Below are 111,893 nucleotides of genomic sequence, written 5' to 3'. Positions count from 1 at the left end.
CTGCTCGATTTCACCGGAGCCAGCACGGGTACCCTGCTGTCGGAACTGGTGGTCATCCATTACCCCGGGCTGCATGACGAGTTCAATGGCGAGCCCCTTGCCGCGGGGCTCAATGCCTGGCAGTTGGACCCTGCGACAGCGCCCAAGTCCCGTGGCGACAAGACGTCCTCGGGCATCAATTTGGACTTCAGCCTGACCTACGACGGCACCTTGTTACCGGGCTGGCAGGTCACTCCAGGTGTCTTCTATTCGCGCTCGCTGGGGGGCAGAACGCCGAACTTGAGTGCGACCTTCACCGAAGACGCGAGCAGCATGAACCTGTACCTGAACTTCGTGCGAAACCCGGCCAGTTGGCAGATTTCCCTCAACTACGCGAAGTTCATGGGCGGCGAGACGCCCTACGACCAGCTTTATCGTGACCGCGATTATGTCGGCATCGCGATCTCCCGCACCTTGTGAGGCTTGCCGTGAACGGTTCTGTAAAGCTATCTGAAGCCCCGGCACGTGGCCTGTTGTCACGTGTCGAGGGTGTGTTGTTCGGGCATCGTCGTCTGGTGCTGGCGAGCCTGGCGATGTTCACGCTGATCATGGGCTGGTTCGCCGTGCAACTGCGCATGGATGCCGGCTTCGAAAAGCAATTGCCGGTAGGCCATGAATACATCGAGACATTCGAGGCTTACCGCAATGACCTGCTGGGGGCGAACCGGCTGACCCTCGTGGTCAAGGCCCGACAGGGCGATATCTGGAGCTCCGCAGGTCTGAAACGGCTGTATGACGTCACCCAGGCGGTGACCTTTCTTCCGGGTGTTTCGCGCAGCAGCGTGCGTTCGTTGTGGACGCCCAATGCCTTCGTCAACGAAATCACCGAAGAGGGTTTTCGCGCGGATCCACTGGTACCGGGGACGGTTTCTCCCGAGCACCTGGATGACCAGGTCATCGCGACGATCGCCAACTCCACTGCCCAGGGTGGTTTCATCGGCACGCTGGTTTCCCGTGATCAGCGCAGCGCGATGATCACGGTGGAACTCAACGAGTACGACACCCATGGCGCCCACCTGGACTACGTGGCGTTCAACCACAGGCTGGAAAAAGAGATCCGCCAGCAGTTCGAAGATGGCGATTTCGAAATCCAGATCATCGGTTTCGCCAAACAGATCGGCGACATCGCTGACGGGGCTTCAGCGGTGTTGGAGTTCTGTTTGCTGGCGTTGCTGCTGACGGCGGGGGCAGTGTACTGGTATTGCCACTCCCTGCGCTTCACGCTGCTGGCGCTGGTCTGTTCGCTGGCCTCGCTGGTCTGGCAGTTCGGCAGCCTGCGCCTGTTGGGGTACGGGCTCGACCCGCTGGCGGTGCTGGTGCCCTTCCTGGTATTCGCCATCGGGGTTTCTCATGGCGTGCAGCAAATCAACTTCATCGTGCGCGAGATCGCCATCGGCAAGCGCGCCGAAGAGGCGGCGCGCTCGAGCTTCACGGGGTTGCTGATTCCCGGGACGCTGGCGCTGGTGACCGCGCTGGTTTCCTTCGTGACGCTGCTGTTGATCCCGATCCCGATGGTGCGGGAGCTGGCGATCACGGCCTCGCTTGGCGTGGCCTACAAGATCATCACCAACCTGGTGATGTTGCCGTTGATGGCGTCCTTGCTACGTGTCGATGACAAGTATGCGGCCGCTCAGGAAATTTCCCGGCAGCGGCGCACCCGCTGGCTGCGTGGCCTGGCCCGGCTCGCCGAACCGCGCAAGGCGCAGTGGGTGCTTGGCGCGGCCTTGGTGGTGTTCCTGGTGGCGATCTGGCAAAGCCATGACCGTGTCGTTGGCACGCTGCAGGCGGGCGCGCCGGAATTGCGCGAGAATTCGCGCTTCAATCGCGATGCGGTCTCCATCGCCAGCAACTACGACATAGGTCTGGACTGGCTCAGCGTCGGTGTTCGAAGTCAACAAGGCCGCTTCCAGCGAAGGCAGCCAGGTGGCCTGCGAGGATGTCGCCCTGGGCCAGTACCAGGATCGCTTCGTGTGGGCCATGCAGGGGGTGCCCGGTGTCCTGTCGGTCGCGTCTTTCTCCACCAACATGCGCCAGTTCAACGAGGGCTACAACGAAGGCAACCCGAAGATGGCGGCGGTGCCCATCGACCCGATGAACTACGCCGCGCTGGCCACCGAGGTGGCGCGTACGCCCGGGCTGATGCGCACCGACTGCAACATGTCGGCGGTGCACCTGTACCTGGCAGACCACAAGGCCACCACCATCAACCGAGTGGTGGACGCCGCCAAGGCGTTTCGCAGCGAGTACCCGATGCCAGGCATTTCGGTTCGCCTCGCGTCCGGTAACGCCGGCGTCCTGGCCGCCATCAACGAAGAGGTGGAAAAAAGCGAAACCCCCATGCTGCTGTATGTCTATGCCGCCATCGCATTGCTGGTGTTCGTGGTGTACCGGGACCTGCGAGCGGTCCTGGTGTGTTGCCTGCCGCTGACTATCGGCACTTTCATTGGCTACTGGTTCATGAAGGAACTGCAGATCGGCCTGACCATCGCCACCTTGCCGGTGATGGTGCTGGCGGTGGGCATTGGCGTTGATTATGCCTTCTATATCTACAATCGCCTGCAACTGCACCTGGCCCATGGCCAGTCGATTACCAAGGCGGTCGAGTGCGCGCTACTCGAGGTGGGTGTCGCCACTATTTTCACCGCCATCACCCTGGCCGTGGGCGTGGCCACCTGGGCGTTCTCGGAGCTCAAGTTCCAGGCTGACATGGGCAAGCTGCTGGCCTTCATGTTCATCGTCAACATGGTCATGGCCATGACCGTGCTGCCGGCCTTTGCCGTCTGGCTGGAGCGGGTGTTCCCGCGTAAGCGTCCCGTGCGCATGATCGGTGCGCTGGTGCACTGAGGAGAGAAGCATGAAATTCAGGGTTTCATTCACCGCGGCCTTGCTCGCAGCAGCATTGCCGCTGATGTCTCTTCAGGCCGCGCCGTTGCAGGCCGTGCCGGCCGTACAGGCGAGCAATGCCACGCAGGCCACCATGCTGGCCGCCAGCTGGGCCGGGGAGCGCGTGGTTGCCGTGGGCGACCACGGTGTCGTGTTGTTGTCCGACGACCAGGGCAAGCAGTGGCGCCAGGCGAGGTCGGTACCGCTGTCCACGCCATTGACGGGGGTGTCGTTCGTGGATGCCAAGCGCGGGTGGGCGGTGGGCCACTGGGGCGCGATCCTGGCCACCACCGATGGTGGGGAGTCCTGGCAGGTCCAGCGCCTGGCCACCGAAGAAGACCGACCGCTGTTCGCCGTGCACTTCTTCAATGCCCGGCAGGGCGTGGCGGTAGGGCTCTGGTCGTTGGTGCTGACGACCGAGGATGGGGGGCTGACGTGGGCTGAGCAGGCGGTGCAAGCGCCGCCCGGGGCCAAGCGGGCCGACCTCAACCTGATGGGGCTGTTTGCCGACAGCCGCGGCACGCTTTACGCCACGGCCGAGCATGGGCAGGTGCTGCATTCCGAAGACCACGGGAAGAATTGGCGTTACCTGGATACCGGCTACGAAGGCACCCTGTGGTCAGGCGCGGTACTGGCCGATGGGCGTCTGCTACTGGGTGGCCAGCGCGGTACCTTGTTGCAGGGTTCAGCGGACGGCAAGGGCTTTCGCCGAGTGCCCACGCAAAGCAAGGGCTCTGTCACTTGCGTCGCGGTAGCGGGCTCTCGTGTGCTGGCGGTCGGGTTGGACGGGCTGATGGTGCAGAGCAGCGATGGTGGACACAGTTTCGAGGAAACCCAGTCGGCTGATGGCCTATCGCTGACGGCGGCGCTGTTCAATGCCGATGGCACACCGGTTCTGTTTTCACGTCGTGGGGTAATGCCTTATCGGGAGTGAAGGGCTGGCGCTCAAAGGCCAGGCATCGCAAACCGATGCCTGGCCTGTTTCCTTGCCTGGGCGTTTGGATGGTCGTGGCACCTTCAGGGCCAGGCAAGTCAACGCTGGATGCTAGAGCTGAAGGTAATCCGCCAGGTCTGCGTAGTTATGCTGCCAAAGGCCAGGGCTGCCATTGGGGTATTGGGAGCGGAAACCGAGGATCTTCTGAACGCGTGGAGAAAGCGTGCGCACCAGCTCGAGCGGCACGATCAACGGGTAGGCTTCTTCAGGCGTGATGATCGAAGCCTGCATCGGGATCGTCAGCCCGCGACGGTAATAGTCGGCGGTCACGTTGGCCCCGCCACCGTGAACGACCTTGCCGCCGAACAGCACGGCATCCCCGGCTTTCAGCAGGGCGGGGATCGTCATCTCTGGGGTTCCGACGTCGTTGAAGTCATCCCAGTCCTGGCTTCCCGGAATCAAGCGCGTGGCGCCGTTTTCCTCGGTGAAATCGGTCAGCGCCAGCATCAGGTTGGTGATGGCGCGTGGCGCATGTTTGTTCATGGCCACGAACGGTTGGTACTGCGCCATGTCGCGGTGCAGCATTTGCGCTTTGTTGCCCGGGCCGATCTCGATCAACTGGGCCGTGGTCAGCCACCAGTCTCCGCACTCCGGGGCGAAAAGCACGTTTCCCAGTTCGTGGAAGAGGTCGTCATCGAGGATTTCCTCACGAAAGGTCTTGCTGTGGGTGACGAGGTTGGTGAGCCGTTTGGTCTGATGGCCGTGGAACTCGGCGATCAGCGCGTGCTCATGCTTGGAGCCGGCATCGAGCGCGGCCAAGGGAGCGTCGAGTTCGTTGTTGATCCGCACGACTTGTTCGGGGGGCATGAAGTTGCGAATGATGACCGCTCCTGCTTGGTCGCTCAGCAGCGCAATCTCTTGCGCTGAAGTCGAGCGGGTTACCACGGGCAGGCTTGGCATGGAGTCGCGAGAGGCTGACATTGAGAACACTCCAGATTGAAAGAACGGTTGGCGCAGGCGGGTTGATCCCCCCAACTGCTGGCATCAGGAAACAAACCCGCTTGCCACTGCGCTAAACCCAAAAAAGGGACATGAAGCGTCACGGTGCCTCCTTGTATTTTTTGTTCAGGCAGTGAGTTCATGCTAGGTTTCCCCTGGCCTTGAGCCAAGGTACGAACTGCACCATTTACCAGACGATTTTTGAGCGATTTGCACTGATCATGACCAGCACGCCATTCCCCTGGCCACGCCCCTCGGAAGCCGTTCGCGAGCTCATGCGCAAAGGTGCCGAACTCGCTCAGGCGCTGCCGCCCGAGTGGATCGAGCGCCTGAACCAGGCACTGTTTTCTACACCGGAAGATGCCAAGTTGCTGGAGGATCCGGTCATCCTCGCCGCGTGCCGGCGCGCCAATCGGGCAGAGTTGCTGCACTGGGCCAATGCCAATCTGCAGCGCCCTGGGGAGCCGGTGGAGCCCTACGTGTCTGCTGACATGGTGGACACGGCCAGGGAGCTCGCCCGCAGGGGGCTCTCCGAGCTGCTGATGAATGTCGCAAGGTCGACACAGAACGCAGCCTGGGACCTGTGGATGAAGATGGCCTTCAGCCTGACGCAGGATCCCGCGCTGCTCGCGGAGTTCCTGGAGGTCTCGTCGCGGTCGATCTCGACGTTCATCGACAGCAACATGCGTGTGGTGACCCAGATCATCCTCGAAGAAAAGAGCGCCCAGGCCCATGACGACCCTATCGATAAACGCAGCCTCGTAAGCCGGCTGCTCGACGGCAGGGATGTGGACGCCGAGCAATTTGGCAGGCGACTGGGCTACAGCCTGGCTCAGAGGCATCACGCCTGCCTCGTCTGGAGCGAAACCCCGGACGCCGAGATTCGCCCGCTGGAAGATATGGCGCGAGCCCTGGCGCAGCTCACGGGTACGGTAGCGCCTCTGATCGTATTCGCGGGCCCTGCGACCCTGTGGGCCTGGTGCAATGCGGCAAAGCCGCTGGACCTGAACCTTTTGCAAGGTGTCGCTCGACAATTTCCCAAGATACGCGCGGCAATCGGTTCGGCGGGCGCGGGGATGAATGGCTTCCGGCGCTCGCACCTGGAAGCCTTGACCACCCAGCGGTTGATGGGCCGGTTGGCGGGTTCACCTGCCGTTGCCACGATCGATCAGGTGAGGATGGTGTCGCTGATGACCCAAGATGCCCGCGCGGCCAGGCAGTTCGTCTTGAGCACCCTGGGGCGCTTGGCGACCGAGCCCACGGTACTTCAGCATTCGTTGCACGCCTTCCTGGCCAATGGCTGCAACATCACCCAGACCGCCGAGGTACTGCGTACGCATCGCAACACCTTGCTGCGCCGACTGGAGCGCGCCCAGGACCTGCTGCCTGTCCCGCTTGCCGACCATCGCATCCAGATCGCCGCTGCCCTTGAGCTGGTGATCTGGAGTACGCCGCTCGATGGCGACGAGCAATAGCGTTCATTCCCTACCTTTGACGCAATAGCGGCCTCACGGCTGTTGCCTCCATGCGGGCGCTCAACAGGGCGCCCGCGCTGCAATGCCCTGCAGGAACGCGTTCTCCAGCACCGTTGCACTCTCCCTCGGCGCGCGCCCTCGTTGGCGGGCATCGACCATGCCATGCAACAGCGATACGAACATCTCGGTCAGCAATGCCGCGGTGACATCCGCGCGAAATACACCCTGTCGCTGGCCGCTGAAGAACAATGCATCGAGCCGTTCCAGATAGAACCGGAGGTCGTGCTGCACGCTCATGTGCACAGGGTAACGGGAGGCGAGGAATGCGATCAGTTCACTTTGGGCCAGGTGCGCGCGGATCAGCTGACGCAACGCGGCCAGGGGCTCTGTGGAGGCCAACGTATCGCTGTTGTCGAGGATCTGCATCAGCGTGTCTTTGGCGTGCTGTTCGAGCTGGCTATCGAGGTTGTCTCTCGTCCCGCAGTAACGGTGCAAGGTGGCCCGGCTGATGCCCGCCAACGCCGCCAGTTCACCCATGGACGCTCTGGGCCGCAAGGCGGCAGCGGCATAGAGGGCATTCACCAGCTTGGCGGGAAGCGATGAAGGTGGGAAGCCTGAAGTGATCATGAGGAGCCTTGTTTGATTTATATGAGACATCATTGACTCATCTGGGTTTGAAAAGTAGCATTCGCCCCGTTTTCAATCAAGGCTCGGGTGAGTGATGGGCAAGACAGGTTCGATAAGAGTGGGCGTACTCGCTGTGGCGATTGCCTTGGCCGGGTGCGAGCCCGCAGCAGAGCAGTACGGTGCAGCCAATGCGAGCTACCCGGTGGAAATCGTGACGTTGGCCTCCGAGCAGGTGACCTTGGCCGCTGAGTTGCCGGGCCGGGTCGAGCCGATGCGCGTCGCAGAGGTGCGGGCGCGGGTGCCGGGTATCGTGTTGCACAAGCGCTTCGAGGAAGGGGCTGACGTCAAGGCGGGGGATGTGCTGTTCCAGATCGACCCGGCGCCGTTCAAGGCCGCCCTGGCCCGCGCCGAGGCGGACCTCGCCCGTGCCCAGGCCATGCAGCAGGAAGCCCAGGCACGTGTGAAGCGCTATGAGCCGCTGGTCAAGATCGAGGCGGTCAGCCAGCAGGACTTCGACAGCGCCACTGCCGAGTTGCGCAGTGCCCGTGCGGCGGTACGTTCCGCGCAGGCCGATGTGCAGGCCGCTCGCCTTAACCTGGGCTACGCCACTGTCACTGCGCCGATCTCCGGACGCATTGGCCGTGCGCTGGCCACCGAAGGCGCGTTGGTGGGGCAGGGGGATGCGACGCTGATGGCGCGTATCCAACAACTCGACCCGATCTACATCGACTTCACGCAGTCTGCCGCTGACGCGCTGCGCCTGCGACAAGCGGTGAAGGACGGCGCACTTTCGGCCGACAGCCAGCGCCTGACCGCGCAAGTGGAAGGCACCGATTTCCAGCGCTCGGGCGAGCTCATGTTCACCGATGTGAGTGTGGACCGCGGTACCGGCCAGGTCATCCTGCGGGGGCGTTTCGACAACGCGGACGGCACCCTCTTGCCGGGCATGTATGTGCGCGTGCGCACGCCGCAAGGCACCGACAACCACGCCATCCTGGTTCCTCAGCGTGCGGTCCAGCGAGGCAGTGACGGCCAGGCGCGGGTATTGGTCGCCGCCAATGGTATCGCTGAGGCACGCGTCGTGCGAACCGGCGTGATGCAGGGTTCGCGCTGGCAGATTACCGAGGGGCTGGAGCCGGGTGATCAGGTGATCGTCGGCAGCCCGGCCGGGCTGGCCCCCGGTATGCCGGTGGCGCCTGCCCAGAAACAAACGGCTGCCGCCCAGTGATGCGAGGGAAGTGAGATGTCCAGATTCTTCATCCATCGCCCGAACTTCGCCTGGGTCGTGGCGTTGTTCGTTTCACTGGCGGGCCTGCTGGTGATTCCATCCTTGCCCGTGGCCCAGTACCCCAACGTGGCGCCACCGCAGATTTCCATCACCGCCTCCTACCCCGGCGCTTCGGCCAAGGTCATGGTGGAGTCGGTGACCAGCATCATCGAACAGTCGCTCAATGGCGCCAAGGGCCTGCTGTACTACGAGTCCACCAACAACTCCAACGGCGTGGCCGAAGTGATGGTGACCTTCGAGCCAGGCACCGACCCGGACATGGCGCAGGTCGATGTGCAGAACCGTTTGAAACAGGCCGAGGCGCGCATGCCTCAGGCGGTGCTGACCCAAGGGCTGAAAGTCGAGCAGGCCAGTTCCGGTTTCCTGCTGATCTACGCCCTGACCAGCACGGCTGGCAACCGTGGCGATACCACGGCCTTGGCCGACTATGCCGCGCGTAACATCAACAACGAACTGCTGCGCGTGCCTGGCGTGGGCAAGCTGCAGTTCTTCGCCTCGGAAGCGGCCATGCGGGTCTGGGTGGACCCACAGAAACTGGTGGGCTATGGCCTGTCCATCGACGACATCAACACGGCGATTCGCGGCCAGAACGTCCAGGTGCCGGCCGGCAGCTTCGGCAGCACGCCGGGCGCCAGCGAGCAGGAACTGACCGCCACCCTGGCGGTGCAGGGCACCCTCGACACGCCGGAGGCTTTCGCCGGCATCGTCCTGCGCGCCAACCCGGATGGCTCCAGCGTACGCCTGCGTGATGTCGCGCGCATGGCCATCGGTAGCGAGAACTACAACCTGTCGGCACGCCTGAACGGCCACCCGGCGGTGGCCGGCGCGGTGCAGCTGGCGCCGGGCGCCAACGCCATTCAGACCGCGACGCTGGTCAAGGAGCGCTTGGCCGAACTGTCGCAGTTCTTCCCCGAAGGGGTCGAGTATTCGGTGCCGTACGATACCTCGCGCTTCGTCGACGTGGCCATCGAGAAGGTGATCCACACCTTGATCGAAGCCATGGTGCTGGTGTTCCTGGTGATGTTCCTGTTCCTGCAGAACGTCCGCTACACCCTGGTGCCCTCGATCGTGGTACCGGTGTGCCTGCTCGGGACGCTGATGATCATGAAGCTGCTCGGCTTCTCGGTGAATATGATGACCATGTTCGGCATGGTGCTGGCCATCGGCATCTTGGTGGACGACGCCATCGTGGTGGTGGAGAACGTCGAGCGCTTGATGGCCGAGGAAGGCCTGTCGCCGGTGGAGGCGACCATCAAGGCCATGGGGCAGGTTTCCGGGGCCATTATTGGTATCACCCTGGTACTGGCGGCGGTATTCCTGCCTTTGGCGTTCATGTCCGGTTCGGTGGGGGTGATCTACCAGCAGTTCTCTGTGTCTCTGGCTGTCTCGATCCTGTTCTCCGGCTTCCTGGCCTTGACCTTCACCCCAGCGCTGTGCGCCACGCTGCTCAAGCCAGTGCCTCAGGGCCATCATGAGAAGGGCGGTTTCTTCGGTGCCTTCAACCGTGGCTTCGCCCATATCACCGAGCGCTATTCGTTGCTCAATAACGGGCTGGTGGCGCGTGCCGGGCGCTGGATGCTGGCGTATGTCGGCATCCTGGTGGTGCTGGGCTATTCCTACCTGCGTCTACCGGAGGCCTTCGTGCCAGCTGAAGACCTGGGCTACAGCGTCGTCGACGTACAGTTGCCGCCAGGCGCCAGCCGGGTACGCACCGACCACACCGCCGAGACGCTGGAAAAATTCCTGATGTCTCGTGAGGCGGTGGCCAACTCGTTCATCGTCAGCGGCTTCAGTTTCTCGGGTCAGGGCGACAACGCCGCGCTGGCGTTCCCCACCTTCAAGGACTGGTCGCAGCGTGACAAGACGCAATCGGCAGAGGCGGAAACGGCAGCGATCAATGCGCAGTTCGCCGCCAACGGTGATGGTGCCATCACCGCGGTTATGCCGCCGCCCATCGACGGCCTGGGCAACTCCGGCGGTTTCGCCCTGCGTCTGATGGACCGTGGTGGCCTTGGCCGTGAAGCGCTGCTCGCCGCCCGTGACCAACTGCTGGCCCGCGCCAACAGCAACCCGGTGATTCTCTATGCGATGATGGAAGGCCTGGCCGAGGCGCCGCAGTTGCGTGTGCACATCGACCGGGAAAAAGCCCGAACACTGGGGGTGAGCTTCGAGGCCATCAACAGCACCTTGGCCACGGCTTTCGGTTCGGCGGTGATCAACGACTTCACCAATGCCGGGCGCCAGCAGCGCGTGGTGGTGCAGGCTGAGCAAGGCGAACGCATGACCCCCGAAAGCGTGCTGCGCCTCTATGCCCCGAATGCCAACGGCGAGCAGGTGCCGTTCAGCGCCTTCGTCACCACCCAGTGGGAAGAGGGGCCGGTGCAACTGGTGCGCTACAACGGCTACCCGTCCATCCGCATCGCCGGCGACGCTTCGCCGGGGCATAGTACTGGCCAGGCGATGGCCGAGATGGAGCGCCTGGTCAGCGAGCTGCCGCCGGGTATCGGCTACGCCTGGACGGGCCTTTCCTACCAGGAGAAGGTGTCCAGCGGCCAGGCGGCCAGCCTGTTCGCCCTGGCCATCTTGGTGGTGTTCCTGCTGCTGGTGGCGCTGTACGAGAGCTGGGCGATCCCGCTGACGGTCATGTTGATCGTGCCGATCGGTGCTCTGGGTGGCGGTGTGGGCGGTGACGCTCACCGGCATGCCCAACGACGTGTACTTCAAGGTCGGCCTGATCACCATCATTGGCCTGGCGGCGAAGAACGCCATCCTGATCGTCGAGTTCGCCAAGGAACTGTGGGAGAAGGGCTACAGCCTGAGCGACGCCGCCATCGAGGCCGCGCGCCTGCGTTTCCGCCCGATCGTGATGACCTCCATGGCCTTCATCCTCGGCGTGGTGCCGCTGGCCATCGCCACCGGCGCCGGTGCGGCCAGTCAGCGCGCCATCGGTACCGGGGTGATCGGCGGCATGCTCAGCGCCACCTTGCTGGGCGTGGTGTTCGTGCCGATCTGTTTCGTATTCGTGCTGAAGCTGCTCAAGCGCAAGCCGGCCCCCGTGCAACACGCTGTCGAGGTAACCCAGTGATGCTCATGCGCAATCTTGCAATTCCGTTCGCGCTGGCCGTCACTTTGGCCGGCTGCTCCCTGGCACCGACCTACCAGCGCCCCGAGGCGCCGGTGGCGACCGCGTGGGGCGATGCCGCCGGCCATCGCGGCCGGGCGGTGGAGCAACTGGACTGGCAGGCGTTCATCGTCGACCCGTCCCTGCGCCAGCTGGTGGGGACCGCGCTGGACAACAACCGCTCGCTGCGCCAGACCCTGCTGGATATCGAGCAGGCCCGCGCGCAGTACCGCATCCAGCGTGCCGACCGGGTCCCGGGCTTGAATGCCGGGGCTTCCGGCAACCGCCAGCACTTGCCGACCGACTTGTCGAGCGATGGCCGCGAAGGGGTCAGCAGCACCTATCAGGTGGGGTTGTCGCTGCCGGAATACGAAGTGGACCTGTTCGGCCGTGTCAAAAGCCTGAGCGATGCGGCACTGGAACAGTACCTGGCCACCGAGGAAGTCGCGCGTGCCGCGCGCATCGCCCTGATCTCCGAGGTGAGCCAGGCCTACCTGACCCTGGACGGCGCCGAGCGGCGCCTGGCGCTGACCCGCCAGACCCTGGCCAGCCGCCGAGGATTCGCTGGCCCTGGTCGGCCAGCGGCGCACCGCCGGCACGGCCACGGCGCTGGATCACCAGGAGGCGCTGGGGCTGGTCGAGCAGTCGCGGGCCGAGCTGGAAGGCATCGTGCGCGAGCAGCGCCAGGCCTACAACGCCCTGGTGCTGCTGCTGGGCAGCGCGGACGCGGCGAAGGCGATCCCGGCCGAGCGCGACGAGGCGCCGATGGTCCTGCAGGACATCGCCCCGGGCGCGCCGTCGGCGCTGATCGAACGTCGCCCGGACATCCTCGCCGCCGAGCATCGGCTGCGGGCGCGCAACGCCGATATTGGCGCGGCGCGGGCAGCGTTTTTCCCGCGTATCAGCCTGACCGGCAGCTTTGGGACCGCCAGTGCGCAGATGTCCGGGCTGTTCGACGGAGGCTCGCGTAGCTGGACCTTCATGCCGCAATTGTCGCTGCCGTTGTTCGACGCCGGGCGCAACCGGGCCGGGCTCAGCCTGGCCGAGGCACGCAAGGACTCGGCTGTGGCCGCCTATGAAGGCGCGATCCAGGTGGCCTTCCGCGAAGTGGCCGATGCGCTGGCCGCCACCGACACCCTGCGCCGTGAGCAGGCTGCGCGAAGGGCCCTGGTCGATACCAGTCGTGCGACCCTGGCGCTGGCCAAGGCACGTTACGAGGGGGGAGTGGACAACCATTTGCGCTACCTGGACGCCCAGCGCAACAGCAACGTGAACGAAGCGGCCTTCATCGAAGCCAGTACCCAGCGGCAACTGGCGTTGGTCGACCTGTTCCGCGCACTCGGTGGTGGGTGGTCGGGCAAGGGCTGAAACGGCCTCCTTTGGTTGGCATGTCCAGCCACTTCGCCCTAGGGATCGATGCCCTGGGGCTTTTTTTTTTGCGTGCGCAGTCAGGTCAGCGGGCGGGTGCCGCAGCGCCGTCGAGGAACATCAGTTCCAGCGTCTGCACGGACGTCGCGCTGGCCGCCCGCCCGCGTCGTTCGGCATCGACGATGCCCGTACACCATGCTCAGGAACATTTCGGTGAAGATCGCCGCGCTGATATCGATACGGAAAGCTCCCGCCTTCTGGCCGCGCAGGAAGAAGGCATCCAGGGCGTCGGCATAGGCCCGCCACGGACGGTTCGCTTCGCTGTCGTCGAACGAGTCCGGGCGGTACTGGAAGAGCAGGAAGATCATCATCTCGCGATGCTTGAGGTGCTCGACGATGAGACGATGCAGGGCTGCGGTCGGGTCGCCGCCGTGCAAGTCAGCGTTGCCGATGACCTGGGAGAGGATCTGGTCGCCATAGCGTTCCAGCATGTTCACCAGGTTGTCACGGGTGCCGCAGAAACGGTGCAGGGTCGCTTTGCTCACGCCCGCCGCCTCGGCCAGCTCCTTCAAGGTGGCTCGGGGGTGGACGACGATCGCGTCGGCCAGCGCTTTGAGCAAGCGCTCATCGGTAGGGAGGTGCATCAGAAGATTCCACACTGCATATCGTGCAGGCATTGTGAAGGAAAACGGCTCATAGGGCACCCATTTGAGTAAATAATGGCTCAACCAAGGCTTGCAGGTCGCAGCCGTGCGGGTCCTTGCTTGCGGGCACCAAGGCACCGCCTCCCTCGGCGTTCCAGGTCGAGGGAGGCGGCGAAGCTCAGGGCAGGGTGAAGAGCACTTTGACCTTGTCATTGACGGCCGAGGTGTCGACATAGCCGATGGCATTCGACTCGCTGCCCACTTTGGCAATCACTGCGGCGTCATCATCCACGCTCTGCAGTGGTTGCCCCTTGCCCGTGAACACCAGGCCTGACCAGTACGACTTGAGCTGAGATTCGTTCTTGTTGGTCAGCGCGCTGTAGAACCTTTCCTTGGTGGGGTTCCAGCCTTTCTGGTCGAGGCCCTTGAGGCTGGTGTTCTTGCCCAGGAATATGTTGGCCACCTCGGCCTGGGACGGTGCGGCGCTGGCGCTGGCATTCACGATCACGGCCACTTCGGCGCGGGCCAGGGTGCAGGCCGTGGCCAGGGCTGCGGCGAACACTGCGGTGATGAGTGGTTTCATGTGGCGCTCCTTAGAAGACGAAATCGACGCCGACGCTGACGATATCGCCGTCGTAGTTGCGCGAAGGAGTGCCGGCGGCACCGTTGCTAGCCGCGAAGACTGCCTGGTCGAAGGTCTCTTGGGCGTTCTGCACGAAGGTGCCGCGGTAGCCGTTGCCGCGCGTGTCCACCCGCTTGTACTCGCCCTTGAGCACCAGGTTCGGCGCCAGGTTGTAGTTCACGCCGTAGGTCCAGGAGCTCTGGCGGCCAGCGTCTTCGTCGAGCTGAGCGTAAGTGAGGTGGAGCAGCACGTCGCCAAAACGGCGCCCGCCCATGAGGTAGAAGGCATCGATGCTGCCTTGCTGGTCACCTTCGGTGTTGTTGCTGGTCCACTCGTTCGAAGAGACCCAGGTGCCATTGTCGTACTGGTAACCGATGGATGCGAAGCGGCCTTTCTTGCGGTTCAGGCTCAGGAAGTCGACACGCGTGGGCGCTCCCCCAGGGGCGACCACCGACGCACTGAGGTCCGTGTCGATGTCTGCTTCGGCATACCCGACGCGCAGCGTGCCGAAGTCGTAGGTTTCCAGGCTGACATTCGCCGCGAAGATTTTCTTGTAGTCGATGTCGTACAGGTCATCCATGGCGAACAGGTTGCGCTTGGCGGCTTGGCCGCCTGCCACCTGGAGCGTCACGGAGCCGATGCCGGTGGGCAGGGTGTAGAGGGCATCGGCGCCTTCGTAGTTGCTCAGTTGGACCTGGCTGTAGACCTCATCCGGCAGCCGCAACCAAGGGTGGGTGACGCCGACGTCGAGGGTTTCGGAGTACATGTAGATCGGCAGGCGCAGCCGGCCTGCGCGCAATGTCAGGCCTTCGGTCGCCTTCCAGGAGAGGTAGGCCCATTCCAGGTTGCCTTTCCAGGTGTCCTGTTCCGGCTTGAGGGTGCCCTGCACGGTCATCCCCAGCTTGTCGGTGAGCCCATATTGGAGTTGGCCGCCCAGCCGGGAGAGCTGGTCACCGCGCCAGGCGTCCGTGGTCTGCCCGCTGATGCCGAAGCTCCGTCCTTGACCCTCGCCTCCCAGGTGGGTGAGGCCGGCAGTGCCGAAGCCGTTGAATCGATAGTCTCCCTGGTCCAGGGCCATTGCCGGGGTGGTCGCGATAAGGCCTGCGATACCGAGTGCTCTAATGCCTTGCATGCTTCAACTGCTCTTGTGGTGGGTAAGGGTCAAATGCGGAACTGAGCGGTGGCGCTGCGAAGGTGGTTGCCCATACCGACCAATTGCTCACCGAGCCGTGCGGTGGCGTCGGCACCTTGCGTGGTGGCCTGGGTATCCTGTTGCAGCTTCTCGGTGTCTTGCTGGATCGAACGGGAAAGGCCGATCTGCTCGTTGGTGAAACGGGCGATGCCGGCGTTCAACTCATCGATCTGGCGAACGGTCTTGGTAATCGCCTCCAGGGTCTGCGTGGCATGTTCTGAGCGCTCGATGCTTGTCCTGGCCTTCTCGCCGTTCAGGTTCATTGCGTGCAAGACGCCGCTGGCGCTGCTTTGCAGGCGCTGGATGATGTCTTGGATCTGCGCGATGGAAGCGGCGGTTTTCTGGGCCAGGTTGCGCACTTCGTCGGCGACCACGGCGAAGCCTCGCCCTTGCTCACCGGCCCGTGCCGCCTCGATGGCGGCGTTCAGGGCGAGCAGGTTGGTCTGTTCGGCGATGCTCCGGATCACCGTCAGCACCGCGCCGACATGCTGGGTTTCTGCTTCCAGTTGTTCCATGGCCTGCACCGAGCCGAGCACGCTGTTGCCCAGGTCGCCGATGCTGGAGGACAGTATGTCGATGTTGTGCCTGGCTTCGTTCGCCTGGCGCGCCGCGGCGCTGGCTTGCTCGGAGGCCTGTCCGGAGCGCTGTGCCACTTCTTGAATGCTGTTGGTCATGGTGTCGATGTCACTGCTGATGGACTCGGTGCGCTCCTGCTGCGAGCGCGCGCTGTCCTCCGCGCCCTGGGTGAGCCGGTGCAGCTCGCGGGACATCTGCTCCAGGGGCGCGGCGGTTTCGATGACCTGGCGCAGGGTGCCTTGCAGGCTGTCCAGCAAGCCGTTGAACAGGCCGATCATTTCGCCGATTTCGTCCGAGGAGTCGACATGCACGCGGCGGGTCAGGTCGCCATCGCCGCTGGCAATGGTCCTGAGCGACGCGATGACGCCGCGGACATTGCCCATGACCTGACGAATCACCCAGGCCGCGCTGGCGCTGACCAACAGCAGCAGGCAAAAGCTGAGCAGGTAGCCGACATGCGTGGTGGTGGCGTTGTCGGCGCGGACCTGGGTCAAGCTGCTCAGGAAGTCGGCGTAGGCGTGGCTGCGAAACTGTTCGCCCAGCGCCTGGGCGTTCTTGAGGTCGCTGGCCATGCGGTCGAAATGGGGGCGCAAATCATCGAACGCGGCCCCGTCGAGCAGTTGGCCGGAGGAGGCGAGCGCGTTATCGGCGTAGCGCTTGATCGCCGCTGACCAGGCTTGAAGCTCCCGGTGTCGGTCGGCCCGTTCAGCGGTCAGCGGTTCCAGGTCGCGCAGCCGCGCATGGACGTCGGCCAGCACGTCGCTCGCTTCATCCAAGGTGTCCCGCTCGCCCGCTGCCACGGCGCTGTTGAGCAGGCCGGGCAGGCGGGAAAACTGGAAGATCACGTTGTCGGCAGCTTCCAGCGTTGGGTAGCGCTGCTTTTCGAGCGATACCAATCGGCTGTCGTTGTCGTCCAGTTGCACCGCGGTGTAGCCCACGAACAGCAACAGACCGAACAGGGCGATGGCGGGTGGCAGGAAGAGTTTCAAGGTGAGCGAGATTTTTTTGAACATGGGCTGTGCGGGCCTCGTCGGAACGAAGGGCAAATCGCAGGCAAGCAGGGCCGCAAAAGCCGGTGCGCTGTTGGCAGGGCCTGCTATCGCTACGCGTCGGACAAAGGGCTGTCCTTCGGAAGTTGGCGTTACGTGATCATGGCGCCCCTCCGTGCCCCGTTGCGAATTGGCCACCCGCTTGCGCGGAGGGTCAGGCCGAGGCCAGGTTGGGAGAGGTGGGGGAAGGTGAGGTCGTCCATTTCAGACAACCTGCGTCTTTGTGGAATAAGGAGCCGGCAGTTCTGGCATGCCTGCTCGGATCGCGACAGCGTCTTGGTGCTAAAGCCCATTTTCGCTCCTGCCACTTGGTTGTGTTTTATTTGTTATATCAAGTGTTTTGTAAAATACAGGAGTTTTGCTTACATGCAAGACGCAATGGCGCCAGAGCCTGCAAAAAAAGCAGGGCAGGCGCTATCGGGGCCTGGTGCTTGGGTTGGGTCGGCAAGGCGCGGGGCGACGGTTGCGCGACGACGGAAGGCGGCGAAGACCGAGCGGTTTGGTGGGGTGACGCCTTCCTGGGAAGGCGCCGGGTTTACCGGGAGGCGACTTAGGACTTGGCGGTTTTAGGGGGAGAAATCATGACAATGAAGGCGTCAATCAAGGCCTTCCCGCGCTCTGCGCTGACAGGCTCGGATTCGAAAGGCAGCATCATGAGCCAGCCATCACTGAACGCGGCAATGTGATCGGCCAACACATCGGCCGGCACATCTTCACGGACCTGGCCCTGGCGCTGGCCGGCCTCCAGCACCGAAGTGGCCACCTCGCGGAAGTTGGTATAGCGCTGCTTGATGACGCTGGCGAACGCGGGCTGGTGCCGGGCATGGGTGAGCAGTTGCAGCCATGCAAGCCAGTTGCCTGGCTCGTCAAGGCTGATCCATTGGTGCCACTGCTCAATGAGCGACTTGATGTCGACCTGATCGAGGTGGATGTCCAGCAGTGCGTCGACCTTGTCGAACAGGGTCTGCGCAACGGCACTGACCATTTCTTCCTTGTTGGCGAAGTAGTAGGTCACCGCGCCTGTGGTGCACCCGGCGTGCTGCGCCACCTTGCGCATGGTGGCACCGGCATAGCCTTCTTGCGCGATCACCGCGATCGCCGCCGCCAGCAACTCGGACCTTTTGGCGTCGCGATCGCCAACCGGGCGCCCACGACGGGCAATCGGTTCGGATTCGCATTCATTGGCCTTGGCGTTGGGAGCAGGGCGGGGATGTGCTTCAGGCATAGGGAGGCGATTTCATCGGACAACCAATAGAGCCGGCAGTTTGCCACAGCACAGCCGACGCGCGCGATGTCAGTGGGTGGCGAGGCTCGTGCTTTTTACCTACCAGCTTTGTGGGCCAAGTGAGCGACGATGAACTGCATTGCGACCTCTACGGTAGGGGCCGTCGCCGAGCGCCCGGTGATGCGCAGTTGAAGCCAGGCCGACCAATAGGCGAGGGCGCTCTGGTAACTGCGCACGGTATTAGCCGCCGTGCCCGGCGAAGACGCCTCGACCGAGGCGCCACTGCATCCACCGCCAGTGGAACTGAGACGGCAATCCTTAATATATTGTATTATTTGACACGTATACCGTATTGTTAATTAAGTTTAATGACGATTAGCTCGGATAAGATTTAATTGTCAGAACTAAAAGCCCTCTTCGAAAGCTGATGAGTTGGTGGGGCTGAGTATAAAAGCGCAGTTCTCCATCGCTGAAGGGGTAGGGGCGGAACCGGGGCAGGTCAGTGTTCGCTCGGTGGCGCACTGCTCATTTAGTGATGCGCTCAGGTGACGGATATACCCTCGAAAAGCGTGCTTGCTGGGCCCCTCAATGGCTCTTGCGGAAATGGCAGTCCAGAGCCCTGAGTTGATATTCGTTTACAGCTTGGAACTCTGCTTCCGCAATTTGAAGGAGACGTTCGATTTCTTCGGTAGGGCAGCCAGAAGCTTGAGCTTCGTGATATCGCTTTAATGCGTCCGTTGCCTGGGTATACATAGGGTGATCAGGATAAAGAAATGGTGATTTTTGCGTCATTTAATGGAAACACCCTAGTGAATGATCGGCAGTGGCTCGCCAGCTTTGACAAGCTGACTATCAATGACAGCTTGGTAAAGCGAATCCGTCAACAGTTTAAGACGCAGCACCTCATCCGCGGGCAAACCAGAAGGGTCAGCTTCATGGGCTTTAGGAATGGACTCCAGAGCTTGCCGTATCAGCGGCTCGCCTGTCCCGATTAGTCCAATGAATGTGTGCTTCATGACCATGACGCTCAGATCAGTTGGCCAGACATGAAATGATCAGCGCGAACATAGGGCGTATGCCAAGCCATCATGTGTCGCGCTGGACTCTTGTCGTAGCTACGGTATGGGTAACCCCATGGCCGGTAGGTTGGTTGACCTAATCGCCGTAGTGGCGGAATTCATCGGGCTATAAAGAAAATTTAAGTGGAATCCTTCCAGATGTGTTAAATGTAATCCATCAATATAATTTGGTAACGAGGAAGTACTTATGTCCCGCTTGGCAGAATTTCGTCAGCTTGAACAGAAATTGGCCGCTCAGTTAGCTGAGCTGGAAGAAATGAAAAGCTCCTCTGAGCTTCAGAGAGAAATTGCATTCGAGACCAAGCTTCGTGATCTGCTCGCCGAGTATGGCTGCAGCCTGCGCGATGTGATCAACATCTTGGATCCACAAGCCAGTCGTCGTGCTGTAGCTTCATCGGTCGATGAGAGAGCCCCGCGCCGGGCACGCAAGGTTAAGCAGTACAAAAACCCGCATAACGGCGAGATCATCGAGACCAAAGGGGGCAATCACAAGCTGCTTAAGGAATGGAAAGCAGAGTACGGGGCAGATGAGGTGGAGGGCTGGCTTACCCGATGAGCTCTTCTTCACGTCAGTGATGTGCAGCCAGAAGCCGTCCTGAGGGGCGGTTTCTTAGAGGAAAGGCCGCTGACATGGATTTTGATGCCCAAAGGTAATTGATATTGGTATGGCAGCCTTATTGTTAATCTGTAGGTTTTATGTGTAAATGCAGTACTCAATTCGGCAAAGATAATTATAAACTTCAGTATAGCCCTCGCTGGTGCCCAGGATCGTGCAAGGCGCTTGGTGTCCAAGTCCCAAAGCGGGATGGGTTAGCCACCGTTCGGCAGCCTCATGGCTTCCCAATACCCCGGTAGCTTTTTGGACGATCCAGTTACACCTAGTCAAGAAGGCGTGATGAGGAGTGGTCCAGCAGTGAGCCGAAAGCTGATCGGCGATTCCGTAAATGATTTTACCATTCATGGAGACGCTCCGAGGTGCGCATGAATACCTCAATACTATGAACTCGCTGAGCGCTGAGCGCCATCCCTTTATGTACTAGGATGAGAGTTAGTAACATCGGTTAGATCCTTGGTAGTAGGGGCGGTAAGTGAGACTTCATTTTATTTTTTTGTGAAAAAATTTTTGTTCAAGTTGAAAAACTACGCCTGGCGACGGATGTTGCCAATCTGGCGCAGGCTCAGGCCGTACTTGTCGGCCAACAGGCTGCGGGACAAGCCGTTGGCGCTTTCCTTCTGGATTTGCAGGTTGCGCAACTGACGCAGGAAGTGGTCAGCCTTGGGAATTTCCAGGGCCACACCGGCAAAGCGCTTGATCAGCGCGTCGAGCGCTTCGGCTGGCAACACATCGGCAAGCTTGGTGCGCTCGCGGTGCTTGGGGATGTACTTGGGCCTGCCGCCGTAGGCGCAGGTCAGCTGGTAGGCGTTTTCGATGCCGATGCAGTCGATCAGGGCCTGCAGCGAGTGGGGCAGTTGGCTGATATCGATGTGGCTCAAGTCTGGCAATTGCATATGGCGCTCCTTCGGGGCGGATGGGCTGTGCTACCCGATCACCAGCGGCGTTATGTCGAAGGTGTGACTGGATTTTCTGTGACAGCCGCGGCGCGTCGCTAGGCGGCATATGGGTTGGGGGTTGTAGCTTCAGCGAACAGTTTTTGCAGGCAGCGATATCGGGCGTTGTAGGACATGGCTTCAACATTTGGCTGCAGCGGGTGATTTCCCATGAGGTCTCGCCCTGTATTGCGTGTTGGGCCGGGTAACCCTCAATCGCACGGATAGCCGCTCAGAAGGCTGGCGCTGCGCAGGTAGGCTTGGGGTGTCTCGCGCATGCCGTGTGGCAGCGTGCGCCAGTCGACCAGCAGGCATAGCGCATGCAGCGGCTGCCCGTCGCGATGGCCGATGACCAGCCCGGCGAAGCTGCGGCGATACAGCGCCTGGGTCTGGTGCAGCGGGCGTGCCTGGTCGGCCCGGGCCAGGGTTTTCCTGGCCAGTTCGGGCAGTTGCGCCGGCGGTACGCTGAAATGCAGCGGAGCACCCTTGTCTTGCAGGTAACCTGCCTGGCGCACGCGCTGCCAGAGTTGTTGCCATTGGCTGGCGCCAGCGTGGGTAGCCAGTTCGCGGCCGAGTTCGAGCAGTTGCTCGGTCGGGACCTGGCGGGTGTCCAGTGCATGAAGGGAAAAGGGTGTCAGAAACAGCGAGGCGAACAGCAGGGGTTTGTACATGGAGCCTCCAGCATGAGTGGGAGCCCCATGCTTTCAGGCAGGCGCCGCCCCACCCAGCAGGAAATGCAGCGCCGGGGCTGGCTGGCCGTTGTATCATTGCCGCGGCTTGTTGCGAGCCATTTGCCCCTGATGTTGCAAGGAACCTTCGATGACACACGTGCAGCGCCTCAAATATTCCCTTCTGATCATCCTGGTGGTACTGGGCTTGATGCTGGGCCTGTCCCACCTGCAGAAGGAGGGCACGATCAGTGAGCAGACCTTCCAGATGCTGGCCATCGCCATCGCCGTGGTGGTCGTGGTGATCAACGGTATTCTGCGACGCAAGGTCAAGCCTTGAGCCTGGCGGGCCGGCCAGTCATGGCCGGCCATGCGCTCAGCGCAAAGGCGTTTGCTCCAGCACGGCGCGCGCCTGGGGGTTGAGGCTGTAGCATTTGTCGCTGCCCAGCTGGATGACGCCCTCGGCGCACAGCCGCTTGAGCACTTCGCGTACGCTGAGGAATGACAGGGGGATGTCCAGTTGTTCCAGCTGCGCGTGCACGCCGCGTACGCCAATGCTGCGGCCATTGCGGTCGGCGGCGTGCAAGGCATCGATGACTTTCAGGCGGATCAGGCTGGTGCGCAGGCCGAAGCTGCGCAGTAGCTCGCGGATCTGTTCGTTGCCGATGCGTTCGTCAGCCAAAACGCCCTGTCCATTGGGCGCGTTGCCTGGGACGCGCCCAGCCTGGCTCGAGGTATGCGGGTTGTACATGTGAATGCTCCTTTTCGTGGACGAACCCGAAATATGGGTGCCTCACTTACTAGGACGAATGAGAACGGAAAAACTGCAGCCCGATCGCAAAAAAAATGCCTGGTTCTGTTCAAGACGTTCCATTGGCTTGTAGTACGTAAAATTTTCATTTGGCCATTCGTCTGATCGGGATGACCCCGAATCCGAGGAGTGCCTGTGTTTCCACTTTCCCGTCCCATGACTTGCGCTGGCCTGGTCGCGGCCCTGGTAGCCGTCAGCTTCGCTGCAGTGCCGGCGCAGTCCGCCGCAGCCGATGCCAGTGCGCAAATTCGCCGAACCAGTTACGGGGTGCCGCACATCGTGGCCAAGGACGAACGTGGCCTGGGCTATGGCATCGGCTACGCCTACGCCCAGGACAACCTCTGCCTGTTGGCCAATGAAGTGCTGACCGTGAGCGGCGAGCGCTCACGCTACTTCGGTGCCAAGGGCAAAACCCTGGAGCAGCGTGACAACCTGGCCAGCGATGTGTTCTTCACCTGGCTCAACACGCCGGCGGCAGTCGATGCGTTCCTGCAGGCGCAGCCGGCGCCGGTAAAGGCGCTGCTGGCAGGCTATGCCAGCGGTTACAACCGTGCGCTGGCCGAGCGCCGCAGCCAGGGTTTGCCCGCCGAATGTGGCAGCGGCGAGTGGCTGCGGCCGATCAGCAGCGAAGACCTGGTCAAGCTGACCCGTCGGCTGCTGGCTGAAGGCGGTGTCGGGCAGTTCGTCGAAGCACTGGCGGGTGCGCAACCGCCAACACTGGCCAGCCAGCAAGCGTCTACAGGGTTCGCCACGGCGCTGGCCCGGCAGCAACGTTTTGCCGCGGAGCGCGGTAGCAATGCGGTGGCCGTCGGGGCGCAGCGTTCGGCCAATGGCCGCGGCCTGTTGCTGGCCAACCCGCACTTCCCGTGGATGGGCGGCATGCGCTTCTACCAGATGCAGCTGACCATTCCCGGCCAGCTCGATGTGATGGGGGCAGCATTGCCGGGCCTGCCAGTGGTCAATATCGGGTTCAACCAGCATCTGGCCTGGACGCACACCGTCGACACGTCGAAGCACTTCACCCTGTACCGCCTGCAGCTCGACCCCAAGGACCCGACCCGCTACCTGCTGGATGGCAAATCACTGCCGCTGACCCGGCAAACCGTCAGCGTTGCGGTCAGGGCCGAGGATGGCGGCCTGAGCCAGGTGCAGCGCCAGATCTACAGCTCGCAGTTCGGCCCGCTGGTGCAGTGGCCCGGGCGCCTGGACTGGGATGCACAGGCGGCCTACAGCCTGCGCGACGCCAACCTCGAGAACACCCGGGTGTTGCAGCAGTGGTACCAGATCAACCGTGCCGACAGCCTGGCGACGTTGAAAGGCTCGATCGAACAAGTGCAGGGCATTCCCTGGGTAAACACGCTGGCGGTGGACCAGGCTGGCAAGGCCTTGTACCTGAACCAGTCGGTGGTGCCTTATGTGGATCAGCAATTGCTGGATGCATGCAGCAACCCGCAGGCACAGGGGCGCCTGGTGGTACTGGATGGCTCACGCAGCGCGTGCCAGTGGAAGGTGGATGCGCAGGCCGCACAGCCGGGGATCTTCCCCGCACGGCTGCTGCCAAGTCTGGAGCGCGAAGACTTCGTGCAGAACTCCAACGACCCGGCCTGGATGGCCAACCCGGCGCAGCCGTTGACCGGTTATTCGCCGCTGGTCAGCCGCAGTGACCAGCCGCTGGGCATGCGTGGCCGCTTTGCCCTGCACCGCCTGCAGGGTAAGGCCCGGTTGGGTGCTGACGACCTGCAGCGCATGGTGACCGATGATGAGGTTTATCTGGCCAGCCTGGTACTGCCAGACCTGCTGCAATGGTGCAAGGGCGCCGATGCGGATGTGCGGGCCGTATGCAGCAGCCTGGCGACCTGGAATGGCAAGGCTGACCTGGAGAGCGGCATTGGCCTGGTGCATTTCCAGAACCTGTTCGATGCCTTGGCCGAGCACCCGGAAAGCTGGCGGGTGGCCTTTGACCCGGCCGATCCGCAGCATACCCCGCGTGGGTTGGCGGTCGAGCAAGCAGCCGTGCGCAAACTGCTGCACCAGGCCGCGCTGGCTTCGCTCAAGCAGGTGAGTGATAGCGGTATAACAGGGGAGGCGCGTTGGGGGCAGGTGCAACATGCGAGTAATGGCACGCCGGTGCCGGGTGGCCCGCAGGCATTGGGCGTATACAACGCGATCTACAGCGTGCCGCACGGGCAGGGCAAGCGGCTGGTGGTCAGTGGTACCAGCTACCTGCAACTGGTCAGCTTTACCGACAAGGGGCCAGAGGCCCGCGGGCTGCTGGCGTTTTCCCAGTCGAGTGAAGCGGCTTCGATCCACGCCGGTGACCAGACCAAGGCGTTCGCGGCCGGGCAACTGGCGGTGCTTCCGTTTACCGAGGCGCAGATCAAGGCAGACCCGGAGTACCGGGAAGTGGTGATCAGTGAAGGGGACAAGGGGGCGGTGGTTCAGCAGTAAGGCATGCTGGCCTCTTCGCGGGCTTGCCCGCTCCCACAGGTACCGCACCGCTTGTTGCCCGGGTGCAGTGCCTGTGGGCGGGCGAGCCCGCGAAGAAGGCGACTGGGCCGTTCAGGAAAACTCGAACGGCGCCAGTTGAAACCCTTGCTCGTCAACCTGCAATGCCCAGCCGCGGCGGTCCCAGTCGCCCAGCACGATACGCCGTGCCGGTTGCCCGTCCACCACCAGCTTGTGTATCGCCGGCCGATGGGTATGCCCATGCACCAACGTGCGCACACCATGCGCCGCCATCACCTTCGGCACTTCCTCCGGCGTGACATCGACAATCTCGGTGGACTTCATTCGCGTTTGCGTGCGGCTTTCGCTGCGTAGCTTGCGTGCCAGCTTGTAGCGGACCGACAGCGGCAGGTGCCGCAACACCCACAGGCTCAGCCGGTTGCGCAGCAGACGGCGCATTTTCATGTAGGCCAGGTCGCGGGTGCACAAGGTATCGCCATGCATCAGCAGCACCTGTTCACCGCCCAGTTCGATCACGCAGGGGTCGTGCAGCAACCTGCAGCCGGCAGCGTCGCAGAAGGCCTGGCCGATCAGGAAGTCACGGTTGCCATGCATCAGGTAGATGGCCGTGCCGCTGTCGCTCAGCCGACGCATGGCGTGGCAGACCGACTGCTGGAAGGGGGTCATGGCATCGTCGCCGATCCAGGCTTCGAAGAAGTCGCCAAGGATGTACAACGCCTGGGCGTGACGGGCGCGGCCATCGAGCAGATCAAGAAACGCCCGGGTAATGTCCGGGCGTTCTTCTTGCAGGTGCAGATCGGAGATCAGCAGGATCACTCAATGATCTCGGCTTTCTCGATGATGACGTCGTCTTTCGGCACGTCCTGGTGGCCAGCCTTGGAACCGGTGGCGACCTTTTCGATGGCGTCGACGATTTCACGGCCTTCGATCACTTCGCCGAATACCGCGTAGCCCCAGCCTTGCACGTTCTTGCCGCTGTGGTTGAGGAAGTCGTTGTCGGAGGAGTTGATGAAGAACTGCGCCGAGGCGGAGTGCGGCTCCATGGTACGTGCCATGGCGATGCTGTACTTCTTGTTTTTCAGACCGTTGTCGGCTTCGTTCTGGATGCTGGCGCGGGTTTTCTTCTGGCTCATGCCCGGCTCGAAGCCGCCGCCCTGGATCATGAAGCCCTTGATTACGCGGTGGAACACGGTGCCATTGTAGTGGCCGTCCTTGACGTACTGAACGAAGTTTTCGGTAGTCAGCGGCGCTTTCTCGGCGTCCAGTTGCAGGACGATGTCGCCGTGGTTGGTGCTCAGTTTGACTTTGGACATGCTGAAACTCGCTCTTTCAAGGCAATCGGGAATTAGGGTGCGCAGGGCGCGGGTTATCACCTGACGCAGGATCAGGCGATCGCGACACATGGCGCGCACTGGCCATTTTGCCAGGCTGCGGCAAAAAGCCGTGATAAATCACGCCAGTTTGTCCGGGCCCGGCTGTCAGCAGCTTGACTGCTTCGGCTATGATAGGCCCTTTGATTCAATCGGCCTACCCAGGCCGGACACGTGCATTCAAGGATCCTATGAGCAAGCCCACTGCCGACAACGCGCCCAACGCCGCTGCCAAAGGCGCCCCCGCTGTCCCTGCGAACTTCCTGCGGCCGATCATCCAGGCTGACCTGGACTCGGGCAAGCACAGCAGCATCGTCACCCGTTTCCCGCCGGAACCCAATGGTTACCTGCATATCGGTCACGCCAAGTCGATCTGCGTCAACTTCGGCCTGGCCAAGGAGTTCGGGGGCGTTTGCCACCTGCGTTTCGACGATACCAACCCGGCCAAGGAAGACCAGGAGTACATCGACGCCATCCAGAGCGATGTCAAGTGGCTGGGCTTCGACTGGGCCGGCGACGTGCGCTACGCCTCCGACTACTTCGACCAGCTGCACGACTGGGCGGTCGAGCTGATCAAGCGTGGCAAGGCCTACGTTTGCGACCTTACCCCTGAGCAAGCCAAGGAATATCGTGGCAACCTCAAGGAACCGGGCAAGAACAGCCCGTTCCGCGAGCGCAGCGTCGACGAAAACCTCGACCTGTTCGCCCGCATGAAGGCCGGCGAGTTCAAGGATGGCGAGCGCGTGCTGCGGGCCAAGATCGACATGGCCTCGCCGAACATGAACCTGCGCGACCCGATCCTGTACCGTATTCGCCATGCCCACCATCACCAGACCGGTGACAAGTGGTGCATCTACCCGAACTACGACTTTACCCATGGCCAGTCGGACGCCATCGAGGGCATCACCCACTCGATCTGCACCCTGGAGTTCGAAGGGCATCGTCCGCTGTACGACTGGTTCCTCGACAACCTGCCGGTGCCGGCACACCCGCGCCAGTACGAGTTCAGCCGCCTGAACCTGAACTACACCATCACGTCCAAGCGCAAGCTCAAGCAGCTGGTCGACGAAAAGCACGTTGAAGGCTGGGACGACCCACGCATGTCGACCCTGTCCGGTTTCCGTCGCCGCGGCTACACCCCGGCTTCGATCCGCAATTTCTGCGAAATGATCGGTACCAACCGTTCCGACGGCGTGGTCGACATGTCGATGCTCGAGTTCAGCATCCGTGACGACCTTGACCGCACCGCGCCGCGCGCCATGTGCGTGCTGCGCCCGCTGAAAGTGGTCATCACCAACTATCCGCAAGGCCAGGTCGAGCAGCTCGAACTGCCGCGCCACCCGAAGGAAGACATGGGCGTGCGCGTGCTGCCGTTCTCCCGTGAGCTGTACATCGATCGTGACGACTTCATGGAAGAGCCACCGAAGGGCTACAAGCGCCTGGAACCGGCCGGTGAAGTGCGCCTGCGCGGCAGCTACGTGATCCGCGCCGACGAGGCGATCAAGGATGCCGATGGCAACATCGTCGAGCTGCGCTGCTCGTACGACCCGGACACCCTGGGCAAGAACCCCGAAGGCCGCAAGGTCAAGGGCGTGATCCACTGGGTGCCGGCCGAGGGCAGCGTCGAGTGCGAAGTGCGCCTGTACGACCGCCTGTTCCGCTCGCCGAACCCGGAAAAGACCGAGGAGGGCGGCAGCTTCCTGGACAACATCAACCCCGGCTCGCTGCAAGTGCTCAGCGGCTGCCGTGCCGAGCCGTCGCTGGCACAGGCGCAGCCCGAGGACCGCTTCCAGTTCGAACGCGAAGGCTACTTCTGCGCCGACCTGAAAGACAGCCAGCCGGGTCGCCCGGTGTTCAACCGCACCGTCACCCTGCGTGACTCCTGGGGCAGCTGAGGAACCGCCGTGCTTACCATCTACAACACGCTGAGCAAAGCGAAGGAAGTCTTCAAGCCGCTGGATGGCAACAAGGTGCGCATGTACGTGTGCGGCATGACCGTATACGACTATTGCCACCTGGGCCATGGCCGCAGCATGGTGGCTTTCGACCTGGTCACCCGCTGGCTGCGCAAGAGCGGCTACGAGCTGACCTACGTGCGCAACATCACCGACATCGATGACAAGATCATCAACCGGGCCAACGAGAACGGCGAAAGCTTCGACGCCCTGACCGCCCGCATGATCGACGCGATGCACGAAGACGAGCGCCGCCTGAACATCCTGCCGCCGGACCAGGAGCCACGGGCCACCGACCATATTGCCGGCATGCACGCGATGATCCAGACCCTGATCGACAAGGGTTACGCCTACGCCCCCGGCAACGGCGACGTGTACTACCGCGTCGGCAAGTTCGTCGGCTACGGCAAGCTGTCGCGCAAGAAGATCGAAGACCTGCGCATCGGTGCCCGTATAGAGGTTGACGAAGCCAAGCAGGACCCGCTGGACTTCGTGCTGTGGAAGGGCGTCAAGCCGGGCGAGCCGAGTTGGGAATCGCCATGGGGCCCGGGGCGTCCGGGCTGGCACATCGAATGCTCGGTGATGTCCACCTGCTGCCTGGGTGAGAGCTTTGACATCCACGGCGGCGGCAGCGATCTGGAGTTCCCGCACCACGAGAACGAGATTGCCCAGAGCGAGGCGGCCACCGGCAAGCAGTACGCCAATGCCTGGATGCACTGCGGCATGATCCGAATCAATGGCGAGAAGATGTCCAAGTCGTTGAACAACTTCTTCACCATCCGCGACGTGCTCGAGAAGTACCACCCGGAAGTGGTGCGCTACCTGCTGGTGGCCAGCCACTACCGCAGCGCGATCAACTACTCGGAAGACAGCCTGCGCGATGCCAAGGGCGCACTGGAGCGCTTCTACCACGCTTTGCGTGGCTTGCCACGGGTGGCGGCGAAGGGCGGCGAAGAATTTGTCGAGCGCTTCAGCGTGGCGATGAACGACGACTTCGGCACCCCCGAAGCCTGCGCCGTGCTGTTCGACCTGGTGCGCGAGATCAACCGCCTGCGCGACAGCGACCTGGACGCGGCTGCCGGCCTGGCCGGTCGCCTGCGCGAGCTGGGTGATGTGCTGGGTGTGCTGCAGCTGGAAGCCGATGACTTCCTGCGTGCCGGTGCCGAAGGCAAGGTGAATGCCGCTGAGGTCGAAGGCTTGATCCAGGCGCGCCTGCAGGCGCGTGCGGACAAGAACTGGGCCGAGTCCGACCGCATTCGCGACCAGCTGACTGCCATGGGTGTGGTGCTGGAAGACGGCAAGGGCGGGACTACCTGGCGTCTGGCCGACTGATCGGTTTCAAGGGGGCTGCTCTGCAGCCCGTCGCGACACAAGGCCGCTCCTACAGGATCAGCGCCGCATTCAATGCTTGCGCGATCCTTGTAGGAGCGGCCTTGTGTCGCGATGGGCCGCAAAGCGGCCCCGCTTTTATTTAGCCAACCCGGCCAACGGGCAGTGCAACACCAATCTGGCCCCACCCAGCTCGCTTTCCCCCACCTCCAGCCCGAACCCGTGCAGGTCGACGATCGCCGCAACGATCGACAACCCCAGCCCGAACCCCGCATGGCGATGGCCTTCATCGCTACGGTAGAAGCGCTTCAGCACTGCCGCCCGTTCCTCTTCAGGAATACCCGGTCCGCTGTCCTCGATGGCCAGCTGCAGGCCCTTGTCATCCTGCGTGGCAGTAATCCGTACCAGCCCACCCTCGGGCGTGAACTTGATGCCGTTACCCACCAGGTTGGCCAGCGCCTCGAACAGCAGCTCGCGGTCACCGTGCAATGCCGGCAGCTCATCCGGTTGCCGCAGTTCCAGGCGGATGCCGCCATCTTCGGCCAAGGGCAGGTAGAAGTCGTGCAACTCCACCAGCAGTTCGTGCGGGTCAAGCTGGACGAAGCCGGCCCGCCGCTGGCGGTCTTCCAGTTCGCTGATGCGCAACAAACCGCGAAAACGCGCCATCAGCGTGTCGGTTTCGCCGATAGCCTGGTCCAGCGCCTCGGCCTGGGTGGAGTCCACCTCACTTTGCTGGCGAATGCGGTACAGCTGGGCGCGCAGGCGGGTGAGCGGGGTGCGCAGGTCGTGGGCGATGTTGTCGCACACGCCCTTTACCTCGTGCATCAGCCGCTCGATGCGATCGAGCATGGCGTTGACGATGGCCGCCAGCATATCCAGCTCATCACGGCGGGCTGACAACGGCAGGCGGTGGGTAAGGTCGCCGGCGACGATCAGTTCGGCCTGGGCCTGGATCGCGCGGATGCGCTTGAGCGGCCGGCGCCTTAACAGGTACCAGCCGGCAAAGCCCGGGATCAGGGTCAGCGAGATGCCCCAGAGCAGGGCATGCAGGATGATGCGGGTGACCACGAACAGCGAGCCGTTGTCGCGCACCAGCACCAGCCAGCGGCCATCCTGCACCTTGATCGCTACCGCGTCGCAGCTGTCGCGTGGCATGTGCGGGTCGTCGGCGTCCAGGCAGCGTTTGAGTTCGTGAACCTTGCCGTCCAGCCCCAGCTCTGGCGGGACGGCGCGAATGCGCCCGCCAATCGGGTTGAGCTGGCTGTCGAACAGGCCATAGGCGTCGAAGCTGCGTTCTTCGAAGGCCTGGCTGGCGACCAGGGCGTCGTCCAGCTGTTTACCGCTCATGTGTGCGAACAGGTGCTGGCGTTGCAGCATGGAATGGCGGGTGAGCTTGTTCAGGTAGCTGGACACCTCGAAGTACAGCACCCCCATGAGGATGCTGCTCCAGGCCACGAACAGAAAGCTGTACAGCGCAAGCAGGCGGCTGGTCGAGGAGCTCCAGCCTTTAGACGGGTTCAGCAATGGCATAGCCGGAGCCCCGTACCGTACGGATCAGCGGCTGCTGGCCGGGTGAGTCGATTTTCTTGCGCAGGCGGCCGATGTGCACGTCTATCAAGTTTGTGCCCGGGTCGAAGTGGTAGCCCCAGACTTCCTCGAAAATCATCATCCGCGTGATCACCTGACCGCTATGGCGCATCAGGTACTCCAGCAACTTGTACTCGGTGGGCAGCAGATTGAGGGTCTGCTCGCCACGGCGGGCCTCGTGGCTGATCAGGTCCAGTTGCAGGTCGGCAACCTGCAGGCGGGTCTGGGTCATGGGCACGCTGTTGCGGCGTAGCAGTACTTCGACTCGCGCGGCCATCTCGTCGGAGGCGAACGGTTTGGTCAGGTAGTCGTCACCCCCGGCACGCAGGCCGCGTACCCGCTCGTCGACGTCGGAGAGGGCGCTGATCATCAGAATCGGCGTGGCGATCTTGAGGCTGCGCAGGGTGGTAACGATGGTCAGCCCGTCGACCTCGGGCAGCATGCGGTCCAGGGTGATCAGGTCGTAGCCGCCGGCAATGGCCTTGGCCAGGCCTTCACGGCCATTATCGGCCCAATCCACCTCCAGGCCGTGGCTGGTAAGTTCGGCGACGATTTCCTGGCCGGTGACGGCGTCGTCTTCGATGGTCAGTACGCGAGGCATGCTGGTTCCTGGGCATCTAATGGAGACTTGATTGTGCCAAAGAATAGCCAAACGGCGATTTAAGAAAAATTCATCTAGGGTGTTTGCCGTCAGGGCCCCATCGCCGGCAAGCCAGCTCCCACAGAGATCCCATGGGCCCTGAGGGCAGCGCAGTACCTGTGGGAGCTGGCTTGCCGGCGATAGGGCCCTTACAGGTACAAGGCTACCTCTCAGCGTGTGCCAATCCCCTCGGCATGCATGATCTGCGCAATGATCGGCACTGGAGTCATCAGGTGCGAACGCATCATGGCACTGGCGCGCTTGGCGTCGCGGGCCAGGATCACTTCCACCAGTGCCGCATGCTCCTGGCGCTTGAGCTCCAGGGCCTGTTCGGAAAACACCGTCTGGGTCAACCACAGGTGCCGGTAGCGCTCGGCCTGGTCGAACAGGTAGGTGCGCGCCTGCAGCAGGTGCTTGGAGCCGCAGCCCGATGCAATCGCCGTATGGAACGCCTTGTGCCGCTCGTCCCAGACATCCAGGCGCTGCTCGCGGGTCTTGACTTCCACCACCTTGGCCAAGGTATGCGAGTGGGCCAGTACCGACGCCTCCCAGGCGTCGTCGCCACGCTCGATGGCCAGGGTGATGATCATTGCCTCCAGGTTGGCACGGGCATCGTAGATGTCGTTCATCTCGTCCAGCGACATGGGCGCCACGCGGTAGCCTTTCTGGCTGATCGCATTGACCAGGTGCTCGGCCACCAGCTGCGAAAGTGCTTCCCGCAGTGGGCCCACGCCCAGGTCGTAGCGTTCCTTAAGGGTGCTCATCAACAGCTTTTCTCCGGGCTTGAAGACGCCGCGGATGATGTCCTTCTTGAGCCTCTCATACCCGCTGAATGCTGAGTTTTGTCGGGGGGCGAGCGCTTCCAAGGTCCTGTTCCTCAAACCGTTTTGCCGATCATACCGAAAGCGTTCGCTGGCGAAAAACAATGGACAAACATGTGTTTTGTCGCTGAATAATAAAAATGTAGACATTTTGTGTTTGTGGCGATATTTTTACCTCGCCCGCACTGATCCAGGTCATGACCGGACGGCGCCACCCACCTTTTTTGCCAGGAAACTGCCATGAACGCTTTTACGCAGATCGACGAACTTGTGATGCCGCTGCCGCTCGAACCGCGTGGTTACACCATCGCTCCCTCGAAACAGTCGCCACGCCTGCTTGAGATCACCTTTGCCCGTGAAACGGTCGAAGCGTTCGTCCAGGCCGTTGCCCAGTGGCCGGTGCAGGCGCTGGAATACAAGTCGTTCCTGCGTTTCCGTGTTGGCGAGATCCTCGACGAGCTGTGCCAGGGCACCCTGCGCCCGGTGCTGCTCAACACCATCCTCAACCGCGCCAGCGGCGGCATGCTGATCACCCCGGTCGGCCTGGATGACGTGAGCCAGGCCGAGGACATGGTCAAGTTCACCACCGCCTGCGCACACCTGATCGGGCGCTCCAACTACGATGCCATGAGCGGTCAGTTCTATGCCCGCTTCGTAGTGGTCAACAGCGACAACTCCGACAGCTACCTGCGCCAGCCGCACCGGGTCATGGAGCTGCACAACGACGGCACCTTCGTCAACCAGATCACCGACTACGTGCTGATGCTGAAAATCGACGAAAAGAACATGGAAGGCGGCAACTCGCTGCTGCTGCACCTCGACGACTGGGAGCAGTGCGACGAATTCTTCCGTCACCCGCTGGCCCGTCGCGAAATGCGCTGGACCGCACCGCCGAGCAAGAAAGTGTCCGAGGATGTGTTCCACTCGGTGTTCGACACCGATGCCGAAGGCCGCCCGACCATGCGCTACATTGATCAGTTCGTGCAGCCGGAAAATTACGAGGAGGGCATCTGGCTGAACGCCTTGTCCGAATCGCTGGAGGGCAGCGCGAAGAAGCTTTCGGTACCGGTGGGCGTGGGTAGCTTCCTGCTGATCAACAACCTGTTCTGGCTGCATGGCCGCGACCGCTTCACGCCGCACGAAGGCCTGCGCCGCGAGCTGATGCGCCAGCGCGGCTACGTAGCCTTCCCCAAGCCGCTGTACCAGCGCGGGCAATAATGACAGGGCGCGGGGCGGGCGCCCGCCCACGCGTCTTTGCACAAAACGATGCCACCAGGGCCCGCGCGGGCCTTGGTGAGCCAGTCAGGCAATGCCTGCGTGTGAGGTAAGGCTGTGTACGATTTCATCATCATTGGCGGTGGCATTGTGGGCATGTCCACGGCCATGCACCTGATCAAGGTCTACCCGGATGCGAAGATTCTCCTGCTGGAGAAAGAGTCCGGCCCGGCCCGCCACCAGACCGGCCACAACAGCGGCGTGATCCACGCCGGCGTGTACTACACCCCCGGCAGCCTCAAGGCGCGCTTCTGCCTGGAAGGCAACAAGGCCACCAAGGCCTTCTGCACCCGGCACGGGATCCGCTTCGATGAGTGCGGCAAGCTGCTGGTGGCCACCAACGACCTTGAAATGCAGCGCATGAAGGCGCTGTGGGAGCGCACCGCGGCCAATGGCCTGGAGCGCTACTGGCTGTCGGCGGCCGAGCTGCGCGAGCGCGAGCCCAATATCGTTGGCATGGGTGGCATCTTCGTGCCCTCCAGCGGCATCGTCAATTATGCTGAAGTGACTGCGGCCATGGGGGCCGAGTTCCAGCGCGCCGGGGGTGAAATCCGCTATGGCGCCGAGGTGGTCGGCCTGCAGGAACTGGCCAGCGAAGTGATCGTACGCACGCAGGCTGACGAATTGCGCAGCCGTTTCCTGGTGACTTGCTCGGGCTTGATGGCCGACCGCGTGGTGAGCATGCTGGGCTTGCGTACCGAGTTCGTCATCTGCCCGTTCCGGGGCGAGTACTATTTGTTGCCCAAACAGCACAACCAGATTGTCAACCACCTGATCTACCCGATTCCCGACCCGTCCATGCCGTTCCTGGGGGTGCACCTGACGCGCATGATCGACGGCACCGTCACCGTCGGCCCCAACGCCGTGCTGGCGATGAAGCGCGAGGGCTACCGCAAGACCGACGTCAGCCCGGCCGACCTGTTCCAGACCCTGACCACCCCGGGCATCCTCAAGGTGCTGGCGAAGAACTTCCGCCCTGGCCTGATCGAGATGAAGAACTCGCTGTTCAAGGGTGGCTACCTCAAGCAGGTACAGAAGTACTGCCCGAGCATCACCAAGACCGACCTCACGCCATACCCGGCCGGCGTGCGTGCCCAGGCCGTGTCGCGTGACGGCAAGCTGATCGACGACTTCCTGTTCGTCAACACCGCGCGCAGCGTCAATGTGTGCAACGCACCATCGCCGGCCGCCACCTCCGCCATCCCGATCGGTGCCTACATCGTCGACAAGGTATGCGAGCAGGTCGGCCGGCAGGGCGGCAGTTTCCCCAAGGCCGACCTGGCGCCTCGTCAACGGGCTGGCGGCTGACCTGCCCGTAACACGTTCTGCGGTTTCGTTTTACTCAACCCGTACTGCCCTACTCACCATCTGGGGCAGGGCGGGCTTTTTCGCGCCTGCGTCGGTGACGTGCAAGCCGGCGGCCCCTGCGTGGGCATGACAAAAACAACAAGGTAGCGCCATGCAAACCCACAAGAACAATTTGAGTCATGGATTGAAATCCCGGCATGTCACCATGCTGTCCATTGCCGGCGTGATCGGCGCCGGCCTGTTCGTCGGCTCCGGCCGCGCCATTGCCGAAGCAGGGCCCGCCACCATCCTGGCCTATATCCTGGCCGGCGCACTGGTGGTGCTGGTGATGCGCATGCTGGCCGAAATGGCCGTTGCGTCGCCAGACACCGGTTCGTTCTCTACCTATGCCGATCTTGCCATTGGCAAGTGGGCCGGCTACACCATCGGCTGGCTGTACTGGTGGTTCTGGGTACTGATCATCCCCATCGAGGCCAACATCGCCGCCACCATCATAAATTCCTGGGTCCCGCAGCTGGAGATCTGGGTCCTGTCGTTGGTGATTACCCTGTTGCTGACCGCCACCAACCTGTTCAGCGTGAAGAACTACGGTGAGTTCGAGTTCTGGCTGGCGCTGGTGAAGGTGGTGGCCATCGTCGGTTTCATCGCGCTGGGGGTGTGCGCCATCTTCGGCCTGCTGCCAGGCTCCGGTGTCAGTGGCGTATCGCGCCTGTGGGATAGCGGCGGTTTCATGCCCAACGGGTTTGGTGCGGTGCTGAGTGCCATGCTGATTACCATGTTCTCGTTCCTCGGGGCCGAGGTGGTAACCATCGCTGCCGCCGAATCCGACGAGGCAGGCAAGCATATTTCCAAGGCCACCAATTCGGTGATCTGGCGCATCACGCTGTTCTACATTCTGTCGATCTTCATTGTCATCGCGCTGGTGCCCTGGACCGACCCGCGCCTGGCCACCGAAGGCTCCTATGTCACGGTGCTGGACACCCTCGGGGTACCGAATGCCAAGGCCATCATCGACTTCGTGGTGCTGACCTCGGTGACCAGCTGCCTCAACTCCTCGCTGTACACCGCTTCGCGCATGGTCTATTCGCTGAGCCGTCGCGGTGACGCCCCGGCCTGCGCCCAGGTGACCAGCCGCAGTGGCACGCCGGTGGTGGCGGTGCTGCTGTCTACCGGTGCAGCGTTCCTGGCGGTGATTGCCAACTACCTGGTGCCGGCCAAGGTGTTCGGCTTCCTCATGGCAAGCTCCGGCGCCATTGCCCTGCTGGTGTACCTGGTGATCGCCGTTTCCCAGCTGCGCCTGCGCCAGCGCCTGACCGCACAGGGCAAGACGTTGGGCTACCGCATGTGGCTGTTCCCGTGGCTGACCTGGGGCGTGATCCTGTTTATCAGCGGTGTGCTGGTGTTGATGCTGTTCCGTCCGGACCACCGCCTTGAAGTGGTATCGACCATGGTGCTGGCGGTGCTGGTGGTGTGTTCGGGCCTGCTGGTCACGCGGCGTCGGGCACGCGGGGCACCGGTGACTCGTGTGGGGCAGAGTGCCTGAAGTACGGCCTGACGATTGGGTCATTGCAGACAGACGAGCAAGTCGCATCAGGCTGTGAGAGGATGTCCGCCATCACAGCCAGGACCCCGAACACAGCCTGATGAAGACACCGAAAAGAATCGAACCCCTGATCGAAGACGGCCTGGTCGACGAAGTCCTGCGGCCGTTGATGAGCGGCAAGGAAGCCGCCGTGTATGTGGTGCGCTGCGGCAGCCAGGTACGCTGCGCCAAGGTCTATAAAGAAGCCAACAAGCGCAGTTTCCGCCAGGCCGCCGAGTACCAGGAAGGCCGCAAGGTACGTAACAGCCGTCAGGCCCGGGCCATGGCCAAGGGCAGCAAGTACGGCCGCAAGGAAGCCGAAGACGCCTGGCAGAACGCCGAAGTGGCGGCGCTGTTCCGCCTGGCCGGCGCTGGCGTGCGGGTGCCCAAGCCTTACGACTTCCAGGACGGCGTGCTGTTGATGGAGCTGGTCACCGATGCCGACGGGGACGCGGCCCCACGCTTGAACGACGTGCACCTCGAGGCCGAGGATGCCCGTACGTACCACGCCTTCGTCATTCGCCAGATCGTGCTGATGCTATGTGCCGGGCTGGTGCATGGTGACCTGTCCGAGTTCAACGTGCTGCTAGGCCCGGACGGGCCGGTGATCATCGACCTGCCGCAGGCGGTGGATGCCGCGGCCAACAACCATGCCTTCAGCATGCTGCAGCGCGACGTGGCGAACATGGCCCATTATTTCGGGCGCTTTGCGCCGGAGCTGAAAAGTACCCGCTATGCGCAGGAAATGTGGGCCTTGTACGAGGCCGGCAAATTGCTGCCTGATAGCGAATTGACCGGCGTGTTCGAGGATGACGAACATGAAGCCGACGTAAGCGGCGTGATGCGCGAAATTGACGCAGCCCGGCTGGATGATGCCCGGCGCCGCGCGGCGCGCGCCGAGGCAGAGCATGGGGCGGCGAGGGCAGAGGAGCCGACGCCGCCCTGGCTTCAGTAATAGGTTGTCTGCACTGGCCTCTTCGCGGGTAAACCCGCTCCCACAGGATCGCGCTGTACTTGTGGGAGCGGGTTTACCCGCGAAGAGGCCGGCACAGGAAAAATGCAGCCATTGCCTTTGACGCAAGACAATATCTCGTCATCTGGCCTTTTCACTGGCGCGTGACAGGCATAAGGTATACGCCGTTCAAATTCCCTGGAGCTGTCATGTCCAACCAATTTCCGTCCGTTCGTCCACGCCGCCTACGCCAGAACGAGTCCCTGCGCACGATCTTCCAGGAAACCGAGTTCCGCCTTGAAGACCTGATCCTGCCGATCTTCGTCGAAGAGGGCATCGATGACTTCGTGCCGATCACCAGCATGCCAGGCGTCAACCGCATCCCCGAGAAGCTGCTTGCGCAGGAAATCGAGCGCTATGCCCGCGCCGGTATCAAGTCGGTTATGACCTTTGGCGTTTCGCACAACCTGGACGCCGTCGGCAGCGACACCTGGAACGAAAACGGCCTGGTCGCGCGCATGTCGCGCATCTGCAAGGACACCGTGCCGGAAATGGTGGTGATGTCCGACACCTGCTTCTGCGAATACACCAGCCACGGCCACTGCGGTGTGCTGCACGACCACGGCGTGGACAACGACGCCACCCTGGCCAACCTGGGCAAGCAGGCAGTCATCGCCGCCGCTGCCGGTGCCGATTTCATTGCCCCGTCGGCGGCGATGGACGGCCAGGTCCAGGCCATCCGCAGCGCCCTGGACGGTGCCGGCTTCCACGACACCGCGATCATGGCCTATTCCACCAAGTTCGCTTCGTCGCTGTATGGTCCGTTCCGTGAAGCCGGTGGTACCGCGCTGAAGGGCGACCGCAAGAGCTACCAGATGAACCCGATGAACCGCCGCGAAGCCGTGCGTGAGTCACTGCTCGACGAGCAGGAAGGGGCTGATGTGCTGATGGTCAAGCCGGCTGGTGCCTACCTCGACGTGATCGCCGATATCCGTGCAGCATCGCGCCTGCCGCTGGCGGCCTACCAGGTAAGCGGTGAATACGCGATGATCAAGTTCGGTGGCCTGGCGGGCGCCATCGATGAAGGCCGGGTGGTGCGTGAAAGCATCGGCGCGATCAAGCGTGCCGGTGCCGACCTGATCCTCACCTACTTCGCCATGGACCTGGCCCGCGAAGGTATCTGACCGCGAGCCGCTGCCCCTGCAAGCCGCTGTCATCGCAGCGGCTTTTTCTTGCTGCGCAGCAACCGGCGAGGAAAATCACAAAAAAGCAGTAAGCGCTGAATTATTTAGTGTCCCGTTGTATCTCATCCCTTAGAGCATTCATCGACAGGGATACGGACATGAAACCTCGCAAGAAAAACCTCCAGCCAATCGGCCTGAAGGACATCACCATTGTCGACGATGGCAAGATGCGCAAGGCAATCACCGCGGCCGCATTGGGCAACGCCATGGAGTGGTTCGACTTCGGCGTCTACGGCTTCGTCGCCTATGCCCTTGGCAAGGTATTCTTCCCCAACGCCGACCCAAGCGTGCAGATGATCGCGGCGTTGGCCACGTTCTCGGTGCCGTTTCTGATCAGGCCTCTGGGCGGGCTGTTCTTCGGTGCCCTGGGCGATCGGTTCGGGCGGCAGAAAATCCTTGCTGCAACCATCGTGATCATGTCGCTCAGTACCTTCGCCATCGGCCTGATACCGTCCTATGCCAGCATCGGTATCTGGGCGCCGATCCTGTTGCTGCTGGCCAAGATGGCCCAGGGCTTCTCGGTGGGGGGCGAGTACACCGGTGCGTCGATCTTCGTCGCCGAATATGCCCCTGACCGTAAACGGGGGTTTCTCGGCAGTTGGCTGGATTTCGGCTCGATCGCCGGGTTCGTGTTGGGTGCCGGTGTGGTGGTGTTGATCTCTACGGTGCTGGGTGAGGAAAAGTTCCTCGAATGGGGTTGGCGCCTGCCGTTCTTCCTCGCCTTGCCGCTGGGCATCATCGGCCTGTACCTGCGTCATGCGCTGGAGGAGACGCCAGCCTTCCAGCAGCACGTCGACAAGCTGGAGAAAGGCGACCGCGAAGGCCTGGCGACCGGGCCGAAAGTGTCGTTCAAGGAAGTGGCCACCCAACACTGGCGCAGCCTGGTGACCTGCATCGGCGTGGTTATTGCCACCAACGTCACCTACTACATGTTGCTCACGTACATGCCCAGCTACCTGTCGCACAACCTGCATTACAGCGAAGATCATGGCGTGCTGATCATCATCGCGATCATGGTCGGCATGCTGTTCGTGCAGCCCATGATCGGGCTGCTCAGCGACAAGTTCGGCCGTCGACCGTTCATCATCGTCGGCAGCGTCGGCCTGTTGGTGCTGGCCATCCCGGCATTCATGCTGATCAACAGCGGCGTGCTGGGGGTGATTTTTGCCGGGCTGCTGATCATTGCCGTGCTGCTGAACTTCTTCATCGGCGTGATGGCCTCGACACTACCGGCAATGTTCCCCACACACATCCGCTACAGCGCCCTCGCCAGCGCCTTCAATATCTCGGTGCTGATAGCCGGCCTTACCCCGACCATCGCCGCCTGGCTGGTGGAGAGTACTGGCAACCTGTACATGCCGGCCTATTACCTGATGGTGATCGCGGCCGTGGGGCTGGTCACCGGCCTGACCATGAAGGAAACCGCCAACAAACCGCTGCGCGGCGCGGCACCGGCAGCATCGGATATCGAGGAAGCGCGTGAGCTGCTGCAGGAGCATCACGACAACATCGAGCAACGGATCGAGGACATCGATGCGCAGATTGCCGAACTGGAGGCCAAGCGCAAGTTGCTGGTGCAGCAGCACCCGCGCATCGAGTGATCAGTGCGGCATGTAGCCACGCAGCCATGTCCGTGGAATGAACCGCGACACCAGGGCCAGCACGCAGGCCAGCGCGCAGCTGCCGGCCAGCGCCTGCAGGCCCAGGTGGTGCTCTAGCCAGGCACCCAGCGCGGCGCCCAGCAGCATGCCGGCCCAAGGTACCAGTTGCACCCGCCAGCCATTGCGCCGTTCGCCCAGTAGCCAGCGCCCCAGCCCGCGACCGAAGCGTGACAGGGCGCCGGTGACATATGTCAGGCCGATCGGCAGGCCGTTCACCTGTTCGACCACGGCATTGATCATGCCCATGGCCAGCGTGGCAGCGAGTAACGCTGGAAAGGTCACTGCCAAGGGCCATGCGGCTGCAAAGGCCAGCAGGGCGGCGACCACCAGCAGCACCGGCCAGGCTCGACGGCGGAAACCGCGCGCCAGCAGCACGCCCAGGGCGTTGCCGACGACAAAGCCCAGCACCGCAGCACTCAGGCGCAGCACCAGGGGCAGGTCCGCATCGCTGATGGCGACGGCCAGGCGCGTAGTGTTACCGCTCATGAACGACACGAAGTCGCCCAGCGCCAGCAGGCCGATGGCATCGGTCATGCCGGCCAGCACCGACAGGCCGGCGACCAGGCCGAGGCCGACACGGCCACGCAGCACCTGCAGGCGCAGCCGCTTGGCTGTGCGCGCGGGGAGGGTATTGGGCAGCATGCTCGGGAACTCAGCGAGGCATTTCGCGGGCCAGGGTACTCTTGATGGTGCGCTCCACGACATCGACCAGCACCATGGTCTGGTGGTCCACTTCGATGTTGAGCAGCTCGCCGGCCTTGTAGCCAGGGAAGGTGGTCTGGCGCAGGGTTTCCGGGATCAGGTTGATGGTGATCACGTTGTCCTCGACATCGGCTACGGTCAGGCTGCAGCCGTTGACCCCGATGAAGCCGCGCGGGAACACGTACTTGCCCCATTCCGGTGGCATGCGGAATTTGATGAAAGCACCGGTTTCCTTGATCGACAGCTCGACGATTTCGGCGGTGGTGGCGATGTGGCCGGCCATCAGGTGGCCGCCGACTTCGGCGTTCATCTTCGCCGAGCGTTCGATGTTGACGCCCTGGCCGGCCTTGAAGTTGCGCAGGTTGGTGCGCTCGAGGGTGGCGGTCATGGCGTCGAACCTGACCTGGGTGCCGTTGATCTCGGTAACTGACAGGCAGGTGCCTTCGACACTGACGCTGGCGCCGATCTTCAGCTCGTCGAGCAGTTCCGGGGTGAGGTCGATGGTGAACTGGTTGTGGCCCGGGTAGGTGGTCACATCAAGCAGAGGGCGGACGGCCTGGACGATGCCGGTGTACATGGAGTTGCTCCTGGGCACGAAAAATAAAACTACCGAACGCTATGCCCGTGGAGCGGTAAAAGCAAGCCGGCCATTTGTCTGGAGCTCTAAACCCACAGGTACGGCGCACTCCGTCAGCTGCAGGTGACCCTGTGGGAGCGGGTTCACCCGCGAAGCAGGCGACGCGGTGGATGGCACCGGCTGCGCCGGTGTTCGCGGGCGCGCCCGCTCCCACAGGTATGGCGCATTCCTTCAGCTGGTACGGACCCTGTGGGAGCGGGCATGCCCGCGAAGCAGGCGACGCGGTGGATGGCACCGGCCGGCTGCGCCGGTGTTCGCGGGTGAACCCGCTCCCACAGATATGGTGCATTCCTTCAGCTGGTACGGACCCTGTGGGCATGCCCGCGAAGCAGGCAACGCGGTGGATGGCACCGGCTGTGCCGGTGTTCGCGGGCGCGCCCGCTCCCACAGGTATGGTGCATTCCTTCAGCTGGTACGGACCCTGTGGGAGCGGGCATGCCCGCGAAGCAGGCGACGCGGTGGATGGCACCGGCTGCGCCGGTGTTCGCGGGCGCGCCCGCTCCCACAGGTATGGCGCATTCCTTCAGCTGGTACGGACCCTGTGGGAGCGGGCATGCCCGCGAAGCAGGTGACGCGGTGGATGGCACCGGCTGCGCCGGTGTTCGCGGGTGAACCCGCTCCCACAGATATGGTGCATTCCTTCAGCTGGTACGGACCCTGTGGGAGCGGGCATGCCCGCGAAGCAGGCGAGGCGGTGGATGGCACCGGCTGCGCCGGTGTTCGCGGGTGAACCCGCTCCCACAGGTCCTGGTGCATTCCTTCAGCTGGTACGGACCCTGTGGGAGCGGGCATGCCCGCGAAGCAGGCGACGCGGTGGATGGCACCGGCTGCGCCGGTGTTCGCGGGCGCGCCCGCTCCCACAGGTATGGCGCATTCCTTCAGTTGGTCAGGTCCCTGTGGGAGCGGGCATGCCCGCGAAGCAGGCGACGTGGTGGATGGCACCGGCTGCGCCGGTGTTCGCGGGTGAACCCGCTCCCACAGATATGGTGCATTCCTTCAGCTGGTACGGACCCTGTGGGCATGCCCGCGAAGCAGGCAACGCGGTGGATGGCACCGGCTGCGCCGGTGTTCGCGGGCGCGCCCGCTCCCACAGGTATGGCGCATTCCTTCAGCTGGTACGGACCCTGTGGGAGCGGGCATGCCCGCGAAGCAGGCGACGCGGTGGATGGCACCGGCTGCGCCGGTGTTCGCGGGCGCGCCCGCTCCCACAGGTATGGCGCATTCCTTCAGCTGGTACGGACCCTGTGGGGAGCGGGCATGCCCGCGAAGCAGGCGACGCGGTGGATGGCACCGGCTGTGCCGGTGTTCGCGGGCGCGCCCGCTCCCACAGGTATGGTGCATTCCTTCAGCTGGTACGGACCCTGTGGGAGCGGGCATGCCCGCGAAGCAGGCGACGCGGTGGATGGCACCGGCTGCGCCGGTGTTCGCGGGCGCGCCCGCTCCAACAGGTATGGCGCATTCCTTCAGTTGGTCAGGTCCCTGTGGGAGCGGGCATGCCCGCGAAGCAGGCGACGCGGTGGATGGCAGCGGCTGCGCCGGTGTTCGCGGGTAAACCCGCTCCCACAAATGTCGCGTGGCTGCCGTTCAGAACTTCACCGGCGAAGGCAATGGGGCAAATACCATTCAGACATGGCCACTGCTGTTGACGATCCGCAGGCACAGCGCCTCATACGGGTCCAGGTTCACCATCAGCCGCCCATCTTCGGTCAAATCCCCTTCGACCGTTTCATTGATCATGTCCACCACCGGCCCCGGCGTGAATCCGGTCAGTTGCAGCTCCTCGGCAATCTTTTCCTGGCCAAAGTTCAGTGCACTGATCTGAATGCCGCGCCCGGCCGGCAGCTCATGCACCATTACCAGCAAGCCGGGGCTGCTGACGTCGGGCACCAACAGCTGACGGCTGGTGGCGATGCCATAGGCCTGACGCACTGCCAGCAGTTTCTTCACCTTGCAGGCAAACGAATCGCCGTTTTCCAGCTGGCTGTCCAGGCTGCCATACAGCGACCGGGCACGGGGCATGCCACGCACTGACGCCTGGGCCTGCGGCTCAAGCCCGGCCAGGTCGTAGCCGCCCCGGTGAATCCAGCGGGTATCGCCATCCAGCATCCGCTGCGCGACCGCTTCGGCGGGCAAGGGCAGGGCGCCCACCAGGTCCCAGCCGGACAGCGCCACCACCCCCGGCTGCATGGCGTTGTACATGACCAGTAGCAGGTGCACCTTCTGGATCAGCTCTGTTTCTGCCGCGCCGATCTGCCCAAGGTCGCGGATACCCAGTGCGGCAGCGATCAGGCTGGCCGTGGTACAGGCTATGCCATTGGTGACGAAGCGCAGGTTGTACGGCGCATGCTCGCCTGACAGCCGTTCGTAGATCTCTTCGCGGATGTGCTCGCGCAGGATGCCGCCGGGCAACGTCTGGCCTTTGTACAGGTACATGTCATGGGCATGCAGGGTCCAGAAATGCACCAGCTCCACGGTCAGCTCGTCATGGTTCTGCAAGGCATGGATCAGCGAGGCCGGGTCGATGCCGAAGGCGTGCATTTCCTTGAGCATCAGGCGCAGGAACTCGGTGTCGCCGGTCAGCAGTGCATGCTGGTAGGCCGGCCGGGTAATGAAGTCGTAGGACAGGTCGGCACCGCCCCTGGACATCTGCGCGATATCGTCGAGGGTCAGGTTCAGTTCCTGGAAGCTGAAACCGCCGGCCTTGCGGATCATGCCGCCGATCAGCTGGTTGCCGACGATCGACAGCGGGTGGCTTTCCGACCAGGCGGTGCCGCTGGCGCGCGTCTCCACGCCGAGAAAGCCGTTGGCATCCAGACGCAGGCCGCGGGCGCCCAGACAGTCCAGGGCGTGCAGGGCATCGCCAATGATCATCTGCTGGGCGGCGAAGGTCGGGTCCAGCCAGTTCAGCGACGGCTGGCCTTCCTTGAAGTAATGCAGGTACACCCAGCGCCGGGTCTTGCCATCCACACCGGTCACCGGCGGCGTGGCGCTCCAGTCGGTTTCCTTCACACCTGGCTCGAAGAAGATCACCCGTTGTAGCTGGCCGACGATGTAATGGCGGGCCTTGAGCTCGTCGCACTGGGCCGGCAGCAGGTTGACTGCGTCGCGCCCGGCCGGCACTTCGGGCAGCAACGGCCAGTCTTCCTCGCGGATTTCGACCATGTGGTACAGCCCCGGGTAGGGACCGTAGGCCAGCTCGGCCAGGCGGAAGTCGGCGCCCTTGCCAGTGTGCGAAGGGATAAGGTCGTCGATGGTCACGGCGTTGTGCGCGGCGGCCATGCGGCTCATCTGGACCAGCTCCTGCTCGCTGCCGTACAGCGGGTCGATGTCGAAACTGATGCGGTCGAAGTTGCCATCGACGCTGGGGGTGAGCTCACGGCCACGGATGCCGCCAGACAACTTGATCGGGCCGGTGTGCAGGCCCTGGATGCCGATCTCCGACAAACGCTTCCACAGCGCCTCGTGGGCCAGGGCCCCAAGCACCGAACAACCGTCGGGGGCGATGATGGCGTCGGGGTAGACGGTCAGCCAGACCGAAGCGATCTCGGTGGCCCGGCGGGGTTGGGCTTCGGCGTAGGGCTGTTGCCACAGGCGCGACTGGCCGGAGTACAGGTGGGTGCGTTGCTGGGAGACCCTGAGCATGGCGCGGTCTTCGAGCCATTTGACGTATGACGGATCGGGTGGGGTCATTTCGCGTCCTCTTTGCGTGTCGGCAGCGGCTCAGGTTATGACGGCTGTGGCGGCTGATCGTTCGGCTTGAGAATGGTTCGTGGGCTTGCTGATCTGTTTGCCAGCCTGGGAGGCGACTTCCAGGGCTTGGCCATCCCGTTGCTTGCCTTGCCGAGCCAGGCCTTCGAGCTGCGGAATGAGCATGCCCTCCGGCAAATGGCGCCAGAACCGGCCGGGCATGTGCAGGCGCAAGGCATCGGGGTTGAGGCGGGCAGGGTTGAAGGTATGGCGATAGTAGGTGCGCCACAATTCCGCGCCAGGGTCTTCGGCGTTGCGCGCCCACTGGCGCCAGGGCTCGGGGCACTGGCGCTGGTAGTCGAATGCCTGGCCATCGAAGCGTATGCCGTCGTTGGCCGTGGCAATCAACCAGCGCAAACGCCCCAGGCGGTCTGCGAAATGCGCACTGGCGCTTTCCAGAATGTCATGCGCCGGTTCGTGATAGGCCACCAGGTCAATTTGCAGCTGTTCAGCCAGTACTTCGGGCAGTGGCACGAAGCGTACGAACGCATGCAGGTGATGCGCTTCGCGATTGACCTGCTTGATCCGCCTGTGCAGCTCACTGCCCAATCGGTCGCCCGCCAGCATGGCAGTGCGGTCGCCATGGGCCACCCGCCAAAGTACCTCGTAAAGCAGGTTCCAGCGCTGCTCGCCACGGTAGCGAGCCGCCTGTTCCAGCTGGCCCAGCAGCGCCGCTGGCACCTTGGCGCGAAAAGGACCGGGGCCTTCCGGCAGTGCTGTCGGCATGGCCAGCAAATCAGCCACCGGCCCTTGCACCCAGGTGACCTCCGACGGGTCGACGCCATGCCCCAACAACACCCGGGCCTGGTCACGCCAGGTGGCGAACAGGCCGTCGCAGTCGAGCGCGATCATCCCCACAAGCCCATTTGCACCGGCGCCTGCGGCTCACGCAAGCGCGCCCTCAGCAGGCCGCTGCGCAACTCGGCCTGGGCCGGGCGGTAGTCGCTGGTAACAATGAACGGCCGCGCCTTGTCCAGCACACAGCGCAACTGGATCAGGTCATCGTAGCGAATGCGCCGTTCGCGTCGCAGGGCTACCAGGCGCTGCACGCTGCGCAGGCCAATGCCGGGGATGCGTGCCAGTAGCGCCGGCTCGGCACGGTTCACATCCAGTGGGAACACTTCGCGGTTGGCCAGCGCCCAGGCCAGCTTGGGGTCGATGTCCAGTGCCAGGTTGCCGCTCTGACCCAGCAGCTCGCCGGCCTTGTAGCCATAGCCACGCAACAGGAAGTCAGCCTGGTACAGGCGGTGTTCGCGCAGCAGCGGCGGTGCGGCCAGGGGTACGCTGCCGGGGCTGTCGGGGATGGGGCTGAAGGCGGAATAGTACACGCGCTTGAGGCCGTAGCCTTGGTACAGCGATTCGGCATTGCGCAGCAATGTGCTGTCGTCGGTGCTGTCGGCCCCGACGATCACCTGGGTGCTTTGCCCGGCCGGGGTAAAGCGCGGCGCCTTGGGTTCTTGGGCCACGGCTTGCTGGCCGCGGTGGATCACGCCCATGGCCTGGCGAATGGTGTGCGCCTGTTTCTCCGGTGCCAGGCGTTTCAGGCTGGCGTCGGTCGGCAGCTCGATGTTGACGCTGAGCCGGTCAGCCAGGCGCCCGGCCTCCTCGATCAGCAGCGGATCGGCATCAGGGATGGTCTTGAGGTGGATGTAGCCACGGAAGCCGTGCTCCTCGCGTAACAGCCGGGCCACGCGGATCAGTTGCTCCATGGTGTAGTCCGCCGAGCGGATGATGCCAGAGCTGAGAAACAGGCCGCTGATGCAGTTGCGCCGGTAGAAGTCCAGCGTCAGCCGGACCACTTCCTCGGGGCTGAAACGTGCGCGTGGCACGTTGCTGGAGCGGCGGTTGACGCAGTATTGGCAGTCGTAGAGGCAAAAGTTGGTCAGTAGCACCTTGAGCAGCGACACGCAGCGCCCGTCAGGGGTGTAGCTGTGACAGATGCCCATGCCATTGGTAGCACCCAGGCCATCAGCCCCGCGCGAGTTGCGCTTGGGCGCGCCGCTGCTGGCGCAGGATGCGTCGTACTTGGCAGCATCGGCAAGGATGCCGAGTTTGGCAATGAGTTGCATGGGGCTGACCTGTGATACTGAATATTCATACAGTATTTTGAGATGTGACGGATTGCAAGTGATTGTGCACCGGCCCGCGGATTCCTGCGGAAACATTGACAGGCACTAAGGCGAGGCCGCCCAGGCGAAGTGGTAGACATGGCTGGGGGCCGTGGCCTGGCAATGGCCATTATCGGCGTCGGCAGCGACCACATACCATTCGGCGCGCGAGGTCTGGCCCAGCCTGCGTGCCTTGTCGGCACTGAAGCAGCGGCCCAGTTCCGAAGCCGGGACCAAGGCAAAGGCGGCAGGGTTGTGGCGCAGCCAGTAGACGGCTGCATCCGCCCTGGACTGGTCGGTGAAACCGAAGTGCACGATGGGTTGCCGGGCAAACAGCCAATGCCCCTCGCGCCAGTTGACCAGCACCAGCTCGGCGCCGCCTGTGGCTCGTGCAGCTTCGGTCATCAATGTCTCATGCGGGTTGCGGCCTTCCTTCGACGGCTCGACGAAACCGCGCGCAAACCACAGCGCAAACCATGCCAGGGCCACCGCAGTGAACACCTTGCGCCAGGCCGGACGGCCGCCTAGCCAGCGCTTGAGCAGCCACGGCAACAGCGGCGCGATGGCCAGCACCAGACCCGGCAGCGCCGGGAAGACATACAGCTTGCGCTTGCCGCTGCTCAGGCTGAAAAACAACAGCACCAGTGCCACCCAGCCGAGCAGCAGCAAGAAGCGCCCGTCCCGTTTGTGCAACTGTCGGCGCCAGGCCGGTACCAGCCAGGGCAGGGCCAGCACCAATGGCAACCAGTACTTGGGGATGACCTTGACGAAGAAGTACCAGAACGGTTCGCGATGGTCCCAGGCATTGGCATAGCGGCTGGCGGTCTGGCGCAGCAGGATCTCCTTCAGATAGGCCAGCTCCGCCGCGCCACCGCCATGGGCAATCGATACCAGGCAGTGGCAGCAGCCACACCGCGCAACCGGCCAGCAGCCACAGCAGCCCCAGGCACCAGCGCCAACCCTGGCCGGGCATGGTCACAACCCCGTGCCAGCGGTGGCGCACCGCCCAGGCATAGGGCAGCAGTAGCAGCGCCGGGATAAAGCCCACGCCCTTGCTGATGATGCCCAGGCCCATGGCGATGCAGGCCAGGTAGAACCAGCCCCACGCCGGCCCGAGCAGCAAGTGGCGCAGCATGCCGTAGAAACCCAATGCCACCCACAGGCACAGGAAGCTGTCGATCTGCCCGGTGCGCAGGATGCTGTAGCTCTGGTAGGTAGCCAGGAACAGCAAGGCGGCGATCACGCCGATGCGCCGGTTCCACAGGCGCCACCCCAGGTCATGTAGCACCCAGGTGATGGTTGCCGCCGACAGCAGCCCAGGCAGGTACAGGGCCACCTTGGGCGAGCCGGTGAGGTGGCTGAACATAGCCACGGTCCACATGAACAACGGCGGCTTGTCGCCGTAGATTTCCGCTGCCCGGTGCGGGATGAACCAGTTGCCGCTCTGCAGCATTTCCAGGGCGACGCCGAGAAAGCGTTCTTCATCCACATTCATCGGCTGGCGCCAGCCGATACCCGCGCCCACCAGCAATATGGCGAGGGTAATCAGGGCCAGGCGTTCGGCCCCGAGCGTGTTGAACCTTGGCAAGGGCTATTCCTTCTGTTCCTGGTGGCGGGCGATCAGCTGCAGGTTGCGCAGGTAGACCAGAAAGCCGAAGCTCTGGCCGATGATGAACACCGGGTCCTGGCGATAGATGGCATAAGTCAGCAGCAGTGCGCTGCCGAGCATGCTCAGGTACCAAAAACCCACCGGTATCACGCTGCGGCGCTTGAACTCGCTGTACAGCCACTGCAACACGAAGCGCCCGGTGAATACGACCTGGCCGGCGAAGCCGATGATCAACCACAGGGTTTCACGGGTCATCCTTCGAGCTCCTGGGGGGGCGTGTCCAGGCGGGTGCGACGGACCAGCCACCAGACCCCGAACAGGTCGAGAATGCCGACCAGGGCGCGGTCCAAGTTGCCGTACTTGGACACCCCGGCGTGACGTGGCCGGTGATTGACCGGGTGCACCAGCATGCGGCCGTTGTGGCGCAGGATCAGCGCCGGGATGAAGCGGTGCATGTGGTCGAAATAGGGCAGGCGCAGGAAGGCCGTGCGCTCGATCAGTTTCAGCCCGCAGCCGGTGTCTGGCGTGGCGTCCTTGAGCAGGCGGCTGCGCAGGCCGTTGGCAAAGCGCGAGGCCCAGCGCTTGCTGGCGCTATCGCGGCGGTTGACCCGGTGCCCGGCCACCAGTTTGAGGCCGCCGGCCAGGTCCTGGTTGGCGCGCACCAGGGCCAGCATGCCGGGGATGTCGGCCGGGTCGTTCTGGCCGTCGCCGTCCAGGGTCGCCAGCCAGCGCCCGTGTGCAGCCTGGGCGGCATGCCACAGCGAGGTGCTCTGGCCCAGCGAGCGCGCGTGGCGGAGGATGCGCAGCTGCGGGTAACCCTGGCTTTTCAGTTGCTGCAGTACGCTCAGGGTGCGGTCGCTGCTGCCGTCATCGACCACCAGCACTTCATAGTCTTCATCCGCCAGCGCGGTGCGTATTTCCATCAGCAGTGACGGCAGGTTGTCGACCTCGTTCCTGGCGGGAATGAGTACCGAGAGGTCCAGTGCATCTGTCATGAGGCGTCCTGTGATCGTGTTGTGATTGCGCGCTTCAAACCCGGTAGAAATCCCGGTACCAGCCAACGAAGGCATTGACGCCGTGTTCCAGCGATGTGTCGGGGGTGTAGCCGATCCAGCGCGCCAGCGAGCCGACGTCGGCCCAGGTTTCCAGCACGTCACCCGCTTGCAGCGGCAGGTAGTCGCGCCGGGCCTTGATGCCCAAGGCACGTTCCAGGCTTTCGACGAAGTGCAGCAGCCGTACCGGCTGGCCTCGGCCGATGTTGAACAACTGGCAGGGTGGTTGCCCTTTGTCCGGCACTGGCGGCTTCAGGCGCAAGCGCACGATGCTCTCGACGATGTCGTCGATGTAGGTGAAGTCGCGCCCCATCAGGCCGTTGTTGTAGACCTCGATCGGCCGGCCCTCGAGCATGGCGCGGGTGAACTTGAACAACGCCATGTCGGGGCGGCCCCAGGGGCCGTAAACGGTGAAAAAGCGCAGGCCGGTGGTCGGCAGCTGGTACAGGTGTGCGTAGCTGTGCGCCATCAGTTCATTGGCGCGCTTGCTGGCGGCATACAGCGACAGCGGTTGCTCGACCGGGTCGTCGACGCAGAACGGCAGTTTGGCGTTGGCGCCGTACACCGAACTGCTGGAGGCGTAGATCAGATGGCGGGGCGGCTGCTGGCGGCAGGCTTCGAGCAGGTTGAGAAAGCCGACCAGGTTGGCCTGGCCATAGGCGCCGGGGTTGTCCAGCGAATAGCGCACCCCGGCCTGCGCCGCCAGGTGGATCACGGCACTGAACGCTTGCCCGGCGAACAGTTGTTGCAGTTCGCTCGGGTGGGCGATGTCGAGGGTGTGGAAGCGGAAACCGGCAAAGCCGAACAGCTGCTGCAGGCGCGCCAGCTTCAGCTGGACGCTGTAGTAGGCATTGAGGTTGTCGATACCGACCACCTCGATGCCTGTTTCGCACAGGCGCCGCGCAACGTGGTAGCCGATAAAGCCGGCCACGCCGGTAATCAGTACGGGCATGCTGGCTGTACCTGGCCACGGCCGATGCCGTAATAAGTCAGGCCGGCGGCGGCCATGTGCTCGGGTTCGAACAGGTTGCGCCCGTCGAATACCACCCGGTCGGCCAGTTGGTGCGGTACCTTGTCCAGGTTCAACACGCGGTAGTCCTGCCATTCGGTGACGATCACCAAGGCATCGGCGCCGTGCAGCGCATCGTCCTTGCACGGCATCAGCTGCAGGTCGGCGCGCGGACCATAGTGGCGCTGGATCGCTTCCATGGCCTGCGGGTCGTGGGCCTGCACCCGCGCACCGGCGGCCCACAGCGCTTCCAGCAGGACCCGGCTGGAGGCCTCGCGGATGTCGTTGGTATTGGGCTTGAACGACAACCCCCACAAAGCGAAGACCTTGCCCCGCAGGCCACGTGGGTAGTGGCGCTGGATCTTGCTGAACAGCCGGCCCTTTTGCTGCTCGTTGACCGACTCCACCGCACGCAGCAACTGCGGTTCGAAGCCTTCGGCCTCTGCGCTGCGGCGCAGGGCTTGCAGGTCCTTGGGGAAGCATGAGCCGCCAAAGCCGCAGCCGGCATAGATGAAGTCGTAGCCGATGCGCGGGTCCGAGCCGATGCCACGGCGCACCATTTCGATGTCAGCGCCCAGGTGCTCGGCCAGGTTGGCGATTTCGTTGATGAACGAGATCTTGGTCGCCAGCATGCAGTTGGCCGCGTACTTGGTCAGCTCGGCGCTGCGGGCATCCATGACCATGAGCTTTTCGCGGTTGCGGCTGAATGGCAGGTACAGCTCGCGCAGCAGCTCCACTTCGGCGGGGGCCGCGCCGCCGATGATGATGCGCTCCGGGCGCATGCAGTCATCGACGGCCGAGCCTTCCTTGAGGAACTCGGGGTTGCTGACAACGTGGAAGCGGCTGCTATCGGCCACGGTCTGGGCGATGCGCGCCTTGATGCGGTGCACCGTGCCGACCGGAGCAGTGGATTTGTTGACGATCACCTTGGGGCCGTCGGCATGTTCGAGGATGCTGTCGACCACTGCGAACACATGCTTCAGGTCGGCGCTGCCATCGGCCTGTGGCGGGGTACCGACGGCGATGAACTGCAACCTGGCGTAGTTGGCCGCTTCGCTGGCGTCGGTGGTGAAGCGCAGGCGACCGCAGGCCAGGTTCTTTTCCAGCATCGGCGCAAGGCCGGGCTCGAAGATCGGGCAATGGCCTGTATTGAGGCTCGCGACCCGCTCGGCGTCGACATCCATGCACAACACCGAGTGCCCCACCTGGGCCAGGCACACTGCCTGGGTGAGGCCGACATAGCCGGTACCGAAAACAGTGACCTTCATTTGACAGCTCCTTGGTAAGAAAGCTGAAAAAAAATGTCACATTGTTGTTTAGAAATTGTTACCTGTGCAGGCCGGCAGCTGTTGACTGACGCGCCACAACTGTTGCCGGAACCAGCGTCGCAAGGGATCTGCATGGGTGCGTTCGTGCCAGATCTGCATCACCTCGACCGCTGGCAGTGTCAGCGGCAGCGGGTACATGCGCAGGTCGTCATCACGCTCGGTGGCTTCGATGGCCAACGAGCGCAGGCAGGTGAGCAGCAGGTTGGTGCCGCGCAGCAGGCGCGTGGGTGCGACGAAGCTCGACAGGCCTGCCACCACCCGTCGCTGCATGCCCTGGCTGCGCAAGGCGCGGTCGACCAGGCCATCAAGGTCGCCGGTGAGTGTCGTGAGCAGGTGGTCGCTGGCAAGGAAGGTATCGAGATCCAGGCCTTGGTCCAGGCCTGGATGGCTGCGCGAGGCCAGCACTACAAAATGTTCGCTGAGCAGGCGCTGTTGGTGGAACGTTTCCGGGAGGCCGGTGTAGAACCCGGCAACGGCCAGGTCACAGGTGCCTTTCTCCAGTTCTTCGCGAGGTAGCTGGCCACGCGTGTTGTGGGTGACCAGTGTCAGGTTCGGTGCCTGGCTGCGCAGGATCGGCAGCAGCCTGGGCAACAGCGTCTGCTCTGCATAGTCGGTGCTGTACAGGTGCAGGCGGGCAGGGCGGGCGAGGAAGTCCTGCCCCTCGCAGCGTTCATAGAAACCTTCCAGCCCTACCACCAGGCGTTCTACCTCGGGCGCCAGTTCGTGGGCGCGTGGTGTCGGGGTCAGGCCCCGGGGCGCGCGGACGAACAGCGGGTCGCCAAACTGATGGCGCAGCTTGTTCAGCTTGTGACTGAGCGCAGGCTGGCTCAGCGCCATGCGTTGCGCGGCGAGGGTGGCGTTGCGTTCCTGATACAGCACATGAAACAGGTACAGCAGGTTGAGGTCCTTGCTGGTGATATTCATTTTCTGGATCACAGGCATGAGAGCTTTCGAATTATCGAATCATAGCCTTGCCATTAGCATGAACGCATCCCGCCAACATGAGCGGACAGTTCCATTTGCGTGATCAGGAGATTGTTGCATGACCAAGATGTCCCGACTTGCCCTGGCTGTTGCCGGCACCCTGCTTGCCGCCGGCGCCCACGCTACACCCAAGGGTGAGGTGCTGGTGCTGCTGTCCAGCGAGCACCAGTTGCCGCTGCAGGACGGCAAGCGCTACGCCACCGGCTACTACCTCAACGAATTCGGCGTGCCTGCCGACCAGTTGCTCAAGGCTGGTTACAAGCTGGTGCTGGTTACCCCCAAGGGTAATGCCCCGCGCGTCGACCAGCGTTCGATCGACCCAAGCTACTTTGCCGGCGATGCGGTGGAGATGCGCCGGATCGAGAAGGTCGTGCAAGGCCTGCCGGGCATTGACGATACCCTGTCGGTGAAAGAAGTCCTGGCCGGTGACCTGGGGCGCTATGCCGGGCTGTTCATCCCCGGTGGCCATGCGCCGTTGATCGACCTGGCCAACAACCCGGAAGTGGGTGCCTTGCTGCGGCATTTCCACCAGGCCGGCAAGCCCACGGCCGCCATCTGCCACGGCCCCATCGCCTTGCTCTCGGCCCAGCAGGACCCGGCAAGCTACCAGTCGGCGCTGGCGCGTGGTGAAAAGCCGGCAGCCAACGACTGGTTGTACAAAGGCTACAAGATGACCATTTTCTCCGACCCGGAGGAGCAGGTGTTCGAGGGTTCGCTCAAGGACCAGCGTTTGCTGTTCTACCCGGCCAACGCCATGGCAACGGCAGGGGGCGAGATGGGCTATGCGGAGGCCTGGCAACCCCATGTGGTGGTGGACCGTGAACTGATTACCGGGCAGAACCCGTTCTCGGACAAGGCCCTGGCCAAAGCGCTGCTGGACAAACTGGCCGGGCAGGGTAGCTGAAGCCTGCATTGGCCTCTTCTCTCTCTCTCTCTCTCTGCATTGGCCTCTTCGCGGGCATGCCCGCTCCCACAGGACTGGCACAGGCCAGGGGCAGGCACGCTAGCTGTGGAAGCGGGCGTGCCCGCGAAGAGGCCGGGCCTGCAAAAACAGAGAGGGCGCCATATCGGCGCCCTCTCTGTCTTGCTGCTTAGGCTTCAGCGTCCCAGGGACGATCGCCTTTTTCATCCTTGACGCGGGTCGGCAGGCCCATCACGTCCAGCGCCTTGAGGAACGGCTCGGCTGGCAGCTCTTCGACGTTGACCATGCGCTTGGCATCCCACTCGCCTCGGGCGACCAGCAGGGCAGCGGCCACTGGCGGTACACCGGCGGTGTAGGAAATGCCCTGGCTGTCGGTCTCGGCGTAGGCTTCTTCGTGGTCTGCCACGTTGTAGATGAACACTTCGCGCGGCTGGCCATCCTTGGTGCCCTTGACCAGGTCACCGATGCAGGTCTTGCCGGTGTAGCCCGGGGCCAGCGAGGCTGGGTCGGGCAGCACGGCCTTGACCACCTTCAGCGGTACCACTTCCAGGCCTTCGGCGGTTTTCACCGGCTGCTCGGAGAGCAGGCCCAGGTTCTTCAGCACGGTGAACACGTTGATGTAGTGCTCGCCGAAGCTCATCCAGAAACGCACGTTCGGCACGTTGAGGTTCTTCGAAATCGAGTGAACTTCATCGTGGCCGGTCAGGTACAGGTTCTGCGAACCTACCACTGGCAGGTCATCGGTACGCTTGACCTCGAACATGGTGTTGCTGGTCCACTGGCTGTTCTGCCAGCTCCACACTTGCCCGGTGAACTCGCGGAAGTTGATTTCCGGGTCGAAGTTGGTGGCGAAGTACTTGCCATGCGAACCGGCATTGACGTCGAGGATGTCGATCGAGTCAATGCTGTCGAAATACTGTTGCTGCGCCAGCTTGGCGTAGCTGTTCACCACACCCGGGTCGAAACCGACGCCGAGAATGGCGGTAATGTTTTTTGCCTGGCACTCTTCGAGGTGTTTCCACTCGTAGTTGCCGTACCACGGCGGGGTCTCGCAGATCTTGCCCGGCTCTTCGTGGATGGCGGTGTCCAGATAGGCGACACCGGTATCGATGCAGGCACGCAGCACCGACATGTTGAGGAAGGCGGAACCAACGTTGATGACGATCTGCGATTCGGTTTCGCGGATCAGCGCCTTGGTTGCCTCGACATCGAGGGCATTGAGCGAGAAGGCCTGGATGTCGGCGGGCACCTTCAGGCTACCCTTGGCCTTGACGCTGTCGATGATGGCCTGGCATTTGGAGATGTTCCGTGACGCGATAGCGATACGACCCAGTTCGTCGTTATGCTGCGCGCACTTGTGGGCCACCACCTTGGCGACACCTCCTGCACCAATGATAAGAACGTTCTTCTTCAATTTATCCCTTGCTCCTTACTGAAAGCCGGTCTTAGGACAGGCTGGAAACGTAGTCTTCGAAACCGAACTCGCGCACCACTTCGACGCTGCCGTCGAGTTGCTTGACCACGATGGATGGCATTTTCAGACCGTTGAACCAGTTTTTCTTGACCATTGTGTAACCCGCCGCGTCAACGAACGACAGGCGATCACCGATGGCCAGTGGACGATCGAATTGGTATTCGCCGAAGATGTCACCGGCCAGGCACGATTTGCCGCAGACCATGTAGGTGTGCGCGCCGTCGTTGGGGGCCATCTTGGCGTTGAGGCGGTAGATCAGCAGGTCGAGCATGTGCGCTTCGATCGAGCTGTCGACCACGGCCAGGTGCTTGCCGTTGTACAGGGTGTCGAGCACGGTCACTTCCAGCGATGCGCTGTTGGTGATGGCCGCTTCGCCCGGCTCCAGGTACACCTGCACGCCGTACTTTTCCGAGAAGGCTTTCAGGCGCGCGCAGAAGGCGTCCAGCGCGTAGTCTTCACCGGTGAAGTGGATGCCGCCACCGAGGCTGACCCATTCGACCTTGTGCAGCAGGTGGCCGAAGCGCTCTTCGATGTGCGTGAGCATCTTGTCGAACAGGCCGAAGTCGCCGTTCTCGCAGTTGTTGTGGAACATGAAGCCGGAGATCTGCTCGATCACCTGTTCGACCTTGGCCGGGTCCCATTCGCCCAGGCGGCTGAACGGGCGGGCCGGGTCGGCCAGCAGGTAGTCGGAGCTGCTGACCTGCGGGTTGACGCGCAGGCCACGGACCTTGCCTTCGGACTGTTCGGCAAAGCGCTGCAGCTGGCCGATCGAGTTGAAGATGATCTTGTCGCAGTTCTCGAGCATTTCCTCGACCTCGTCGTCGGCCCAGGCCACGCTGTAGGCGTGGGTTTCGCCGGCGAACTTCTGGCGGCCGAGCTTGAGCTCGTACAACGACGAAGAGGTGGTGCCGTCCATGTACTGTTGCATCAGGTCGAAGACCGACCAGGTGGCGAAGCACTTGAGGGCGAGCAGCGCCTTGGCACCGGAGTGTTCGCGCACGTAGGCGATCTTCTCCATATTGCCCAGCAGCTTGGTTTTATCGATGAAGTAGTACGGCGTCTTGATCATTTAAAGGCCCCCGGCCAGGCCGGCCAAAAAAAGGACACGCATTGTGCCTTCACTTGCCGCAGATCGAAAGGGGATTTTCCGGTTGCAGCGGGCTCAGTAGAACAGCGGCATGTGACTATCGTAATCAGCAGCCGGGTGTCGAAAGAGGATTCCGATGAGTGTTGTATCGGATGGCACCGGCTTTGCCGGTGTTCGCGGGCTCGCCCGCTCCCACAGGAACCGCGCTTTTTCTGAGCCACGCGCTAAACCTGTGGGAGCGGGCAAGCCCGCGAAGAGGGTGGTACAGGCAACCTCAATCGACCTGCTGCAACCACGCCTGGATCTGCTCCAGCGTGGCGGTAGCCCCGCCGCAGACCACCACCAGCACATTCTGGTACTGCGCCAGGGCGCCCGGTGCATACGCCAACGCCAACGCCGCCCCGCACGCGGGCTCCACCAGCACACGATGGTCCACCAGGAACCGCTCGCAGGCTTCCAGCGCAGCGCGGTCACTGACCAGATGGCTGTGCACCGGATGCTGCTGCACGCACACCAGCGCCTGGTCAGCCACACGCTTGGCCCCTAGCGAGGTCGCCACCGAGGCAATACGTTCCAGCTCCACCGGATGCCCTGCCTGCATGGCCGCATGCAGCGATGCCGCGCCCGCGGTTTCCACCGCCAGCACCGGCACATCGCCCCAACCGTTGCGTTGCAGCCCCTCGACCACGCCACTGAGCAAACCGCCACCGCCCACCGACAACACCACCGCATCCGGCTTCCCGCCGGCTTCGGTGACTTCATCCACCAGGCTGGCATGCCCGGCCCACAGCAGCGGGTCGTCGAAGGGGTGGATGAAGGCGTCATCCGGGCCGACCAAGGTCTGTGCCAGGGCGTTGGCCTCCTGCCAGGAGCTGCCATGCACCATCACCTTGGCGCCTTCCAGGCGCAGCAGGTCCTTGGCCCGCTCAGTGGTGGTCTCGGGTACTACCACAGTCACCGGCACGCCCAGCTTGCGCCCGGCATAGGCCACTGCCAGGCCCGCGTTGCCGCCCGAAGAAGACACGAAATGCCGCGCGCCACGGGCATGGTGCACCTCGCAGGCATGGCCCACGCCGCGCAGCTTGAACGAGCCGCAGGGCTGCAGGGCATCGAGCTTGAGCCAGACGTTGCTGCCCGCGGCCAGCGACAGCGGACGGGATTCGATCAGGGGGGTATGGATATGCAAGGTCATTGGCTGGCTCCGCGCAGTTGCTCGAGGTAGTTGTAAACGGTGTAGCGGGTCACACCAAGTGCGCTGGCGGCCTTTTCCACGCCGCCCTTGACGATGAACAGACCGCGCTCCTGCATCATTCGCACGGCCTCGACCTTGGCTTGCTTGTTCATCCGCCCCTGGCCGCTGCGCTGCAGGGATGCCTGGATTATCTCGCTCATCAGCAGTTCCATGTCGGCGGGTTCACTGACGACAGGCGTGGCCCCCAGCGGTTGGAACTGCTGGAGAAAGTTCATGGCGGTATCCAGGCCGGTGACGTCGGTGTTGACGCAAAGGCTGGCGAACGGGTGGCCGCTGCGGTCGCGGAAGATTGCCGTGGCGCTGCGCAGGGTGCGGCCCTTGAGCGTCGTCGGGTAATCGGGCAGCACCACCGGTTCACAGCCGCGTTGGTCAGCTGAGGCCTGCATGAGTGCCTTGAAACCCTGGTCCTGTTCAGGCGCGGCGAGGATCGGGCTTCCGACGCTGCGGCCGGAAAGATGGCCATTGACGATCGCCACCACGGAGTGTTCCGGGTGGTCGAGGTCGTGCAGCAGGATTTCCATGTTGCGTGCGGCAACGCTGCCCAGGGCCTGGATGGCGGCCTTGAGGACGGTGAGGGTGAGCTGGCGTTCTTCGCTGGGAGTCATGGACATGGCAGAGCACAAATTCAACGGTTTGTGCATATTTACACATAACGTTGAAATTTGCGATCTATTGTGGACTGCACAGCGCTGTAGGAGCGGCCTTGTGTCGCGAATGGGCTGCAAAGCAGCCCCAGGATTTCAGCGTACATGCACAGATTGTTGGGGCTGCTTCGCAGCCCTATCGCGACACAAGGCCGCTCCTACAGGAATTGCGCACGGATCGAGGTATATAAGCGGCGAAGCAGCCCCAGTACTCAACCCAGAGGCGGGGTACGCGGCGGGATCATCCGACGCGACCCGGTCGCCTCGAAGCCTGCAGCGAAGCTGAGCAGCGCATTGTCGCTGTAAGCCCTGCCAGCAAAGGTCAGCCCCACCGGCATGCCGATATCGGCCATCACGCCCATCGGCACTGTCACGGTCGGCACGCCCAGGTGACGGATCGCCAGGTTGCCGTTGGCCACCCAGACCCCGTTGCTCCAGGCGATGTCCGCGGATACCGGGTTGACGTCGGCATCCGCCGGGCCGACGTCGGCCACGGTGGGGAACAGCACCGCGTCCAAGCCCAGGTTGTCCATCCAGTCTTCCAGGTCCATTTTGCGGGTCTGCTCCAGGCCGCGAAGGCCGTCGGGCAGGGTCTCGATCTGGTCCCAGGTCTTCAGGCCACGCTTGGCCATGTTGACGTACTCGTCCATGCCGGCGGCCAGGTCGTCCTCACGGTTGGGCAGGGTGCCCGGGTCGTGGGGGAAGATCTGCGGCCCGTCGACGTCGGCCAGGCGGTTGAGCTTGGGGTCACCGTTGGCGCGCAGGAAGTCGTCGAAGGCCCAGCCTGACAGCTCCCACAGTTCGTCATGCAGGAATTCCTTGCTGACGATGCCGCGGTTGTACACGGTCGGTGCGCCCGGGCGGTCGCCTTCGCAGTTCGACACCAGCGGGAAGTCCACTTCCAGCACTTCGGCACCCGCCGCCTCCAGTGCCTGGCGGGCCTGCTGCCACAGGTCGATCACCGTGGCGCGAGTGTTGATGCGCTGGCCGGTCGGGCCACCGATGCCGGGCTTCTCGGAAGTACCGGCTTCGGCATCGGCATTGATGTACATGCGCGGCACGCCAAAGCGCTTGCCCTTGAGCGCGCTGGCATCCACAGCCAGGTCCAGGTACGAGGCCGGGCGCACCGCCGAAGCCGCCGGGATGGGCACCCAGGGTTGCAGACGCCACAGGTCGCCGCGCTTGTCGGCGTCGTCGGCTACGACCACGTCGAGGATTTCCAGCAGGTCGGCCATGGTGCGGGCATAGGGCACCACCACGTCCATGGTCGGTGTCAGTGGCCAGTTGCCACGCACCGAAATCACCCCGCGCGAAGGGGTATAGGCGCACAGGCCGTTGTTGGACGCCGGGCCACGGCCGCTGGACCAGGTTTCTTCGGCCAGGCCGAAGGCACTGAAACTGGCGGCGGTGGCGGTGCCGGCACCGTTGGACGAACCCGAGGCGAAGGGGGCGGTCAGGTAATTGGCGTTGTACGGGCTTTCGGCGCGGCCATACACGCCGCGCTGCATGCCACCGTTGGCCATGGGCGGCATGTTGGTCTTGCCCAGGCACACGGCGCCGGCGGCGCGCAGGCGTTCGATGGTGAAGGCGTCGCGCTGGGCCACCAGATCCTTGAAGGCCGGGCTGCCAGAGGCTGCGGTCAGGCCTTTGACCAGGTAGCTGTCCTTGGCGGTGTAGGGGATGCCGTCCAGCGGGCTCAGGACCTGGCCTTTGGCGCGACGGGCATCGGAGGCGGCGGCCTCTTTCAGCGCCTCGGGGTTGCGTACCACTACGGCGTTCAGGGCAGTGGCGGTGTCGGCGCCATCGTAGGCGTCGATGCGCGCCAGGTAGGCCTGGACCAGCTCGACCGCCGTCGTGCGGCCCGACTCGAGCGCGTCGCGCAGCTCGGCAATGGAAACCTCGGTTACCTCGATCATGCGTTCACCAAAAAAATGTGCAGGTGGGGGCTAATGCGAGGAGTGTACAAGAAGGGCTTGGCGGGCGCAGGTTTGCGCGGGGGCAAATGGTTTTTTGCAGGCGGGCATTGTCGGGGTCTTCCCAAGCACTGCACGGACTCTTGTAGGAGCGGCCTAGTGTCGCGAAAGGGCCGCAGAGCGGCCCCGGCGATTTTGCAGTGATGCGAAGATCCTGGGGGCGCTTCGCACCCCTTTCGCGACACAAGGCCGCTCCTACAAGAGCCCGCGTAGCGCTGCGGATTGTGGCTCAGTCCAGGTCTGCCGCTGCATGCCGCTCCGGCACCTGGCTGGCTTCATCCCCCCAGGTGCGGTTCACCCGGGTGCCACGCTGCACCGCAGGGCGAAGGGCAATCTCCTCGGCCCAACGCTGCACATGTGGGTACTCGTCCACTGCCAGGAATTCCGCCGCGCCATACAGATTGCCGCGTACCAGCTGGCCATACCACGGCCACACGGCAATGTCGGCGATGCTGTATTCCTCGCCACCCAGGTAGCGGCTTTCGGCCAGGCGCCGGTTGAGCACATCCAGCTGGCGCTTGGCTTCCATGGTGAAGCGGTTGATCGCGTACTCGAACTTTTCCGGCGCATACACATAGAAGTGGCCAAAGCCGCCGCCCAGGTAGGGCGCCGCGCCCATTTGCCAGAACAGCCAGTTCAGGCTTTCGGTGCGTGCAGCGGGCGCTTTCGGTAGCAAGGCACCGAACTTTTCCGCCAGGTACAGCAGGATCGAACCCGACTCGAACACCCGCACCGGCGGTTCGACGCTGCGGTCGAGCAGGGCGGGGATTTTCGAATTGGGGTTGACCTGGACGAAGCCGCTGGAGAACTGCTCACCCTCGCCGATGCGGATCAGCCAGGCATCATATTCGGCTCCACGGTGGCCCAGCGCGAGCAGCTCTTCGAGGGCTATGGTGGCCTTGACGCCATTGGGCGTGGCCAGGGAGTAAAGCTGCAGCGGGTGCTTGCCCTGCGGCAGGTCCTTGTCGTGAGTCGGGCCGGCAACCGGGCGGTTGATGCTGGCGAACTGGCCACCGGACGCTGCGTCGTTGCGCCAGACTTTGGGTGGCACGTAGGCGGGCTTGCTCATGCATGAATCTCCTTCAATGGCGCGAAACGATCACATAGAAACATCGACCTGCATCTATGCCATGGGTTCGACGAAAAGCGCAAATGCATAGGGCGCGGGCGTGAAGTGCATGACGTCGGTTTCATCCAGGTTTCATCCGGTACAGCCCAGGTCGGTTCTATGCTGGCTTATCTCTTCGCGCTGCAAGGAACCGCTGGCCGATGACGCTCTCACGTTGCATGCTGGTGCTGGCCCTGCTCGGCGGCCTGCTGGCCCACGCCGAGGCCGCGCCCTGGGTTGCCGGCCTGCACTACATGACCCTGGCAGATCCGGTCGACGCCCGGCCGATGCAGGCGCTGGCGTTCTACCCGGCCACAGGCAAAACCCGTATCAGCCGCCTGGACGGCTACCCGGTCGACGTGGCTGAAGAGGCGCCGGTCGCGTTGGGCCAGTTCCCGTTACTGGTGCTGTCCCATGGCAATACTGGCAGCCCGTTGGCCTTGCATTACCTGGCGACGTCGCTGGCACACCAGGGCTTTATCGTGGTGGCGGTGGTACACCCGGGGGACAACGCCCGTGACCACAGCCGCCTGGGCACCCTCAGCAACCTGTATGGCCGGCCGCTGCAGGTCAGTGCCGCCATCACGGCTGCACGTGGTGATGCTTTGCTGGGGCCCTACCTGAACGACGGCAAGGTGGGGGTGATCGGCTACTCGGCCGGTGGTGAAACCGCTTTGATTCTCTCCGGCGCGCGGCCCGACCTGGACCGCCTGCGCCAGTATTGCCTGGAGCGCCCGAACGACGCCGATGCCTGCAGGACCCACGGCGTACTGATTGCCGATCGCAGCGAACTGGCGCCCCAAGCCGACCAGCGAGTGGGGGCGGTGATGCTGATGGCACCGTTGAGCCTGCTGTTCGGGCGTCATGCCCTGGCCGGGGTGCAGGTGCCGGCACTGATCTACAGTGGCGACAGCGACCAGTTGGTGGCCGTCGACCGTAACGCCGAAGCCTTGGCCCGCAAACTGCCGGTTACCCCGGACTACCGCCTGTTGGCCGGCGCCGGGCACTTCGTGTTCATGGCCCATTGCGATGCCGAGCAGTACCTGCGTACGCCAGCGCTGTGCAAGGACGGCGAAGGCGTGGATCGCCGCCATATCCATCATTCACTGCAACGCGAAACCGCGGCATTCTTCAGCCAGGCGCTGGGCGCGCCGCAGCCGGCCGAGCGTTCAGCCGCGGCCAGCGCGCCGCGCCAGCAACAGCGTTAGGCCGACACCGGCGAGGGCGAGCAGGGCCGCCACACAGAAGATCGAGGCATAGCCCAGGTGCGCGGCCACTGCGCCCATCATCGGCCCGGCAATGGCCAGGGCCATGTCGAAGAACACCGCGTAAGCACCCAGCCCTGCGCCGCGGCTGCTGCTGGGCACCTGCCTGATCGCCTCCACCCCCAGTGCCGGGTATACCAGTGACAGCCCGAAACCGGTAAGCCCGGCGCCGATCAGCGCCCACAGCGGCGACGGTGCCAGCCACAGCAGGCTCAGACCGAGCACTTCGGTGGCCATGCACGCGACAGCCACGTTGTAGCCACCAAAACGGTTGACCGCGTTGACGAACAGCAGCCGCGAAATGATGAAGCACATGCCGAATGCGCTCAGGCACCAGGCCGCGCCCACCCAGCCGCGCTCCAGGTAATACAGGGTGACGAAGGTGGTCAGGGTACCGTAGCCGATAGAGGCCAGGGTCAGGCCCAGGCCGCAGGGGGCGACCCGGCCGAAAGCCGACCAGAAGGGCAAGCGCTCGCCGCGCACCACCACCACGTCCGGCCGTTTGCGCAGTACCAGCAGGGCAAGCAGCGCCAGCACCAGCAATGCCGGCCCCAGCACGCCGAAGTCCAGCCCATCCACGGCCAGTACACCCAATGGGGCACCAATGGCGATAGCGCCATAGGAGGCGATACCGTTCCAGGAGATCACCCTGGCGGTGTGCTCAGGCCCGACCTGGCTGATGCCCCAGCTAAGCGTGGCAACGCCGATCAGCCCTTGGGCAATACCCAGCAGCAGGCGCCCGCCGAGCAACAGCGCCAGGCTCAGCACCGGTAGCGTCAGGGTCCAGGCCGATAGCAGGGTCAACACCCCGCAGCCGGCAATCCCCAGCAGGCCGAAGCGGATGGCCTGCTTGCCCCCCAGGGTATCCGCCACGCGCCCGGCAAACGGGCGGCTGAGCAGGGTGGCCAGGTATTGCAGGCCAATGGTCAGCCCGGCAACCACCGCGCCAAACCCCAACTGGTCGTGCACATGGCTGGGCAGCACGGCGATTGGCAGGCCGATGCAGAGGAAGGCAATGAAGGTGTAGAAAACGATCGACAGGATCTGCAGGGTGATTTGCAGCGTGTTGCCGGCGGGGGCGGGTTGTTGCGCGGTCATGGGCTCGTTCGCGGGCGGGCGGTTGGGCATGGTTCCATCATGGCCGTTGCGCGAAAGGAATGAAAGCAGGCTAACGAATTATTCGTCGGAGAATGCCAGCCTGACAGGTCGGTGGTGTGTTCTTCGCGGGCTCGCCCGCTCCCACAGGTAAAGCACAGATCCAGGACGCGTGTAGTACTTGTGGGAGCGGGCATGCCCGCGAAGAGGCCGGCCCAGCCATACCAGATGGCCAGGCCGCCCCATCAATCAGACCAGCACACCCTGGCTCCGCAGGTAATCATCGTAGGTACCGCTGAAGTCCACCACACCATCAGCCGACAGCTCGATGATGCGTGTGGCCAGCGACGACACGAACTCACGGTCGTGGCTGACGAACAGCAGGGTGCCTGGGTAGTTTTCCAGCGCCAGGTTCAGCGCCTCGATCGACTCCATGTCCAGGTGGTTGGTCGGCTCGTCCATCACCAGCACGTTCGGCTTCTGCAGGATCAGCTTGCCGAACAGCATGCGGCCTTGCTCACCACCGGAAATCACCTTCACCGACTTGAGAATCTCGTCGTTGGAGAACAGCATGCGCCCCAGGGTGCCGCGGATCACCTGTTCGCCGGAGGTCCACTGGCCCATCCAGTCGAACAGGGTCATGTCGTCTTCGAAGTCGTGGGCATGGTCCTGGGCGTAGTAGCCCACTTCGGCGCTGTCGGTCCACTTAACTTCACCCTTGTCCGGGGTCATTTCACCGACCAGGGTGCGCAGCAGGGTGGTCTTGCCGATACCGTTGGGGCCGATGATCGCCACGCGCTCGCCGGCCTCGATGGTGAAGCTCAGGTCCTTGAACAGCACCTTGTCGTCGAAGGCCTTGGCCATTTTCTCGACGGTAACAGCCTGGCGGTGGAGCTTCTTGGTCTGTTCGAAGCGGATGAACGGGCTTACCCGGCTCGACGGCTTGACCTCGGCCAGCTGGATCTTGTCGATCTGCTTGGCCCGCGAGGTGGCCTGCTTGGCCTTGGAGGCGTTGGCCGAGAAGCGGCTGACGAAGGTCTGCAGTTCGGCGATCTGGGCTTTCTTCTTGGCGTTGTCCGACAGCAGTTGCTCGCGGGCCTGGGTGGCCGCGGTCATGTACTCGTCGTAGTTACCCGGGAACACGCGCAGCTCGCCGTAGTCCAGGTCGGCCATGTGGGTGCAGACACTGTTGAGGAAGTGCCGGTCGTGGGAAATGATCACCATGGTGCTGTTACGCGCGGTGAGGATGGTTTCCAGCCAGCGGATGGTGTTGATGTCCAGGTGGTTGGTCGGCTCGTCGAGCAGCAGCACGTCCGGGTCCGAGAACAGCGCCTGGGCCAGCAGCACACGCAGCTTCCAGCCCGGTGCCACTTCGCTCATCGGGCCGAAGTGCTGTTCCAGCGGAATACCCAGGCCCAGCAGCAGTTCACCGGCGCGGGATTCGGCGGTGTAGCCGTCCATTTCGGCGAATTCGGTTTCCAGTTCGGCAACGGCCATGCCGTCTTCCTCGGTCATTTCCGGCAGCGAGTAGATACGGTCGCGCTCGGCCTTGACCTTCCACAGCTGGCCGTGGCCCATGATCACCGTGTCGATCACGGTGAATTCCTCGTAGGCGAACTGGTCCTGGCGCAGTTTGCCCAGGCGAGTGTTCGGCTCGAGCATGACCTGGCCGCCGGAAGGCTCCAGGTCACCGCCGAGGATCTTCATGAAGGTCGACTTGCCGCAACCGTTGGCGCCGATCAGGCCGTAGCGGTTGCCGTTGTTGAATTTGACGGAAACGTTTTCGAACAGCGGCTTGGAGCCGAACTGCATGGTGATATTAGCGGTGGAGATCAAGAGGCTTACCTATCAATAACTTACGTGACTTCTTCGCAGCTACGGACCAATTTCGGACCAATTTGGAGCTTTTCCAGCTCCTGCCAGTCGTTGGACGAGTTAATCCAGCGCGCATAAGTCGATAAGAGCATCTGCACGCTATGCCCGAGCTGTTGGGCGATAAATGCGGGGTTGAGACCAGACATTAAGCATATTGTCGCATAGGTGTGACGGCAGTTATACGGGGGGCGGTATCTGATCCCCAGGCCCTTCAGGATCGGGCGCCACTGGTGGTGCAGATCCGAGGTCTGTTTGACATGCTCACCATTCTTCCCGGGCGGGAAGACGAACGGCGATTCGGTGAATTGCCCTTTGCCCTGCCTGCGGCGCTCCGCGTACTGCTTGGCGAACTCCAGGGCATGCAGCGCCCGGTCGTTGAGCAGCACAAACCGATCCCTCCCGGTTTTTGTCCTTTCCTCAACCACCCCCAGTGCAATCGTTCGCCGCACGTGAACGGTCTTCTTGGTCGTGTCTACCGTATCCCAGCGCAGCGCCAGGCCTTCCGATAACCGCAGGCCAGTGAAGAACATGAACTCGAAGAACGCAGCGTAGATCTGGCTTGGCCAGTGCGGGTGCTTGTAGAGTTCGGCGACGATGGCGTTGGCTTCCTCCAGGGTGAACGGATCGACTTCCTTCTTGGAGCGCGCCGGCAATTGGATGGCCTCTGCTGGGTTCCGAGTGATCAACCCATCAAGCACCGCGGAGCGGAGAATGGTCGACAGCTTGACCATTGCATTGCGCTTTACCGACGGAGACGTCCAGTTGATCGACGCGACAATTCGCCGGAGTAGAGTGGAGGTGATCAGGTCTATGCGCACCAAGGCGAGATGTGGCACCCAGTACAAATTCAGAGTTCCCTTGTAGTTCAGCCTGGTGCCTGCGGCGATCTCCCGGCTATCCAGCCATAGCTGGGCGTATTCACCGAAGGTCGGGACGCCGCCTACGACAGCGGCGGAACTGGGGAACAGCTCCGCGTACTTGTCGTGATCCAGGAGATTCAGCTTGATCAGGCTGTTTACTTTATCGCGAAGCTGGGATGCAGCTTTGATGCCTTTCTGTGTCGCGGGGTAGGGAAGGGTTTCACTTCGGCGAGTACCCTCCCACATGAACCGGAGCCGGAGCGAGCCGTAGTGGACGTCAATTCCTGGGGGTAAATCCATTGGCTTTCCAGCCATTCGTCATACCTCTTTTTGCTGTAAATGATGCGGCCGCTGTGCTTCATCCAGACGCCTTCGGGGATTGCCCCGCGTAGGCGTCGGCCCTCCAGGGCGCGCTTGGTGCAGCCGAGCAGATCGGCCATGCGTTGCTCGGTGACCTTGTCTACGTCACCGGTGCTTTCGGTTTCCATGGGGGCTCCATAGCCGCCCCGGCGGCGGCAATAGCTTTCCATGCCCGCGCATGTCGGCGGGCTTGAGTAGTAGGGGGAGGGGTTAGCGTTGGCGGACGAAGAAGTTGCCGGCTTTGCGCTGGAAGGTCAGGTGAGCCCATTGGCGGGCTGCATTCCCTGCCTGGACGAGTGAGGTGGCGTCGGTTGAGTAGCCGACATGCAGGACTTCGTCACCTGCTGCACTGCTGAGTACGATCATGGCTGCCAGCGGCTCGCGCTCCACCTCGTTGCCCTCGATGTGCCGGGCGATTTCTCGGAACCAGTCGGCCAGCCTCTTGCGCTCAGCTTGGTTGGCCATCACCTGGTTGTTGTGGGCGCGGCGCTTCAGCGGAAATTTGAAGACTTCTGCGCTCATTGCGGCCCCCTGTAGATCAGGTAGGCCATATAGGCGAGGGCGATCATGGCATCAACTCCTTCGGCACATGGACGATCGGGCCGAGCTTGGCATGGACCAGGGCGCGGCAGAAGGCGATAAGGGGAGTTGGGCCTGAAAGCCAAGTCGAGTTGAGCGGGCCTGCGCTCCAGCCACATGGCCCGCCTGACAAATATCTGTCATGGCTCAACCCTGCCTGGTTCTTTTCAAGCAGCGGTCCGCCGTGCTCCCAGTTGCTGGAAGGGCGATAGCCGAATCCCTCGGCAGCGCCGCGGATGCTGACGCTGGTAGGGGCAGTCCTAGTGATCCAGATAGTGGTCCGGCACTCGGGGTCTGTGCCGAAGCCCTCGGCCATGGCCACAGCCCAGTCCAGCGGCGCGCCGACCAGGTTGGATACCCTCACTTCGATCAGGTCGGTCATCGCTGCACCGCCTGCCAGAAAGGCCCTTTGTTGGTCACCAGCCCCTTCCGCTTCAGGCGCTGGCACGCCTTGCTGATCTCCTCGCGAGACTCTCGGATCGCGCCGCGCATGGCGTGGGCGGTTGAGCCTTCGATGCCAAGCAAGTGCCCCAGAATTCGCTCGTCTGTCCCGCCGTCGAGCATCCCCTGGCCATACTTGGCTGCCACTGTTGCCACTGCCAAGCGAAGAGCACTCATCCGGCTGCCGGGTTCGTCTGCATGCGACACCTCACTTTGTTTGAAGCCGACGTATGGCACATGCGCCGTGGCGCGAGCGAGGTGGTGCAAGCAGCAGATGTCCATCCTTAGCTTTGCAATGATGAGCATCGTCTGCCGGTCATCCTGAATCGGCAGCCATACCTCGCGGCCTGTCTCGGGATCGTCGTAGTAGAAGGCGTCACTGCCGCGCCGGTACTCCAGCTCGAAGCCCATGGCCTTGGCCGAAAGCTTGATGATGTCGTCTTCTGTCACAGCTCATACCTCTCATCAATCCAGCGCCCAGGCGCCAGAGCGGGTGTAGGTTCGGGTTGGGTTTCGTGCGGGGAGAGCTGGCGCTCGTTGCCGGCCTGCAGCTGGCTGTCGGGCAAGTAGCTGATGCCTTTCCCGTACCAGCTACTTGCGACCCAGCACGTAACCTCGCGGCGATCGTCATGAATGGCGGTCACGCCATCGCCAAAGCTCATGTCTTCACGTTCGAGTCGGCGGATTTCCGCATCAGGGGTTGCTGCGCTGGCGCCGGTGGCCAGCAGCAGGAGGCAGAGGGCGAGGCGGGTCATGGCTTGGTCGCCTCCATGCCCAGATCGATCGCACGGTCTAGCGCGTCGTTGGCAAGAATGTCCTCATGCTCGGCGTAACCGCAGATGATGGGCGGCATGTTGTATTCGCTGCCCAAGTCCTCCTGTCCGTCGGGGTCGCGCAACCAGCGGTACCGCTCTGCGTCAGTCCGGAGAGCGCGGACTTCTGCAATCAGGGCCAACATGACGGCAGGCCGCGCAGCGCGGTAGTACGCCTCAGCATGAACGTGCGGCTCACCAATGCCATAGAACTGGACACCCAATGCCACGCCGTCGTAGTTCAGGTAGTCGGCCGTCAGCTCGACAGAGCCTTCACCGCCACACCCAGGGCATTCCATCCATCCTTCTTCGGCACCACCGACTTGGGCGCTGACGAAGTCTTGCGGCGTTGCAGCTTTGGCTGCTGCCTCGATCGCGTCGAGATCCAACACAATTTTTTCGGGCACAGGAAATCCTTGGCCGCCATATCGCGGCAGTGAATAGAGGGGAGAGGGGTTACAGCGAAAGGAGTACAGATGTACTCCAGTGTTAGGAGGGGTTGCGCTCCAGGGCGGCGCGGGCTTGCCAGTCTGCCCCAGCAATGAATCCTTCAAGTGCGGCTTGCTGGCCATCCATGCGGCCTATCGCTTCGCCCTTCTTGTAGAACGCCCAGTCGTGGAAGGCATTCGTCACAGCCCGCTCATCGATCTCAACCGGCGCGCTCGGCTCTGCGCTGGCGGATAGGACGGCGCGAGCTGCGCGCAAGTGTCCCGTCAGGCTGTTGATGCAGGTCTGGTAATCAGCTTCAGTACCTTCCATTGCCAGTTTGTAGCCGTGCATCACTCCATTGCGGTATGCGGCGTCAGCGGCAATGTCCGACCGCGCATCGCTATCAACTGACACGCTCGGCTCTGCGTTGGCGGACAGCATGGCCGCGGTTCGGGTAACGATTCGATATGCCTTGTCCGAAACGTTTACCTCGCCAGTGCAATTGGCCGTGTGCCAGTCCTCTAGCAGCGCATTCCGCTCGGCCAGCTGTGCGCGCAGGTCGTCGATGTGCTTGAAGCCTTCTGCGACCTGGGCTTCAAGCTCGCTGTAAGCCTTTTTGTTTTCAGCTAACGCAGCGCGCAGCCGCTCAACCTCGCCAGGATCGGCATGGGTACTGGGCTTGATCGCTAACCCTATGAATGGTGCGGCCTGCCAGTACAGGGAGGCGCAGAACCCAGCCATATAGCTGTCAGCGTCATGGCCCCGGTCAGCAACTGTATCGAACGACGCTACAGCAAGTGCCTCTATGGTGTCCGACCCGCCTTCGGCTGTGAATTCGCCTAGGCGATAGGCTTCCATCAGGCGGTGCATGTCGTCGGTGATCGCCACCGGCTCGTCCTGGTTCTGCTTCTCAATTGGCAGGTAGTTTTCCACCATTGCGAAATCCAGGGGCGCCCATTCGCCATTTAGGTATTCGCACCATTGCCCATCCACCATGCGGCGCCACTGACGTGTGCTATTGACCAGCTCTGGCGATGGGTAGCGATGCGTAGCGCCCGTGGGTGGGGTGTCGATCAGCAGTTGACGAAGCTCATTGAGCGCATGGCCTTGCTCCTGCACGTAACCATTCACCGCAACGTTTACAAGCGCACGCGGCACGCTGACCATCTCTGTGTTGCTGGATCGGTTTTCTGTGGGCATGGGGATACTCCGTAATTAAGCGGCTGGCGATTGATCCAGCAGGAAGTCCATCTGTGCGGCGCCTTCAATCCAGGCTGTATCCAGGCGCTGGCGGGCGAGGGCGGCGTATTCGGGGTTCAGCTCGCAGATAACCGATTGACGGCCTTCCTGCATTGCGACGAGCGCGGTGGTACCGGCGCCGCCGAACGGGTCGAGCACCATCCCGCCGCGCGGCGAGCCGGCCAGGACGCATGGGCGGATAAGGTCGGGCGGGAAGGTGGCGAAGTGCGCGCCCTTGAAGCTAGCGGTGGCCACCGTCCATACGCTGCGCTTATTCCGGGTCTCGTCGTAGTCCACATCATCACGGCCTGTCCGGTGCTGCGCTGTCTGCCCGTGCTCGCCATCTGTGTACTTCGTCTCCCTGGCGAAGCTGTTGCGCCTGCTGGCGCTTTCTGTGGCCGCCTGGGCTCTGGCAGGCTCGCGTATGGCGTCCTGGTCGAAGTAATAGCGATGGTTCTTGCTCAGCAGGAACAGATACTCGTGCGCTTTCGTGCACCGGTCCTTGATTGATTCGGGCATGGGATTGGGCTTGTGCCAGATGATGTCCTGGCGCAGGTACCAGCCGTCATCTTGAAGCGCGATTGCCAGACGCCATGGAATGCCTATCAGATCCTTTGATTTAAGTCCTGTATGCGTCCTGCGCCGACCGATACCACTGTTCCCGTGCATCGCCGAAACGTGCTTGCCGCTCGTAGATCCACCCCACTTTGTATCGTTTGCATAGCTGTCGCCGATGTTCACCCATATGGTTCCGTCATCCCGCAGCACACGGCGCACTTCACGGAACACAGCGACCAGGCTCTCGATGAATGCGCGGGGAGAGGCCTCCAGCCCGATCTGGCCGTCGACCCCGTAGTCGCGCAGCCCGAAATAGGGCGGGCTGGTGATGCAGGTGTGCACTGATTGATCAGGCAGCGTCCGCATCATCTCGATGCAGTCGCCCACCAAAATGCGGTGCTGCTGGGTCATGTTGTGGTCCTTGCGTGCAGGCGCCGCCCTCGCCGGGGAGGCGTTATCGTTGAATAGGGGATGGCGCTGGCGGGCAGCGCGAGTCAGACGTTGGCGAGCAGCAGCAGGCCTTTGTCGTCAGGGTCAGCGCCAAGCCTGATGTCTGGCGCACGAAATTCACGTTGCATTCGCCATTGATCCAGCGCCCGCGCCACGGAATTGCTGACTGCGTACTTGTGGCGCGGAGGCAGCGACAGCAGCGTGAGGGCCTGAATCGGCCCAAGCGCATGGGCGCGCTCGATCAGCAGGCGGATGATGAAGTTGCGGTCCGTGGCGTTGATCCACTCACCCATTTCGTCAATCTGCTGAACGGTGCCGCGCCGCGCCATGAGCCGAATCTCGGTGCGATCTGCCTTGCTGTGCTGATCGCTTTCAATTTCGAGGTGGGCGCCGGCGGCGAAAAACGGGAACTTCGAGCGACCTAGCTTGTGGGCGTTGTAGATCAGCAGGGTAAGCGCTTCGCCGCTTTCCTCGATCTCATCCCAGGACATCAGCTCAGCAAGCTGGCTGGCATGAGTGGTGGTCACCTTCAAGCGCAAATCTTGCTCGCCCAGGCGCTCCTGCTTCTCTCGCCTGCGCTGATCACGCTGCTTCGGCGTCAGAGCCATCATCGCCTCCATTGCGCACAAAGCGGGTGCCCGGGCTGATATCCAGCAGGTCGCACACCCGGTTGATAATCTTGAGCGCGGCGTCGAACACCTTGGCATCGTCCGGATCGCGGGCCAGGCGCTTCATGTTCGGCTGGTGCTCCAGGCAGACCTTGTCGACCAGGCGCCGGGCCAGCCTGCGCAAGTGATCGGCGCTGTCGTGCTCACGCAGGCTCAGTGCAAAGGCCAGGGCCACATCATCAGGCCGGTACTTGCCGCCACTGCGGGTGATGTACAGCTTTCGCACCGGCTTGCGCATCGATGCGTCGAAAAGTGATGCCATGCTCGACCTCCTGCAGGCCGCTTGGGGGAAGGTTGAACTGCTCACGCCGCCTGTGCAGCTGCAGCGATCGGGTAATTCTTCGGTTCATCAGATAGCTCCATGTCGCAGTCGTGCCAGCCTCCGAGCCACCAGGCACTGTCTACGGTCATTTCGGGGTAGGGCTGGGACGCGCGGCACCGGCCAGCGGCCCGGGCGGTTCGGCCCTGGTAGTAGGGGAGCGGGAAGATATGCTTGTGCTTTCGCGGTCGCATCGCTACCTCCTGCGCTTTTTGAGCGGGAAATCGATGCTGAACTTCTTGATGATTCGGCTCATGGTTGAGTGGCCGATCTCAAGCTTCATGCTGGCACTGTTACGCGACAGGCCTGCATCCCGCAGAGCCTGGATGCGCTCAGCAAGCTTGGCATCGCGCGCCTCCATGTCGGCAGTTTCCGTGTGCTTGCCGCGATTGCCCGGCGCAAACGCGAAGCCGTAGCGCTTGGCCATGTCCCACAGCGAGGACTGGGATACCTTGAGTTCCTGTGCGGCTTCCCGGCAGGTCATTGTCTCCGCCATCTTCGTCCACCATGTCGGCGCGGGCCCTGGCCTTTTCCTGCCTGGTGCCGTGTTGCACCGGTGGCGGTCCGCGGCGCTTTTTAGGCGCAGGCTCAGGATGCTTGCGCTGCGGCAGCGGCCGGTAGGTGAAGCCCTCCAGCACGATCAGCTGGCCACCAGATGCGAAGAAGGCCGCTTTGGCGGCCTCCAGGTCGATTGATTGGTTCACCCTTCACTCCTTTGTGCCTCAGTCAGGGCGGCATTTAGGTCTGCGGTTTGGCTTTCTGCCGGCTTGATGGAGAAGAAATCTCCCACTGCGGCCTGCCCGTTCTTGATGCTGTTGAACACGCCGCGCAGAGAGGCGATTTCCTCGGGCAGGATCTCGTCCAGGCTCTTGTTGAGATAGGCACGCAGGTGCTTCTCGGTCACGCCTTGCTGGGCGAATGCGTCGACCAGGGCGCGGACACGGTCAGCAAGGGGAAGACTGGTGTCGCCGGCCAGAGTCTTGCGGCACTGGAATACGGCAGCTTCGACCAGATCCGGCGGAAGGATTGCCAGCAGGCGTGCTCGCAGGCGGCGACCGCCCATGTTCGCGGTGATCTCGTAGATGTCGCGCTCTTCGGTCAGGGCCTGACCGCCACCGCGCTTGTCGCGGATGTGGCGAACCGTGAACTTCTGAGACGAGTAGGTGTTCGTCTCCAAGTCCCAAGCATAGGCCTCCATTTCACTGTTGCCCTGCTGGCGACTCAGCTCGCGGATGCCGTACTCAATATTTCCCCAGCACCTGGCCAGTTCTTCGGCCAGACGAATCGAAGGGCCGGATACGGTCTGACCGCCACGCGGGTAGGCGTATTCGCCGGAAGCCGCCAGGCTCGGCCGGCTGCACGAGTTCATGATCTTGCTATAGGCCAGGGCCTCGTCGCGCGGGAATCGCTTGGCCAGCAGAAGCTTGCCCTGGGCTTCGGTCACGGCCCGGCTCTGTTCGATGTTCACAGTGCCGTGGTTCACGTGCTCCGCCATGCCGCGCGGGGCGAACGGGTTTACCTCAGTCATAGCTTGTCCTTCGCCCAGTAGGGCAGCGTTAGGGTTTCGATGGCCGGCCACTCGTTGTGTCGAAGGCAGTCGGCGTAGACTTCGATGTTGCGGTGGTACTCGGTTCGGCCAGCGGCCTTGGCCTCGAAGTCCATGGTGAATAGGCGAACCGGGTATTTGCCGCATTCAATGCTGGTGCTCACGACTAGGAACACGAACGCGGCCGGCGCCTCGCCAAAGTGCGCTGCGTAGCCGTCGCTGTAGAAGCTGTCCTGAACGTGATAGCGGTAGTCGTAGAATGACCGGGCGAACTTGCTCATGTCAGCCGTGGTCTTGAGGTCCAGAATCCAGCCAAGGCGCTCGATGGTCTTATCTGGCCGGCAGCGGCACAGCACGCCTTCGCGCTCGTCGTTCCAGTAGATGCTTGCCTCGGCATCCCCCTGAGTTTCGAGCAGGAACCGTGCATGCGGGTGAGCCATTACGCTTTCGCGGATCAGGCCAATCTTCCTGCCGTCCTCTGCCGACAGGACGGTCTGGCCGGTGAGCGTGGATTCGAACTCTTCCCACTTTTCCTTGCCGGCCTTGGTGTTGCGCGGGGCGTCAGCCGGGCCCACCGCATATTCGGCGGCGTAGCGATCAGGCTCCAGAAGCAGGGCGTGCACTGCATCGCCCAGGTCCAGCGCCTTCTTCTTTTCCGGGTCTTCCGGTGCCGCCTTGCTCCACTGGAACAGAGCCGGCGCCTTGGCGATTAGGTCAAGCTGCGACTTGGAGACACCTTCGCCGCCGTGGTACGCCTCGTTGCTGAGGTCGCGGTAGTAGCCGGGCTGCATGGATTTATCCTCAGGCGGTCAGCTTCTTGATGATTGCGTCGCCGATCTGCTCCTCGATCAGGCTGCGCAGCTCCTCGCTGCTGTACCGAGCGATGAGGTCGTGCACGCGCTGGTGGATCATCGGCTTGAGTTCGTCGAGGGCCGACTGCATATGCTCGAAGCCCTTGCTCGCTGCACGATCCCAGGCGTTCGGCGGGCTGAACACCGTCGACGAAGACAGGTTGTTGATGACGCTAATGGCTTTGTCTTTCAACGTGGCCACCATGTTGCCGTCGAAGTGCTGGTCGACGATCTCGCCAACCAGGTAGTAGGCCGAGTTGCTGATGATGCGCTCGAAGTCTTTCTGAGCATGGGCGGCTGCGGCGGAGCTGAAGGCATCGGTCACGATCCGACGCTTATCCGACTCGCTCAGGTAGTCGTCGACGTTGATAGTTAACTCGGACATTGGGATACACCTCGCGCCAGGCCGGCGCCGTGAGTTGAAATAGGGGAAATGCCAGGTCACGCCCGTGATGTAGGCCGAACGCCCTGGCTGCCGGTGATGGTTGCGCGCTCTTGCCGGCTTACGCTCCCTTGCGGGCACGGTTATCCCCGAAGGGCCCGCCGCACTCGGGTGCTTGCGTCAGGAGGTAATGCAGCCAGCGAGAGCGCTGGCGAGCATGAAGGAAGGTGCAGGCGAAGAGCATGGAGAATGAGCCGCGCCAGAACGCCCAGCGTCTGGCCTGCTGGCGGCTCACGTGCGGACCTCGTAGGCCAGGGTGCACATGCCGCAGAGGTAGGCCCGGCCCGACCAGGCCGCAGGGTTCTCGATGTGAGCCAGGCGCGCCTGATTCATGGCGTCCTCCATGGTCAGGCCTTTGAAAACCATCAAGATGCGGTCGTCTGGCAAGGCCTGAGCAGCCTCGGCCACCTGGTCGTCGATTATCGACGGGAAGATCGGCGTAGTCATGCAGCCTCCTTGCGCCGAACGGCAATACGCCGAATGCGCTCGCAGTAGTGTTTGAACTCGTTGGAGTCGATGGCCAGAAGGGAGAAGTAGGCAACCACCAGGGTTTCGGCCTTGGCTTCTTCAACCTGACCTGCGCCTGGCAGCAGCATCGTTTCAATGGCGGCCTCGATTGCCTTTGTCGCCACGCTGTGCGGGTTCATTCCGCCTCCTCGGCCTGGGCCAGAACTCCTTCTTTGGCGAAGGGGGTGAGCAGCTGGCGGGCGATCTCTTCCAGCGCTGCCTCGGGGTTGGCCACGCTCATGATCTCGTCAGCCGCTGCCTTTGCGTCGCTGGTGACCTTGGAGCGTGCAGCCAGGACCAGCCGGCCCAGCACCGAACCGCTGACCTCTGGCAAGCCAAGCTGCCCCATCACGAACTCATCCACCGCGATGGCGAAACGCTCGAAGGTCACGCCACGCTGCCGGAAGTTGCGCTGGAACACCACGTCACGGCGCGCCATCAGCTCAGCAATGCCGTCGTCGATCCAGCGCGCCTCAGCTTCCTCAGCCGCGCTTTCGCTCACCGCCGGCGGCATCCGGTTGTCGTACTCAAACTGTGCTGCTCGAAGTGCGCCCATGGTCGCCTCCAGGTGGTGGGTTCAGTCGGTGTATGCGATGTACTTGAAGCGGCCATTGCCGAATTGCTCGAAGCGGCCGCCGAAGGTGCCGCGAACCTCCTGCTCAACCTCCCCGCGGCTCATGTGCGGCGGGTATACCCCTTCCTTTATCATCGAGAAGTGGGTGTGAGGCACGAAGCGCCAATCGACCTTGCTTGGGTCAAGCGGTCGTGGCTCTGGCGGCTGCCATGGCTTGCCCTTGTAGGTTTCGGGCGGCGGCGGCGGGTCTTCCGACTCCTCCCAGCCGCAGGCGTCGCAGTAGCCGCGCGGTGCGGTGCAAGCGCCGCAAGGTGGTGATATGTGGCAACTGCAATTCACTACCTTGTGCGATTTGATGACGCCCGCGCAGCCGTCACGGCCGCAGGTATCGCCCTCGCAATATCCGAATTCGTTCATGTTCTTTTGCTCGCGGCGCAACCGCATTGGCCAGGAGCCAGGCGCGGGTGACCAAACCCACCGTGAAAGGTGGCCTGGCGCCTGCCAATGCGGTCGAAGTGAAGGGAAGGGGATGCAGATGCCGGGCGCTACCCCGGCAGCTGGCTTGGCGTGGACCCATCCAGCGGCGCAATTCGTTTACCCTCAGAGCGAGGGAAGGGACGTCCACAGGTGCTTCGGTAACCGCGCCCTGAGCTGGGCGCTTCTCTGCATCGGTGAACGATCTGCGGATGGAGTCGAACCACCCAGGAACACCGGTATCAGCGGAACCGCCTGCAAGGGTCAGCCCTTGACGGGATCCCCGGCGCCGGGGAGAGCCCTACTGAATTCAACAGATCGTTCACCGATGCAGCCTGCGATGGGGAGCAGGGCATCGGGCAGTTAACGTCAGGCGGACGTGGCGCTCTCAGCCTTGGCCGTGGCGCTTGCCTGCTGCTCGACCAGTTTGCCTATCAGCACTTTTCGATCCTCAAGCGAAAGGCTCCATGCTGCGTAGTAGATGCCTTCGTCGATGGTGCCGTCGTACTCCATGGTGGAGTTCGTATCCCAGAGCTTGTACTTGATGCGGTTGGTTGGCCGCTTCGCCATCGTCTTGCCCTCCAGGGCGGTTGATTTCCCAGATGCCACTCATGGAATGGCACCTGGTGAAATCCCGGCCTCGCTACTGGCGACAGGCCGGGGCATTGCGTCAGCGGTGATCGCTCGAGCTCAGCCGCCGACGGCCCTGCTCTCAGTTCGGTTGGCCTTGAGCTTCCCTATCACCTCGCGTCGATCGGCCTCGGCGGGGTGGTCGTTGGGTAAGGTGTTCGCTACACGACTGCCGACTGCAGCTCTGTGGCCCGTTGGGTGGGGCAGTCCGTCGTGGGTTGCCGGTCCGCGTTCCGGCTGGTCTATCTACTTCATGGGCAGGTTCCTCCTCTTGGTTAATCGCTGCTCGCGCTGTGCCAGGTACCGACGCCCGTTCTAAGGGCATCCCGGCAGGGAGCGTTTGCAGCGCAACCCTCCATCCGCTTTCCGTGGCCCGGCCAATGTTCCTGCCGTGCTGACGTTCCGCCTGATTTCGAGCTGGCCAGTTCCAGAGCTGGCATGGGGATCGAATTTATTGCTCGCGCTGTGCCGTTGCCGGGATCGATCCGCGAGGTTCCCATCAATGTGAAAGAGCGGCGGCCTGTGAGGGCCTCTGCAGTCCCTCGTGAGTGACTGCTTGAGGTCAATTTAGAAAACTAAACAGACCTCGTCAAGAATTATTTAGAAATCTAAACACGCGAGACGGATCAACACCCCTACAGGCCGCGCAATGTCAAGACTTCCGGCTCTGTAGGAGATCGGCTAATCTTGCGTAGTCCCTGTATGGATATACAGTTATTGGAGTGTCAGATGGCAAAGCCCCAGAAGCAGCAGGAGAGAGCGGTTATGTCGGGCGTGGAGCGCCTGGGTCTTCGGGTGTCATCGATGATCAACCACCCGATCGCGCAGCAGCAGCGATGGGTCGTGATTCACCGCCTGGACACCGACGGTGACCGGGAGTGGGAAGAGGTGATGGGGGTTCTCAAGGAAACTGACGGGATAGAAATGGAGTTCAACGAGGAGGATGCCTCGGTCACGCTGCGCTGGGAGGCATTCTCGGATGATGACCCACAGGCGCAGAACCAGGATGAGTTCGTCGCGATAGAAGAGCCGGCGCCGTTCTAGCGCGCAACAAAAAGCCCGCTGTATGCGGGCTTTCGAGATAAGGCGTCATTCATCAGGGCTTGGCTTTGCGATGAAGTCCTTCGGGATGTACGGAACTTGAGTGACCACTCCATCCTTGGTCACGAAGGAAATGGATTTAGCGCCACTGAAAGCGGTTGCATGGCTGTAGATCCAGGACTGGCCGTCTTCCTTGGATACCACCATGTAGGGGTTGCCCATGATCTCGTAGAGCTGGTCCTCGGTCATTCCGACCTTGACCTGGCTGGCTTGGCCAAATGTGAACGGTGTGCCGGCGCATCCAGCCAAGAGCGCTACAGCCAAAGCAAGAATGAAGTGGTGGACCTTGCGCATCTTAAACCTGCCTCCCTGGATATGGAGGTAGGATTCTATCAGTATGGCGAGAAGCTATCACGCCGAGTCTGTCCGCCGGAAAAGGGGCAGAGTCACGCCTTCTTGGCGTTCCAGATCAGCAGCACCTTAGCGTGCACCGTAACGTCATCGATCCGCGCGGTCTGGTTCTCGTAGTGCTTGTTGTCGGAGATCAGGCGGAAGTGGTCTTCATCGAGACGCATCAGGCGCTTGATGTACAGCTCTTGGTGCCAGGTGATCACGTAGATACCTTCGCCGATGAACTCGTTGATCCCGCGATCGACAATGACCAGGTCCTTGTCATTGATCGTGCCTTCCATGCTCTGGCCCCAGCCGGTAATCATCGCCAGTGCCGAGGGAGCGGTGTAGGTGACGCCTTTCTCGCGCAGGATCTCCTCGCGCACCACCAGGTTACGAACGGCCTCGTTGTAGTCGGCCGGAACCTGGCCATGGCCCATCGCTGCCCGAACGTCGTACTGGGGGATGAGGATCTCTTCCTGGGTGGGCTTCAGGCTCGAGTAGGCAGCAGGCAGGTACTCCTGCCCATGGTCCGGGCTGTCAGCCTCAGCCGCGGCGGCCATCATCACCTCGCGCGCTTTTTCGGAGAGGTTCTTCCCGGCCTTGGAGGCCAGCATCTGCGCAACCAGCTCTGCAGTAGTCGACGCTGCGCCAACGGGCGATGGCTGATCAGCAGCCGGGCCAGTGCCGTCCGACAGCCATTCCGCTGAGCACTCCAGCGCTTTCGCCAGGGCGAGCAAATTCTTGCCCTTGGCGCCGTTCGTTCCGTTGATCCAGAAGCTCACGGTTCCCTTGGACACGCCAGTCAGTTTACTGAGGTCGGTGGAGCTGAGATTCAGCTCCTTCATGCGCGCTACGACGCGGTCTTTGAATTCCATATTAAGGATTCTAAACACTTCATTGTTTAGATAACTTGCCTTGTGCTGTTTAGAACTCTAAACTCGGTGGCAGACATCGGAGAAACACCCATGACCTACGACGAAGCCCTGAAATTTTTCGGCACCGGCCGCGCAATCGGAGACGCCCTGGGCGTTACCGGCAGCCGCGTTTCTCAGTGCCGTACGACAGGCGGGTTCTCCTACCCAATGCAATGCGTTTTGGAGAAGGAGTCGAGCGGGGCGCTGATCGCGAAACGCGAGGACGACCCGGCCAACTCGCTCAAGAAATCCGCCGCTTAACCCATTTCATAGCCGCAAGGAGCCAACCAAGCATGTACCAAGACCCGAATCAGAAGCGCGCCATCCCGGTGAAGGTCCGTTTCGAGCCAGTGCTCGACCGGATCCTGCGCAAGGCCGCGAGCAAGACCCGCATGCAGCACGCCACCTATCTGTACGAAATCATCGAATGGGCCGTAGCCAACGGCGTTATCGAAGAGCTGATGCAGGACAAGCAGCAAGAAGATATCGCGGGCTGAAGGCCCTTTGGAGGCCTAAATGACCGTACAGCTTGATCAGCTGTCGCCAGATGTGCGGCAGCGAATAGAGGGGCTGATGAGGGCCAATAACTGGGATTTCAGCACAGCGATGAACCAGGTGTTCGAAGCAGCTGTAGCCAGTGGCGCTCTTTCAGTGGTTGGCCGCCGTAAGGCCAAAGTCCTGCAGTTGGTGGCCCCAATGAGGGCCTCACCGAGGGACTCTTCAGGGTAGGGCAGAGGCCCTCTCTGAATTACAGGCACAAAAAAGCCGGGATTGCGGCCCGGCTCTCTGCAATACAAAACTCTGTAGGGGAATTATGCATATGCAGACCCAAAGTGTACAGGCCCTCTCAAGGCCCGCGCCACAAAATGCTAACCACGATTTCGTGGCGCGGATGTCCTCCCGGGAGATCGCCGACTTGGTTGGCTCCAGGCACGACAGCGTGAAGCGAGCCATGGAGCGCCTTCAGGAAAAGGCCATTGTGAGCTTTTCACCGTCGGTGGAAACCTCTCATCAAGGCCCGGGATCCCGCCCCGTCGAGGTTTATCTGGTCAACAAGCGCGACAGCTTCGTCGTTGTCGCCCAGCTGTGCCCGGAATTTACCGCGGCGTTGGTCGACCGCTGGCAGGAGCTGGAGGGGCAGGTGGTAGCCACGCTGCCCGATTTCACCAATCCAGCCGCCGCCGCGCGCGCATGGGCTGACCAGGTCGAGCAGAAGGAGGCCGCCGAGAGGGCGCGCGTTCTGCTCACCGTCGAGGTCCAGGCCCAGGCCAAGAAGATCGACAGCCTGGAAAACCTGTTCAAGGAAGGCATGAGCCACGTCCAGTTCTGCAAGGGCCTCAATGGGGTCAACGTGATGCAGGTGGGCCACTTCCTCGAACGCCGCAACTGGCTCTACAACGAGAGCAAGTACGGTACCCGATACCGCGTCGCCGCTTACGCCCGCGACAAGTACATGACCGAACACCAGCAGGAGATCACCCCGCACGGGAAAGAGGCGTTCATCAGCTACACGCCCATCCTCCTGCGCAAGGGCGCGGTCCGCCTGTACGAGCTGTACCTGGCCGGCGAGCTGCCCATGAAGAAGAACTGGGACGGCCTGCACACACACGACAAGGCCGTGCGGGGTGCAGCATGAGCGATTTCGTGAAAGTCACCGAGATGCCGGCCAGCGAGTTCCCAGAATACCTGGAAGGGATGAACAAGCAGATGCGTGACTGGACAGATCAGGCCGCCCGGGGCGAATGCGGCTGGATCTGCTCCGACTGCTGCCTTTCCGATCCGAAAGGCATGCCAGACGCCTGCTTCTACGGAAACGCCAAGTGCACCGAAATCATCCAGCGCGACAAGCTGCGCGCTATGCGTGAGGGGAACGAGCCGTCATGACTATCGGCAAGGATCAACTCAAGACTACGGCTCAGGCTGCGAGCCAAGGCCAGTGGGCCCAGGACGGCTTCGAAGTCCATAACGACGATGTTGAAGACTATCTCGTTGCCAAGTGCAGATCTCTGGCTGATGCCGCGTTCATCGCTGCCGCCAGTCCCGCTTCGATCTTGGACCTGCTCGACGAGAACGAGGCGCTACGAAAAGATGCCGAGAGGTACCGTTGGCTGCGGGATGGCGCAGGGTACTGCGACACGCGCGACATCCCTGGAATGGCGCCTGCGCGCATGGATGCGTTCATTGACGCTGCCATGGCTAAGGGGCGTGCCCAGTGAGCATCATCCGCGCGCCTCGCCCCGAGGCCAATTTCTACATGCTCAACAAGTCGATCAGTGAGGACGGGCGCCTGAGCTGGGCTGCCCGTGGCCTTCTGGTCTTCCTGCTGGGCAAGCCTGACCACTGGGCGGTGTCCGTCACCCACCTACGCAACGAGACCGCCAAGTCCTCGAAGCCGACCGGTCGTGACGGCGTGTACGGCCTGCTACAAGAGCTGATCACCGCCGGCTACGTCCAGCGCCGTCAGGACCGTGGCGAGTCTGGTTTGCTGGGCGAAACCCATTACGTCGTATCGGAAACACCGCTTCCGGCTTTGCCGTATCCGGTTGAACCGCTTCCGGCTCAGCCGTATCCGGCAAATCCGACACTAGTAAGTATTGAAGGTAAGCAAGGACTGAAGGGAGTAAGGACTGACTCTCGCGAAAGCGAGCTGGTCGACTTCGAACGGTTCTGGTCGCTCTACCCGCGCAAGGTGAGCAAGGCCGACGCGAAGAAGGCCTGGGCGAAGATCAAGGTTACCGCTGACCTGTTCGACCTGATGGCCAAGGCCTTGGCAGCCTGGACCGTCTCGACCGACTGGACCAAGGACGGCGGCCAGTTCATCCCGCACGCGTCCACCTGGCTGAACGGCAAGCGCTGGGAAGACGAACTGCCGCAGCCAGCAGGCGAAGCCCCGTTCGCATCCCGCCGCCCGGCCAGTGGCCCCGACTTCAACGACACCAGCTGGGCTGATGACCTGGGGGGCTTATGAGCGCACAACCGAAACTGCGCAGCGTGACGCAGATCATGGCCACGGCCCGCAACCTGCCGGCCGAGGCGCAGGCCCCGGCCAAGCAGCTGGACCCGGGCACTACCGAAGTGGTGAACGCCCTGTTCAAGGAGCTGCAGGCCATCTTCCCGGCGTGGAAGCAGGCATGGCCGGATGACGAGGCCTTGAAGGCTGCCAAGCGCAGCTGGATCAAGTCCTTCGTCGCCGCGGGCATCAACACCTTGGAGCAGATCCGCTTCGGCATCCAGAAGTGCCGGGTGCTGGGTACCGATTTCGCCCCGAGCAGCGGCAAGTTCATCAAGCTGTGCCAGCCGACCCCGGAAGAGATGGGCATTCCGCCGCTTGCGCGGGCCCTGGCAGAGGCGCTGGAGAATTTCCACCCCAGCAGGGCAGGGTCACGCGTTTGGACGCACGCAGCGGTGCGCCATGCGGCCCTGCAATGCGAGGCGCACAACCTGGGTTCGATGGAGGTGGAGCGCGCCGAGAAGGTTTTCGCCCGGGCCTACGACATCACCATCCGCATGCTGGTCGCCGGCGAGCCACTGGGCGACATCGCCACCGGCATCGGTCACGACAGCCAGAAGAGCGCTGCGCAGCTCGCCGACGAGTACGCCAGCCAGAAGCAGGCCCGCCTGCTGGAGGTCCAGCAGATCCCAACCTGCGCCGCCGCGTGCCGTGCACACCTTCTGGCCAAGTTGAACATCAAGCGCGCCGGGCAGCCGGCCGGGGAGGGGGTGTGATGCGCAAGTTCAATCCTCGCGGCATCAAGGCCTGGATGATCCGCCGCCCGTGGCTGGCCCGAATCTACCTTCTGGTGCTGTTACCCGTGATGCCAATTCTGTTTGCCGGGGCGGTGCTCTGGCAGAACCGCAGCGAATTTTCTGAGATTGCCCGCGCCTGCGAAGCGATTTTCCTGCCTTGGGAGAAGCACTGATGCGAAAACAGATTATCACCCGGCTGCTTGACGTAGCGCTGCTGGCCATCTTGGTCAGCCCCTACCAAGGCCTCAAAACGTTCGCCGCCGCGCTGGTGTGGATCATGGTCGGCCTGATGCTCATGGGGGCGTTGGCTATGAGTGATCGGCTGGCTCTGAAAATCGCAGGCTGCGGGAAACCCCAGTACGCCTTTGGCCTTGCCGTGCATGGCTTGTACATCGCCGCGCTGATCTATGCCGGATATCCCGTTCTTGCGGCCATCTATGCCGCTGTCATGGCTCTCATTCGCGTGGCCGCTCACATGAAGATGAAGCCGCAGGAGGCGCACTGATGGACACCAACAAGATGCGCGACATCAGTCGCGAGCAGTTCGAGGCGTGGGCCGCAAAGAACTACGTCGTTCCGCCGGGAGTGGGCCATTTGTTCGTGCGTGCCGAGCTCGGCGACGGATACCGACTGAGCAACATCAACCACGCCTGGCACGGCTGGAAGGCCAGCCGAGAATCCCTGGTTGTAAAGCTACCGCCAGTCCGTCCTGAACCGGTATTGACCGAAGAGGCGCACAAGGCTGACGGAGAGGCATCGACCTGGAGCATGTGGGCGGGCGAGAAGCTGGCGAAAGAAGACTGCCGCGAGGCCATCGAGGCCCAGGGTCTGAAGGTGGCTCCATGAAGACCGCCGTGACCGTAATCCTGCTGCTGGCTCTGTCCGGCTGCCAGGTCTGCTGTGACGCCCAGGGCGAGAGCTGCGCGGCGCGCTGTGAGGTGAGCGATGACTGAGTTCCTGATGCGCGGCATGGGCGACGTCAACGCGCTGCTGGGCCGACTGCAGGTCCAGGACTTCACCAAGCCGAAGCTGATTGTCATCCGCGACGAGAAGCGCCCCGACGTCTGTAACCGGAAGATGTGGGCCATGCTCCGCGACGTCTCCCAGCAGGTGGAGTGGTACGGCCGCAAGCTCACCGACGAGGACTGGAAGCACATCTTCAGCGCAGCGGTGCAGAAGCAGGACGCGGTGCCTGGCATCGACGGCGGCTTCGTCGTCCTGGGCGTCTCGACCCGCAAGCAATCGCAGAAGTGGTTCAGCGACCTGTTCGAAGTGATGCATGCCTTCGGCGCAGAGCATGGCGTGCGCTGGACTGAGCCGGATCGGTGGGGAGGGCAGTACTGATGCGCGTCGTATCCAAGAAGGTGCGCGAGAGCGCCCGCGGCCAGGACTGCACTGTCCGCATTCCTGGCATCTGCAACTTCAACCCGGAGACCACCGTACTGGCCCACCTGCCATGCGGGCAGAAGGGCATGGGCATGAAGGGCTTCGACACCGTGGCGGTATACGCCTGCAGCGCCTGCCACGACGTGCTTGATGGTCGAGGGAAGGGCGAGGTGGACTGGTCCGACATGCCCCGTGCAATCGCTGAGACTCATGAGGCCCTGATCCGGGCCGGCATTCTGACCATCAAGGGGGCTGCATGACGGACCTGACACTACCGTGGCCGCCGGCCGCATGCAGCCCGAATGCCCGTGTGCACTGGTCCAGGAAGAGCAAGGCGGCGAAGACCTATCGCTATGCCTGCTTTCTCCTGGCCAGGCAAGCAGGCATCCAGCCTCCGGAGGGCGACGCGCTGCTCATGCTCGAATTCGTGCCGCCGGATCGCCGCCGGCGCGATGACGACAACCTGCTGGCGATGTTCAAGGCGGGTCGTGACGGCCTGGCGGATGCCCTGGGCATCGACGACAACGTGTTTGCCACACAGATCAGGGTGAGCAAGGAAACGATTAAGGGCGGCGCTGTGCGCGTCCGCATCGAGGCGCAGAAGGGAGAAGCAGCATGACGCCAGCATGGGGATACCTGATTTTGGCCACCCTCATGGTGGTGGGCGGCGTGGCGCTGTCCTGGGCCGGCGCGGTCCGACGCAAGCGCAGTTACGAAGAATTCATTTTGAGTAAGGCCAAGCGGGCAGGGGGTAAGCCATGAAGTACCAGAGCGTGTTGGCGGCAGTGGTTCGCGCCCTTGCGGCAGAGACCATGAGCGGTGTGGGCGGTGGTGACTTCGAACCGAAGGTCCAGGCCTCGAAGCTGAAGGGGGAGATCACCGGGAAGGATGCGGCGATGCTGGTCGACTGCTGGGTGCACGCCCGACTTCACAGCAAGCTGATCCCGCGGCACTGGAATGCCCTGACGGCCAGGTTCTCCACCCACAAGGCCAAGAAGGTGGATGCGATAGGCAAGCTGGTGCCGCTGATCGCCACGCAGGCGCCGAACCTGTTCCGGTACAAGGCGGTCACCGCCTGGGCCATCCCGCCGGTGAAAGGCGTTCAGGCGCAGTCGGGGCATGAGGTGGCCAGCCGGGCAGCGCGGGATCGTGCAGAGTTCGATTCGCTGCACGCTGGCGTGGTCCAGCGCCTGGCGGGTGGCGAGATGCCGGAGGACGCCGGGCAGGCGCGCCGCGAGCAGTACGTGAAGCGCTCCACCGACATGATCGTGCTGCCGGCCGAGTTCTACGACATCAACACCTGGGACGGTCAGGGCCTGAACAGGACGACATACTGGCGCTGGAAGAAGGCAATCGAGAAGGTGCTGGACGAGATGGTGGCAGAAGCACTGGAGGCGTCTGGCAAGATACTTCAACAGGAAGGCGTTTTGATGGCAGATGCCGCTTGACAACTCTGCAACGGTGCAACAAAATTCTTGCATCCTGTCATTCCTGCGCGTGTTGAGGAGTGACACAAAAAAGCCCGGCCATAGCGCTGGGCTTTTTCGCTTATGCAGATGACGCTGAAAGTGCAGTATGAGAGGGGTAGGGCAGCCGGAGCGCAAAGCGAAGAGGTCGCAACGCTGCTTAAAGGCCCATCCCCTGCTGACCCTCTAGGCGACCTTACACGGCTTCAGCGCCGGCCATCTGCACCAATTCCGAAGCCCGGCCATTGCGCCGGGTTTTTTATTGCCCGAAGAGGGCCTCAAGAGTCCCGGCCAAGCGCCGGGATTTTTGTTCCAGCAAGAAACGCAACTGCAGCCAGGGCAGGCCCTAACGGGACAGCCTGGACACTGCTAGCCGGTAGTGTGGTGACACGGAAAAACACCGGCAGCCCGCGCACTCTGACCTCACATGCTTTCAGGGTGGCGCGTGACCGGATCGGCGAGACTGGTGCATTGGGGTGCCAGCGCTGCAATGGTCTTCGGCGGGCAGCGTGGGAAGACACGCACATATCGGAGCCGTCAGTATCAGATTAGCTAAAGCCAGGTGGGAAAATGCCCGAGCAACGGCTCGGGCTTTATAGATCAGTTCACGCAGTCCTCGAGGCTGAACCGGTAGTCATGGCGATGGAAGTCCATCGTGAGTACGCCTTTGTTGAGCATTTCCATGCCGATGATGACGGTGTACTTGCGTCCGTTTTTGACCATCGGTGTCGCTACGAAATCTGTCAAGTAAACCTTCTGGGTTCCTGCGAAGCAGATGAATCCAGGGTGAACAGCGCTATTTTCGGTATGGTTGACGCCACGCACGTCCCTACGGCCTGTCTCGTGCATCTTGAGTTCCACTGCCAGGTCGGCGTCGATAGCCATGCAATCACAACCTGTATCAATCAGGGCATAGGTAATCGCCTGGTTTTCCCCGGTAGGGTAGGAGTGATCTGATTTCTTCACAGGGCCGATCTGAACTTTTACAACAGGGGTTCCTGGAGGATTGGCCTGCACGTTGCCATGTGGATCCATGAACTCGATTACTACGGAAGGGTGCATTCCTTGTCTCCGCACAAAAAGGTTTGCTAGCAAATCACTACAGTTGGCGTGTTTCAAGGCAAATCGGTGAGAACTGAGCTTTTTTCGCACAAGTTACCTTGCTCGAGCCCGAAGAGGGCATTAATCGGGCCTTTTCTTCTAGGAACCACTCATGGCCGAACCAGCAAGCACGACTGCCGGCGTCCTGCTGGTGAAGTACGGCGTGATCATTGGCGGCTTCGCGGGGGCGATCCTCTCGCTGACCTTCCTGCGCGGCCTTACCCGCGGCCAAGCGGTCGCTGCCTTTTTCACCGGCTTCGCATCGGCAGTCTTCTGCACCCCGCTTGCCATCAGCTACTTCAACCTTGGCACAAGCGGAGAAACCCAATACGGCGTGGCCTTTCTGATAGGCCTTCTGGCAATGAACATCATCCCAGTTCTGAAGTCACTGGTAGGACAGTTCGGTGCCAAAGGAGCTACCTGATGAGCTCGACCCTGATTTCAGTCCTGATTGGCGCCAATGCCTTCCTGAGCGTGCTGGTGGTGATAGCCGCGTGCGACTACCTGCGCCGGATCAGGCCAATGGATGCGCCACTGCTGGCCGTCGCGTTCTACCTGGTGGCCATCGGCGCATTCGGCGCGTTCGTTCTGGCTATGAACGGCCATGTGCCCACTCTGTACGGCGTGATCCTCAAGCTGGGCATAGTCCTGTACGCGGTCGCCCGACGCGGCCACGTGTTCCAGCCGGGGTAGGGCGCCACACTATGTCCCTATCTTGTGGCGCGGGTGTCAGTATTTCTACTTAAGCTTTATATGGAATCGGAATCCATTGGTTCTCGCCCGCCTCGTGGAAGACAGCTATTACGCTCAGCGGTGCCTCCTTGTGCTTGTTGACTTTGATTCTGAGTGGATGGGCTGGAGTGATTGCTCCCCCCATCATGCGGAGCAAGAAGCCATTCAGTGTTGACCCGTCTTCGCCGGTCACTACATTTTTGTTAAAGCCTCCGAAGTGAGCATGACCATTGGCCATGACGCAGGACATCTCATCTTCAGCATTGCCTGTGGCTATCATGAAGCTGCCGTTAGGCTCCATCAGATGCGAGGCTTTTATGGTCAGCTCCATCGAGCCGCTAGCATCTTCGACTGTTGAGTAGGTCAGGTTCGAAAACCCATGGTGCTGCGGCGTGAACGATGAGCTCCCTTGCGTAACGCTAACGATTTGCGCAATGGCTGCCTCCAAACCTGCAGTAAACATATCAATGTAAAGCGTTTGGGTTAGGAGAGCAGGCATAGCGCTTCCATCGACCCGAACGGGGATCATCCGTGTCTTCCCTCGCGTAGCTGCGTGCAGTGAGTTCTGCCATTCCAGTTTTACCATCGGGCTGGCCAGACTTTTTTCGGTCACAAAAAAGAAGACGAACTCTGGGGCTTCAAGGCCCTTGTTCATTTGGTCGATGATGCCGTCACCAGGGCGAATGGACCATGAGTCATAGAATACGGCGTCCTCGCCGAAGATTTCTGCCAGGCGTAGCGCAACTGGTTCGACCACTGGTTTGTCAGCGTGATTGTGGCTCAAGAATATTTTATGACTCATGGGGCGTCCTGATCATGGAGTGGGAAGGCGCTTTTGACATGATGGCTCAATGATCTCAGTTCAACCCCTCACTAGAAAAAATCCTATGAATCCGAAGCAAGCCGACTGGGAGGCGATCGAACGTGCCTTCCGGGCCGGGGCGCTTTCCATCCGTACCATCGCTGACCGCAACGGGGTGAGCGACACCGCAATCCGGAAGAAGGCCAAAGCCTTGGGCTGGGAGCGGGACCTTTCCGAGCAGGTCCGCAAAGAGGTTCGCAACAAGCTGGTTCGCGGCGAAGTTCGCGAAGACCAATGCGCGAACCCTGAACGTGACGCCGAGATCATCGAAGAGGCGGCAGAAGAGGGCGCGACGGTTGTTCGCAGCCACCGCCGCGACATTCGCAAGGCAACGAACCTTGCGAACCTGCTGATGGATGATCTGATGACGACCATCAAGCATCGCGAAGAGATCGAAGACGAGATCGAGCGTGATACTGCTGATGACCAGAGCGGTTTCCGTCGTAGCGCGATGCTTGGGGCGGTGAGTCTTCCGAGTAACGCCAAGACCCTTTTCCAGCTGTCCTCAGCCATGAAGAACCTGCAGGTGCTTGAGCGCACCGCATTCGGCCTGGACGACAAGGAGCAGTCGAAAGACGCCGACGAGCTGTCGCAGCTGATGGATGAACTATCGAAGGATGCCTGACCATGAAGCCCGAGCACATGAAACTGCTTCGGGACCGGTTCTGGCGGCTGAACAACCTGTACTTCATCACGGACAAGCAGGGCAAGAAGGTCCGCTTCCGCATGACGCAGGAGCAGGTCGATTATTTCCAGGGGATGCACACCCGCAACATCATCCTAAAGGCTCGGCAGCTGGGCTTCACCACGCTGGTCTGCATCGTCCAGCTGGATGCCGCGCTGTTCGAGGCTGCCAAATGCGCCCTTATCGCCCACACCCTGAACGACGCCAAGCGTCTGTTCCGGGAGAAGGTGAAGTACGCCTACGATCACCTGCCCAAGGAGATCAAGGCGGCCAACCCAGCGCGCAACGATGCTGCGGGCGAGCTGGTGTTCAGCAAGGGTGGATCGCTTTACGTATCCACCTCCTTCCGGGGCGGCACGCTGCGCTATCTGCACGTTTCCGAGTTCGGGAAGATCTGCGCCAAGTTCCCGCACAAGGCGCGGGAGATCGTCACCGGTGCGTTCGAGGCCGTGGCCGCTGAGTGCTTCGTTACGATCGAATCGACGGCGGAAGGCCGGGCCGGGTACTTCTTCGATTACAGCCAGTCAGCCGAGAAGCAGCAGCTTGCCGGCGTGCCCCTGGGCCTGCTGGACTGGAAGTTCTTCTTCTTCAGCTGGTGGCGGAACCCGCTCTACTGGCTGGACCCGACCGATGTAGTCATCCCGGACCGGCTGGCGAAGTACTTCGACGACCTGGCAGCAAAGCACGGGATCATCACCAACCCAGGCCAGCGCGCCTGGTACGCCGCCAAGGAAAAGACCCTTGGCGACGACATGAAGCGGGAGTACCCGTCGATCCCTGCTGAGGCATTCCAGCAGACGATCGAGGGCGCCTACTACGCCAAGCAGTTCACCAAGCTCTACGCCGCCCAGCGCATCGGTAAGCTGCCTGACAACAGCCACCTGCCGGTGCACACGTTCTGGGATATCGGCGTGGGCGACTCCACGGCCATCTGGTTCGTCCGGATCGTCGGCGAGGAGTACCACATCGTCGATTTCTACCAGAACAGCGGGGAAGGCCTGCGGCACTACATGAAGGTGCTGAAGGATCGCGGCTACGAATATGGCGAGCACTGGGGGCCCCACGACATCGACAACCGGGAATTTGGTAGCGACGGCAAGACTCGGCGCGAACTCGCACGAGAGGGCTACGAGATCGACGGCCAGCGCTATTCGCTGACCTTCCAGGTGGTGCCGAAGCTCGGCGTGGACGAAGGAATCGAGCAGGCTCGGGAAATCCTCCCCAACTGCGCCTTCGATGAAGCCAAATGCGAGGAGGGCATCACCGCCCTGGAGAGCTACCGAAAAGAGTGGGACGACAAGCGCGGCTGCTGGAGAGACAAGCCGCTGCATGACTGGTCATCCCACCCGTCTGACGCCTTCCGCTACTTCGCCGTGGCCAAGACCAAGCGCTCCGTGGTCAAGCACGTACCCATCACGTTCACTTTCTGAGGCCACCCATGCCGAACTTCATTCCCCGGGCAGAGTACTCGGAGGCCTTGCCCGGCTGGCAGCTGGTCAAGCGTTGCGTGGCCGGCGCCCGAGAGGTGCGCAAGCACGACGAATACCTGCCGATGCCGGACCCTGAGAACAAGTCCCCGGAGAACCTGGCGCGGTACAAGCAGTACAAGAAGCGGGCGATGTTCCTGAACATCACCGGGCGCACGCGTACTGGCCTGCTGGGCGCGGTGTTCCGCAAGACCGCCGAGCTTGAGCTGCCCACCGGCGTCGATTACCTGAAAGAGAACGCCAGCGGCGACGGCACGAGCCTGGAGCAGCTTTCCAAGGATGCTGTGGGGGAATGCCTGGATGCTGGCCGTGGCGGGTTCCTGGTGGACTTCCCGGCCGTTGAGGGCGTGTCCTCGATGGCGGACATGCAGGGCCGACGCGCTCTGATCCAACATTACGGTGCCGAGTCGATCATCGACTGGGATGAGCAGGTGATCGATGGCGTGAAGCGCTTGGTCTACGTCTGCCTGCTGGAATGCGTATCGGAGTTCAGCCCGGAAAACCTGGAACGGACCAGTGGCACCCAATATCGTGTGTTGCTGTTAATTGGCGGCCGCTATGTTCAGCGCCTCTACAGCGAGGACAAGACCAACTTCACTGAGGTCTCGCCACTCGACAAGAACGGCCAGCCTTTCGACCACATCCTGTTCAGCTTCTACGGCGCCCCAGAACAACGACGCCAGTATCGACAAGTCACCGCTGGAAGACCTGGCCGACGTGAACATCCTGCACTACGGCAACAGCGCCACGGTGGAGGAGAGCGGGTTTATCAGTTCGCAGCCAACCCTGTTCATCACCACCGACATCAGCGCCGACGAGTTCGCCAAGGTGAACCCGAACGGCATGCACATCGGTTCGACCCGGGGCTACAACCTCGGCAAGAGCGGTACCGCGACCCTGGTCCAGGCAGCCGAAAGCCAACTGGCTCGAACGCTGCTCAAGGACAAGGAGGAGCAGATGCTGATGATCGGCGCGCGCATCGTCCAGAAAGCGGGCGGCGCTGAGACAGCAGAGGCTGTGCGCATCCGCTACAGCTCGGATAACAGCGTGCTTGGCACCATCGCCGGCAACGTGTCGGAGGCCCTGAAGCGAGCCATCCTCGATGCCGAGCGCTTCATGATGGGCGAGCCGGACGAGGCGGGGACGGTCTTCTGGCTCAACCAGTCGTTCTTCGATGAGACGATGACCGCCCAGGACATACTGGCCCAGGTTCAACTCTGGCAGCAGAGCATCATCGCGAAGTCGGACCTGCGCACCAACCTGCGCCAGGGCGGGGTGCTTGAGGCCGACCGTACCGACGGGTTGATCGACGATGAACTGGCCGAGCAGCCGCCGGTGACCGGCAACGACACCGGAGGCGGTGAGGATGAGCAGTGACGGCTACCTGTTGGACGCAGCGACTCGCCACCAGGTGCACGTGCAGCGCTACGCCGGGGGAAGCCTCAAGCGTCTGGCCAAGTTCATCACCAAGGCCATCAGCACCGCCAAATCGCGCGTATCAGAAGGATTGAGCCGTTACGGCACCCAACGGTACGAGAAGCAGATTCAGGAGCTACAGGGCGAGCTGTCGGGCGTATACGGCGAGATGAAGCAGCAGGCCGTGCTCGACCTGACTGAGTTTGGCGGCTACGAGGCAGAGTTCAACATGACCCTGCTGGGCAAGGTCGTGAAGACGGTGGTCCAGCTGAACAAGCCCAGCATCGAGCAGGTGGCCGCCGCGGCGCTGGCCGATCCGCTCGACCTGGAGGTCGGCAAGGGCCGGCAGCGCATCAGCATCGCCGGTGCGCTCGACCAGTACGGCACCAAGAAGTGCGCCGAGATCATCAGCGAGATTCGCGTGGGCTCGGCATTGGGCGAGACGACTGACCAGATCAGCCGCAGGCTCACATCGCTAGGCGTGCAGCAGCGCGACCAGGCTGGCGCGCTGGTGCGGACCATGACCAACCACATCGCCAGTTCGGCGAGGTCGCAGGTCATGGCCGACAACGACGACATCCTGAAGGGAAAACGCCGGGTCGCCACGCTGGACGGCAGGACCACGCCGCTATGCCGCGCCCTGGACGGCACTGTGGTGCCCATGGCTGCACCTTCTCCGCCGTTCCACTGGAACTGCCGGACCACCGAGATACCTGTGCTCAAGGACGAGTTTGCCAGGGATATCCCCGGCTCGACGCGCCCAGCGGTAGGCCCTGACGGCGCCGAACAGGTCAGCAGCAAGACCACCTACGGCGAATGGCTCGCACGGCAGCCGGCAGCGTTCCAAGAGGATGTGCTCGGCCCGGCTCGCTACAAGCTGTTCAGCAAGGGCGAGCTCACCATCGATCGGTTTGTCGACGACGACGGACGAACCCTGACCCTCAAGCAGCTGCGCGAGCGTGAGCCGATGGCTTTCGAGCGGGCAGGAATGTAACCCACGGAGAAACCCATGAATCAGCTCTACATTGGCACCAAGACCATCATGGCACTGGCAATGACCCGCTTGGCGTACAACGAATACCGCGGCTGGGATTTGCCAGCAGACGAGAGCGGCGCCGATGAAGGCTACCTGGTCGAGTATCAGGACGGCGGAAAGCCAAATCATCCCGACCACGCCGGTTACATCAGCTGGTCGCCAAAAGAGCATTTCGACGCTGCCTATTTGCCGATTGGCAATACCGAGGGCCTAGCGCCTCACCAGGTCCGCGTCGTGGCGGAGAAGGCACAGCTCGACGAGAAGGTCGGAAAGCTGTCGGCCTTTTTCGCCACCGAGGTTTTCAAGGGTTTGCCGGCCAAAGAAGCTGAGTTGCTTACCGCCCAGCTCGGTGCCATGCGTGAGTATTCGGACCTGCTGGCTGAGCGAATCGCGCTGTTCTGATCCGCGCCACGAAACGCATCACCGCCATTTCGTGGCGCGAAATTTCCAAGCCCTGGCTGAGCCGGGGCTTTTTTGTACCCGCAGGCAGGGCCTGCTAAACGTCTCTGGGAGACAGCAATGACCTTGAAATTCCAACTGGACAGCCTCGAAGGCGTCGAAGAGTCGGTAGCAGCACTGTACGTCGAGAAGGACGGCAAGTTCGTCCTGGGCATCGAGGGTCTGCCGCAGCAGGAGGACGTATCCGGCCTGAAATCGAAGGTGCAGGAACTGCTCGACGAGAAGAAGGCGGCCGACAAGGCTCGCAAGGACGCCGAAGAGCAGGCGCGCCTGGAGCGCGAAGAAGCCCTGCGCAAGTCTGGCAACGTCGAGGAACTCGAAAAGTCCTGGTCCGAGAAGTACAACCGCCGCGAAGCTGAGCTGACCGGCACCCTCGAAAGCGAGCGCGCCACCCTGCAAGGCCAGATCCGGGATCTGACCGTGGGCCGCACCGCCACCGAGATCGCGACTGCTCTGGCCGTGCCAGGCAGCGCCAAGGCATTGCTTCCCCATATCGAACGCCGGCTGAGCGTCGAGCAGCGCGACGGTAAACCAACCGTTGTGGTGCTGGACGCCGCCGGCAAGCTCTCGGCGGCAACGCTGGACGAGCTGAAAGCAGAATTCACCAACGATCCGGCCTTCGGGCCGCTGATCGCTGGCAGCAAGGCATCTGGCGGCGGGGCCGGGGGTGCTGGAAAGGGCGGCGGGGCCGCAAAAGGCAATTTCGGCGGTAACAAAGCGGAACGCACGGCGGCTATCGCCAGCCGGTTCCCAGACCTCCCTCAATCGTAAGGAAAAACACCTATGTCCCTGTCGCAAATGCAGGTTTTCAACGAGTACATCATGCCGGCGACCATCGAGACGCTGGATCAGATGCTCGTTGCGTTCAACGCCGCCAGCCGCGGCGCCATCGTGCTGTCCCCGGACGGCTTCACCGGCGACTTCCTCCAAGAGTCGTTCTTCCAGACCCTGGCCGCAGCCCAGCGCCGCGTCGATCGCTACGCAGCCAACGGCGCTGCTCCGATCACCGACCTGACCGAGCTGAAAAACACCTCGGTGAAGGTGGCCGGCGGCTTCGGCCCCGTTCGCTACGAGCCGTCGCAGATGACCTGGCTGGAGCGCCCAACCGCTCAAGGCGTCGAGGTGGCATCCCGAGCGTTCGCTGAGATCCTGCTGAAGGACCAGCTGAACACCGCCATCGCTGCGCTGGTTGCTGCGATCACTGCCCAGGCCGCTGCCGTCAACGACGTCTCGGCAACCGCCGGCATCACTCAGGTCGGTCTGAACAACGCCCACGCCAAGTTCGGTGACGCCAGCCAGAACCTGGTAACCCAGGTGATGCAGGGCACCACCTACCACAAGCTGATCGGCCAGGCCCTGACCAACTCCGAGCAGCTGTTCCAGGCTGGCAACGTCCGCGTTGTCGACATCCTGGGCAAGGTCTCGGTGGTCACCGATGCCCCGGCGCTGATGCAGACGGGCACCCCGAACAAGGAAATCATCCTGTCCCTGGTTCAGGGCGCCGCACTGGTGCACGACGGCCGCAACATGGTCAGCAACGTGTCGACCACCAACGGCAAGGAGCGCATCGAGACCACCCTGCAGGTGGACTACGACTTCGGCCTGGGCCTCAAGGGCTACACCTGGGATCAAACCAACGGCGGCAAGTCCCCGACCGATGCCGAGATCGCCACCGGCACCAACTGGGACAAGACCGCCACCAGCATCAAGCACACCGCCGGTGTTGCTCTGATCGGTGACGCTTCCAAGTAAACCCTGATGGCTGGCTGGGCCTGTGGCCTGGCCTGCTGAGGACAAGCGCATGAGCAGAAACAACATCTGGTATCTGGCTGGACCGTTCCACCAGTACCAGGAGAACGTCAAGGAACTCGCCCGGGAACATGGGCTGGTCATTGTCGACGCCAACGTGGCGGAGGGTCGCAAAGGCGCTGCCAAGGACGTTCCCGAAGTAACCATTCGCCCCGAGCTGCAGGCCTTGGCGGTGGTCGTCGAGGCCGGCAGTTTGAGCCAGGACGTTGTCGATCGCTTGACGGCTGAACTCGGCTCCATCGGCGTGATCGTCGAATCGTTCGCGGTCCAGAGCTTGGAGCGCCCCTCGGGCGACCTGGGCGAAACCGCGTCGCGCCTGTTCGAGGTGCTGGAGGCGGTGAATGCCGGCGTTTCCAGCCTCAAGCGTGAGCGCGACGGCGAAGTGGAGAAGGTCGTAGGCCTGGAGCAGGAGAAGGCAGAGCTGCTGAAGCAGAATGCCGAACTGCTCAAGCAAATCGAATCCCTCAAGCCAGCGAACGTTGACCCCGAGGTCGAGGCCCTGAAGGCCAAGCTCGACGCCGCGAATGTCTCCTACCGCTCCAACGCCTCGAAAGAGTCGCTGCAGAAGCAGGTAGCCGAACTCGGCCAGCAGTAATCCCGGGGCCTTGGCCCCACTCATTTAAGCGGAGGCCTGATGGCTACCTACATCACTGTGGCCGACGTAGACGCCATCCTCGGGCCTGACTGGGCAGCTCCAGAGCTGAAGGACGAGGCGGTCTTCGAGGCGAACGCCTATCTGACCGCGCTCAACCTGGTCGGCATCGACATGGACAACATCCCTGACGATGTGAAGCAGGCAGGCGCGCGGCTGGCCAAATGCGCCTCCCAAGGCAAGCTTTACCAGCAGCAGACTGAGGGCTCGCTCGAGGCGAAGACCGTCAAGGCCGGATCGGTATCGACCAGCAAGACCTTCGGCTCGATCGACAAGACCAGCACTGTCGCCCAGCCAGCATGTGTACAGCTGGCCCTGGCGCTGCTGACGCCCTGGCGCAGCAATCCGTTCGCCTTTGCTGTGAAAAGGGGATAGCCATGGGCCTTCGCGACGAAATCCAGGCCGACCTGGCCGAGGCCTTCGACGAAGACCTGGCCGACGCGGTATCGACGTTCACCGGTACCTACATGGGACCCGGCGACTGGGACCCGGTAAACGAGACCACCACGGCGCAGCCAGTGATCTACACCGGCCGCGGCGTGCTCGACAGCTACGACAGCCGGCGCATCGATGGCCTGAACATCATGGTGGGCGATGTACTGCTGATAGCTCTGGCCAACGAGGTCACCGACAAGCCCGCAGTTGGCCACCAGATCACGGCTACAGACCTGATCACCGGCGAGCCCGTGACGTACCGCATCGTCAGTCCAGGCATCGATCCAGCCAAGGCGCACTACGAAATCCAGCTGAGGAAGTGACCATGGCCAAGAACAGAGGCTGGAGCACGCCGCCCAGCATGTTCACCGGGGTGGTTGAAGAGCAACTGAGCCAGCGAGTTAGGGTTATCGCCATGGCCATGCTCAACGAGATCGTTCTGCGGTCGCCGGTTGATACCGGACGCTTCCGTGGCAACAACATCGTCAGCGTCGGGGCGCCGGTGTACACCAGTACCGTGAACGTCGATCCAACGGGCGCCGAAACCATCCAGGCTGGTGTTCGAGCAGTCACCGGCCTGGAGCCATACACCCAGGTCTTCATCCAGAACAATTTGCCGTATGCAGGTCCGCTTGAGGATGGCCATTCCCAGCAGGCGCCGGCTGGCATCTACGCGGTGTCGTTCAATGGCGTAGCCGAGGCCTACAGGACATGACCTTCGAACAAATCCGGGCCATCGTCACAGGCCGCATGGCGCAGTGGGCGGGAATTCCCGCTGACGCAGTCGATTACCCGAACAACCCCAAAGGGCCGTTCAACCCGGCCGGCAAACCGATCTGGGCCAGGCTGGCGGACGTTCCTGGCTTGGCCAGCGCACCAGAGGTCGGCATCGGCCCATGCGTTCGCCGGCCCGGCATCATCATGGTTCAGCTGTTCGTGCCCAGTAACAAGGGAACGCTGGCCATCACCAAGGCTGCCGACACGCTGGTTCAGCACTTCGAGTTCTACAGCGACCCGACCGGGCCATTCGAGTACTACGCGGCCTCGGCCAATACCATTGGCGATGACGGGCACGGCTGGTACCAGGTGAACGTGTCGATCCCATACCGGGCCTACTGAGCCCTCAACATCCACCGCCACATGGCGGTTTTTTTACGCCTATCGATAGGAGAAACCGCATGTCGAGCGGAGCCAAGGTCCAGCTGGCCTGGATCAAAGAAGTAACCCCCGGCGTGACCCCGGCCGGCGACTGGAACGTGCTGACGCGGATCAGCAACGGCCTGATGCCGACCTTCAACTCGGAAGAGAACAACGAGATCGGCTTCACCCGGATGTCGCAGGGCACTGCCCAGACCACCGTGGACGTTGGCGGCGATATCGAGACCAAGTGGCGCTTCGGTGCGCTGGACGAGTTCATGGCCTCCTGCTTCGGCAAGGCCTGGGCCAGCCACCAGCTCACCATGGGCGACGACCGTATCACCTTCTCGATCGCCTCCTACGCGACCGACATCGGTGTTTCGGCCATTGCCCGCGGCGTGCAAGTCGCCACCATGAACTTCGATTTCCCGGGCGACAACGAGGTCACGGTCACCACGACCATGGCCGCGCGCGCCTGGGATGACAAGGGCGACAACACCTCGTTCATCATCAACGCCCAGCCAGAGACCAGCCAGCGCCGCTTCAGCTTCAAGGACATCAGCGGCCTGAAGATCAACGGCGTCCAGGTGGGCGAGGACAACGCCTGCGTCGACAGCTTCAACCTGCAGTTCGACAACGCCGTCCAGACTCAGCGCTGCATCGGGAACGGCAACCCGTACCCGGGCAACATCATTGCCACCACATTCACCCCGTCCGGTGCGATCACCATCAGCTGGTCGAAGATGGCCTATGAGCTGTGGAAGGCCCAGAAGACCAACGACGCGATCAGCCTGGAATTCACCATCGGCAACGCCGACGGCGGTTACAAGTTCCTGATCCCGGAGATGGAAATCACCGCTGATTGGCCGGATGGTGGCTCGACCGACATCATCCAGGTGGAACTGAACTACACCGCCCGCCGCGTGGCCCCGACCATCACCCGCCTGCCGGCGCCGATCGTTGTGGCTGCCGTGGATGTCACTCCGGCCACCCTGAGTGTGGCAGTTGGCGCAACTGCCGACCTTGAGGCCGTGGTCACCCCGTCCGGTGCCAGCCAGCAAGTCACCTGGACCAGTTCCGCCCCGGCAATCGCCAGCGTGAGCCCAACCGGCCTGGTCAAAGGCTTGGCCGTGGGTACGGCCACCATCACCGCGACCAGCGCTGCAGACGGCACCAAGACCGACACCTGCGCTGTCACCGTAACCGCCTAACCCTTTGCCCGGCGCGCCCTGCGGTGTGCGTCGGGCCTTTTACCGCAGAGGAATACCATGGGTATCACCATCAAGAAGCCTGAATTGGATATCGATGGGCAGCGCTGGGTTGATTTTGCGCCAGGCGCGAAGCTGCTCGTAGCGTCCTTCGGCAACCCGATGTTCAAGTCACACAAGGCGATTATTCAGCGCCACCTGGATTCGATCGACCTCCAGACGAAGGCGGGCACCAAGGACTTCAGCTTGGACGCGGTCGCAGAGGTCGAGATCGAATCGGGCGATGACCTGTACTTTGAATTGGCGGCGCGCCACTTGATCAAGGACTGGCAGGGCGTGGACGTTGCTGATAACCCTGGCGTCCCGGCCCAATACACTCCAAAGCTCGGTGTTGAACTGCTCAAGATGATGCCTGACGTTTACTGGACTGTTGTCCGGGCTGCCTTGGACATCATGACCAGGGCCAAGGAGCGGGCAGCAGAAACAGCGGAAAAGCAGTAGCGGCATATCGCTGGGGTAGGGACTGGGCCGGGCCGGAGAACGAAAAGAAGCGCTGGAAGCATGAGCGCCTCGGGTTGACGGTCCAGGAATCACCAGAGATCGACGACGTAGTTGCCGAAATCCTTGAGGCCTACGGCCACATTGGACGGTCCAGGCAGTACGTTGGCATGTTCGGTGCGCCTGCGCCTATTGCGCCGTCCGCCATTGTCGAATACCTCGACCGCTACCCTTCGGTGATATGCCGCGAAGAGTTCGACGCCGCAGTGTTCGCACTGGACGAAGAGTTCAGGAAGCGTTGGAGCGAAGAGCAGGAAAAGCAGTCTGAAAAGAGGGGGGAGAAGGGGTCTCGCCGATAGAGCGCTTCTTTCGGGTAGCAGTGATGGCACTCGAAGCAGGGCGGATGGTAAATTCTGCCATCGACTCAGGGGGGGCTCATGGAAATTCCAATTGTCTGGCTTGCTGTCGCCGCGGTAACAGCCTACTTCGCCAAGCAGAAAGGGCGCAGTGCTGGGGCCTGGTTTGCGCTGGGCTTTCTATTCTCCATTTTTGCCCTCATCGCTATATGGCTGGTGAATCCAATTGGCATTGACGATGCAAAGAGCATCGAAATCGCAAAAAAATACGGATCGTCCGCAAACTACCGCAAGTGCCCATACTGCGCTGAGGTAGTCCAGCGCGAAGCCATCAAGTGCAAGCACTGCTCCTCAGACCTAGAGCCGGTCACAGACTGAGCAGACATTCAACCGAAGCCCGCCGAGTGCGGGCTTTTTTATGCCCGGAGTTTGTATGAACCAAGAGTCTCGCCTGGCGGTTACGATCGACTCCAGAGGCGCTCAGCGTGATGCCCGCGCTATGACTAAGGACCTCAATGCCCTTGAGTCAGCCGGCAACCGTGTTGACCCGGCGATGGATAGGGCCGAGGCTGGTATCCGCGAAATGGGCAATCAGGCGTCAACAAGCGCCTCTAAAGTCAGAACGCTGGAAGGCCAGACAGACCGGCTTGCTTCGGCAGTCACCGGGCTTGCCGGACCAATTGCGGCGGCATTCAGTGTTGCGAAGATCGCAGCCGCTGCTGAGCAGTACGTAAACCTGACAAACCGGCTTCGATTGGTAACTGAAAGCGCAGAGCAACTAGCCTTCGCCCAGGAATCGGTTTACCAGGTCGCCCAGAGCTCGCGGCAGTCGCTCGAGGTTACCGCCCAGGTCTATCAGCGTGTTGCGCAGAACGCGCGTCAGCTCGGGCTCGACTTCTCTGATGTGGCAAGCGTCACCGAGACGGTGGCAAAAACCGTGGCGCTCAGCGGTGCCAGTGCACAGGCCGCTGATGCCGCTATGGTTCAGTTTGGCCAGGCGCTGGCGTCTGGAACGCTGCGTGGCGACGAATTGAACTCGATCATGGAGCAAACGCCGGCTTTGGCCCAGGCAATCGCTCGCGGCCTTGGAGTGACCATCGGCCAACTGAGGGCAATGGGTGCAGAAGGTAAGCTGACATCCGAAGCATTGGTTAAGGCCCTCCAAAATCAGAAAGACAAGGTCGACGAACTAAGTTCGGCCATGACCCTCACCGTCAGCCAAGCGATCACCTCTTTCAATAACGCCTTGATCACCACTGTTGGCAGGCTGGACGAGGCTACCGGGGCAAGCAGTAGGCTAGCTGGCGGGATTGCAGCGCTGGCACGCGCCATGGATGGGTTCAACTCCGGCGAGTTTCTGGACTTTTTCCGCAAGGACAAGCAAACCGTAGCCGGGCTGAACAACGAGCTCAGCGTCACCATGGCCGGTATTCGTGACCTGCAGAACGCAAGGTCAAAGCTGGCAAAGGATGACCCGGCTGATACGGTCTTTTTCAAGTTCAAGTTCTACGACCGCGCAGAGATTGATGCCGAGATCAAAGAGCTTGAGGGGAAGTCCACTGCGATCAGAGCGATCGTAAGCAAGATGGAGTCAGCAGCAGCCGGGACTGGTGCGCAGAAGCCAAAAGGCGAAGAGCCTGCCACGGTCGTTAACGCTGAATACGAAAAAATGCTGGCCAGCCTGAAGAAGCAGGCCGCCCTACAAGGGGAAAACACAGAGGCCGCCAAGGTCAGGTATGCCATTGAAACTGGAGAGCTTGGCAAGCTTCTGCCAGAGCAGGAAAAGCTGCTGCTGCAGTACGCCGAGGAAAAAGACCGGAAAGCTGCCGCAGAAAAGGCGGCTAAGGATCTCGGTTCGGCAAACGCAAAATCTACCGCCGAGGCAAAGAAAGGACTCTCCGAGGCTCTGGGGTTGTTCGCCAAGCTGTATGGGCAATACGACCCTGCCGCTCAAGCGGTGCGCTCCCTCACCAGAGAGCAGCAACAGCTCCAATTTGCACTGGACCGTGGCGCAATCAGCCAGAGTGAGTACAGCAAAGCACTGGCGCAGGCATCCATTAACTACGCGTCCATTGTTCAGGGGCAGGATCAGCACCTGGCCAGGCTGAAGCAGATCAACGAAGAGTACCTCAAAGGTCAAAGCCTGGCAGAACTCTACGCTCAGAAAGCGGCAGCGGCTGGAATCCAGGGGCCGGCGGGCAACATCGCCAGGTCGGGTATCGATTCGGCAATCAAGGGGCAGATTTTCAGTGGGAAGCCAAATGCCTCGGTGATTTCGGCCGAGGTTGGCGGGCCAAGCTCGGAACTGGCCCGAATGGCTGAAGAGAATGCCCAGCTTCAGGCTTGGTACGACCAGCGAATTGCTATGTATCAGCAGTATCGCCAGCTTGAGGTTGAAAACGCGGCCCAGTACGACGAAGCCATTCGCCAGCTTGAACAGCAGCGGGCCGAAGATACAGTGAGAAACGATCAGGCCATGAGCATGGCTCGAATCTCAATGGCGCAAGAGATGTTCGGCGATCTGACCAGCCTTGTCGGTACGTTTGCCGGTGAGCAGTCATCTGCATACAAGGCGATGTTTGCTGTTTCAAAGGCTGTCGCAATCGCTCAGGCATTGATCAATGCGCCGAAGACCGCCAGCGATGCTTACGCGGCAATGGCTGGCATTCCAATCGTCGGCCCAGCGCTCGGTATCGCTGCAGCGGGCGCTGCGCTCACAGCGCAGATGGCTCAGGTCGCGTCGATCCGCTCGATCAGCCTCCCGGGTTTCGCCACCGGCGGATACGTGTCCGGCGCCGGTACCGGCACCTCCGACAGCATCATGGCTCGCCTGAGCGACGGGGAATTCGTGGTCAATGCCGCGGCCACCAAGCGTAACCGGGCTCTGCTGGAGGCGATCAACTCGAACGAGCGGGTGTCGGTGGCTGGTGGTGGTTCGGTTGCTTCGACTCAATCGTCCGGTGGCATCCAGGTGCCCGTGGCCGCCCAGCCAAACGTCACCGTGAACCTGATCGAAGACCGGTCCCGCGCCGGCACTGTTGATCAGCGCACCGGTGACGACGGCCAGCTGCAGATCGACGCCTTCGTTGCGGACATCTGGGGTGGCGGTGAGCGTGCTCAGGCCCTTGAAAGCACCTACGGCCTCAAACGCATGGGCTCCTAACGAGGAACGGCAATGATTCAATACCCGGCAGAACTGCCACCCCCGCTACAGGAGGCCTACGGGCTAAGCACTGTAAGTCCGCTATCTTCCACCAAGCTTGTGACCGGGCGAAGGCGGTTTCGGGTGAAGCACAGCTATGTGCCTAACGACGTGAATGCCAGCTTCATATTCGAGGATGACGAGGCGTCGTACTTCGAGGCTTGGTTTGAAGACACTTTGAAGAATGGGTTCGAGTGGTTTTTGTGCCCACTCAAAACTCCAATGGGATTTCAGCTGTACGAAGCTAGGTTCCTTGACGGGTACACCGGTCCAGATCTTGTTCAGGTTTCTCGATGGAAGTACGGCGCAAAGCTGATGCTGCGCAATAAGCCGCGCATGCCGCCAGAATGGCTGGATTTCCCGCAGTACTGGATGAACAAAGACATCATAGACAGGGCGATCAACCAGGAGTGGCCAGCAGCATGAGTCTGATCGAGGAGTGCTACGCCTCGGGCAGGGGCGAACTGGTCGACACGATCGAGGCCAAGAAGGAGGGCGGCACCGTCTCCCATCTGTACTGCTCTGGCTGGGAAGACCGGGTGTGCACCACCGAGGACGGCCGCACGCTCACCTTCATCGCGATGGCCATGGACCTTGCACTGCCCAAGAACGACAACAGTGCGTTCCAGAACCTGGTGCTGGGCCTGGACAACGTGACCGGCGAAGTGCAGGAGGTCGTGGAGGAGGCGAAAGCGGCCGACGACCGCTTCATCATCACCTTCCGCCGCTACCTGGCTGAAGACCTGTCGTTTCCGCAGGAGCGGTACCGCATGACGTTGCTCAGCAGGGAGTATGAAGACAACGTGGCGAAGCTAACCGCAGGCTTCTACGACCTGCTCAACACCAACGGCCTTCGCACCATCTTGACCACTTCCATAGCACCCGGCCTGGCGTACATCTGACCATGATCGAAAAATTCATGCGCGCCCCGTATCGCGAGGGTGCACGGGGGCCTATTGCCTTCGATTGCTGGGGGATGTGCCGGGCGATCCGTCACGACCTGTTTGGCCTGCCATGGCTCCCGTCGCTGGGAGCGGTTGGCAAGGACAAGATCCGCGAAAACACCAAGGCCTACCGCAGTCTCCGCAAGGCAATGGAGGAATGCGCCCCTGAACCTGGAGCCATTGCCGCGGTGCTGCGCGGTACGGCTCTTTTGCATGTAGGCACCGTCCTCCTGAGCGAAGGGCGCCTGAAGGTGCTGGACACAAACCCCGGCGGCGCTTGCCTCCGGACAACCGGCGAGTTCGAAGCCGCTCACCCCAAGGTGGTCTATTACCGTGATCGAGTTCTACCCGAACAAGCTGAGTGACACGGCGCCGCTCGGCACCTGGAAGACCGACCGCCGGATGACCATCGAGGCCTGGCTGAAGTCGTTGGCACCGTCCTACGAGCGCCGGGAAAGCCCGCCAATCAGCGTTGTCCTCAATGATGAGGTGATCGAGCAGCACCTGTGGCACAAGGTGAAGTTCAAGCCATCCGACCTGCTCCAGATTTACCGCGAGCCGAAGGGCACCGACCCGTTCTCCATCACCTTCGCCCTGTTCAAGGGCGCCAAGGCGGTGCTGAAGGCGATCATGCCCAAGATGCCTGGCATGCCATCGAGCGCCGGCACCCAGCAGGGCGACCCGCTGATGGATGCCAGCGCCAAGGGTAACAAGGTCAAGCTGGGCGACCCGGTGCGGCAGATAGCCGGCCACCAGCGGGTCTATCCGTCGTACCTGGCCCAGCCACGCCGCGCATTCCTGGCGCCACGCGACCAGCGCGTGGAAATGCTGCTCTACATCGGCGAAGGCGAGTACGAAGTGCCGCTGGCCAAGGTCAAGGTAGGGGAAACTCCGCTTATCTCCCTGGGCGCGGATGCAACGTTCACCATCTATCCGCCAGGCGCTGACCTGTCGGCAGATCCAGCGCATATCAACTGGTTCAACGCTCCAGAGGTGGGGGCCAGCTCCAGCGGTTCTGCCGGCCTGGAACTGACCATGGCCACCGACCTGACCAGGTCGGCCACCGCATCGGCGTACCAGTTCGTCGGCGACACGATCAGCGTACCGGCAGGCTCAGGCCAGTTCCCGGCGGACTGGTCGAACGGTATCATCGTCCGCGTTCTGGCGCCCTACACCTACACCGTCATTGACGGAGGGGCAGGGCGCGACATCGTGCGTGGCCCGCTGGAAATGTTGAACCCCACGCCTGGCATGCTGATCGAGGTTGCAGGGGCGAATGCTGGCCTTTACGTCGTGCACAGCTACACGCCATACAGCCCAGCCGTGCCGGCCAACCCTGGCACGGCATCTACGCTGACCGGCTCGGCGGCGCCAACCCGATACGACTTCGACGTCACCCCGCTGAGCTTCACCCTGTTCCGCGGCGCTACCAGCTACCCGATCACGCTGAACACCGCGACCACCAACCTGTCCGGGCTGGTATCGGCGCTCAACACGCAGTTCAGCGGTAAGCCGTTCCAGGCGCAAGTGAGCGGCAGCGTGCTTCGCATTGTCGAACTGACGCCATTCGCCGGCCAGGCCATCACCGCTACCGGTGCTTCCACCATCTTGGGGGCGTCGCCAGTTGGCGCCACAGGGACTGCCACTACCAGTGCAATCCCAGAGCAGCCAGCCGAGATGACCCTGGACTATGACGGCGGCTCACCAGTGGTAGGTCTGGCACTGGGCCAGGGGCTGGCCACCATAGGCCCGCGCGGGCTTCGGTACCGCATCACAGCATTCAGCACAAGCCTGATCGAGGTTGAACGGCTGTCAGCGTCCGGCTCGACAGACACCGGCTGGCCAGGCTTCAACGCCATGCAGACGGTCAACGGCCTGATCACGCTGGACGCATCTAACCTGCAGGGCGGCTACCGCGGCCCGTTCGCCTGTTGCCCGGAAGGCGAGAAGGTCACGATGATCGAGTGGTCGGTCACCTACGCAAATGGCTTGTGCGGCATTGGCCGGGAAGGGCAGATCTACGAGATTCCGACCTACTACGCATTTGAGTATCGGGACATGGATCTGGCCGGCGCCTGGACCGTCATCGAACTGATGAATGCCGGTGGATCGCTGGATGCCCAGGGCTTCACTGACCGGGTGACACTGCCATACCCAATGCGCGCCGAGGCCCGGGTGCGCAAGCTGTACAAGGACCGCCCGGGGCGGATCAACGACGAGGCCCGCGACGACGCAACCTGGACGGACCTCCGCGGACGGATGCAGAACTCTCCTACGAGCTATCCGGGCCTGACGGTGATGACCTGCAATATCCGGGGTGGTGACCGTCTTTCTGCGCAGTCGGAGAGCCAGGTCAGCGTCGAGGCAACGCGCATTCTGCCGCTGATGGAGGGCGGTACCGGCCCAAGCCGCGACATCGTGCCGTACTGCATCCACCAGCTGAAGCAGCGCGGATACACGGACGACGACCTGGACCTGCCCGAGTGGCAGGCCTTCCATGAGATCTGCGTGGCCCGCGGCGACACCTACGACGAGACGCTGGACGCGACGATCACCGTGAAGGACATGGTGAACAACGCCCTGGCGTGTGGGTTCGGCGAACTGGTGACGTTCCGGGGCTTGCTGAGGCCGGTACGGGACAGCGCCCGTGCGGCTTTCGACGTCACTTATGGGCCGAAGACCCAGACCTACTCGCCACAGAACATGACCAAGATGCTGAAGATCAGCGGCGCCATGCCGTCGATCAACGACTTCGACGGCGTGGATGTGGAGTTCTTCTCGCGCACCACTTGGGCGTGGGAGACGGTCGAGTGCCGCTGGCCTGGTGACCTGGGCAACAAGGTCGAGAAAATCAAGATGCCCGGCATCAGCGACAGGACCAGAGCCTGGCGCATCGGCATGCGCCGCCGTGGCCACCAGAAGTTCAGGACCGACGTTTACACATGGGAAACCGAGATGGACGGCAGCAACAGCGGCTATCTCAGCTTCGCAGCAGTCGCTGACGACAGGCCGAAGGGTTGCCAGAGCGCGATCCTGCTGGCCTTCGAGGTGACTGGGGCGGGAACTCTGCTGACTTCGTCCGAGCCGCTGGACTTCAGCGCCGGCGGCGAGCACCGGATTGGCGTACGCAAGCTGGACGGCACGCTGTCTGGTCCGTGGACCGCCACGCAGGTTGATCAGTACACAGTTCGGGTGGATGCGCTCGACTTCACGCCCGTGGTCGACGGCCCACTAGAGCCGCCGCACATCCTGTTCGGGCCAGCAGCACGCTGGGCCTACCCAACCCTGATTACCAGCTCCGACCCCGCAAACGGCAACGTCGCTATGAAAGGCATGCCCTACGACGCCCGCGTTTACACCTACGACGATCTGTTCCCGCCGGCATGAGTTGGGAGCAATGAATCTAGCCCGCCATGCGCGGGTTTTTTGTGCCTTGGAGAACAACATGGCCTACAACACCGGAAATCCTGTTGGCTCAAACGATCCGCGCGATTTGAGCGATAACGCTACCATCCTTGACCAGGTCATGAATGGCACATCAGTTTCAGCGCTGGGCCGGCTCGGAAACTATTTGCTCACAATGTTCGGAATGAGCGCTAGATTTGCTGCTGATCAGGCTCAGCGAGCATTGGAATTCGACAATCTCAAAACAGAGATGGACGAAGAGTTTCAGCGCCGCCTAGCTTCGATTGGGTACGAGGATCTGGGCGTTTACACAGCGGGAATTAGCCTCAGCACCTACAGCCAGGTGGTGAGAGTGGATGGGGAGTTCTTCAAACTAGCAGCTTCGACGCCCACGCCATTCGTGACAACCGGGAACTGGCTGGCAGACAAGGGGCTGTTTGTGTCGGTTGGCGACAACGTGCTGAGGGGCGAGCTTGCCCTTTCGAGCGGCCCATCACTGCTTGGATGGCGTATCGGAACAGTCTACGACAAGCTAGGTGAGCGGCTGAGTGGCCTCGATCATGGTGTTGATTATACGGGCGCAACCGATAGTAATACCAAGATCTTGGCATTGATCGCAGAAGGTGAGCTCACAGGAAAAGCCGCTAGGCTAGGTCCAGGAACAATTGAGATAAGCAACGTTTCCCCTACCAGCACTACTGGGCTGCGCTTGGAGGGGGATGGTATGAGGTCTACCAGATTCAAGAGAACTGGCAGCTCAAATATCATGACCTTCAAAGGCAAGCAATATCTTGATTTGTCAAGGTTTACTCTAGATTTGGATAAACCAAATTCATCAGATAACGGTCATGGCATTACCCTTATCGATCAGCCAAGAGCCCGTGTGAAGGAAGTCTCTGTAGTCGGCAATAGAGGGACAGGATCAAATATTATCGCATATTCCTCCGATCCCGCCGTAAGGAGGGAGGGTATAGTTTTCGAGGATCTGTATGTTGAGGGGGATATTGCTAATAGCACAAACACAAACGGAACTCTTATAGAGAACGGTCTTTTCTGTCGCCAAAGTGGTATTTTGGCAAAAAACATAAAAGAGTTCGCTGTGGAGTACAAGAATGATACAAGATATTCACTTCTTTCTGATATTATCTCTTACAATTCTAATTATGCGATAGGTTATGGTCAAACTACCACGGATGACACCGGTGTCAGTGGTTGCGTTGCTACAGGAATTGTAGGGCTTTCGTGCTCAACTGGCATCGTGGTTGGGAAAGGAGATTTGAACGTATTTTCCGGGGCAATGCTGAACAGCACAGGGTCCCCGGGAACCGTGAAAAGGGGGGTTTCTACCGCCACTGAAGCAGAACAAAATATGTTCGTGGGGATACTTACCGCAGGAGATATGATTGAACCAGTTCGATTTGGCTCTAGTCGTAACTATGTTCAAATTGCGAGCCATGATGCTTCTACTAATGTTGTTTCCATTACCTCCGGATCTGAAAAAAACGTAGCTGAAATTGCGCACCCTGGCAGACGGACAACGATACTAAGCAGCATTCTTAATGTGTCGGGAAACCCAATAAGTGGCGCAACTGCGAATCCTGTCTACAGTCATGCTACTGGTGAGTATGTAGGCACTCTTTCTGGGCGTTGGAGGTACAGGCACGACGTTTCGGGCGCCAGCGTACTGAGTGCCGCAAAGCATGTGGTAGAAGGCAAAGGCGATGTGACTTACAACGTTTCTACAGATGGTACTGGCTACGCGGGCCTTCAAGTGTCCACCCCGGCTGATAGTGCGTTTGTAGTATATAGAGTCGGGTCAGGCTCGGGAGGTAACTGGCAAATAGGTGGTAGTGGCTTCAACTTCCAGCTATCAAAAGCGTCAGTGCTTCCAAGCACTAATGGCGAAACAGCTTTAGGCGGACCAACGAAAAAATTTAGTGAGATCCATGCGTTAAATGGAACAATCATCACTTCCGACGAGCTTGCTAAGGTTGATATTGAGGCCATTTCTGAAGCTGAAGCAAGGGTGTGCGCTAAGATCAATTTCAGGAAGTTTAGGCTGAAAGACGCTGTTGATCGCAAGGGCGAATCGGCAAGATTCCATTTCGGCGTAATAGCTCAGCAAGTGAAGGAGGCATTCGAGAGCGAAGGGCTTGATGCGTTTGCATACGGGATACTTTGCTACGACGAATGGGAGGCTAGCCCGGCAGTCTACGAAAGTATTGACTATGGGAGCGTCTATGCAGGAAGCGAGGAAGGTAGCAATGAAATTGGTGACCTGATCGCCTCGGAAGTTCCTGCAGGCATAGATGAGCCTGGCACTGTCTGGGAGTACACGCACACCAAGCAGGTTCTGGTGGCGGAAGCGATTGAGGGGGGCTGCAGATACGGCGTTCGTTATGACGAGCTGTACGCTTTGATGATGGAGTGCCTGCAGAAGAAGCTCTTGTAGTAAAAACCCCCTCTTCCGAGGGGGTTCGTATCACGCCTTATGACTGCGTATTGCTTTGTGCGTAGCTCAAAATATTTGGCAGTTTCTCATAGAGTTACAGCGATCCTGTGGTGCTCAGTTCCGGCCTAGGTTGCGTACTACTGGGCTAAGCGCTGCAATAGGATGAGGTACCGTGCCAGCCTTTACAGCGGCTTTGCCGATCATTTCTGAGCCGATCATATTAATATGACCAGAGTCATAGTAGAGCAAGAAATCTTTGTCGTACGCTGAGCAGATTCCGTTTTTACAGATGTGCGAGCGAATATCGAAGGTTGCTACATTCGGGTATTTGCTAGCCTGTTCTTTTAGGAACTTATTAATTTCACTGTCACCATTATCCGGCATTACCGCTCTGGATTTGCAGTCCATCCCAGGGAAACGAATTGCCTTTGCAGTGCACATGCGATCTAATCCGGCAAACAGCGGTACGTTTAGCGCGATGATCACCTGGTTGCCATTGGTTGCCAACTCATGGATAGTTTTAGCTATCTGCGCCTGGCCGCCGTTAATGGCGTATCTTTCCCAAGCGCCGCCTACAATCACTGTTTTATACTTCTTCGACTCCTCGAAAGCGCTCTCGTTGAACGCTCTGCAAGAATCTGCCTGCGCTTTCGTTATCAGGCCATCTGCAACCCTAACTGGCGGGCACGACGAGTGGGAAATGTTTCGGAATGAGAAGTGTTCGTTTTCCGCAATAGCTTTCAAATAGCCGATATAGTGAGCGGCATTTGAATCGCCCCACAGCAAAGTATCAGGCTTAACTGATTCATCACCGTTAACGCACGCTTCCGACTTCCATTTCGCTGGCTCGTACTTGTTCATCTGGCAATTAAACGGGTATCGGCTAGCGGACCTGGTATTGAAGTAGTGCTGGGTCAGCTCTTTTTTGTAAATCCACCGATCGTCGGTTGGTAAATAACCGTTGGTCTGGATCAAGACATACCCAAGCACCATCACGGCGGCGCTGGTAGCAAATATCGGTGCTGCCTTGGTCATCAGCCAGCGAGGCGAGTAGGTACGGAATGGTGTTTCGATCAGTCGGTAGGTGATCTCGGTAAGCAGCAGCATGGCAGCGGCACAAGC

General features: G+C 62.1%; 117 protein-coding genes and 6 pseudogenes (2 of these 123 only partly in view). 60 read left to right on the top strand and 63 right to left on the bottom strand.

The window, feature by feature from the left end:
• The 3 genes and pseudogenes from QIY50_25275 to QIY50_25265 form a co-directional block, all read left to right on the top strand.
• Positions 1-459, top strand: partial view of a DUF1302 domain-containing protein gene (locus QIY50_25275; protein WGV20526.1) — the end only. It extends 1,128 nt beyond the left edge of the window; the window shows 459 of its 1,587 coding nt (coding positions 1,129-1,587); its start codon lies off the left edge, out of view; it ends in the stop codon at positions 457-459.
• 8 nt (positions 460-467) lie between these two features.
• Positions 468-2,883, top strand: a pseudogene (locus QIY50_25270) (efflux RND transporter permease subunit).
• A gap of 10 nt (positions 2,884-2,893) precedes the next feature.
• The gene (locus tag QIY50_25265; protein ID WGV20525.1) at positions 2,894-3,856 is read left to right on the top strand and encodes a YCF48-related protein; all 963 of its coding nucleotides are present in this window, start codon (positions 2,894-2,896) and stop codon (positions 3,854-3,856) included.
• Positions 3,857-3,967: 111 nt separating this feature from the next.
• Here the strand turns inward: QIY50_25265 and QIY50_25260 are convergent, their stop codons facing one another.
• The gene (locus QIY50_25260; protein WGV20524.1) at positions 3,968-4,837 is read right to left on the bottom strand and encodes a phytanoyl-CoA dioxygenase family protein; all 870 of its coding nucleotides are present in this window, start codon (positions 4,835-4,837) and stop codon (positions 3,968-3,970) included.
• A 179-nt stretch (positions 4,838-5,016) separates the two neighbouring features.
• Between QIY50_25260 and QIY50_25255 the strand changes: the two genes are divergently transcribed.
• Positions 5,017-6,330, top strand: a complete 1,314-nt coding sequence (locus tag QIY50_25255; protein ID WGV20523.1) for a helix-turn-helix domain-containing protein — start codon at positions 5,017-5,019, stop codon at positions 6,328-6,330.
• A gap of 60 nt (positions 6,331-6,390) precedes the next feature.
• Here QIY50_25255 and QIY50_25250 read toward each other — a convergent pair whose 3' ends face one another.
• Positions 6,391-6,957: a TetR/AcrR family transcriptional regulator gene (locus QIY50_25250; GenBank protein ID WGV20522.1), complete on the bottom strand. Its 567-nt coding sequence runs from the start codon at positions 6,955-6,957 to the stop codon at positions 6,391-6,393.
• Between the two features lie 94 nt (positions 6,958-7,051).
• Between QIY50_25250 and QIY50_25245 the strand changes: the two genes are divergently transcribed.
• From QIY50_25245 to QIY50_25235, 3 genes and pseudogenes are all read left to right on the top strand, one after another.
• A complete protein-coding gene (locus tag QIY50_25245) occupies positions 7,052-8,185 on the top strand; it encodes a MexC family multidrug efflux RND transporter periplasmic adaptor subunit (GenBank protein ID WGV20521.1) in 1,134 nt (377 codons plus the stop codon).
• Positions 8,186-8,200: 15 nt separating this feature from the next.
• Positions 8,201-11,330 (top strand): annotated as a pseudogene (locus QIY50_25240) (efflux RND transporter permease subunit).
• A pseudogene (locus QIY50_25235) lies at positions 11,330-12,734 on the top strand (efflux transporter outer membrane subunit). Before QIY50_25240 ends, QIY50_25235 begins: the two co-directional pseudogenes overlap by 1 nt.
• 85 nt (positions 12,735-12,819) lie before the next feature.
• Here the strand turns inward: QIY50_25235 and QIY50_25230 are convergent.
• The 8 genes and pseudogenes from QIY50_25230 to QIY50_25195 form a co-directional block, all read right to left on the bottom strand.
• A pseudogene (locus QIY50_25230) lies at positions 12,820-13,378 on the bottom strand (TetR/AcrR family transcriptional regulator).
• 178 nt (positions 13,379-13,556) lie between these two features.
• Positions 13,557-13,961, bottom strand: coding sequence for a phosphate ABC transporter substrate-binding protein (locus QIY50_25225; protein WGV20520.1), 405 nt, complete (start codon positions 13,959-13,961; stop codon positions 13,557-13,559).
• A 10-nt stretch (positions 13,962-13,971) separates the two neighbouring features.
• Positions 13,972-15,078, bottom strand: coding sequence for a porin (locus QIY50_25220; protein WGV23118.1), 1,107 nt, complete (start codon positions 15,076-15,078; stop codon positions 13,972-13,974).
• An 83-nt stretch (positions 15,079-15,161) separates the two neighbouring features.
• Positions 15,162-16,781, bottom strand: coding sequence for a methyl-accepting chemotaxis protein (locus QIY50_25215; GenBank protein WGV20519.1), 1,620 nt, complete (start codon positions 16,779-16,781; stop codon positions 15,162-15,164).
• A 586-nt stretch (positions 16,782-17,367) separates the two neighbouring features.
• On the bottom strand, positions 17,368-18,042 hold the full coding sequence (locus tag QIY50_25210) for a TetR/AcrR family transcriptional regulator (GenBank protein ID WGV20518.1): 675 nt from the start codon (positions 18,040-18,042) through the stop codon (positions 17,368-17,370).
• A gap of 113 nt (positions 18,043-18,155) precedes the next feature.
• Positions 18,156-18,365: pseudogene (locus QIY50_25205) on the bottom strand (hypothetical protein).
• Positions 18,366-18,627: 262 nt separating this feature from the next.
• Positions 18,628-18,834, bottom strand: coding sequence for a hypothetical protein (locus QIY50_25200; protein WGV20517.1), 207 nt, complete (start codon positions 18,832-18,834; stop codon positions 18,628-18,630).
• Positions 18,835-18,848: 14 nt separating this feature from the next.
• Positions 18,849-19,058, bottom strand: coding sequence for a hypothetical protein (locus tag QIY50_25195; GenBank protein ID WGV20516.1), 210 nt, complete (start codon positions 19,056-19,058; stop codon positions 18,849-18,851).
• 250 nt (positions 19,059-19,308) lie between these two features.
• Here QIY50_25195 and QIY50_25190 point away from each other — a divergent pair, with 250 nt between their 5' ends.
• On the top strand, positions 19,309-19,677 hold the full coding sequence (locus QIY50_25190) for a DNA binding protein (protein ID WGV20515.1): 369 nt from the start codon (positions 19,309-19,311) through the stop codon (positions 19,675-19,677).
• Positions 19,678-20,261: 584 nt separating this feature from the next.
• Here QIY50_25190 and QIY50_25185 read toward each other — a convergent pair.
• On the bottom strand, positions 20,262-20,630 hold the full coding sequence (locus tag QIY50_25185; protein ID WGV20514.1) for a Mor transcription activator family protein: 369 nt from the start codon (positions 20,628-20,630) through the stop codon (positions 20,262-20,264).
• A gap of 251 nt (positions 20,631-20,881) precedes the next feature.
• Positions 20,882-21,340 (bottom strand): hypothetical protein, encoded by a 459-nt coding sequence (locus tag QIY50_25180; protein WGV20513.1) that lies wholly within the window; start codon positions 21,338-21,340, stop codon positions 20,882-20,884.
• Between the two features lie 148 nt (positions 21,341-21,488).
• Between QIY50_25180 and QIY50_25175 the strand changes: the two genes are divergently transcribed.
• On the top strand, positions 21,489-21,677 hold the full coding sequence (locus QIY50_25175; protein WGV20512.1) for a hypothetical protein: 189 nt from the start codon (positions 21,489-21,491) through the stop codon (positions 21,675-21,677).
• 36 nt (positions 21,678-21,713) lie between these two features.
• On the opposite strand, the gene QIY50_25170 is transcribed toward QIY50_25175, so the two are convergent.
• Positions 21,714-22,088 carry a fe2+ zn2+ uptake regulation protein gene (locus QIY50_25170; GenBank protein ID WGV20511.1) on the bottom strand — a complete coding sequence of 125 codons (375 nt, stop codon included), beginning with the start codon at positions 22,086-22,088 and terminating at the stop codon, positions 21,714-21,716.
• 216 nt (positions 22,089-22,304) lie between these two features.
• On the opposite strand from QIY50_25170, the gene QIY50_25165 reads away from it, so the two are divergent.
• Positions 22,305-24,596, top strand: coding sequence for an acylase (locus QIY50_25165; protein WGV23117.1), 2,292 nt, complete (start codon positions 22,305-22,307; stop codon positions 24,594-24,596).
• Between the two features lie 111 nt (positions 24,597-24,707).
• Here QIY50_25165 and QIY50_25160 read toward each other — a convergent pair whose 3' ends face one another.
• Positions 24,708-25,430 (bottom strand): UDP-2,3-diacylglucosamine diphosphatase, encoded by a 723-nt coding sequence (locus tag QIY50_25160; GenBank protein ID WGV20510.1) that lies wholly within the window; start codon positions 25,428-25,430, stop codon positions 24,708-24,710.
• Positions 25,427-25,927 (bottom strand): peptidylprolyl isomerase, encoded by a 501-nt coding sequence (locus QIY50_25155; GenBank protein ID WGV20509.1) that lies wholly within the window; start codon positions 25,925-25,927, stop codon positions 25,427-25,429. The genes QIY50_25160 and QIY50_25155 overlap by 4 nt, the downstream gene beginning before the upstream one ends.
• A 248-nt stretch (positions 25,928-26,175) precedes the next feature.
• On the opposite strand from QIY50_25155, the gene QIY50_25150 reads away from it, so the two are divergent.
• Positions 26,176-27,879 carry a glutamine--tRNA ligase/YqeY domain fusion protein gene (locus QIY50_25150; protein ID WGV20508.1) on the top strand — a complete coding sequence of 568 codons (1,704 nt, stop codon included), beginning with the start codon at positions 26,176-26,178 and terminating at the stop codon, positions 27,877-27,879.
• Positions 27,880-27,888: 9 nt separating this feature from the next.
• Positions 27,889-29,271 (top strand): cysteine--tRNA ligase, encoded by a 1,383-nt coding sequence (gene cysS, locus QIY50_25145; protein WGV20507.1) that lies wholly within the window; start codon positions 27,889-27,891, stop codon positions 29,269-29,271.
• Positions 29,272-29,406: 135 nt separating this feature from the next.
• Here cysS and QIY50_25140 read toward each other — a convergent pair whose 3' ends face one another.
• The 3 genes from QIY50_25140 to csiR form a co-directional block, all read right to left on the bottom strand.
• Positions 29,407-30,798: a HAMP domain-containing sensor histidine kinase gene (locus QIY50_25140; GenBank protein ID WGV20506.1), complete on the bottom strand. Its 1,392-nt coding sequence runs from the start codon at positions 30,796-30,798 to the stop codon at positions 29,407-29,409.
• Complete coding sequence (locus tag QIY50_25135; protein WGV20505.1) at positions 30,776-31,456, bottom strand: response regulator transcription factor; 681 nt, start codon at positions 31,454-31,456, stop codon at positions 30,776-30,778. The genes QIY50_25140 and QIY50_25135 overlap by 23 nt, the downstream gene beginning before the upstream one ends.
• A gap of 209 nt (positions 31,457-31,665) precedes the next feature.
• Positions 31,666-32,361, bottom strand: a complete 696-nt coding sequence (gene csiR / locus QIY50_25130; GenBank protein WGV20504.1) for a DNA-binding transcriptional regulator CsiR — start codon at positions 32,359-32,361, stop codon at positions 31,666-31,668.
• 195 nt (positions 32,362-32,556) lie between these two features.
• Between csiR and glaH the strand changes: the two genes are divergently transcribed.
• From glaH to proP, 6 genes are all read left to right on the top strand, one after another.
• Positions 32,557-33,534 carry a glutarate dioxygenase GlaH gene (gene glaH, locus QIY50_25125; GenBank protein ID WGV20503.1) on the top strand — a complete coding sequence of 326 codons (978 nt, stop codon included), beginning with the start codon at positions 32,557-32,559 and terminating at the stop codon, positions 33,532-33,534.
• Between the two features lie 114 nt (positions 33,535-33,648).
• Positions 33,649-34,899 (top strand): L-2-hydroxyglutarate oxidase, encoded by a 1,251-nt coding sequence (lhgO, locus tag QIY50_25120; GenBank protein WGV20502.1) that lies wholly within the window; start codon positions 33,649-33,651, stop codon positions 34,897-34,899.
• A gap of 151 nt (positions 34,900-35,050) precedes the next feature.
• The gene (gene gabP, locus QIY50_25115; protein WGV20501.1) at positions 35,051-36,442 is read left to right on the top strand and encodes a GABA permease; all 1,392 of its coding nucleotides are present in this window, start codon (positions 35,051-35,053) and stop codon (positions 36,440-36,442) included.
• A gap of 100 nt (positions 36,443-36,542) precedes the next feature.
• Positions 36,543-37,436: a PA4780 family RIO1-like protein kinase gene (locus QIY50_25110; protein ID WGV20500.1), complete on the top strand. Its 894-nt coding sequence runs from the start codon at positions 36,543-36,545 to the stop codon at positions 37,434-37,436.
• 206 nt (positions 37,437-37,642) lie between these two features.
• Positions 37,643-38,617 (top strand): porphobilinogen synthase, encoded by a 975-nt coding sequence (gene hemB, locus QIY50_25105; GenBank protein WGV20499.1) that lies wholly within the window; start codon positions 37,643-37,645, stop codon positions 38,615-38,617.
• Positions 38,618-38,775: 158 nt separating this feature from the next.
• The gene (gene proP / locus QIY50_25100; GenBank protein WGV20498.1) at positions 38,776-40,278 is read left to right on the top strand and encodes a glycine betaine/L-proline transporter ProP; all 1,503 of its coding nucleotides are present in this window, start codon (positions 38,776-38,778) and stop codon (positions 40,276-40,278) included.
• Here proP and QIY50_25095 read toward each other — a convergent pair whose 3' ends face one another.
• The 11 genes and pseudogenes from QIY50_25095 to QIY50_25045 form a co-directional block, all read right to left on the bottom strand.
• Positions 40,279-40,980 (bottom strand): YoaK family protein, encoded by a 702-nt coding sequence (locus QIY50_25095; protein WGV20497.1) that lies wholly within the window; start codon positions 40,978-40,980, stop codon positions 40,279-40,281.
• 10 nt (positions 40,981-40,990) lie between these two features.
• Positions 40,991-41,617, bottom strand: coding sequence for a riboflavin synthase subunit alpha (locus QIY50_25090; GenBank protein WGV20496.1), 627 nt, complete (start codon positions 41,615-41,617; stop codon positions 40,991-40,993).
• Positions 41,618-43,300: 1,683 nt separating this feature from the next.
• Positions 43,301-45,367 (bottom strand): maltose alpha-D-glucosyltransferase, encoded by a 2,067-nt coding sequence (gene treS / locus QIY50_25085; protein WGV20495.1) that lies wholly within the window; start codon positions 45,365-45,367, stop codon positions 43,301-43,303.
• 30 nt (positions 45,368-45,397) lie between these two features.
• Positions 45,398-46,282, bottom strand: a complete 885-nt coding sequence (locus QIY50_25080; GenBank protein WGV20494.1) for a TIGR03915 family putative DNA repair protein — start codon at positions 46,280-46,282, stop codon at positions 45,398-45,400.
• Positions 46,273-47,493, bottom strand: coding sequence for a putative DNA modification/repair radical SAM protein (locus tag QIY50_25075; protein WGV20493.1), 1,221 nt, complete (start codon positions 47,491-47,493; stop codon positions 46,273-46,275). Before QIY50_25075 ends, QIY50_25080 begins: the two co-directional genes overlap by 10 nt.
• A 105-nt stretch (positions 47,494-47,598) precedes the next feature.
• A pseudogene (locus QIY50_25070) lies at positions 47,599-49,120 on the bottom strand (glycosyltransferase family 39 protein).
• Between the two features lie 3 nt (positions 49,121-49,123).
• Complete coding sequence (locus QIY50_25065; protein ID WGV20492.1) at positions 49,124-49,396, bottom strand: lipid-A-disaccharide synthase N-terminal domain-containing protein; 273 nt, start codon at positions 49,394-49,396, stop codon at positions 49,124-49,126.
• Positions 49,393-50,136, bottom strand: a complete 744-nt coding sequence (locus tag QIY50_25060) for a glycosyltransferase family 2 protein (GenBank protein ID WGV20491.1) — start codon at positions 50,134-50,136, stop codon at positions 49,393-49,395. Before QIY50_25060 ends, QIY50_25065 begins: the two co-directional genes overlap by 4 nt.
• Before the next feature lie 34 nt (positions 50,137-50,170).
• A complete protein-coding gene (locus tag QIY50_25055; protein WGV20490.1) occupies positions 50,171-51,145 on the bottom strand; it encodes an NAD-dependent epimerase/dehydratase family protein in 975 nt (324 codons plus the stop codon).
• Positions 51,133-52,470, bottom strand: a complete 1,338-nt coding sequence (locus QIY50_25050) for a UDP-glucose/GDP-mannose dehydrogenase family protein (GenBank protein WGV20489.1) — start codon at positions 52,468-52,470, stop codon at positions 51,133-51,135. The genes QIY50_25055 and QIY50_25050 overlap by 13 nt, the downstream gene beginning before the upstream one ends.
• A 48-nt stretch (positions 52,471-52,518) precedes the next feature.
• The gene (locus QIY50_25045) at positions 52,519-53,454 is read right to left on the bottom strand and encodes a LysR family transcriptional regulator (protein ID WGV20488.1); all 936 of its coding nucleotides are present in this window, start codon (positions 53,452-53,454) and stop codon (positions 52,519-52,521) included.
• Positions 53,455-53,572: 118 nt separating this feature from the next.
• Between QIY50_25045 and QIY50_25040 the strand changes: the two genes are divergently transcribed.
• On the top strand, positions 53,573-54,418 hold the full coding sequence (locus tag QIY50_25040) for a type 1 glutamine amidotransferase domain-containing protein (protein WGV20487.1): 846 nt from the start codon (positions 53,573-53,575) through the stop codon (positions 54,416-54,418).
• Positions 54,419-54,605: 187 nt separating this feature from the next.
• Here QIY50_25040 and QIY50_25035 read toward each other — a convergent pair whose 3' ends face one another.
• The 6 genes from QIY50_25035 to yghU all read right to left on the bottom strand — a co-directional run bounded on the left by QIY50_25035 (position 54,606) and on the right by yghU (position 61,935).
• The gene (locus QIY50_25035; protein WGV20486.1) at positions 54,606-55,850 is read right to left on the bottom strand and encodes a saccharopine dehydrogenase family protein; all 1,245 of its coding nucleotides are present in this window, start codon (positions 55,848-55,850) and stop codon (positions 54,606-54,608) included.
• Positions 55,851-55,881: 31 nt separating this feature from the next.
• Complete coding sequence (locus tag QIY50_25030; GenBank protein ID WGV20485.1) at positions 55,882-56,979, bottom strand: carboxynorspermidine decarboxylase; 1,098 nt, start codon at positions 56,977-56,979, stop codon at positions 55,882-55,884.
• Between the two features lie 292 nt (positions 56,980-57,271).
• Entirely contained in the window at positions 57,272-58,189 is a 918-nt protein-coding gene (locus QIY50_25025) for a pyridoxal-phosphate dependent enzyme (GenBank protein ID WGV20484.1), read from the bottom strand.
• A complete protein-coding gene (locus QIY50_25020; GenBank protein WGV20483.1) occupies positions 58,186-58,860 on the bottom strand; it encodes a PAS domain-containing protein in 675 nt (224 codons plus the stop codon). The genes QIY50_25025 and QIY50_25020 overlap by 4 nt, the downstream gene beginning before the upstream one ends.
• A gap of 245 nt (positions 58,861-59,105) precedes the next feature.
• Positions 59,106-60,809, bottom strand: coding sequence for an amidase (locus QIY50_25015; GenBank protein WGV20482.1), 1,704 nt, complete (start codon positions 60,807-60,809; stop codon positions 59,106-59,108).
• A gap of 286 nt (positions 60,810-61,095) precedes the next feature.
• On the bottom strand, positions 61,096-61,935 hold the full coding sequence (yghU, locus tag QIY50_25010) for a glutathione-dependent disulfide-bond oxidoreductase (protein WGV20481.1): 840 nt from the start codon (positions 61,933-61,935) through the stop codon (positions 61,096-61,098).
• A 200-nt stretch (positions 61,936-62,135) separates the two neighbouring features.
• Between yghU and QIY50_25005 the strand changes: the two genes are divergently transcribed.
• The gene (locus tag QIY50_25005) at positions 62,136-63,182 is read left to right on the top strand and encodes a dienelactone hydrolase (protein WGV20480.1); all 1,047 of its coding nucleotides are present in this window, start codon (positions 62,136-62,138) and stop codon (positions 63,180-63,182) included.
• On the opposite strand, the gene QIY50_25000 is transcribed toward QIY50_25005, so the two are convergent.
• The 22 genes from QIY50_25000 to QIY50_24895 form a co-directional block, all read right to left on the bottom strand.
• On the bottom strand, positions 63,144-64,337 hold the full coding sequence (locus tag QIY50_25000; protein ID WGV23116.1) for an MFS transporter: 1,194 nt from the start codon (positions 64,335-64,337) through the stop codon (positions 63,144-63,146). The genes QIY50_25005 and QIY50_25000 overlap by 39 nt on opposite strands.
• A 246-nt stretch (positions 64,338-64,583) precedes the next feature.
• Positions 64,584-66,170: an ABC-F family ATPase gene (locus tag QIY50_24995; GenBank protein WGV20479.1), complete on the bottom strand. Its 1,587-nt coding sequence runs from the start codon at positions 66,168-66,170 to the stop codon at positions 64,584-64,586.
• Positions 66,171-66,190: 20 nt separating this feature from the next.
• On the bottom strand, positions 66,191-67,315 hold the full coding sequence (locus QIY50_24990; GenBank protein ID WGV20478.1) for a tyrosine-type recombinase/integrase: 1,125 nt from the start codon (positions 67,313-67,315) through the stop codon (positions 66,191-66,193).
• Positions 67,225-67,557 carry a hypothetical protein gene (locus QIY50_24985; protein WGV20477.1) on the bottom strand — a complete coding sequence of 111 codons (333 nt, stop codon included), beginning with the start codon at positions 67,555-67,557 and terminating at the stop codon, positions 67,225-67,227. Before QIY50_24985 ends, QIY50_24990 begins: the two co-directional genes overlap by 91 nt.
• 82 nt (positions 67,558-67,639) lie before the next feature.
• The gene (locus QIY50_24980; GenBank protein WGV20476.1) at positions 67,640-67,951 is read right to left on the bottom strand and encodes a hypothetical protein; all 312 of its coding nucleotides are present in this window, start codon (positions 67,949-67,951) and stop codon (positions 67,640-67,642) included.
• A gap of 43 nt (positions 67,952-67,994) precedes the next feature.
• Positions 67,995-68,390 carry a DUF2591 family protein gene (locus QIY50_24975; protein WGV20475.1) on the bottom strand — a complete coding sequence of 132 codons (396 nt, stop codon included), beginning with the start codon at positions 68,388-68,390 and terminating at the stop codon, positions 67,995-67,997.
• Positions 68,387-68,899 carry a hypothetical protein gene (locus QIY50_24970; protein ID WGV20474.1) on the bottom strand — a complete coding sequence of 171 codons (513 nt, stop codon included), beginning with the start codon at positions 68,897-68,899 and terminating at the stop codon, positions 68,387-68,389. Before QIY50_24970 ends, QIY50_24975 begins: the two co-directional genes overlap by 4 nt.
• Positions 68,896-69,204: a hypothetical protein gene (locus tag QIY50_24965; GenBank protein ID WGV20473.1), complete on the bottom strand. Its 309-nt coding sequence runs from the start codon at positions 69,202-69,204 to the stop codon at positions 68,896-68,898. The genes QIY50_24970 and QIY50_24965 overlap by 4 nt, the downstream gene beginning before the upstream one ends.
• A complete protein-coding gene (locus tag QIY50_24960) occupies positions 69,201-69,668 on the bottom strand; it encodes a hypothetical protein (GenBank protein WGV20472.1) in 468 nt (155 codons plus the stop codon). The genes QIY50_24965 and QIY50_24960 overlap by 4 nt, the downstream gene beginning before the upstream one ends.
• A gap of 82 nt (positions 69,669-69,750) precedes the next feature.
• A complete protein-coding gene (locus QIY50_24955; protein WGV20471.1) occupies positions 69,751-70,890 on the bottom strand; it encodes a hypothetical protein in 1,140 nt (379 codons plus the stop codon).
• A gap of 15 nt (positions 70,891-70,905) precedes the next feature.
• Entirely contained in the window at positions 70,906-71,898 is a 993-nt protein-coding gene (locus QIY50_24950) for a site-specific DNA-methyltransferase (GenBank protein ID WGV20470.1), read from the bottom strand.
• Positions 71,899-71,981: 83 nt separating this feature from the next.
• Positions 71,982-72,557, bottom strand: coding sequence for a hypothetical protein (locus QIY50_24945; GenBank protein ID WGV20469.1), 576 nt, complete (start codon positions 72,555-72,557; stop codon positions 71,982-71,984).
• Positions 72,520-72,867, bottom strand: a complete 348-nt coding sequence (locus QIY50_24940; GenBank protein ID WGV20468.1) for a hypothetical protein — start codon at positions 72,865-72,867, stop codon at positions 72,520-72,522. The genes QIY50_24945 and QIY50_24940 overlap by 38 nt, the downstream gene beginning before the upstream one ends.
• A 253-nt stretch (positions 72,868-73,120) precedes the next feature.
• Complete coding sequence (locus QIY50_24935) at positions 73,121-73,420, bottom strand: hypothetical protein (GenBank protein ID WGV20467.1); 300 nt, start codon at positions 73,418-73,420, stop codon at positions 73,121-73,123.
• A 204-nt stretch (positions 73,421-73,624) separates the two neighbouring features.
• Positions 73,625-74,452, bottom strand: coding sequence for a hypothetical protein (locus tag QIY50_24930; protein ID WGV20466.1), 828 nt, complete (start codon positions 74,450-74,452; stop codon positions 73,625-73,627).
• On the bottom strand, positions 74,449-75,261 hold the full coding sequence (locus tag QIY50_24925) for a PD-(D/E)XK nuclease-like domain-containing protein (GenBank protein ID WGV20465.1): 813 nt from the start codon (positions 75,259-75,261) through the stop codon (positions 74,449-74,451). Before QIY50_24925 ends, QIY50_24930 begins: the two co-directional genes overlap by 4 nt.
• A gap of 10 nt (positions 75,262-75,271) precedes the next feature.
• Positions 75,272-75,706, bottom strand: a complete 435-nt coding sequence (locus QIY50_24920) for a hypothetical protein (protein ID WGV20464.1) — start codon at positions 75,704-75,706, stop codon at positions 75,272-75,274.
• Positions 75,707-75,994: 288 nt separating this feature from the next.
• Positions 75,995-76,210, bottom strand: coding sequence for a hypothetical protein (locus tag QIY50_24915; protein WGV20463.1), 216 nt, complete (start codon positions 76,208-76,210; stop codon positions 75,995-75,997).
• Positions 76,207-76,410: a hypothetical protein gene (locus QIY50_24910; GenBank protein ID WGV20462.1), complete on the bottom strand. Its 204-nt coding sequence runs from the start codon at positions 76,408-76,410 to the stop codon at positions 76,207-76,209. Before QIY50_24910 ends, QIY50_24915 begins: the two co-directional genes overlap by 4 nt.
• On the bottom strand, positions 76,407-76,826 hold the full coding sequence (locus tag QIY50_24905; protein ID WGV20461.1) for a hypothetical protein: 420 nt from the start codon (positions 76,824-76,826) through the stop codon (positions 76,407-76,409). Before QIY50_24905 ends, QIY50_24910 begins: the two co-directional genes overlap by 4 nt.
• Before the next feature lie 21 nt (positions 76,827-76,847).
• Entirely contained in the window at positions 76,848-77,261 is a 414-nt protein-coding gene (locus QIY50_24900) for a hypothetical protein (protein WGV20460.1), read from the bottom strand.
• 426 nt (positions 77,262-77,687) lie between these two features.
• Positions 77,688-77,927 carry a hypothetical protein gene (locus QIY50_24895; protein ID WGV20459.1) on the bottom strand — a complete coding sequence of 80 codons (240 nt, stop codon included), beginning with the start codon at positions 77,925-77,927 and terminating at the stop codon, positions 77,688-77,690.
• Between the two features lie 750 nt (positions 77,928-78,677).
• Here QIY50_24895 and QIY50_24890 point away from each other — a divergent pair.
• The gene (locus QIY50_24890; protein WGV20458.1) at positions 78,678-78,992 is read left to right on the top strand and encodes a DUF1654 domain-containing protein; all 315 of its coding nucleotides are present in this window, start codon (positions 78,678-78,680) and stop codon (positions 78,990-78,992) included.
• A gap of 45 nt (positions 78,993-79,037) precedes the next feature.
• Here the strand turns inward: QIY50_24890 and bamE are convergent, their stop codons facing one another.
• Positions 79,038-79,343 carry an outer membrane protein assembly factor BamE gene (gene bamE / locus QIY50_24885; protein WGV20457.1) on the bottom strand — a complete coding sequence of 102 codons (306 nt, stop codon included), beginning with the start codon at positions 79,341-79,343 and terminating at the stop codon, positions 79,038-79,040.
• 92 nt (positions 79,344-79,435) lie between these two features.
• On the bottom strand, positions 79,436-80,257 hold the full coding sequence (locus QIY50_24880) for a S24 family peptidase (protein ID WGV20456.1): 822 nt from the start codon (positions 80,255-80,257) through the stop codon (positions 79,436-79,438).
• A gap of 90 nt (positions 80,258-80,347) precedes the next feature.
• Between QIY50_24880 and QIY50_24875 the strand changes: the two genes are divergently transcribed.
• The 15 genes from QIY50_24875 (at position 80,348) to QIY50_24805 (ending at position 86,877) form a co-directional block, all read left to right on the top strand.
• Entirely contained in the window at positions 80,348-80,557 is a 210-nt protein-coding gene (locus QIY50_24875; GenBank protein WGV20455.1) for a hypothetical protein, read from the top strand.
• A 32-nt stretch (positions 80,558-80,589) separates the two neighbouring features.
• Positions 80,590-80,793, top strand: a complete 204-nt coding sequence (locus QIY50_24870; GenBank protein WGV20454.1) for a hypothetical protein — start codon at positions 80,590-80,592, stop codon at positions 80,791-80,793.
• Positions 80,794-81,110: 317 nt separating this feature from the next.
• Positions 81,111-81,932, top strand: a complete 822-nt coding sequence (locus QIY50_24865; protein ID WGV20453.1) for a Rha family transcriptional regulator — start codon at positions 81,111-81,113, stop codon at positions 81,930-81,932.
• The gene (locus tag QIY50_24860; GenBank protein ID WGV20452.1) at positions 81,929-82,180 is read left to right on the top strand and encodes a hypothetical protein; all 252 of its coding nucleotides are present in this window, start codon (positions 81,929-81,931) and stop codon (positions 82,178-82,180) included. Before QIY50_24865 ends, QIY50_24860 begins: the two co-directional genes overlap by 4 nt.
• The gene (locus tag QIY50_24855) at positions 82,177-82,512 is read left to right on the top strand and encodes an ead/Ea22-like family protein (GenBank protein ID WGV20451.1); all 336 of its coding nucleotides are present in this window, start codon (positions 82,177-82,179) and stop codon (positions 82,510-82,512) included. The genes QIY50_24860 and QIY50_24855 overlap by 4 nt, the downstream gene beginning before the upstream one ends.
• Positions 82,509-83,264, top strand: a complete 756-nt coding sequence (locus QIY50_24850) for a hypothetical protein (GenBank protein ID WGV20450.1) — start codon at positions 82,509-82,511, stop codon at positions 83,262-83,264. Before QIY50_24855 ends, QIY50_24850 begins: the two co-directional genes overlap by 4 nt.
• On the top strand, positions 83,261-84,022 hold the full coding sequence (locus QIY50_24845) for a replication protein P (GenBank protein ID WGV20449.1): 762 nt from the start codon (positions 83,261-83,263) through the stop codon (positions 84,020-84,022). The genes QIY50_24850 and QIY50_24845 overlap by 4 nt, the downstream gene beginning before the upstream one ends.
• Positions 84,022-84,216, top strand: a complete 195-nt coding sequence (locus tag QIY50_24840) for a hypothetical protein (protein WGV20448.1) — start codon at positions 84,022-84,024, stop codon at positions 84,214-84,216. Before QIY50_24845 ends, QIY50_24840 begins: the two co-directional genes overlap by 1 nt.
• Complete coding sequence (locus QIY50_24835) at positions 84,216-84,548, top strand: hypothetical protein (GenBank protein WGV20447.1); 333 nt, start codon at positions 84,216-84,218, stop codon at positions 84,546-84,548. The genes QIY50_24840 and QIY50_24835 overlap by 1 nt, the downstream gene beginning before the upstream one ends.
• Positions 84,548-84,889: a hypothetical protein gene (locus QIY50_24830; GenBank protein ID WGV20446.1), complete on the top strand. Its 342-nt coding sequence runs from the start codon at positions 84,548-84,550 to the stop codon at positions 84,887-84,889. Before QIY50_24835 ends, QIY50_24830 begins: the two co-directional genes overlap by 1 nt.
• A 99-nt stretch (positions 84,890-84,988) precedes the next feature.
• On the top strand, positions 84,989-85,387 hold the full coding sequence (locus tag QIY50_24825) for a recombination protein NinB (GenBank protein ID WGV20445.1): 399 nt from the start codon (positions 84,989-84,991) through the stop codon (positions 85,385-85,387).
• The gene (locus QIY50_24820; protein WGV20444.1) at positions 85,387-85,689 is read left to right on the top strand and encodes a DUF1364 family protein; all 303 of its coding nucleotides are present in this window, start codon (positions 85,387-85,389) and stop codon (positions 85,687-85,689) included. Before QIY50_24825 ends, QIY50_24820 begins: the two co-directional genes overlap by 1 nt.
• Positions 85,686-86,048 (top strand): endodeoxyribonuclease RusA, encoded by a 363-nt coding sequence (locus QIY50_24815; protein WGV20443.1) that lies wholly within the window; start codon positions 85,686-85,688, stop codon positions 86,046-86,048. Before QIY50_24820 ends, QIY50_24815 begins: the two co-directional genes overlap by 4 nt.
• Complete coding sequence (locus QIY50_24810) at positions 86,045-86,191, top strand: hypothetical protein (protein WGV20442.1); 147 nt, start codon at positions 86,045-86,047, stop codon at positions 86,189-86,191. The genes QIY50_24815 and QIY50_24810 overlap by 4 nt, the downstream gene beginning before the upstream one ends.
• A complete protein-coding gene (locus QIY50_24805) occupies positions 86,188-86,877 on the top strand; it encodes a hypothetical protein (GenBank protein WGV20441.1) in 690 nt (229 codons plus the stop codon). Before QIY50_24810 ends, QIY50_24805 begins: the two co-directional genes overlap by 4 nt.
• A gap of 618 nt (positions 86,878-87,495) precedes the next feature.
• Here QIY50_24805 and QIY50_24800 read toward each other — a convergent pair.
• Positions 87,496-87,957, bottom strand: a complete 462-nt coding sequence (locus tag QIY50_24800) for a hypothetical protein (protein WGV20440.1) — start codon at positions 87,955-87,957, stop codon at positions 87,496-87,498.
• Between the two features lie 151 nt (positions 87,958-88,108).
• Here QIY50_24800 and QIY50_24795 point away from each other — a divergent pair, with 151 nt between their 5' ends.
• Positions 88,109-88,420 (top strand): peptidase M48, Ste24p, encoded by a 312-nt coding sequence (locus QIY50_24795; protein ID WGV20439.1) that lies wholly within the window; start codon positions 88,109-88,111, stop codon positions 88,418-88,420.
• Positions 88,420-88,689, top strand: coding sequence for a hypothetical protein (locus tag QIY50_24790; GenBank protein ID WGV20438.1), 270 nt, complete (start codon positions 88,420-88,422; stop codon positions 88,687-88,689). The genes QIY50_24795 and QIY50_24790 overlap by 1 nt, the downstream gene beginning before the upstream one ends.
• 49 nt (positions 88,690-88,738) lie before the next feature.
• Here QIY50_24790 and QIY50_24785 read toward each other — a convergent pair whose 3' ends face one another.
• Positions 88,739-89,530 carry a toll/interleukin-1 receptor domain-containing protein gene (locus tag QIY50_24785; protein ID WGV20437.1) on the bottom strand — a complete coding sequence of 264 codons (792 nt, stop codon included), beginning with the start codon at positions 89,528-89,530 and terminating at the stop codon, positions 88,739-88,741.
• A gap of 85 nt (positions 89,531-89,615) precedes the next feature.
• On the opposite strand from QIY50_24785, the gene QIY50_24780 reads away from it, so the two are divergent.
• From QIY50_24780 to QIY50_24675, 22 genes are all read left to right on the top strand, one after another.
• The gene (locus QIY50_24780) at positions 89,616-90,215 is read left to right on the top strand and encodes a hypothetical protein (protein WGV20436.1); all 600 of its coding nucleotides are present in this window, start codon (positions 89,616-89,618) and stop codon (positions 90,213-90,215) included.
• Positions 90,216-90,217: 2 nt separating this feature from the next.
• Positions 90,218-91,705, top strand: coding sequence for a terminase (locus tag QIY50_24775; protein WGV20435.1), 1,488 nt, complete (start codon positions 90,218-90,220; stop codon positions 91,703-91,705).
• Positions 91,706-92,320: 615 nt separating this feature from the next.
• A complete protein-coding gene (locus QIY50_24770) occupies positions 92,321-93,139 on the top strand; it encodes a DUF4055 domain-containing protein (protein ID WGV20434.1) in 819 nt (272 codons plus the stop codon).
• Positions 93,129-94,172, top strand: a complete 1,044-nt coding sequence (locus QIY50_24765; GenBank protein WGV20433.1) for a minor capsid protein — start codon at positions 93,129-93,131, stop codon at positions 94,170-94,172. The genes QIY50_24770 and QIY50_24765 overlap by 11 nt, the downstream gene beginning before the upstream one ends.
• A 15-nt stretch (positions 94,173-94,187) precedes the next feature.
• A complete protein-coding gene (locus QIY50_24760; GenBank protein WGV20432.1) occupies positions 94,188-94,616 on the top strand; it encodes a hypothetical protein in 429 nt (142 codons plus the stop codon).
• Between the two features lie 117 nt (positions 94,617-94,733).
• Positions 94,734-95,444 carry a hypothetical protein gene (locus tag QIY50_24755; GenBank protein WGV20431.1) on the top strand — a complete coding sequence of 237 codons (711 nt, stop codon included), beginning with the start codon at positions 94,734-94,736 and terminating at the stop codon, positions 95,442-95,444.
• Positions 95,445-95,456: 12 nt separating this feature from the next.
• Complete coding sequence (locus tag QIY50_24750) at positions 95,457-96,425, top strand: major capsid protein (GenBank protein ID WGV20430.1); 969 nt, start codon at positions 95,457-95,459, stop codon at positions 96,423-96,425.
• 49 nt (positions 96,426-96,474) lie between these two features.
• A complete protein-coding gene (locus QIY50_24745; protein WGV20429.1) occupies positions 96,475-97,077 on the top strand; it encodes a hypothetical protein in 603 nt (200 codons plus the stop codon).
• 39 nt (positions 97,078-97,116) lie between these two features.
• The gene (locus QIY50_24740) at positions 97,117-97,509 is read left to right on the top strand and encodes a protein singed (GenBank protein WGV20428.1); all 393 of its coding nucleotides are present in this window, start codon (positions 97,117-97,119) and stop codon (positions 97,507-97,509) included.
• Between the two features lie 2 nt (positions 97,510-97,511).
• A complete protein-coding gene (locus QIY50_24735) occupies positions 97,512-97,892 on the top strand; it encodes a glutamate 5-kinase (protein WGV20427.1) in 381 nt (126 codons plus the stop codon).
• A gap of 2 nt (positions 97,893-97,894) precedes the next feature.
• Positions 97,895-98,284, top strand: a complete 390-nt coding sequence (locus tag QIY50_24730; GenBank protein ID WGV20426.1) for an HK97 gp10 family phage protein — start codon at positions 97,895-97,897, stop codon at positions 98,282-98,284.
• Positions 98,281-98,688: a phage tail terminator-like protein gene (locus tag QIY50_24725; GenBank protein WGV20425.1), complete on the top strand. Its 408-nt coding sequence runs from the start codon at positions 98,281-98,283 to the stop codon at positions 98,686-98,688. Before QIY50_24730 ends, QIY50_24725 begins: the two co-directional genes overlap by 4 nt.
• A gap of 59 nt (positions 98,689-98,747) precedes the next feature.
• On the top strand, positions 98,748-99,917 hold the full coding sequence (locus QIY50_24720; protein WGV20424.1) for a phage tail tube protein: 1,170 nt from the start codon (positions 98,748-98,750) through the stop codon (positions 99,915-99,917).
• A gap of 57 nt (positions 99,918-99,974) precedes the next feature.
• On the top strand, positions 99,975-100,415 hold the full coding sequence (locus QIY50_24715; protein ID WGV20423.1) for a hypothetical protein: 441 nt from the start codon (positions 99,975-99,977) through the stop codon (positions 100,413-100,415).
• A 74-nt stretch (positions 100,416-100,489) separates the two neighbouring features.
• Entirely contained in the window at positions 100,490-100,771 is a 282-nt protein-coding gene (locus QIY50_24710) for a hypothetical protein (GenBank protein ID WGV20422.1), read from the top strand.
• Positions 100,772-100,849: 78 nt separating this feature from the next.
• Positions 100,850-101,146, top strand: a complete 297-nt coding sequence (locus QIY50_24705; protein ID WGV20421.1) for a hypothetical protein — start codon at positions 100,850-100,852, stop codon at positions 101,144-101,146.
• A 121-nt stretch (positions 101,147-101,267) separates the two neighbouring features.
• On the top strand, positions 101,268-103,931 hold the full coding sequence (locus tag QIY50_24700; protein ID WGV20420.1) for a tape measure protein: 2,664 nt from the start codon (positions 101,268-101,270) through the stop codon (positions 103,929-103,931).
• A 12-nt stretch (positions 103,932-103,943) separates the two neighbouring features.
• On the top strand, positions 103,944-104,396 hold the full coding sequence (locus QIY50_24695; GenBank protein ID WGV20419.1) for a transposase: 453 nt from the start codon (positions 103,944-103,946) through the stop codon (positions 104,394-104,396).
• Positions 104,393-104,872, top strand: coding sequence for a DUF1833 family protein (locus QIY50_24690; protein WGV20418.1), 480 nt, complete (start codon positions 104,393-104,395; stop codon positions 104,870-104,872). The genes QIY50_24695 and QIY50_24690 overlap by 4 nt, the downstream gene beginning before the upstream one ends.
• A gap of 2 nt (positions 104,873-104,874) precedes the next feature.
• Positions 104,875-105,279: a hypothetical protein gene (locus QIY50_24685; GenBank protein WGV20417.1), complete on the top strand. Its 405-nt coding sequence runs from the start codon at positions 104,875-104,877 to the stop codon at positions 105,277-105,279.
• The gene (locus QIY50_24680) at positions 105,248-108,301 is read left to right on the top strand and encodes a host specificity factor TipJ family phage tail protein (GenBank protein ID WGV20416.1); all 3,054 of its coding nucleotides are present in this window, start codon (positions 105,248-105,250) and stop codon (positions 108,299-108,301) included. The genes QIY50_24685 and QIY50_24680 overlap by 32 nt, the downstream gene beginning before the upstream one ends.
• Positions 108,302-108,359: 58 nt before the next feature.
• Positions 108,360-110,771: a tail fiber domain-containing protein gene (locus QIY50_24675; GenBank protein WGV20415.1), complete on the top strand. Its 2,412-nt coding sequence runs from the start codon at positions 108,360-108,362 to the stop codon at positions 110,769-110,771.
• 114 nt (positions 110,772-110,885) lie between these two features.
• Here the strand turns inward: QIY50_24675 and QIY50_24670 are convergent, their stop codons facing one another.
• Together QIY50_24670 and QIY50_24665 are read right to left on the bottom strand one after the other, a co-directional pair.
• Entirely contained in the window at positions 110,886-111,632 is a 747-nt protein-coding gene (locus tag QIY50_24670; protein WGV20414.1) for an SGNH hydrolase domain-containing protein, read from the bottom strand.
• 22 nt (positions 111,633-111,654) lie between these two features.
• Positions 111,655-111,893, bottom strand: the 3' end of a protein-coding gene (locus QIY50_24665) for an acyltransferase (GenBank protein ID WGV20413.1). Its footprint extends 955 nt past the window's final position; only the last 239 of its 1,194 coding nucleotides appear in the window; its start codon lies beyond the right edge, outside the window — the gene reads right to left on this strand; its stop codon occupies positions 111,655-111,657.

This window comes from Pseudomonas putida, from assembly GCA_029953615.1.
Classification (GTDB): Bacteria; Pseudomonadota; Gammaproteobacteria; order Pseudomonadales; family Pseudomonadaceae; genus Aquipseudomonas.
Note: the sequence above shows the minus strand (reverse complement) of the source record. Positions and strands in the feature narration are given on the sequence as shown.

What these genes read in the sequence shown, in the direction of transcription:
- QIY50_25265 (WGV20525.1), top strand. Translation starts at nt 2,894, where the DNA reads ATGAAATTCAGGGTTTCATTCACCGCGGCCTTGCTCGCAGCAGCATTG.
- QIY50_25260 (WGV20524.1), bottom strand. Translation starts at nt 4,837, where the DNA reads ATGTCAGCCTCTCGCGACTCCATGCCAAGCCTGCCCGTGGTAACCCGC.
- QIY50_25250 (WGV20522.1), bottom strand. Translation starts at nt 6,957, where the DNA reads ATGATCACTTCAGGCTTCCCACCTTCATCGCTTCCCGCCAAGCTGGTG.
- QIY50_25245 (WGV20521.1), top strand. Translation starts at nt 7,052, where the DNA reads ATGGGCAAGACAGGTTCGATAAGAGTGGGCGTACTCGCTGTGGCGATT.
- QIY50_25225 (WGV20520.1), bottom strand. Translation starts at nt 13,961, where the DNA reads ATGAAACCACTCATCACCGCAGTGTTCGCCGCAGCCCTGGCCACGGCC.
- QIY50_25220 (WGV23118.1), bottom strand. Translation starts at nt 15,078, where the DNA reads ATGGCCCTGGACCAGGGAGACTATCGATTCAACGGCTTCGGCACTGCC.
- QIY50_25215 (WGV20519.1), bottom strand. Translation starts at nt 16,781, where the DNA reads ATGTTCAAAAAAATCTCGCTCACCTTGAAACTCTTCCTGCCACCCGCC.
- QIY50_25210 (WGV20518.1), bottom strand. Translation starts at nt 18,042, where the DNA reads ATGCCTGAAGCACATCCCCGCCCTGCTCCCAACGCCAAGGCCAATGAA.
- QIY50_25200 (WGV20517.1), bottom strand. Translation starts at nt 18,834, where the DNA reads ATGACGCAAAAATCACCATTTCTTTATCCTGATCACCCTATGTATACC.
- QIY50_25195 (WGV20516.1), bottom strand. Translation starts at nt 19,058, where the DNA reads ATGAAGCACACATTCATTGGACTAATCGGGACAGGCGAGCCGCTGATA.
- QIY50_25190 (WGV20515.1), top strand. Translation starts at nt 19,309, where the DNA reads ATGTCCCGCTTGGCAGAATTTCGTCAGCTTGAACAGAAATTGGCCGCT.
- QIY50_25185 (WGV20514.1), bottom strand. Translation starts at nt 20,630, where the DNA reads ATGCAATTGCCAGACTTGAGCCACATCGATATCAGCCAACTGCCCCAC.
- QIY50_25180 (WGV20513.1), bottom strand. Translation starts at nt 21,340, where the DNA reads ATGTACAAACCCCTGCTGTTCGCCTCGCTGTTTCTGACACCCTTTTCC.
- QIY50_25175 (WGV20512.1), top strand. Translation starts at nt 21,489, where the DNA reads ATGACACACGTGCAGCGCCTCAAATATTCCCTTCTGATCATCCTGGTG.
- QIY50_25170 (WGV20511.1), bottom strand. Translation starts at nt 22,088, where the DNA reads ATGTACAACCCGCATACCTCGAGCCAGGCTGGGCGCGTCCCAGGCAAC.
- QIY50_25165 (WGV23117.1), top strand. Translation starts at nt 22,305, where the DNA reads ATGACTTGCGCTGGCCTGGTCGCGGCCCTGGTAGCCGTCAGCTTCGCT.
- QIY50_25155 (WGV20509.1), bottom strand. Translation starts at nt 25,927, where the DNA reads ATGTCCAAAGTCAAACTGAGCACCAACCACGGCGACATCGTCCTGCAA.
- QIY50_25150 (WGV20508.1), top strand. Translation starts at nt 26,176, where the DNA reads ATGAGCAAGCCCACTGCCGACAACGCGCCCAACGCCGCTGCCAAAGGC.
- QIY50_25140 (WGV20506.1), bottom strand. Translation starts at nt 30,798, where the DNA reads ATGCCATTGCTGAACCCGTCTAAAGGCTGGAGCTCCTCGACCAGCCGC.
- QIY50_25135 (WGV20505.1), bottom strand. Translation starts at nt 31,456, where the DNA reads ATGCCTCGCGTACTGACCATCGAAGACGACGCCGTCACCGGCCAGGAA.
- glaH (WGV20503.1), top strand. Translation starts at nt 32,557, where the DNA reads ATGAACGCTTTTACGCAGATCGACGAACTTGTGATGCCGCTGCCGCTC.
- gabP (WGV20501.1), top strand. Translation starts at nt 35,051, where the DNA reads ATGCAAACCCACAAGAACAATTTGAGTCATGGATTGAAATCCCGGCAT.
- QIY50_25110 (WGV20500.1), top strand. Translation starts at nt 36,543, where the DNA reads ATGAAGACACCGAAAAGAATCGAACCCCTGATCGAAGACGGCCTGGTC.
- hemB (WGV20499.1), top strand. Translation starts at nt 37,643, where the DNA reads ATGTCCAACCAATTTCCGTCCGTTCGTCCACGCCGCCTACGCCAGAAC.
- proP (WGV20498.1), top strand. Translation starts at nt 38,776, where the DNA reads ATGAAACCTCGCAAGAAAAACCTCCAGCCAATCGGCCTGAAGGACATC.
- QIY50_25095 (WGV20497.1), bottom strand. Translation starts at nt 40,980, where the DNA reads ATGCTGCCCAATACCCTCCCCGCGCGCACAGCCAAGCGGCTGCGCCTG.
- QIY50_25090 (WGV20496.1), bottom strand. Translation starts at nt 41,617, where the DNA reads ATGTACACCGGCATCGTCCAGGCCGTCCGCCCTCTGCTTGATGTGACC.
- treS (WGV20495.1), bottom strand. Translation starts at nt 45,367, where the DNA reads ATGACCCCACCCGATCCGTCATACGTCAAATGGCTCGAAGACCGCGCC.
- QIY50_25075 (WGV20493.1), bottom strand. Translation starts at nt 47,493, where the DNA reads ATGCAACTCATTGCCAAACTCGGCATCCTTGCCGATGCTGCCAAGTAC.
- QIY50_25065 (WGV20492.1), bottom strand. Translation starts at nt 49,396, where the DNA reads ATGACCCGTGAAACCCTGTGGTTGATCATCGGCTTCGCCGGCCAGGTC.
- QIY50_25060 (WGV20491.1), bottom strand. Translation starts at nt 50,136, where the DNA reads ATGACAGATGCACTGGACCTCTCGGTACTCATTCCCGCCAGGAACGAG.
- QIY50_25055 (WGV20490.1), bottom strand. Translation starts at nt 51,145, where the DNA reads ATGCCCGTACTGATTACCGGCGTGGCCGGCTTTATCGGCTACCACGTT.
- QIY50_25050 (WGV20489.1), bottom strand. Translation starts at nt 52,470, where the DNA reads ATGAAGGTCACTGTTTTCGGTACCGGCTATGTCGGCCTCACCCAGGCA.
- QIY50_25045 (WGV20488.1), bottom strand. Translation starts at nt 53,454, where the DNA reads ATGAATATCACCAGCAAGGACCTCAACCTGCTGTACCTGTTTCATGTG.
- QIY50_25040 (WGV20487.1), top strand. Translation starts at nt 53,573, where the DNA reads ATGACCAAGATGTCCCGACTTGCCCTGGCTGTTGCCGGCACCCTGCTT.
- QIY50_25030 (WGV20485.1), bottom strand. Translation starts at nt 56,979, where the DNA reads ATGATCAAGACGCCGTACTACTTCATCGATAAAACCAAGCTGCTGGGC.
- QIY50_25025 (WGV20484.1), bottom strand. Translation starts at nt 58,189, where the DNA reads ATGACCTTGCATATCCATACCCCCCTGATCGAATCCCGTCCGCTGTCG.
- QIY50_25020 (WGV20483.1), bottom strand. Translation starts at nt 58,860, where the DNA reads ATGTCCATGACTCCCAGCGAAGAACGCCAGCTCACCCTCACCGTCCTC.
- QIY50_25015 (WGV20482.1), bottom strand. Translation starts at nt 60,809, where the DNA reads ATGATCGAGGTAACCGAGGTTTCCATTGCCGAGCTGCGCGACGCGCTC.
- yghU (WGV20481.1), bottom strand. Translation starts at nt 61,935, where the DNA reads ATGAGCAAGCCCGCCTACGTGCCACCCAAAGTCTGGCGCAACGACGCA.
- QIY50_25005 (WGV20480.1), top strand. Translation starts at nt 62,136, where the DNA reads ATGACGCTCTCACGTTGCATGCTGGTGCTGGCCCTGCTCGGCGGCCTG.
- QIY50_25000 (WGV23116.1), bottom strand. Translation starts at nt 64,337, where the DNA reads ATGACCGCGCAACAACCCGCCCCCGCCGGCAACACGCTGCAAATCACC.
- QIY50_24990 (WGV20478.1), bottom strand. Translation starts at nt 67,315, where the DNA reads ATGTGGGAGGGTACTCGCCGAAGTGAAACCCTTCCCTACCCCGCGACA.
- QIY50_24985 (WGV20477.1), bottom strand. Translation starts at nt 67,557, where the DNA reads ATGGAAACCGAAAGCACCGGTGACGTAGACAAGGTCACCGAGCAACGC.
- QIY50_24980 (WGV20476.1), bottom strand. Translation starts at nt 67,951, where the DNA reads ATGAGCGCAGAAGTCTTCAAATTTCCGCTGAAGCGCCGCGCCCACAAC.
- QIY50_24975 (WGV20475.1), bottom strand. Translation starts at nt 68,390, where the DNA reads ATGACCGACCTGATCGAAGTGAGGGTATCCAACCTGGTCGGCGCGCCG.
- QIY50_24965 (WGV20473.1), bottom strand. Translation starts at nt 69,204, where the DNA reads ATGACCCGCCTCGCCCTCTGCCTCCTGCTGCTGGCCACCGGCGCCAGC.
- QIY50_24955 (WGV20471.1), bottom strand. Translation starts at nt 70,890, where the DNA reads ATGCCCACAGAAAACCGATCCAGCAACACAGAGATGGTCAGCGTGCCG.
- QIY50_24950 (WGV20470.1), bottom strand. Translation starts at nt 71,898, where the DNA reads ATGACCCAGCAGCACCGCATTTTGGTGGGCGACTGCATCGAGATGATG.
- QIY50_24945 (WGV20469.1), bottom strand. Translation starts at nt 72,557, where the DNA reads ATGGAGGCGATGATGGCTCTGACGCCGAAGCAGCGTGATCAGCGCAGG.
- QIY50_24940 (WGV20468.1), bottom strand. Translation starts at nt 72,867, where the DNA reads ATGGCATCACTTTTCGACGCATCGATGCGCAAGCCGGTGCGAAAGCTG.
- QIY50_24935 (WGV20467.1), bottom strand. Translation starts at nt 73,420, where the DNA reads ATGGCGGAGACAATGACCTGCCGGGAAGCCGCACAGGAACTCAAGGTA.
- QIY50_24930 (WGV20466.1), bottom strand. Translation starts at nt 74,452, where the DNA reads ATGACTGAGGTAAACCCGTTCGCCCCGCGCGGCATGGCGGAGCACGTG.
- QIY50_24925 (WGV20465.1), bottom strand. Translation starts at nt 75,261, where the DNA reads ATGCAGCCCGGCTACTACCGCGACCTCAGCAACGAGGCGTACCACGGC.
- QIY50_24920 (WGV20464.1), bottom strand. Translation starts at nt 75,706, where the DNA reads ATGTCCGAGTTAACTATCAACGTCGACGACTACCTGAGCGAGTCGGAT.
- QIY50_24915 (WGV20463.1), bottom strand. Translation starts at nt 76,210, where the DNA reads ATGACTACGCCGATCTTCCCGTCGATAATCGACGACCAGGTGGCCGAG.
- QIY50_24910 (WGV20462.1), bottom strand. Translation starts at nt 76,410, where the DNA reads ATGAACCCGCACAGCGTGGCGACAAAGGCAATCGAGGCCGCCATTGAA.
- QIY50_24905 (WGV20461.1), bottom strand. Translation starts at nt 76,826, where the DNA reads ATGGGCGCACTTCGAGCAGCACAGTTTGAGTACGACAACCGGATGCCG.
- QIY50_24900 (WGV20460.1), bottom strand. Translation starts at nt 77,261, where the DNA reads ATGAACGAATTCGGATATTGCGAGGGCGATACCTGCGGCCGTGACGGC.
- QIY50_24890 (WGV20458.1), top strand. Translation starts at nt 78,678, where the DNA reads ATGGCAAAGCCCCAGAAGCAGCAGGAGAGAGCGGTTATGTCGGGCGTG.
- bamE (WGV20457.1), bottom strand. Translation starts at nt 79,343, where the DNA reads ATGCGCAAGGTCCACCACTTCATTCTTGCTTTGGCTGTAGCGCTCTTG.
- QIY50_24880 (WGV20456.1), bottom strand. Translation starts at nt 80,257, where the DNA reads ATGGAATTCAAAGACCGCGTCGTAGCGCGCATGAAGGAGCTGAATCTC.
- QIY50_24875 (WGV20455.1), top strand. Translation starts at nt 80,348, where the DNA reads ATGACCTACGACGAAGCCCTGAAATTTTTCGGCACCGGCCGCGCAATC.
- QIY50_24870 (WGV20454.1), top strand. Translation starts at nt 80,590, where the DNA reads ATGTACCAAGACCCGAATCAGAAGCGCGCCATCCCGGTGAAGGTCCGT.
- QIY50_24865 (WGV20453.1), top strand. Translation starts at nt 81,111, where the DNA reads ATGCATATGCAGACCCAAAGTGTACAGGCCCTCTCAAGGCCCGCGCCA.
- QIY50_24860 (WGV20452.1), top strand. Translation starts at nt 81,929, where the DNA reads ATGAGCGATTTCGTGAAAGTCACCGAGATGCCGGCCAGCGAGTTCCCA.
- QIY50_24855 (WGV20451.1), top strand. Translation starts at nt 82,177, where the DNA reads ATGACTATCGGCAAGGATCAACTCAAGACTACGGCTCAGGCTGCGAGC.
- QIY50_24845 (WGV20449.1), top strand. Translation starts at nt 83,261, where the DNA reads ATGAGCGCACAACCGAAACTGCGCAGCGTGACGCAGATCATGGCCACG.
- QIY50_24840 (WGV20448.1), top strand. Translation starts at nt 84,022, where the DNA reads ATGCGCAAGTTCAATCCTCGCGGCATCAAGGCCTGGATGATCCGCCGC.
- QIY50_24835 (WGV20447.1), top strand. Translation starts at nt 84,216, where the DNA reads ATGCGAAAACAGATTATCACCCGGCTGCTTGACGTAGCGCTGCTGGCC.
- QIY50_24830 (WGV20446.1), top strand. Translation starts at nt 84,548, where the DNA reads ATGGACACCAACAAGATGCGCGACATCAGTCGCGAGCAGTTCGAGGCG.
- QIY50_24825 (WGV20445.1), top strand. Translation starts at nt 84,989, where the DNA reads ATGACTGAGTTCCTGATGCGCGGCATGGGCGACGTCAACGCGCTGCTG.
- QIY50_24820 (WGV20444.1), top strand. Translation starts at nt 85,387, where the DNA reads ATGCGCGTCGTATCCAAGAAGGTGCGCGAGAGCGCCCGCGGCCAGGAC.
- QIY50_24815 (WGV20443.1), top strand. Translation starts at nt 85,686, where the DNA reads ATGACGGACCTGACACTACCGTGGCCGCCGGCCGCATGCAGCCCGAAT.
- QIY50_24810 (WGV20442.1), top strand. Translation starts at nt 86,045, where the DNA reads ATGACGCCAGCATGGGGATACCTGATTTTGGCCACCCTCATGGTGGTG.
- QIY50_24805 (WGV20441.1), top strand. Translation starts at nt 86,188, where the DNA reads ATGAAGTACCAGAGCGTGTTGGCGGCAGTGGTTCGCGCCCTTGCGGCA.
- QIY50_24800 (WGV20440.1), bottom strand. Translation starts at nt 87,957, where the DNA reads ATGCACCCTTCCGTAGTAATCGAGTTCATGGATCCACATGGCAACGTG.
- QIY50_24795 (WGV20439.1), top strand. Translation starts at nt 88,109, where the DNA reads ATGGCCGAACCAGCAAGCACGACTGCCGGCGTCCTGCTGGTGAAGTAC.
- QIY50_24790 (WGV20438.1), top strand. Translation starts at nt 88,420, where the DNA reads ATGAGCTCGACCCTGATTTCAGTCCTGATTGGCGCCAATGCCTTCCTG.
- QIY50_24785 (WGV20437.1), bottom strand. Translation starts at nt 89,530, where the DNA reads ATGAGTCATAAAATATTCTTGAGCCACAATCACGCTGACAAACCAGTG.
- QIY50_24780 (WGV20436.1), top strand. Translation starts at nt 89,616, where the DNA reads ATGAATCCGAAGCAAGCCGACTGGGAGGCGATCGAACGTGCCTTCCGG.
- QIY50_24775 (WGV20435.1), top strand. Translation starts at nt 90,218, where the DNA reads ATGAAGCCCGAGCACATGAAACTGCTTCGGGACCGGTTCTGGCGGCTG.
- QIY50_24770 (WGV20434.1), top strand. Translation starts at nt 92,321, where the DNA reads ATGTTCAGCGCCTCTACAGCGAGGACAAGACCAACTTCACTGAGGTCT.
- QIY50_24765 (WGV20433.1), top strand. Translation starts at nt 93,129, where the DNA reads ATGAGCAGTGACGGCTACCTGTTGGACGCAGCGACTCGCCACCAGGTG.
- QIY50_24760 (WGV20432.1), top strand. Translation starts at nt 94,188, where the DNA reads ATGAATCAGCTCTACATTGGCACCAAGACCATCATGGCACTGGCAATG.
- QIY50_24755 (WGV20431.1), top strand. Translation starts at nt 94,734, where the DNA reads ATGACCTTGAAATTCCAACTGGACAGCCTCGAAGGCGTCGAAGAGTCG.
- QIY50_24750 (WGV20430.1), top strand. Translation starts at nt 95,457, where the DNA reads ATGTCCCTGTCGCAAATGCAGGTTTTCAACGAGTACATCATGCCGGCG.
- QIY50_24745 (WGV20429.1), top strand. Translation starts at nt 96,475, where the DNA reads ATGAGCAGAAACAACATCTGGTATCTGGCTGGACCGTTCCACCAGTAC.
- QIY50_24740 (WGV20428.1), top strand. Translation starts at nt 97,117, where the DNA reads ATGGCTACCTACATCACTGTGGCCGACGTAGACGCCATCCTCGGGCCT.
- QIY50_24735 (WGV20427.1), top strand. Translation starts at nt 97,512, where the DNA reads ATGGGCCTTCGCGACGAAATCCAGGCCGACCTGGCCGAGGCCTTCGAC.
- QIY50_24730 (WGV20426.1), top strand. Translation starts at nt 97,895, where the DNA reads ATGGCCAAGAACAGAGGCTGGAGCACGCCGCCCAGCATGTTCACCGGG.
- QIY50_24725 (WGV20425.1), top strand. Translation starts at nt 98,281, where the DNA reads ATGACCTTCGAACAAATCCGGGCCATCGTCACAGGCCGCATGGCGCAG.
- QIY50_24720 (WGV20424.1), top strand. Translation starts at nt 98,748, where the DNA reads ATGTCGAGCGGAGCCAAGGTCCAGCTGGCCTGGATCAAAGAAGTAACC.
- QIY50_24715 (WGV20423.1), top strand. Translation starts at nt 99,975, where the DNA reads ATGGGTATCACCATCAAGAAGCCTGAATTGGATATCGATGGGCAGCGC.
- QIY50_24705 (WGV20421.1), top strand. Translation starts at nt 100,850, where the DNA reads ATGGAAATTCCAATTGTCTGGCTTGCTGTCGCCGCGGTAACAGCCTAC.
- QIY50_24700 (WGV20420.1), top strand. Translation starts at nt 101,268, where the DNA reads ATGACTAAGGACCTCAATGCCCTTGAGTCAGCCGGCAACCGTGTTGAC.
- QIY50_24695 (WGV20419.1), top strand. Translation starts at nt 103,944, where the DNA reads ATGATTCAATACCCGGCAGAACTGCCACCCCCGCTACAGGAGGCCTAC.
- QIY50_24690 (WGV20418.1), top strand. Translation starts at nt 104,393, where the DNA reads ATGAGTCTGATCGAGGAGTGCTACGCCTCGGGCAGGGGCGAACTGGTC.
- QIY50_24685 (WGV20417.1), top strand. Translation starts at nt 104,875, where the DNA reads ATGATCGAAAAATTCATGCGCGCCCCGTATCGCGAGGGTGCACGGGGG.
- QIY50_24675 (WGV20415.1), top strand. Translation starts at nt 108,360, where the DNA reads ATGGCCTACAACACCGGAAATCCTGTTGGCTCAAACGATCCGCGCGAT.
- QIY50_24670 (WGV20414.1), bottom strand. Translation starts at nt 111,632, where the DNA reads ATGAACAAGTACGAGCCAGCGAAATGGAAGTCGGAAGCGTGCGTTAAC.